The organism is Companilactobacillus formosensis, assembly GCF_005405305.1.
In the GTDB taxonomy this organism is placed as follows: Bacteria; Bacillota; Bacilli; order Lactobacillales; family Lactobacillaceae; genus Companilactobacillus; species Companilactobacillus formosensis.
Genome location: NZ_BJDU01000006.1, coordinates 57672 through 173014, shown reverse-complemented (window position 1 = coordinate 173014; position 115343 = coordinate 57672). Strand labels below are relative to the sequence as shown.

116 protein-coding genes (2 of these 116 cut by a window edge) are annotated in these 115343 nt (G+C 35.0%); 39 read left to right on the top strand and 77 right to left on the bottom strand.

The genetic code is table 11. The features are described from left to right. Positions 1 to 119, bottom strand: partial view of a GntR family transcriptional regulator gene (locus FFM65_RS08620; RefSeq protein WP_119317034.1) — the 5' portion only. 577 nt of this gene lie to the left of the window's left edge; the window shows 119 of its 696 coding nt (coding positions 1–119); it begins with the start codon at positions 117 to 119; its stop codon lies beyond the left edge, outside the window. A gap of 187 nt (positions 120 to 306) precedes the next feature. Here FFM65_RS08620 and deoC point away from each other — a divergent pair, with 187 nt between their 5' ends. Then, a complete protein-coding gene (gene deoC / locus FFM65_RS08615; RefSeq protein WP_119317033.1) occupies positions 307 to 1047 on the top strand; it encodes a deoxyribose-phosphate aldolase in 741 nt (246 codons plus the stop codon). 19 nt (positions 1048 to 1066) lie between these two features. Next, a complete protein-coding gene (locus tag FFM65_RS08610; RefSeq protein WP_119317032.1) occupies positions 1067 to 1786 on the top strand; it encodes a GntR family transcriptional regulator in 720 nt (239 codons plus the stop codon). A 50-nt stretch (positions 1787 to 1836) separates the two neighbouring features. Here the strand turns inward: FFM65_RS08610 and FFM65_RS08605 are convergent, their stop codons facing one another. The 10 genes from FFM65_RS08605 to FFM65_RS08565 form a co-directional block, all read right to left on the bottom strand. Next, entirely contained in the window at positions 1837 to 3273 is a 1437-nt protein-coding gene (locus FFM65_RS08605) for a glycoside hydrolase family 1 protein (RefSeq protein WP_119317031.1), read from the bottom strand. 42 nt (positions 3274 to 3315) lie between these two features. Further along, positions 3316 to 4224 (bottom strand): ROK family protein, encoded by a 909-nt coding sequence (locus FFM65_RS08600; RefSeq protein WP_119317030.1) that lies wholly within the window; start codon positions 4222 to 4224, stop codon positions 3316 to 3318. Positions 4225 to 4394: 170 nt separating this feature from the next. Next, positions 4395 to 5879 (bottom strand): glycoside hydrolase family 1 protein, encoded by a 1485-nt coding sequence (locus tag FFM65_RS08595; RefSeq protein WP_119317029.1) that lies wholly within the window; start codon positions 5877 to 5879, stop codon positions 4395 to 4397. A 21-nt stretch (positions 5880 to 5900) separates the two neighbouring features. Continuing rightward, positions 5901 to 7355, bottom strand: coding sequence for a glycoside hydrolase family 1 protein (locus tag FFM65_RS08590; RefSeq protein WP_119317028.1), 1455 nt, complete (start codon positions 7353 to 7355; stop codon positions 5901 to 5903). A gap of 24 nt (positions 7356 to 7379) precedes the next feature. Beyond that, positions 7380 to 7700, bottom strand: a complete 321-nt coding sequence (locus tag FFM65_RS12360; RefSeq protein WP_255311498.1) for a hypothetical protein — start codon at positions 7698 to 7700, stop codon at positions 7380 to 7382. A 6-nt stretch (positions 7701 to 7706) separates the two neighbouring features. Continuing rightward, positions 7707 to 8828, bottom strand: a complete 1122-nt coding sequence (locus tag FFM65_RS08585; protein ID WP_245954192.1) for a PTS transporter subunit EIIC — start codon at positions 8826 to 8828, stop codon at positions 7707 to 7709. 109 nt (positions 8829 to 8937) lie between these two features. Beyond that, positions 8938 to 9768, bottom strand: coding sequence for a PRD domain-containing protein (locus FFM65_RS08580; RefSeq protein WP_119317027.1), 831 nt, complete (start codon positions 9766 to 9768; stop codon positions 8938 to 8940). A 15-nt stretch (positions 9769 to 9783) separates the two neighbouring features. Beyond that, on the bottom strand, positions 9784 to 10266 hold the full coding sequence (locus FFM65_RS08575; RefSeq protein ID WP_119317026.1) for a PTS sugar transporter subunit IIA: 483 nt from the start codon (positions 10264 to 10266) through the stop codon (positions 9784 to 9786). Positions 10267 to 10493: 227 nt separating this feature from the next. Continuing rightward, positions 10494 to 12287 (bottom strand): beta-glucuronidase, encoded by a 1794-nt coding sequence (uidA, locus tag FFM65_RS08570; protein ID WP_119317025.1) that lies wholly within the window; start codon positions 12285 to 12287, stop codon positions 10494 to 10496. 21 nt (positions 12288 to 12308) lie between these two features. After that, entirely contained in the window at positions 12309 to 13748 is a 1440-nt protein-coding gene (locus FFM65_RS08565) for a PTS transporter subunit EIIC (protein ID WP_119317024.1), read from the bottom strand. Positions 13749 to 13889: 141 nt separating this feature from the next. Here FFM65_RS08565 and FFM65_RS08560 point away from each other — a divergent pair, with 141 nt between their 5' ends. Next, a complete protein-coding gene (locus FFM65_RS08560) occupies positions 13890 to 15113 on the top strand; it encodes a helix-turn-helix transcriptional regulator (RefSeq protein ID WP_162897847.1) in 1224 nt (407 codons plus the stop codon). 93 nt (positions 15114 to 15206) lie between these two features. Here the strand turns inward: FFM65_RS08560 and FFM65_RS08555 are convergent, their stop codons facing one another. Beyond that, complete coding sequence (locus FFM65_RS08555; RefSeq protein ID WP_119317022.1) at positions 15207 to 16070, bottom strand: helix-turn-helix domain-containing protein; 864 nt, start codon at positions 16068 to 16070, stop codon at positions 15207 to 15209. Between the two features lie 255 nt (positions 16071 to 16325). On the opposite strand from FFM65_RS08555, the gene FFM65_RS08550 reads away from it, so the two are divergent. From FFM65_RS08550 to FFM65_RS08530, 5 genes are all read left to right on the top strand, one after another. Next, positions 16326 to 17183 carry a GRP family sugar transporter gene (locus tag FFM65_RS08550; protein ID WP_119317021.1) on the top strand — a complete coding sequence of 286 codons (858 nt, stop codon included), beginning with the start codon at positions 16326 to 16328 and terminating at the stop codon, positions 17181 to 17183. A gap of 15 nt (positions 17184 to 17198) precedes the next feature. Continuing rightward, positions 17199 to 18215, top strand: a complete 1017-nt coding sequence (locus FFM65_RS08545) for a Gfo/Idh/MocA family protein (RefSeq protein WP_119317020.1) — start codon at positions 17199 to 17201, stop codon at positions 18213 to 18215. 18 nt (positions 18216 to 18233) lie between these two features. Next, the gene (gene iolG, locus FFM65_RS08540; RefSeq protein WP_119317019.1) at positions 18234 to 19241 is read left to right on the top strand and encodes an inositol 2-dehydrogenase; all 1008 of its coding nucleotides are present in this window, start codon (positions 18234 to 18236) and stop codon (positions 19239 to 19241) included. Between the two features lie 110 nt (positions 19242 to 19351). After that, entirely contained in the window at positions 19352 to 20272 is a 921-nt protein-coding gene (locus FFM65_RS08535) for an aldo/keto reductase (RefSeq protein ID WP_119317018.1), read from the top strand. Positions 20273 to 20384: 112 nt separating this feature from the next. Next, positions 20385 to 21011, top strand: coding sequence for an FMN-dependent NADH-azoreductase (locus tag FFM65_RS08530; protein ID WP_119317017.1), 627 nt, complete (start codon positions 20385 to 20387; stop codon positions 21009 to 21011). Positions 21012 to 21061: 50 nt separating this feature from the next. Here the strand turns inward: FFM65_RS08530 and FFM65_RS08525 are convergent, their stop codons facing one another. The 3 genes from FFM65_RS08525 to FFM65_RS08515 all read right to left on the bottom strand — a co-directional run bounded on the left by FFM65_RS08525 (position 21062) and on the right by FFM65_RS08515 (position 24882). Beyond that, entirely contained in the window at positions 21062 to 21829 is a 768-nt protein-coding gene (locus tag FFM65_RS08525) for a MurR/RpiR family transcriptional regulator (protein WP_119317016.1), read from the bottom strand. A 38-nt stretch (positions 21830 to 21867) separates the two neighbouring features. Then, positions 21868 to 23211, bottom strand: a complete 1344-nt coding sequence (locus tag FFM65_RS08520) for a 6-phospho-alpha-glucosidase (RefSeq protein WP_010018076.1) — start codon at positions 23209 to 23211, stop codon at positions 21868 to 21870. 108 nt (positions 23212 to 23319) lie between these two features. Next, on the bottom strand, positions 23320 to 24882 hold the full coding sequence (locus tag FFM65_RS08515) for a PTS transporter subunit EIIC (RefSeq protein ID WP_119317015.1): 1563 nt from the start codon (positions 24880 to 24882) through the stop codon (positions 23320 to 23322). Positions 24883 to 25061: 179 nt separating this feature from the next. On the opposite strand from FFM65_RS08515, the gene FFM65_RS08510 reads away from it, so the two are divergent. Then, a complete protein-coding gene (locus FFM65_RS08510) occupies positions 25062 to 25883 on the top strand; it encodes a Cof-type HAD-IIB family hydrolase (RefSeq protein ID WP_119317014.1) in 822 nt (273 codons plus the stop codon). Positions 25884 to 25954: 71 nt separating this feature from the next. Here the strand turns inward: FFM65_RS08510 and FFM65_RS08505 are convergent, their stop codons facing one another. The 9 genes from FFM65_RS08505 to FFM65_RS08465 all read right to left on the bottom strand — a co-directional run bounded on the left by FFM65_RS08505 (position 25955) and on the right by FFM65_RS08465 (position 36396). Then, positions 25955 to 27337, bottom strand: coding sequence for a class-II fumarase/aspartase family protein (locus FFM65_RS08505; RefSeq protein WP_119317013.1), 1383 nt, complete (start codon positions 27335 to 27337; stop codon positions 25955 to 25957). 77 nt (positions 27338 to 27414) lie between these two features. Next, complete coding sequence (locus FFM65_RS08500) at positions 27415 to 29088, bottom strand: glycoside hydrolase family 13 protein (RefSeq protein ID WP_119317012.1); 1674 nt, start codon at positions 29086 to 29088, stop codon at positions 27415 to 27417. Positions 29089 to 29164: 76 nt separating this feature from the next. Further along, on the bottom strand, positions 29165 to 29641 hold the full coding sequence (locus FFM65_RS08495; RefSeq protein WP_119317011.1) for a PTS sugar transporter subunit IIA: 477 nt from the start codon (positions 29639 to 29641) through the stop codon (positions 29165 to 29167). A gap of 21 nt (positions 29642 to 29662) precedes the next feature. Continuing rightward, complete coding sequence (locus tag FFM65_RS08490) at positions 29663 to 30154, bottom strand: hypothetical protein (protein ID WP_119317010.1); 492 nt, start codon at positions 30152 to 30154, stop codon at positions 29663 to 29665. An 11-nt stretch (positions 30155 to 30165) separates the two neighbouring features. Beyond that, the gene (locus FFM65_RS08485; protein ID WP_119317009.1) at positions 30166 to 30927 is read right to left on the bottom strand and encodes a MurR/RpiR family transcriptional regulator; all 762 of its coding nucleotides are present in this window, start codon (positions 30925 to 30927) and stop codon (positions 30166 to 30168) included. A gap of 103 nt (positions 30928 to 31030) precedes the next feature. Beyond that, complete coding sequence (locus FFM65_RS08480) at positions 31031 to 32896, bottom strand: alpha-glucoside-specific PTS transporter subunit IIBC (protein WP_119317008.1); 1866 nt, start codon at positions 32894 to 32896, stop codon at positions 31031 to 31033. Between the two features lie 98 nt (positions 32897 to 32994). Then, positions 32995 to 34338: a 6-phospho-alpha-glucosidase gene (locus FFM65_RS08475; protein ID WP_119317007.1), complete on the bottom strand. Its 1344-nt coding sequence runs from the start codon at positions 34336 to 34338 to the stop codon at positions 32995 to 32997. Positions 34339 to 34581: 243 nt separating this feature from the next. Continuing rightward, the gene (locus FFM65_RS08470) at positions 34582 to 35325 is read right to left on the bottom strand and encodes a YibE/F family protein (RefSeq protein WP_119317006.1); all 744 of its coding nucleotides are present in this window, start codon (positions 35323 to 35325) and stop codon (positions 34582 to 34584) included. Then, positions 35326 to 36396, bottom strand: coding sequence for a YibE/F family protein (locus tag FFM65_RS08465; RefSeq protein ID WP_119317005.1), 1071 nt, complete (start codon positions 36394 to 36396; stop codon positions 35326 to 35328). A 379-nt stretch (positions 36397 to 36775) separates the two neighbouring features. Here FFM65_RS08465 and trpX point away from each other — a divergent pair, with 379 nt between their 5' ends. From trpX to FFM65_RS08450, 3 genes are read left to right on the top strand one after another with little or no spacing between them, the layout of a single operon-like run. Then, entirely contained in the window at positions 36776 to 37783 is a 1008-nt protein-coding gene (trpX, locus tag FFM65_RS08460) for a tryptophan ABC transporter substrate-binding protein (RefSeq protein ID WP_119317004.1), read from the top strand. Beyond that, positions 37780 to 38670 carry an ABC transporter permease gene (locus tag FFM65_RS08455; RefSeq protein ID WP_010018050.1) on the top strand — a complete coding sequence of 297 codons (891 nt, stop codon included), beginning with the start codon at positions 37780 to 37782 and terminating at the stop codon, positions 38668 to 38670. Before trpX ends, FFM65_RS08455 begins: the two co-directional genes overlap by 4 nt. Continuing rightward, positions 38667 to 39416, top strand: coding sequence for an ABC transporter ATP-binding protein (locus tag FFM65_RS08450; RefSeq protein ID WP_119317003.1), 750 nt, complete (start codon positions 38667 to 38669; stop codon positions 39414 to 39416). The genes FFM65_RS08455 and FFM65_RS08450 overlap by 4 nt, the downstream gene beginning before the upstream one ends. A gap of 75 nt (positions 39417 to 39491) precedes the next feature. Here FFM65_RS08450 and FFM65_RS08445 read toward each other — a convergent pair whose 3' ends face one another. The 11 genes from FFM65_RS08445 to FFM65_RS08395 form a co-directional block, all read right to left on the bottom strand. Next, positions 39492 to 40511, bottom strand: coding sequence for a hypothetical protein (locus FFM65_RS08445; protein ID WP_119317002.1), 1020 nt, complete (start codon positions 40509 to 40511; stop codon positions 39492 to 39494). A 295-nt stretch (positions 40512 to 40806) separates the two neighbouring features. Continuing rightward, positions 40807 to 41481 carry an HAD family hydrolase gene (locus FFM65_RS08440; protein ID WP_119317001.1) on the bottom strand — a complete coding sequence of 225 codons (675 nt, stop codon included), beginning with the start codon at positions 41479 to 41481 and terminating at the stop codon, positions 40807 to 40809. A 174-nt stretch (positions 41482 to 41655) separates the two neighbouring features. Next, entirely contained in the window at positions 41656 to 42807 is a 1152-nt protein-coding gene (locus tag FFM65_RS12355) for an SLAP domain-containing protein (protein ID WP_245954191.1), read from the bottom strand. A 74-nt stretch (positions 42808 to 42881) separates the two neighbouring features. Beyond that, positions 42882 to 43211, bottom strand: a complete 330-nt coding sequence (locus tag FFM65_RS08430; protein ID WP_119317000.1) for a metal-sulfur cluster assembly factor — start codon at positions 43209 to 43211, stop codon at positions 42882 to 42884. A 5-nt stretch (positions 43212 to 43216) separates the two neighbouring features. Continuing rightward, on the bottom strand, positions 43217 to 44608 hold the full coding sequence (gene sufB / locus FFM65_RS08425) for a Fe-S cluster assembly protein SufB (protein WP_119316999.1): 1392 nt from the start codon (positions 44606 to 44608) through the stop codon (positions 43217 to 43219). Then, positions 44601 to 45047, bottom strand: a complete 447-nt coding sequence (gene sufU, locus FFM65_RS08420) for a Fe-S cluster assembly sulfur transfer protein SufU (protein ID WP_119316998.1) — start codon at positions 45045 to 45047, stop codon at positions 44601 to 44603. Before sufU ends, sufB begins: the two co-directional genes overlap by 8 nt. Then, positions 45044 to 46273 carry a cysteine desulfurase gene (locus FFM65_RS08415; RefSeq protein WP_119316997.1) on the bottom strand — a complete coding sequence of 410 codons (1230 nt, stop codon included), beginning with the start codon at positions 46271 to 46273 and terminating at the stop codon, positions 45044 to 45046. The genes sufU and FFM65_RS08415 overlap by 4 nt, the downstream gene beginning before the upstream one ends. Next, positions 46245 to 47414: a Fe-S cluster assembly protein SufD gene (sufD, locus tag FFM65_RS08410; protein WP_119316996.1), complete on the bottom strand. Its 1170-nt coding sequence runs from the start codon at positions 47412 to 47414 to the stop codon at positions 46245 to 46247. Before sufD ends, FFM65_RS08415 begins: the two co-directional genes overlap by 29 nt. A gap of 9 nt (positions 47415 to 47423) precedes the next feature. Beyond that, positions 47424 to 48215 carry a Fe-S cluster assembly ATPase SufC gene (sufC, locus tag FFM65_RS08405; RefSeq protein WP_119316995.1) on the bottom strand — a complete coding sequence of 264 codons (792 nt, stop codon included), beginning with the start codon at positions 48213 to 48215 and terminating at the stop codon, positions 47424 to 47426. A gap of 81 nt (positions 48216 to 48296) precedes the next feature. Further along, positions 48297 to 48803, bottom strand: a complete 507-nt coding sequence (locus FFM65_RS08400) for a prolyl-tRNA synthetase associated domain-containing protein (protein WP_119316994.1) — start codon at positions 48801 to 48803, stop codon at positions 48297 to 48299. Next, positions 48796 to 49695, bottom strand: coding sequence for a helix-turn-helix domain-containing protein (locus FFM65_RS08395; RefSeq protein WP_119316993.1), 900 nt, complete (start codon positions 49693 to 49695; stop codon positions 48796 to 48798). Before FFM65_RS08395 ends, FFM65_RS08400 begins: the two co-directional genes overlap by 8 nt. A gap of 333 nt (positions 49696 to 50028) precedes the next feature. On the opposite strand from FFM65_RS08395, the gene FFM65_RS08390 reads away from it, so the two are divergent. Further along, entirely contained in the window at positions 50029 to 51438 is a 1410-nt protein-coding gene (locus tag FFM65_RS08390) for an amino acid permease (protein ID WP_119316992.1), read from the top strand. Between the two features lie 38 nt (positions 51439 to 51476). On the opposite strand, the gene FFM65_RS08385 is transcribed toward FFM65_RS08390, so the two are convergent. Beyond that, positions 51477 to 52124 (bottom strand): nitroreductase family protein, encoded by a 648-nt coding sequence (locus tag FFM65_RS08385; RefSeq protein WP_119316991.1) that lies wholly within the window; start codon positions 52122 to 52124, stop codon positions 51477 to 51479. A gap of 75 nt (positions 52125 to 52199) precedes the next feature. Continuing rightward, complete coding sequence (locus FFM65_RS08380; protein WP_119316990.1) at positions 52200 to 53618, bottom strand: NAD-dependent succinate-semialdehyde dehydrogenase; 1419 nt, start codon at positions 53616 to 53618, stop codon at positions 52200 to 52202. Between the two features lie 198 nt (positions 53619 to 53816). Between FFM65_RS08380 and FFM65_RS08375 the strand changes: the two genes are divergently transcribed. Then, on the top strand, positions 53817 to 54755 hold the full coding sequence (locus FFM65_RS08375; protein WP_119316989.1) for an AEC family transporter: 939 nt from the start codon (positions 53817 to 53819) through the stop codon (positions 54753 to 54755). A gap of 55 nt (positions 54756 to 54810) precedes the next feature. On the opposite strand, the gene FFM65_RS08370 is transcribed toward FFM65_RS08375, so the two are convergent. Next, positions 54811 to 55974, bottom strand: a complete 1164-nt coding sequence (locus FFM65_RS08370) for a MalY/PatB family protein (protein ID WP_119316988.1) — start codon at positions 55972 to 55974, stop codon at positions 54811 to 54813. 170 nt (positions 55975 to 56144) lie between these two features. On the opposite strand from FFM65_RS08370, the gene FFM65_RS08365 reads away from it, so the two are divergent. Further along, entirely contained in the window at positions 56145 to 57530 is a 1386-nt protein-coding gene (locus tag FFM65_RS08365; RefSeq protein WP_119316987.1) for an amino acid permease, read from the top strand. A gap of 54 nt (positions 57531 to 57584) precedes the next feature. On the opposite strand, the gene FFM65_RS08360 is transcribed toward FFM65_RS08365, so the two are convergent. From FFM65_RS08360 to FFM65_RS08345, 4 genes are all read right to left on the bottom strand, one after another. Next, positions 57585 to 57953: a toxin-antitoxin system, toxin component, MazF family protein gene (locus FFM65_RS08360; RefSeq protein WP_119316986.1), complete on the bottom strand. Its 369-nt coding sequence runs from the start codon at positions 57951 to 57953 to the stop codon at positions 57585 to 57587. Next, on the bottom strand, positions 57931 to 58221 hold the full coding sequence (locus FFM65_RS08355; protein ID WP_119316985.1) for a type II toxin-antitoxin system RelB/DinJ family antitoxin: 291 nt from the start codon (positions 58219 to 58221) through the stop codon (positions 57931 to 57933). Before FFM65_RS08355 ends, FFM65_RS08360 begins: the two co-directional genes overlap by 23 nt. 133 nt (positions 58222 to 58354) lie before the next feature. Then, positions 58355 to 59833: an IMP dehydrogenase gene (gene guaB, locus FFM65_RS08350; RefSeq protein ID WP_119316984.1), complete on the bottom strand. Its 1479-nt coding sequence runs from the start codon at positions 59831 to 59833 to the stop codon at positions 58355 to 58357. Between the two features lie 130 nt (positions 59834 to 59963). Further along, complete coding sequence (locus FFM65_RS08345; protein ID WP_119316983.1) at positions 59964 to 60317, bottom strand: hypothetical protein; 354 nt, start codon at positions 60315 to 60317, stop codon at positions 59964 to 59966. A gap of 484 nt (positions 60318 to 60801) precedes the next feature. Between FFM65_RS08345 and FFM65_RS08340 the strand changes: the two genes are divergently transcribed. The 6 genes from FFM65_RS08340 to scrK all read left to right on the top strand — a co-directional run bounded on the left by FFM65_RS08340 (position 60802) and on the right by scrK (position 64849). Continuing rightward, a complete protein-coding gene (locus tag FFM65_RS08340) occupies positions 60802 to 61113 on the top strand; it encodes a nucleoside triphosphate pyrophosphohydrolase (protein ID WP_059073958.1) in 312 nt (103 codons plus the stop codon). A 100-nt stretch (positions 61114 to 61213) separates the two neighbouring features. Beyond that, entirely contained in the window at positions 61214 to 61585 is a 372-nt protein-coding gene (locus FFM65_RS08335) for a DUF1304 domain-containing protein (protein ID WP_119316982.1), read from the top strand. Positions 61586 to 61609: 24 nt separating this feature from the next. After that, positions 61610 to 63220, top strand: coding sequence for a putative polysaccharide biosynthesis protein (locus tag FFM65_RS08330; protein ID WP_119316981.1), 1611 nt, complete (start codon positions 61610 to 61612; stop codon positions 63218 to 63220). Between the two features lie 109 nt (positions 63221 to 63329). Continuing rightward, complete coding sequence (locus tag FFM65_RS08325) at positions 63330 to 63584, top strand: type II toxin-antitoxin system Phd/YefM family antitoxin (protein WP_119316980.1); 255 nt, start codon at positions 63330 to 63332, stop codon at positions 63582 to 63584. Further along, entirely contained in the window at positions 63584 to 63847 is a 264-nt protein-coding gene (locus FFM65_RS08320) for a Txe/YoeB family addiction module toxin (protein WP_119316979.1), read from the top strand. Before FFM65_RS08325 ends, FFM65_RS08320 begins: the two co-directional genes overlap by 1 nt. Before the next feature lie 120 nt (positions 63848 to 63967). Then, entirely contained in the window at positions 63968 to 64849 is an 882-nt protein-coding gene (gene scrK, locus FFM65_RS08315; RefSeq protein WP_119316978.1) for a fructokinase ScrK, read from the top strand. Positions 64850 to 64954: 105 nt separating this feature from the next. Here scrK and FFM65_RS08310 read toward each other — a convergent pair whose 3' ends face one another. From FFM65_RS08310 to FFM65_RS08265, 10 genes are all read right to left on the bottom strand, one after another. Continuing rightward, a complete protein-coding gene (locus tag FFM65_RS08310; RefSeq protein WP_119316977.1) occupies positions 64955 to 65365 on the bottom strand; it encodes a GtrA family protein in 411 nt (136 codons plus the stop codon). Positions 65366 to 65377: 12 nt separating this feature from the next. Then, on the bottom strand, positions 65378 to 66175 hold the full coding sequence (locus FFM65_RS08305; protein WP_059073954.1) for a metal ABC transporter permease: 798 nt from the start codon (positions 66173 to 66175) through the stop codon (positions 65378 to 65380). Position 66176: 1 nt separating this feature from the next. Continuing rightward, complete coding sequence (locus tag FFM65_RS08300; protein WP_119316976.1) at positions 66177 to 66842, bottom strand: ATP-binding cassette domain-containing protein; 666 nt, start codon at positions 66840 to 66842, stop codon at positions 66177 to 66179. 2 nt (positions 66843 to 66844) lie between these two features. Continuing rightward, the gene (locus tag FFM65_RS08295; RefSeq protein WP_119316975.1) at positions 66845 to 67723 is read right to left on the bottom strand and encodes a metal ABC transporter solute-binding protein, Zn/Mn family; all 879 of its coding nucleotides are present in this window, start codon (positions 67721 to 67723) and stop codon (positions 66845 to 66847) included. Positions 67724 to 68125: 402 nt separating this feature from the next. Next, positions 68126 to 68680: a hypothetical protein gene (locus FFM65_RS08290; protein WP_119316974.1), complete on the bottom strand. Its 555-nt coding sequence runs from the start codon at positions 68678 to 68680 to the stop codon at positions 68126 to 68128. A 71-nt stretch (positions 68681 to 68751) separates the two neighbouring features. Continuing rightward, the gene (locus FFM65_RS08285; RefSeq protein WP_119316973.1) at positions 68752 to 69489 is read right to left on the bottom strand and encodes an aspartate/glutamate racemase family protein; all 738 of its coding nucleotides are present in this window, start codon (positions 69487 to 69489) and stop codon (positions 68752 to 68754) included. A 5-nt stretch (positions 69490 to 69494) separates the two neighbouring features. Further along, positions 69495 to 71024 (bottom strand): UDP-N-acetylmuramoyl-L-alanyl-D-glutamate--2,6-diaminopimelate ligase, encoded by a 1530-nt coding sequence (locus tag FFM65_RS08280; protein WP_119316972.1) that lies wholly within the window; start codon positions 71022 to 71024, stop codon positions 69495 to 69497. 12 nt (positions 71025 to 71036) lie between these two features. Beyond that, entirely contained in the window at positions 71037 to 72275 is a 1239-nt protein-coding gene (locus FFM65_RS08275; protein WP_119316971.1) for a D-alanyl-D-alanine carboxypeptidase family protein, read from the bottom strand. 16 nt (positions 72276 to 72291) lie between these two features. Beyond that, on the bottom strand, positions 72292 to 73389 hold the full coding sequence (locus FFM65_RS08270; RefSeq protein WP_119316970.1) for a sensor histidine kinase: 1098 nt from the start codon (positions 73387 to 73389) through the stop codon (positions 72292 to 72294). A 2-nt stretch (positions 73390 to 73391) separates the two neighbouring features. Then, the gene (locus tag FFM65_RS08265; protein WP_010018006.1) at positions 73392 to 74078 is read right to left on the bottom strand and encodes a response regulator transcription factor; all 687 of its coding nucleotides are present in this window, start codon (positions 74076 to 74078) and stop codon (positions 73392 to 73394) included. Between the two features lie 104 nt (positions 74079 to 74182). Between FFM65_RS08265 and FFM65_RS08260 the strand changes: the two genes are divergently transcribed. Continuing rightward, complete coding sequence (locus FFM65_RS08260) at positions 74183 to 74380, top strand: hypothetical protein (protein WP_119316969.1); 198 nt, start codon at positions 74183 to 74185, stop codon at positions 74378 to 74380. Positions 74381 to 74423: 43 nt separating this feature from the next. On the opposite strand, the gene FFM65_RS12350 is transcribed toward FFM65_RS08260, so the two are convergent. The 9 genes from FFM65_RS12350 to rsmG form a co-directional block, all read right to left on the bottom strand. Then, positions 74424 to 74546, bottom strand: a complete 123-nt coding sequence (locus tag FFM65_RS12350) for a hypothetical protein (protein WP_255311495.1) — start codon at positions 74544 to 74546, stop codon at positions 74424 to 74426. A gap of 2 nt (positions 74547 to 74548) precedes the next feature. Further along, entirely contained in the window at positions 74549 to 75196 is a 648-nt protein-coding gene (locus FFM65_RS08255; protein ID WP_119316968.1) for a DsbA family oxidoreductase, read from the bottom strand. A gap of 75 nt (positions 75197 to 75271) precedes the next feature. Then, positions 75272 to 75934 carry an ArsR/SmtB family transcription factor gene (locus FFM65_RS08250; RefSeq protein WP_119316967.1) on the bottom strand — a complete coding sequence of 221 codons (663 nt, stop codon included), beginning with the start codon at positions 75932 to 75934 and terminating at the stop codon, positions 75272 to 75274. Between the two features lie 285 nt (positions 75935 to 76219). Next, on the bottom strand, positions 76220 to 76966 hold the full coding sequence (locus tag FFM65_RS08245; protein WP_119316966.1) for a DUF1129 family protein: 747 nt from the start codon (positions 76964 to 76966) through the stop codon (positions 76220 to 76222). A gap of 14 nt (positions 76967 to 76980) precedes the next feature. Then, positions 76981 to 78084, bottom strand: a complete 1104-nt coding sequence (ychF, locus tag FFM65_RS08240) for a redox-regulated ATPase YchF (RefSeq protein ID WP_119316965.1) — start codon at positions 78082 to 78084, stop codon at positions 76981 to 76983. A gap of 3 nt (positions 78085 to 78087) precedes the next feature. Further along, positions 78088 to 78351, bottom strand: a complete 264-nt coding sequence (locus tag FFM65_RS08235; protein WP_010017993.1) for a DUF951 domain-containing protein — start codon at positions 78349 to 78351, stop codon at positions 78088 to 78090. A 9-nt stretch (positions 78352 to 78360) separates the two neighbouring features. After that, entirely contained in the window at positions 78361 to 79230 is an 870-nt protein-coding gene (locus FFM65_RS08230; protein ID WP_119316964.1) for a ParB/RepB/Spo0J family partition protein, read from the bottom strand. Beyond that, entirely contained in the window at positions 79211 to 79987 is a 777-nt protein-coding gene (locus FFM65_RS08225; protein ID WP_059074658.1) for a ParA family protein, read from the bottom strand. Before FFM65_RS08225 ends, FFM65_RS08230 begins: the two co-directional genes overlap by 20 nt. A 117-nt stretch (positions 79988 to 80104) precedes the next feature. Beyond that, positions 80105 to 80830 carry a 16S rRNA (guanine(527)-N(7))-methyltransferase RsmG gene (gene rsmG / locus FFM65_RS08220; protein ID WP_119316963.1) on the bottom strand — a complete coding sequence of 242 codons (726 nt, stop codon included), beginning with the start codon at positions 80828 to 80830 and terminating at the stop codon, positions 80105 to 80107. Between the two features lie 153 nt (positions 80831 to 80983). Here rsmG and FFM65_RS08215 point away from each other — a divergent pair, with 153 nt between their 5' ends. Together FFM65_RS08215 and FFM65_RS08210 are read left to right on the top strand one after the other, a co-directional pair. Further along, positions 80984 to 81418 carry a GNAT family N-acetyltransferase gene (locus FFM65_RS08215; protein WP_119316962.1) on the top strand — a complete coding sequence of 145 codons (435 nt, stop codon included), beginning with the start codon at positions 80984 to 80986 and terminating at the stop codon, positions 81416 to 81418. 11 nt (positions 81419 to 81429) lie between these two features. Then, on the top strand, positions 81430 to 81963 hold the full coding sequence (locus FFM65_RS08210; protein WP_119316961.1) for a GNAT family N-acetyltransferase: 534 nt from the start codon (positions 81430 to 81432) through the stop codon (positions 81961 to 81963). A 203-nt stretch (positions 81964 to 82166) separates the two neighbouring features. On the opposite strand, the gene FFM65_RS08205 is transcribed toward FFM65_RS08210, so the two are convergent. Next, entirely contained in the window at positions 82167 to 82619 is a 453-nt protein-coding gene (locus tag FFM65_RS08205; RefSeq protein ID WP_119316960.1) for a CopY/TcrY family copper transport repressor, read from the bottom strand. Positions 82620 to 82842: 223 nt separating this feature from the next. On the opposite strand from FFM65_RS08205, the gene FFM65_RS08200 reads away from it, so the two are divergent. Continuing rightward, positions 82843 to 83502 carry an EAL domain-containing protein gene (locus FFM65_RS08200; RefSeq protein ID WP_119316959.1) on the top strand — a complete coding sequence of 220 codons (660 nt, stop codon included), beginning with the start codon at positions 82843 to 82845 and terminating at the stop codon, positions 83500 to 83502. A 43-nt stretch (positions 83503 to 83545) separates the two neighbouring features. Here FFM65_RS08200 and FFM65_RS08195 read toward each other — a convergent pair whose 3' ends face one another. Then, a complete protein-coding gene (locus tag FFM65_RS08195) occupies positions 83546 to 84877 on the bottom strand; it encodes a C1 family peptidase (RefSeq protein ID WP_245954210.1) in 1332 nt (443 codons plus the stop codon). Positions 84878 to 84922: 45 nt separating this feature from the next. Here FFM65_RS08195 and FFM65_RS08190 point away from each other — a divergent pair, with 45 nt between their 5' ends. Continuing rightward, the gene (locus tag FFM65_RS08190; protein WP_119316957.1) at positions 84923 to 85597 is read left to right on the top strand and encodes a type 1 glutamine amidotransferase; all 675 of its coding nucleotides are present in this window, start codon (positions 84923 to 84925) and stop codon (positions 85595 to 85597) included. Between the two features lie 33 nt (positions 85598 to 85630). Here the strand turns inward: FFM65_RS08190 and FFM65_RS08185 are convergent, their stop codons facing one another. The 3 genes from FFM65_RS08185 to proC form a co-directional block, all read right to left on the bottom strand. Beyond that, positions 85631 to 86812 carry an acetate/propionate family kinase gene (locus FFM65_RS08185; protein WP_119316956.1) on the bottom strand — a complete coding sequence of 394 codons (1182 nt, stop codon included), beginning with the start codon at positions 86810 to 86812 and terminating at the stop codon, positions 85631 to 85633. A gap of 77 nt (positions 86813 to 86889) precedes the next feature. Further along, positions 86890 to 87486 (bottom strand): ECF transporter S component, encoded by a 597-nt coding sequence (locus FFM65_RS08180; protein ID WP_162897883.1) that lies wholly within the window; start codon positions 87484 to 87486, stop codon positions 86890 to 86892. A gap of 101 nt (positions 87487 to 87587) precedes the next feature. After that, positions 87588 to 88358: a pyrroline-5-carboxylate reductase gene (gene proC, locus FFM65_RS08175; protein WP_119316954.1), complete on the bottom strand. Its 771-nt coding sequence runs from the start codon at positions 88356 to 88358 to the stop codon at positions 87588 to 87590. Between the two features lie 134 nt (positions 88359 to 88492). Between proC and FFM65_RS08170 the strand changes: the two genes are divergently transcribed. Then, positions 88493 to 89209, top strand: coding sequence for a DUF975 family protein (locus tag FFM65_RS08170; RefSeq protein WP_119316953.1), 717 nt, complete (start codon positions 88493 to 88495; stop codon positions 89207 to 89209). Positions 89210 to 89244: 35 nt separating this feature from the next. Here the strand turns inward: FFM65_RS08170 and FFM65_RS08165 are convergent, their stop codons facing one another. After that, positions 89245 to 90003, bottom strand: coding sequence for a MerR family transcriptional regulator (locus tag FFM65_RS08165; RefSeq protein WP_119316952.1), 759 nt, complete (start codon positions 90001 to 90003; stop codon positions 89245 to 89247). 132 nt (positions 90004 to 90135) lie between these two features. Between FFM65_RS08165 and thiD the strand changes: the two genes are divergently transcribed. Continuing rightward, positions 90136 to 90948, top strand: coding sequence for a bifunctional hydroxymethylpyrimidine kinase/phosphomethylpyrimidine kinase (gene thiD / locus FFM65_RS08160; RefSeq protein ID WP_059074691.1), 813 nt, complete (start codon positions 90136 to 90138; stop codon positions 90946 to 90948). A gap of 28 nt (positions 90949 to 90976) precedes the next feature. Further along, complete coding sequence (locus FFM65_RS08155; protein ID WP_119316950.1) at positions 90977 to 92002, top strand: hypothetical protein; 1026 nt, start codon at positions 90977 to 90979, stop codon at positions 92000 to 92002. 35 nt (positions 92003 to 92037) lie between these two features. Here the strand turns inward: FFM65_RS08155 and FFM65_RS08150 are convergent, their stop codons facing one another. Continuing rightward, a complete protein-coding gene (locus FFM65_RS08150) occupies positions 92038 to 92559 on the bottom strand; it encodes a helix-turn-helix transcriptional regulator (protein WP_119316949.1) in 522 nt (173 codons plus the stop codon). A 417-nt stretch (positions 92560 to 92976) separates the two neighbouring features. On the opposite strand from FFM65_RS08150, the gene FFM65_RS08145 reads away from it, so the two are divergent. From FFM65_RS08145 to cydC, 4 genes are read left to right on the top strand one after another with little or no spacing between them, the layout of a single operon-like run. Continuing rightward, positions 92977 to 94419 carry a cytochrome ubiquinol oxidase subunit I gene (locus FFM65_RS08145; RefSeq protein WP_119316948.1) on the top strand — a complete coding sequence of 481 codons (1443 nt, stop codon included), beginning with the start codon at positions 92977 to 92979 and terminating at the stop codon, positions 94417 to 94419. Continuing rightward, entirely contained in the window at positions 94416 to 95429 is a 1014-nt protein-coding gene (gene cydB, locus FFM65_RS08140) for a cytochrome d ubiquinol oxidase subunit II (protein ID WP_119316947.1), read from the top strand. The genes FFM65_RS08145 and cydB overlap by 4 nt, the downstream gene beginning before the upstream one ends. After that, on the top strand, positions 95429 to 97162 hold the full coding sequence (gene cydD, locus FFM65_RS08135; protein WP_119316946.1) for a thiol reductant ABC exporter subunit CydD: 1734 nt from the start codon (positions 95429 to 95431) through the stop codon (positions 97160 to 97162). Before cydB ends, cydD begins: the two co-directional genes overlap by 1 nt. Next, positions 97159 to 98898, top strand: coding sequence for a thiol reductant ABC exporter subunit CydC (gene cydC / locus FFM65_RS08130; RefSeq protein ID WP_119316945.1), 1740 nt, complete (start codon positions 97159 to 97161; stop codon positions 98896 to 98898). The genes cydD and cydC overlap by 4 nt, the downstream gene beginning before the upstream one ends. Positions 98899 to 98955: 57 nt before the next feature. Here cydC and FFM65_RS08125 read toward each other — a convergent pair whose 3' ends face one another. Then, positions 98956 to 99927 carry a polyprenyl synthetase family protein gene (locus tag FFM65_RS08125; RefSeq protein WP_119316944.1) on the bottom strand — a complete coding sequence of 324 codons (972 nt, stop codon included), beginning with the start codon at positions 99925 to 99927 and terminating at the stop codon, positions 98956 to 98958. A gap of 85 nt (positions 99928 to 100012) precedes the next feature. On the opposite strand from FFM65_RS08125, the gene FFM65_RS08120 reads away from it, so the two are divergent. Then, positions 100013 to 100924: a 1,4-dihydroxy-2-naphthoate polyprenyltransferase gene (locus FFM65_RS08120; protein ID WP_119317452.1), complete on the top strand. Its 912-nt coding sequence runs from the start codon at positions 100013 to 100015 to the stop codon at positions 100922 to 100924. Here the strand turns inward: FFM65_RS08120 and FFM65_RS08115 are convergent. Further along, on the bottom strand, positions 100914 to 102119 hold the full coding sequence (locus FFM65_RS08115) for an acetate/propionate family kinase (RefSeq protein ID WP_119316943.1): 1206 nt from the start codon (positions 102117 to 102119) through the stop codon (positions 100914 to 100916). The two genes, FFM65_RS08120 and FFM65_RS08115, sit on opposite strands and share 11 nt — an antisense overlap. 125 nt (positions 102120 to 102244) lie before the next feature. On the opposite strand from FFM65_RS08115, the gene FFM65_RS08110 reads away from it, so the two are divergent. The 5 genes from FFM65_RS08110 to FFM65_RS08090 all read left to right on the top strand — a co-directional run bounded on the left by FFM65_RS08110 (position 102245) and on the right by FFM65_RS08090 (position 108281). Beyond that, positions 102245 to 104155 carry a coiled-coil domain-containing protein gene (locus FFM65_RS08110; RefSeq protein WP_119316942.1) on the top strand — a complete coding sequence of 637 codons (1911 nt, stop codon included), beginning with the start codon at positions 102245 to 102247 and terminating at the stop codon, positions 104153 to 104155. A 62-nt stretch (positions 104156 to 104217) separates the two neighbouring features. Then, on the top strand, positions 104218 to 105150 hold the full coding sequence (locus FFM65_RS08105) for a glycosyltransferase family 2 protein (RefSeq protein ID WP_010017958.1): 933 nt from the start codon (positions 104218 to 104220) through the stop codon (positions 105148 to 105150). Between the two features lie 114 nt (positions 105151 to 105264). Then, on the top strand, positions 105265 to 105852 hold the full coding sequence (locus tag FFM65_RS08100; protein ID WP_119316941.1) for a TetR/AcrR family transcriptional regulator: 588 nt from the start codon (positions 105265 to 105267) through the stop codon (positions 105850 to 105852). Between the two features lie 9 nt (positions 105853 to 105861). Then, the gene (locus FFM65_RS08095) at positions 105862 to 107010 is read left to right on the top strand and encodes a cation:proton antiporter (RefSeq protein WP_119316940.1); all 1149 of its coding nucleotides are present in this window, start codon (positions 105862 to 105864) and stop codon (positions 107008 to 107010) included. An 83-nt stretch (positions 107011 to 107093) separates the two neighbouring features. Then, positions 107094 to 108281 carry an NAD(P)/FAD-dependent oxidoreductase gene (locus FFM65_RS08090; protein WP_119316939.1) on the top strand — a complete coding sequence of 396 codons (1188 nt, stop codon included), beginning with the start codon at positions 107094 to 107096 and terminating at the stop codon, positions 108279 to 108281. Between the two features lie 46 nt (positions 108282 to 108327). Here FFM65_RS08090 and FFM65_RS08085 read toward each other — a convergent pair whose 3' ends face one another. From FFM65_RS08085 to FFM65_RS08055, 7 genes are all read right to left on the bottom strand, one after another. Continuing rightward, complete coding sequence (locus FFM65_RS08085) at positions 108328 to 109191, bottom strand: GRP family sugar transporter (protein WP_119316938.1); 864 nt, start codon at positions 109189 to 109191, stop codon at positions 108328 to 108330. Positions 109192 to 109242: 51 nt separating this feature from the next. Then, the gene (locus tag FFM65_RS08080) at positions 109243 to 111546 is read right to left on the bottom strand and encodes a glycoside hydrolase family 95 protein (protein WP_119316937.1); all 2304 of its coding nucleotides are present in this window, start codon (positions 111544 to 111546) and stop codon (positions 109243 to 109245) included. A gap of 12 nt (positions 111547 to 111558) precedes the next feature. Further along, positions 111559 to 112389, bottom strand: coding sequence for a PTS system mannose/fructose/sorbose family transporter subunit IID (locus FFM65_RS08075; RefSeq protein WP_119316936.1), 831 nt, complete (start codon positions 112387 to 112389; stop codon positions 111559 to 111561). Then, positions 112386 to 113204: a PTS mannose/fructose/sorbose/N-acetylgalactosamine transporter subunit IIC gene (locus tag FFM65_RS08070; protein ID WP_162897882.1), complete on the bottom strand. Its 819-nt coding sequence runs from the start codon at positions 113202 to 113204 to the stop codon at positions 112386 to 112388. The genes FFM65_RS08075 and FFM65_RS08070 overlap by 4 nt, the downstream gene beginning before the upstream one ends. 14 nt (positions 113205 to 113218) lie before the next feature. Then, on the bottom strand, positions 113219 to 113689 hold the full coding sequence (locus FFM65_RS08065; RefSeq protein WP_119316934.1) for a PTS sugar transporter subunit IIB: 471 nt from the start codon (positions 113687 to 113689) through the stop codon (positions 113219 to 113221). Between the two features lie 15 nt (positions 113690 to 113704). Next, entirely contained in the window at positions 113705 to 114139 is a 435-nt protein-coding gene (locus FFM65_RS08060) for a PTS sugar transporter subunit IIA (RefSeq protein WP_119316933.1), read from the bottom strand. A 162-nt stretch (positions 114140 to 114301) separates the two neighbouring features. Continuing rightward, on the bottom strand, positions 114302 to 115343 hold the end of the coding sequence (locus FFM65_RS08055) for a sigma-54-dependent transcriptional regulator (RefSeq protein WP_119316932.1). 1727 nt of this gene lie beyond the right edge of the window; only the last 1042 of its 2769 coding nucleotides appear in the window; the start codon falls outside the window, past its right edge — the gene reads right to left on this strand; its stop codon occupies positions 114302 to 114304.

The window sequence follows — 115343 nt, the reverse complement described above, 5'->3', positions numbered from 1 at the left end:
TCATATTTTTGTTCCAATTCATTTTCAGTTGGAATCAAACTGCCAACTTCATACATACCTGATAGGATATTCTTCTTGATATCATCAGCTACTTTTTGGTATAAAATTTCAACGACCATTATTGTATTTCCCCCAGATGCTTTAATTAATTTATACATTCATTATAGTATTTCTTATGCTAATAAAAGTTATCATTTATGTAAGCGGATGACAAGTTTTGATGTTTCCTTGCTGAAATGTCATTGACATAATTATATGTACTAATATAATTAATTATGTAATTACATATTATGTGGAGGTAATATTATGGAATTAGAATATACTTTAAATGAGTTGGCAAGAATGATTGATCATACTAATTTACATGCCTATGCTTCTAGTGAAGACATGGTAAAATTATGTAATGAAGCTAAAAAATACAATTTCAGAATGGTCGCTATTAATCAAGTACAGTCTAAGATATGTACTGACCAATTAAAGGGTACCGATATTGATACAGGTGCTGCTATTAGTTTTCCACTAGGACAAACAACCATTGAATCCAAGCTGTTTGATATCAAAGACGCTCTAAAAAATGGTGCCAATGAAATTGATTACGTCGTTAATTTGACTGAAGTTAAAAATAGCAATTTTGATTATGTTAAGGATGAAATGCAACAAATCGTTGATCTTTGCCACAGTGAATCAGTTTTAATTAAAGTTATTTTCGAAAACACTTATCTCACAAAAGATGAAATCAAGAAATTGGCTGAAATTGCTAAAGAAGTTAAACCTGATTTCATCAAGACTTCAACCGGATTTGGCCCTAGTGGCGCAAAAATTGAAGACGTTAAATTGATGAAATCTGTTGTTGGCGACGAAGTATCCGTTAAAGCTGCTGGGGGAATTAGAAATTCCGATGATTTTTTGGCCATGATTGCAGCCGGTGCCGATAGAATTGGTACAAGTAGCGGTGTCAAAATCATCAATGCTATCAAAAAACGTATGGAAAAAGACAACGTTGACGTTATCAAGATTGATAGAGATTACAAGAAAAATTTGAAATAATTATTTATAGGAGTTCAAGATGGACAGTGGAAATTTACCAAAGTACAAAATTATTGAAGACGACTTACTAAATAAAATAAAAGCTGGTTTTTATAAACCTGATACATTAATCCCTAAAGAGATAGAATTAATGGAAATTTATCACGTTAGCCGTCCTACTGTTCGTCAAGCAATTCAAAAGTTAGTCGACAAAGGTTTATTAGAAAAACGTAAGCGTCGAGGAACAATTGTTAAACAAAACAAAATTTCTCAAGAATTCACGCATACCATTAAGAGTTTTAACAATGAAGTGCGAAGTAAAGGTTTCACTCCTCAAACACGCGTTTTATTTTTCCAAAAAGAATTACCTACCGAAGAGGTTTATGAAGCCTTGAAAATAACTCCAAACGATTATGTCTATAAATTGGTTAGATTACGTTATGCTGATGACCAACCCATTGTTCTAGTAACTAGTTATATTCCTTATAAAGTTTTTCCCACATTGGACAAATACGATTTTAGTAAGGTATCTTTATACGATACTTTGGATTCACACGACCGCCGAATAGTACATGTTAAGCGTAAATTGGAAGTTTTAAAGGCTGATGAAACTACGGCTGATTTATTGAATGTTGATATTAACGATCCACTTTTTTATTTCCACACTGTTGGTACTACAAAAAATGACATAAAAACTGAATACTCCATTGCTAAATATCGTGGAGATAATAACTCATTTGAAATTTATATTGATCGCTAATTACGCAAAAAGGCCCAGAAACCATTTAGGATTTCTGAGTCTTTTTTAATCTATTTCAAGCCGTTATTACTAATTACATCTTTGTACCAGTAAAATGACTTCTTTGGATAACGTTTGAGAGTTCCCTCACCATTGTCGTCAAGGTCAACGTAGATGAAACCGTAACGTTTGGACATTTCACCAGTTGAGGCACTGACTAAATCAATGCAGCCCCAAGGAGTGTAACCCATCAAGTCAACACCATCGTCGATAGCACCAGCCATAGCTTTGATGTGTTCTTTTAGATAGTCGATACGATAATCATCTTCAACATAGTGGTCTTTATCTGGATCATCATGAGCACCTAGACCATTTTCAACGATGAAGAGTGGTTTTTGATAACGATCATACAATTGGTTCAAAGCAATTCTCAAACCAGTTGGATCGATTTGCCAACCCCAGTCACTAGCTTTCAAGAATGGATTCTTAACTCCACCGAGAAGATTACCGGAAACTGTATCGTTGTCTTCCTTAGTTACTTCAACAGCTGATGACATGTAGTAACTGAAACCAATGTAGTCCACTGGATACTTCTTGATCAAAGCTAATTCTTCATCAGTTCTGTCTAAATCATCGACTGTTAAGCCATACTCTGCCAACAATCTCTTTGTGTAACTAGGATATTGACCACGAACTTGAACATCCGCACAGAAGAAGTTGAAGTCTTGATTTTGTTGTACGGTAGCGAGTTGGTTAGCTGGATTGGCATCGTAACTATAAGTTGTAGCGTAAAGGATCATACAACCAATTTGAAGATTTTCGTCTAATTCATGACCAATCTGAACGGCTTTGGAACTAGAAACGAATTGATTATGCCATGCTTGGAAGACATTCTTCTTATCGTTACCACCATTTGATGGAACCAAACCTTGACCCATAACTGGGAAATGTGCAGCACTGTTGATTTCGTTGAAAGTCATCCAGTATTTAACTTTCTTGTAGTAGCGAGTTAGAACCACACGGGCAAATCTTTCAAAGAAAGTAATCAACTTCTTATTCTTCCAGCCACCGTAGTTTTTAGCCAAATTCAATGGCAATTCATAATGGGAAATTGTAATTACTGGTTCGATATTGTATTTCAAACATTCATCAATTACTTGATCATAAAATTTCAAACCAGCTTCATTAGGTTCTAGTTCATCGCCATTTGGAAAAATACGTGACCAGGCAATTGAGAAACGATAACATTTGAAGCCCATTTCAGAAAATAGTTTAATATCTTCCTTGAAATGGTGATAGTAATCAATTCCTAAGTGGTTAGGATAAGTATATTTAGTCTCATCAATAGTCCAATCAAAGTCAGGACTCTGCACGATACTAAAACGATCTTTTCCACCAGGTAAGGCATCCGCGATTGATAGTCCACGACCATCTTCTTTGTAGCCACCTTCTAGTTGGTTAGCAGCAGTTGCGCCGCCCCAGAGAAAGTTTTTGGGAAAGTCTGTCATAAATAAATCCGTCCTTTTTATATAATGTACAAATATATTATATTATTTTAGTGAATCCGTTTGCAAAAGCAAATTATATACCGCTCCATATAAATTAGCATCACTCTTGAAATGGGCTTGAACGATATTAGGAATTTCTATCTGTGCCTTCAACAAAGGATTAGGGTCTAATAATCGTGAATAAGCTTTATTTATCTCTTCAACGACAACTGGTTGGGCACTGATTCCACCACTGATAGCAATAGTTTCCAAATCCACAACACTTTGAATATTCAAGATAACCGTCGCTATAACGTCACAATACTTGGAGAAAATTTCTATAGCTCGTTGATCGCCATTGTTTATAGCATCAAAGACCGCTACGCCATCATGTTTATCTGCTAAATTCAAAACTTTAGCACATTCTTCTATCATATGAACCGCCGAACCAGAGAGTCCTACTAAATTAGACATTTTGCTAGTATCAGTACCTAAACTCATATAGCTTAATTCTCCAGCTTGGTAGTGTGAACCGTGCAATAGTTGATGGTTTAAAACAATCCCACCACCAACGCCAGTTCCTAAAGTGATAATGGCACCATTGTTGACATCCTTCAAAGAGCCTAGCCAAAGTTCAGCTGATGCTCCCGATTTAGCATCATTTTCAACCGCAACGGGAATATGAAAAGCACTTTCCAATTCATCCTTGAAACTAACTTTATCCAAGAACGGTAAGGCTCCCCCATAAAAAACAGTTCCCGTTTGGACGTTTACTTTGCCCGGAACACTGATGCCGACACCTTGAATTTCAGAAAGATTCTCTTGCACAATTGATTTGATTAAATTCAAAAAATCCGTTTTGTTATCAGGCGTTTTTACATTTTCATGGAAAACTAACTCGCCTTGATCATCAATAATTCCGTATTTTATATTAGTTCCACCTATATCAATGGAAAAGTACTTTTTTGTCATTTATTTGTTTGTTCCTTTCAATTTTGGTTGGTTTTTGCTTGGACATGGTGAACTCTTAGGTAATGAGTGAATGCACATCACCATGACTATTAAAAAAATAGAAGCAAGATTGTAAAAATAGTCAATCTTACTTCTATTATAATATTTACTTAGTTAAACAAAACTTATGATTAATCGTCTAAATTTTCTCCATTGCTACTAATGACTTTCTTATACCAATAGAAGGAATCTTTAGGCGTTCTATTTAACGAACCAGTACCATCATTATTTCGATCAACGTATACGTAACCATAACGTTTCTTCATTTCACCAGTTCCAGCAGAAACCAAATCAATACATCCCCAACTTGTGTATCCCATTAGATCAACGCCATCAATTGTAACTGCGTCTCTCATTGAAGAAATATTCTGACGGAGATAATCAATTCTATAAGGGTCATGAATCTTACCGTCTTCAGCAATCTTATCAACAGCACCTAATCCATTTTCAACAATCCACAAAGGTTTTCTATAACGATCATAAAGCGTATTTAATGCCATTCTAAGAACATATGGGTCAGTTGCCCAACCCCAATCAGATGTTTTCAAATATGGGTTCTTTACACCGATTTGTAAGTTACCGGCACTTTCTCCAACATCTTTATGAGTCGTCACTACATTAGATGTATAACATGAAAAACTTAAAAAGTCAGCTGGATATTTTGCTAACAATTCGTAATCTTCCTGTTTATCATCTAACTTAACTCCTTCACGTTCATAATATTTAATACGTGAAGCAGGATAATGTCCACCCGTTTGAACATCAGAGAAGAATAAAGTATCATCCATTTGTTTTAATGATTTTAATTGATCTGCAGGATCAGATGTATATGGATAGAGTTGGCTATATGCTAACATTTGTCCAATTTTAAAATCTGAATTGATTTCATGTCCTAATTTCACAGTTAATGCAGAAGCAACAAATTGGTTATGAGCTCCTTGTGCTCGATTTTGAAGACTTCCATCTAGTAAACCGCCTGCAACAAATGGCATCATATCCATACAATTAATTTCATTAAATGTTAACCAATATTTGACTTTTCCATTATATCTTTCAAAAACAGTCTTTGCATATTTTACAAAGAAATCAATTAATTTTCTACTTGCCCAACCATTATATTTATTAGCAAGATTTAAAGGCGTTTCATAATGAGATAAAGTAACTAATGGTTCAATATTATATTTCTTTAATTCATCAAAAACTTTATCGTAAAATTCTAAACCTTTTTCATTGGGTTCCTTATCATTACCATTTGGAAAAATTCTCGACCAATTAATGGACATACGATAGGTTTTATAACCCATTTCTGCCATTAATTTAATATCTTCCTTATAATGATGATAAAAATCTGACGCGATGTGACTAGGATAATATTCCCCATCAATAATTGCTGCTTGAGCCCCATCCGGAACTACTTTTGCGCTACCAAATTTCAACTCTGAAAATCCAGTTTCACCCGTTTCAGAATTTTTCCATGTAATATGACGAGGAGTTTCATAAGTACCTGCAGTCATAACATCTGCTGTACTTAATCCCTTCCCATCTTCATTGTATCCACCTTCGAATTGATTTGCGGCTGTAGCGCCGCCCCATAAGAATCCATCCTTAAATGACATACTTTTCTCCTTCAACAAAATTTATTCTAAATTTTTTCCATTACTTTCAGTTACTTTTTGATACCAATAGAACGAATCTTTTTTATAACGTTTAAATGTCCCGTTTCCTTCATCATTTGCATCAACGTATATAATTCCATATCTTTTACTCATTTGACCAGTTGAGGCAGCAGTTAAATCAATTATTCCCCAAGGCATGTAACCTATCAGATCAACACCATCATTAATTGCATCTGACATGGCTTCAATATGTTGACGCATATAGTCTATACGATATGGATCATGAATCTGACCGTCTTCCAACTTATCTTCAGCTCCAAGTCCATTTTCCGTAATCATAATTGGCTTTTTATATCTACGATAGAATTCATTTAAATAGAATCTCAATCCTACAGGATCAATGTTCCATCCCCATTGTGATTTCTTAAGATATGGATTAGGCTCTCCAAATGCATTGATAGCTCCATTAGATTTCTTCTTTGCATTTGCTTTTACACAACCAGTAGCATAGTAACTGAATGTCACAAAGTCGACAGTTCCATTTTTTAAAATTTCATCATCATTTTTTTCTTTTTTTATAACGATGTTATTATTTTTAAAGTAACTCTTCATATAGTATGGATATTCTCCATCACTTTGCACATCAGAACAGAAAAACAATCCTTGTTGTGTTTTCTCCTGCCATGCAAGCATATCTTCTGGCTTTGGTGTTAATGGATAAGAAGTCATTCCTGCAATCATGCAGCCAACTTTATTTTCTGGATCAATAGCATGTGCCAAATTAACAGTTCTAGCACTGGCAATAAATTGATTATGTAAAGCAGTAAATCTAGTGCTCATTTGTTCAGGATTTTCATCAACTTGAGTTGTCATACCATGCCCACCAGCAATTGATTTTATTCCACCAACGGAAAAACCACCTGCAGGAGTTGATAATGAATTTATTTCATTAAAGGTTAACCAATAATGTACTAATCCTTTGTATTCTGTAAATAATGTATTTGCATAATGAACATAAAAATCTACAAGTTTTCGATTAGCCCAACCATCATATTTATCAGAAAGTCCTAGGGGAAGATCATAATGAGAAATAGTTACTAATGGCTCGATATTATACTTTTTTAGTTCTGTAAATACATTTCTATAAAATTCAATTCCCTCTGGATTAGGATTGTGTTCATCACCATTTGGAAAGATTCTTGACCATTGAACAGACATCCTAAACATATTTAATCCTGCTTCGGACAAGAGTTTAATATCCTCTTTATAATGATGAAAAAAATCGGAACCTTTGTGTGATGGATAAACATATTTTGATTCATCAATTGGATAATGATATTCACGATCTGTATCCTTAGATCCTAACGTTAATGTATCAGAAACTGATAATCCCTTACCATCTTCTTTATATCCACCTTCAAATTGATTTGCGGCTGTGGCGCCACCCCAATAAAAATCTTTGGGAAATACACTCATTTTAATTCCTCCATTTTATGTAAGCTAAGCAGTTACTGTAGTACTTTCTGTGCGTTCAACAGCTTTCTTTACATTATCTTTTTGATTATATTCTTCAGGAACATCTTCTTTATAAAGAATCAATGTTGCAATAAATGAAATAATCATTCCAATTAACATTCCAATAAGTGCCCAAACAAATGTCATGATAGTGCTTCCAATAAATACTGGTGTACCAAATAATCCAGCACTACCAGCCATTGCGTATGCTTTTACACCAAAGAATCCAGCAAATCCAGCACCAAAGAAACTTCCAATCATAGCACCAATCATAGGTTTCATATATTTCAAATTAATACCATACATAGCTGGCTATGTAACCCCAGCTACAATGGCAGTAATACCACATGTAAAGGCAGTAGAACGTAATTTTTCATTATGATGTGTTTTAACACCAACGGCTAGGGCTGCAGCACCTTGATCCAAATTACTTACAAAATTAGCGATTGTAATAAGTGGTTCTGTACCAACTGTAGCAAAAGTTTGAACAGCATATGGTGCAAAAGCCGTGTGCATACCAGTCATGACAATCCATGGGAATGCTGCTGAAAGAACAGCGACACCAATGAATCCTGTAGTGTTATAGAACCAAAGAATAAATTTAATCAAGTAAGTACCGGCAATAGAACCGATTGGAGCTAGCAACCATAATGTTAGTGGAGCCATAATAAGTAATGTTGCAAATGGAACAGCTAATGATTTCAATGAATCAGGAATCCACCGTGTAAAGAATTTTTCAACATATGACATAATCCAAACGGCAAGAATACTTGGAAAAATCATATTTCCATAGGTTCCGCCATAAACGGGGATACCGATAAGTGATAGTGCCTTTCCTGATGAGACAGCGCTTACAAAATTAGGATCAATAAGCATAGCACCAATCAACATACCTAAACCTTGATTTGTTCCAAATTTTTTGGCAGCTGTAGCACCAACAAATACCGGCAAGAAATAAAATGCTGCATCACCAATAAAGTTTAAAGTAACGTAACTAGGACTCTTAGTAGTTAAAACACCAGTAATTTGAAGAACTAACAAAAGAACTTTAAACATACCACCACCAATAAGCAATGGAAGTAATGGTGTGATACTACCGGCAATATAATCAATAATTGTCATAAAACTAAATTTTTTCTTTGGTGCATCATCGGCTGGAACTGAACCATCACCGGTTAATCCAGTTTCTTGAAGTACCTCATTATATGCAGTACCAACATCTTGTCCAATGATAATTTGAAACTGTTCTCCAGACCATTGAGTACCAATAACTTTATCTAATTTCTCAATTTCATCTTTTTTAACACTTGCCTTGTCCTTAACGTTAAAACGTAAACGTGTAACACAATGTGTAAAGAATACAATGTTGTCTTGTCCGCCTAGAAGGTCAACAACGTTATTGGCAATATCACTATATTTTATTTTTTTTGCCATTTTTCCAATCTCCTTAAATAATTTCAATAAAAAACCCTTCAACAAAAGACAATAAATCAAAATAACTTTGATTCATTAAGTCCTTTGCTGAAGGGTAATGCCCGTTAGGTTACAATCCCTCGCGTGAGCAAAGTCTATTAACATGTAAAATTAAATAAAATTTTTCTTCATCCTCTAAGTTCATATTACGTTGCTCAGAAAGATACTGTGCTATTTTATCAACGCAATCTGCAGTTTTAGGATAATTTTTAGCCATATCTTGATACATAATTTTATTATCGGTATTTATTGAAATCCCACTAGATTGACGTTTTAAAAGATATTGCATGTGAGTAACAAATCTAGAGTAATTAAAACTATGTTTATCTATATATAGTTCGAAATATCCTGAAATTATATCGGTAATATCGGATATTAAACTGCCTTCTCCCTCGTTACCATTAGGGCTAGTTGAAACATTTTTTGCATTAATAAAATGCATTGCTAAATTACTTGCCTCCTCACTTGGAAGATTAGCATGTAATTCATTATTTATAAATTTAAGGGCTTTTTGTCCCATTTCAAATTCATCAGTATAAAGATTCTCAATATCATATTGCATTGGAGCGGTAAATACCATACCTTTTTTTCTTCGTTCAATCGCAAACTTAATATGATCTGCTAACGTAAAAACTAAATTAGAAGTTATTGGTGTGGGTACTTTCAGCCTAAACATGTCTACAATCTCTGCAGAAACATTAAGAATATCAGATGGAATATCACTTGCCATATCAATATACATTGAATCTACATTATAAAAAGTTCGTTGAATTTTTTTCAAATCCGATATTTCATACGGCATTTCTGGAAATCCAATTCCTTTTCCAACTGCAATTAGTTGATGATTCTCTGAATCCAAACATACTGCAATATTATTATTAATCTTTTTGATTGCTTTCATGTCTACGCCCCGTTCCTACTTATTTACAGAAGCAATAACTGATTTACCAGCATTTACATCTCCTATATTTTGAATTTCAACCGAATAATCTTTACTATTAGTAATCAAAACTGGAGTAATTAAATTGTATCCCTTCGATTCTATCAAAGAACGGTCTAACTTGATAATAGGATCCCCAGCTTTTACCTTGTCACCTTCATTAACTAATTTTTTAAAGCCTTCACCTTTCAGGTTAACTGTATCAATACCAATATGTACCAAAATTTCAGCGTCATTTTCGGCTATAATACCAAATGCATGCATCGTATTTGGTATAGTTGTTATTTTTCCATCACAAGGTGCACAAATTGTATCGCCAGTATACTTAAATGCGATTCCTTCTCCCATCATTCCAGATGCAAATACCTTATCAGGTACTTCACTCAAATCAACGGCTTTTCCGTTAACAGGAGCGACTAATTCAACTTCTTTAACTTTCTTTTTAAAAATATTTAACATATTGTCCCTCCTAGATAAAATTACTTTTTATTTCACTTTTAATATAAAATGTACAAAAAAATCCTCGAAAGTGTGTACCTCTAAAGTTGTGCATAAAATACGCACTTTCTTTAGAAGGTTACACCTCCCGAGGAGTAATGATCCTTCGTATGTGTATTATATTAATGCAAACGATTTCATTTTGCAATACCTTTATTCACTTTATAACAAAATATCGTACTATTTATTTAAATAAGTGACCAACGATTCTTCAATAGAAATGCTGCTTCTTTAGGCTGACGTTCTCTTGTGAATATCCCCTTCTTATTTCCATTGACTCTTCTAATTCCTTGACTAGTTTGAAAATCTGCAAAATTCCAAACCAATTCTCCTTGAATAAATGGATATTTATCAAAAATATCAAAATACATCTTCAAATACTCATTTTGATATTCTTGACTCCACATAATACTTGGCAATTTATGTTCACTAACGAGATTATCTGTACCAAATTCTGTAAATACAAATGGCTTATTTAATTTTTTCTCTTTCCACTTATTCATTTCATCTTCAAATTCAAATTCCGATTCATCTACAGCTTCGCCCCCGTCAATGTACCAACCATAATATCTATTTAGACAAATGAAGTCGCATAATGGGAAAACTTTACACGTATCAGGTTGACTGTTTTTTTCCAAAGCACCAGTACATGGTCTATTCTGCGGATCACACTTTCTCGCTTCTTCAAAGATATCCTTAAAATAATCATATGCTTGTTGACTAGTTGTTTCAGGTTCATTAAAAAGACTCCATGCAAATACGGACGGATGATTTTTATCTCTTTTAATCATTTCTTGTACTTGCTTTATATGATTTTCTTTCAATTTAGGTACAGTTTTTGTTTCAAAAAAATGTGTAAACTTTCCCTTACCCGCATCAGCAAAATTCTGCGTAGACCTCATCATACCAACTGCTGGTACCTCATCAATAATCAGAAAGCCTTCCTCATCGGCCATTTGATACCATTCTTCAGCATAAGGATAATGACTTGTTCTAAAACAATTAGCATTCGTCCATTTCATACACTCAAAATCTCTTTTTACTATGCTCCAATTAAAAGCCTTACCAAGTACATCAAAATCTTCATGCTTTCCAAAGCCCTTTAAATAAACTGGATTACCATTTATACAAATTTTCCCATTCTTAATATCTACTGTTCTTAATCCAATTTTACTTTCATATTGATCTACAATAAATTCATTTTCTAACAAAGAAATTTTAATTGTATACAAATATGCTTTTCTAACATTCCATAAATGCGGAGATTTTATAACTAAGGTTCCTTCGTCACCTTCAGATATAGCAACTTTTTCCTTATCTTCTTGATAAAGTTCAACTCTGATATCACCATTATCAGATTCTACTTTATAATTTAAAAACGCTGTATTATCGTCTAAATCAATACTAGTATTAAAATCCCTTATTGATTTATTTGGTACTGATACTAACCATACATTTCTTTGAATACCGGAATAATTAAAGAAATCAAAATAAGGCATTGCAATTTTATTTCCATTTCTCAATGTTCTTGTCGTTCCTACAGGTAATGTAGACTCACTTAATTCATTATTAAGCTTTACTACCAATTTGTTAATGCCACTTCCATTAATTGCCGAACTAATATTTGCAACTACAGGTAAAAAGCCGCCTTCATGTTCAGTTATTTTAATACCATTACAATAAACAGTTCCTCTATGCGTTAAGCTGCCAAATCTAACCAAAATTTGATTATCATTCCAATTTTTTGGAATATAAAATTCAGTTTCATACCAAAAATCCCCAACATAATCACGTTCTTCTTTTTTTGTAAATAAATCCGAAAAACTGCCAGGCACAGGCATCGAAATTCCGTTACTTAAACCTTGATTCCATTTTTGTGCAATTCCAATATTTTTAGGATCAAATTTGAATTGCCACATGCCATTCAAGGACTTACTCTCTCTATATTGATTATCACATGGATATAAAACCGATTCTGTCATTTATAAATACCTTCAATTCAATTAATTTAAAACTGCTGCATTGATACTTTCTTTTTTATCAACGTTTTTTTTAGCTTTTTTCCCATTATAAAGAATATAGCTAATAATAAATGCGCCTATAAAGGAAATAACAATGGCTACAATTGCCATTTGTCCATAGACAGTCCAAATTGCGGGAGTTGTGAGAACATTGACCGGCATTTGAACATTTCTTGTAACATGAAATACAGCGCACAATGAACCACCAATTCCATTTAATAGACAAACACTACCAAAAATTTTCTTATGCTTTAATAAAACACCATAAATTGCGGGTTCAGTAACACCACCGATAATGGCCGAAACAAATGCTGGACCAGCCACTTCTTTCAATTTAATATTCTTAGATTTCAAGAAAATAGCAAGACATGCTCCAGCAATACCAAAATTACATCCAACTGTTAGTGGAAGAATATACTGATAACCTAAGACTGACAAATTACTGATTTCCAAGGCCATAAATCCCCAATGAACTCCGAATACAATCATAATTGGCCATGCTGCGGCAAAAATAAATCCTGCAACCAATGGGACTGTATCCAATCCAAATTTAACTGCTGTTGCTAAAACATTAGCAACAAAATTCGTAATAGGTCCAATAACAATAAATGCTAATGGAAGGATAATAACTAAATCAAATAAAGATATTATTAACGATGACAACATTTTAGGAGTGTGATTTGCTAAGATTTTTTCAACCTTAGCCTGTAATATGACTGTAACTAATATTGGTAATACTGAACTCGTATAATTAATCATTTGAACAGGAATACCGAAAAAATTAACATTTGCAACATGGTTTGTAAATAAGTTAACAACTGTTGGATAAACCATGGCACTTGCAATAGCCATACTCATAAATGGTTGAGCACCAAATTTTTTACCAGCACAATATGCTAGGAAAATTGGCAAGAAGTAGAAAATACCATCTGCACCTGCATAAAGAAGCGTATATGTAGTACTCTTAGTACTTAACCAGCCTAAAGTTGTAAACATCACTAGAAAACCCTTTAAAAGTCCAGCCCCAGTAAATGCTCCCAAAAATGGCATAAAAACACCAGAAATAATATCAATCAACTTATCTCCAAAATTCTTTTTACTCGAACCAGATGCACTATTAGTATCCTGTGTGTCCTGCTCTGTTTGGCTGGAAGATGCTACTAAACCATGAATATTACTGTTTTTTAGAACTGCATCATATACATCACTAACCGCATTTCCTATAACAACTTGGTATTGTCCGCCGGCCTTTACAACCGTCAAGACCCCTTCGAGATCTTTTAATTGATTTGTTTTTGCAATACTGTCGTCTTTTAAATCAAATCGAAGCCTTGTGACACAATGTGTAAGAGAATTAACATTCTGTTCACCACCAACTCCTTGAATTATTTTTTTAGATAAATCATCATAATTCTTTTTCATAATTTACGCTCCGTTTCTAAACGCGATTAACGAGAATGTTTTTGTAACCGATTACAAAATGTATGTTATCATATTGTATAGATAACAAATAGAACAAAATATATGTATATAGCACATAATATATAAATGGAGATTTTTTTATTGAATTTAAATGACGGTTTAAAACTCATGGGAAATATTATTGATATTCCAATTAAATTAGTTCATTCCCTAGCATCGGTCAAAATAGAATTACAAAAAATTATTTTGGAAAATTTATTTGACGGATTCAATTCATTTGGAGAAGAAAAATATATTTTAAATAAAATCATGGATCTCGATAATTTATTCTCTATTCAAATTGAAACTTATTTAAAGTTGAAACTTTTATTTGTAAAACTCGATGAAACAAATTTCTTGATTGTGGGTCCCTACATTGATGAAATTTTAAGCAAATTAGAGTGTTCTATTTTGTTACAAAATAATGGCTTAAGTTCAAAAAAAACTGATTCTTTATTATTGTGGCGTAATAAATTTTCAATTATTAATAAGAATCTTATAAATGAAAAATTGGCAATAGTTATTAAAGAAACTTCGAATTTCAAGCCTTTAAAAAATTCAAATGAATTAATTTTAAGTGCTAATAAACACCAACCTTCGGAAATCAATGAAGATAATTTATTCTATAAAAAATCAATTGTTGAAAGATATAAACATGAGCAATCATTTATGATCGCCATTCAAAACGGAAATACAGAACTAGCGCTTAAACAATGGTATTTTTTGCATGATTCTGTTAAACCTATAAAAGAATCAAAAGATGTTATAAGAATGGCTCAAATGTCAGCAGCCATTACTAGAACTACTATCAGAATTGCTGCCATAAATGCCGGAATACCCCCAGTATTAAATGACAAAATTAGTCGTGAAAGTGCAAAGAAAATTAGAAATTTTTCTTCTATCAGACAAATAAATAAAGAACATGAAAATCTGATCAAAACTTATTGTTCCATAATCAAAAGAAAACATGACAATAATCTCAGCGTGCTAACAATAAGTGTATTATATTTTCTCGATAATAATTTTACTCAAAATTTTCAAATTAATAAGATAGCAAAAGAACTTAATATAACCAATAATTACTTAATTCAAAAATTTAAAAAAGAAATGAAAATAACCCCTAAAAAGTATGTTATAAACAAACAATTGATATTATCCAAACAATTATTGCGAGACACAAACATGCCAATAGTCGAAATTGGATACAAAGTAGGATTTGATGATCCGAATTACTTTACTAGAATTTTCAAAAAGTATAACAATCAGACACCTACGCAATATCGAACAAAAAATCAAATTCCAAATTATAATAAGAATCAAAAATAAAATATCAGAATTTCAACTTTGGGCAAATATTTAATAGTAAATAAAAGGATTAGCGTATTTTCAGAATTAACGCTAATCCTTCTTTGTTTACTATTAAAAGCGAGTATAGATCTGTCTAAATTTCAATGGTGACACACCCGAATACTTTTTAAAGTAATGATTAAAATGACTCAAAGATTGAAATCCAACTTCATATGCTATGTCGGTTACAGTCATATCAGATTTTTGTATAAGAAAGGTCTGTGCTTCTCCTATCCGCCGTAAATTTAAATAATTTGATGGCGTATAGCCATACTGATCACTAAAAAGATGGTCTAAATGAGATTGAGAAATATTTAAATTCTCTGAAATGAATTTAATATTCGGGATGATTTTGTAATATTTTTCAATGAAATTTTTAGCATTCTTGGCATCTCTATTTTCTTCAATTCTTGTCTGAAACATCCTGGCCGGATCATATTGAATAGAATTAACAATATTCGGTATCAATGCATAACAAATTACCTGATTAGCCAAGAAATCATCTTGTGGGTTTTTATTTTTTAGTAAGTCATACGACATTAATGTAATATCCACTAGTGATTTAAACGATTCAGGCCGACTGAATTGAGAAGTAATCAAAAAATTCTCTGGTAATAATTTCTTTGAGATATCAAGATTACTTATACCTATACAAAGCGACGGTAATGTATGTCCCTCATCATGAATAATATTTTTTCCAACAATAAAAATATCACCTTTTTTAATTTTATATTTTCGATTGTTAACGAAGTACTCACTTTCTCCATCAAGGATCAGTGATAATTCAACAGTATTAAGGTGTGAGTGTAAACATCTCGAATACATATTATCGGCATGATCAATCTTTGAAATATATTTCAAATTGTAAGGACTAGAAATTATAGAACTAAATTTATCACTAATTTGATTAGGATATAAAACTGAAATCTGCTTCAATGTAATCCCCCCTACGTATTCAACAACAAAATGTAGCAATGATTATGCAACAAAAATGTCCAATGGTGCCAACGATTGAGAAATCCCGCAACAAATTTGAACAAGTTTTATTACACATCATTGGTTAAAATAAAGTTGCAACGTTGTTAAAGGATTCACATTAAATAATTATTCTGGTCTATTTACTGTGATTCTAAATTAAAAACTGTCACAAATCAATACGTGACAGTAATTTGTCAAAGGGGATGGATATGTATGGGTTACTTAATTGCATTAATTCCAGCACTCGGTTGGGGCTTTCAATCAATCGTTATGCAGAAGATTGGTGGTAAATTCACAAACAAAGTAATGGGTATGGTAATTTCCACTTTTCTATTTGCCGTCGTCATTGCCTTTTTTAAACGTCCAGTTATTACTACGGATTTAATCGTTGGATCTGTTCTATGTGGAATATTCTGGAGCGTAGGACAAATATTGCAGGTTAAATCATTTGATTTAGTCGGCGTTTCAATGGCTATGCCAATCAGTACCGGTGAACAATTATTCGGTACTACTTTAATTGGTGCCTTATATTTTCAAGAATGGAAATCTGGTTGGCAATACACTCTCGGAATCATTGCTTTAGTACTAATAATCTTCGGAATTACGATGACTACTTATTCTGACAATAAAGCTCAAAAAGGTAGCAACGTAAAGCTTGGATTGATTATATTAACCATTTCATCAATTGGTTTCATTGGATATGCAGTTATTCCAAGAATCTTTGATCTGAACGGTTGGGATGTCTTATTACCTCAATCAATCTCAATGTTGATTACAACTTGTATTCTCGTTGGATTCCAGAAAGATAATCAAATGTTTGGCACAAAAACATGGCAGAATATGCTTACCGGTGTCTTCTTTGCTATCGCTAATGTTGCAATCCTATTCAGTAACGCAATGAACGGTGTCGCAGTTGGATTTACTTTGTCACAATTAAACGTTATTGTCGCAACAATTGGTGGATTAATGATCCTGCACGAGCATAAATCCAAGAAGGAGCTTGTTTTCACACTTTCCGGTTTACTTCTAGTCGTTATCGGAGCTGTCATGATTGGTATTACTAAAAATTAGAGGGGGATTTACATTATGCTTAAATTAGGTTTAGTTGGTTGTGGTTCCATTGCACATACACACGTATCAAATTTGAAAAATGTTTTAAGGGATGGTGAAGTTACTGCTGTATACGATGTTTCAAAAGATGCAGAAAAAGAAATCATTGAAGAGTTTGGTTTGAATGCTACTATCTATAATTCAATTCATGAACTTGTTAACTCTGAAAACGTTGACGCTATTATGGTATGTAGCAGAAACGATACTCACGTTGAACCTGTACTAGAAGCTATCCATGCTAATAAACCAGTATTCGTTGAAAAACCACTTGCAACAACAGCTGACGATTGTAAGAAAGTTATTGATGCTGAAACTAAGGCTGGTAAAAAACTGGTTCAAGTTGGATTTATGCGTAGATTTGATCCTTACTATGTTGAATTAAAGAATACGATTGATAGTGGTGAAATTGGAACTCCACTAATGGGCTATTGCAGACACTTCACTTGCACACCTGCCACACAATATTTTGAAACTCCAAATATGATCAATGATGCATTTATTCACGAAATTGATATAATCCATTGGTTATTTAATGATCAATACGAATCCGTTCAAGTTCAATATGGTAGACCAAACGGATTAAACAAACTATCCAAACTTAAGGATCCACAAGTCGCCACATTAAAACTTAAGAATGGTGCCCTTGTTAACACATACTTAACTCAAAATGCGGAATATGGATATGACGTTATGTGCCAAATTATGGGTGAAAAAGGAATTGCTCAATTGCCAGATATGCCTTCTTTGGAAATTAGAAAAGATGGTCACATCAGTCATACTATTGATAAAGATTGGACAAAGAGATTCGTTAAAGCATATCAAATTGAACTACAAACATTCATTGATGAAGTTCAACAAAATAAGACTTTAACTGGTCCTTCTACTTGGGATGGTTATGTAGCCGCCGTCACAGCTGACTGTGCTATTCAAAGTCAAAAAGATGCACAAGCTGTCAAAATTTCACTAGATGACCAACCAGATTTATACAAATAATTTATGGGAGATGAAAAAATGACTAAGTTGAATATTGGTTTAATTGGACTTGGAAGAATTGGGATGATGCACTTAAAAAACATTCTAAATCTTTCTGAATTCTATAAACTAACAGCAATTGCTGATCCATGTAAAGATAATTTAGATGAAATAGCCAAACAATACTCAATTCCAACCTTTTCCAAATCTTATAAGGATGTGCTAAACGATAAAAATGTAGATGTTGTACTCATCGCATCCTCTACTGATACTCACGCAGAAATTATCAGCGCCGCTGCAGAAGCTGGAAAAGATATTCTATGTGAAAAACCAATCGATACAAACATATCACGGATTAAAAAAGTATTAACACTTGTAAGTGAGAAGAACGTTATTTTACAAATTGGATTTAACCGCCGTTTTGATCATAATTTCAATAAGATTAATGAATTGGTTACAGAAGGAGTTATTGGGACTCCTCAAATTGTAAAAATCTCATCTCGTGACCCTGCTCCACCATCGATTGCTTATATAAAGGTCTCGGGTGGTATTTTCAGCGACATGATGATTCACGATTTAGATATGATTAGATTCTTGAGCAATACCGAAGTTACTGAAGTATACGCACAAGGAAGTGTTTTAATAGATTCTGAAATTGGTAAAGCCGGTGATATTGATACTGCTATGGTTACGTGCAAATTTGCTAATGGAGCCTTGGGTGTTATTGATAATAGTCGTCAAGCAGTGTATGGATATGATCAAAGAGCCGAAGTATTTGGTTCAAAAGGTCAAGTATTCTCTAATAATGACAAATTAACAAATATCCAAGTCGATCTTAAAGATGGAAGTCGATTGGATAAAATTCCTAACTTCTTTATCGAAAGATATAAGGATGCCTATTTAAATGAATTGAAGTCGTTCTATAAATCCGTTACAGAACATACAACTCCAGTATCAAGTGGAATCGATGGATTAAGATCTATTCAATTAGCACAGGCTTGTCTAAAATCATACAAATCTCATATGCCTGTAAGAGTTGAGTACTAAAAAATTGCATTCTCTTTTTATACATAATGTAACCGCAAACAAACCAATTGACATCCCCCACCAAACCTTCAATAATTAAGATGATATTTAAATATTGGAGGCAAAAATAAATGAAACAACGTTATATTGGTGAAAGTAACTGGCAAGCTTCAGCTATTGCACTTGGTATCATGCGTATGAACAGTCTGACCGTGGATCAAGCTGCTAAAGCTATCGATACAGCTTATGATAGTGGCATTAATTTTATTGACTCAGCTGATATTTATGGTGGCGGTGATTCTGAAAAAATCTTTGGCCAAGCGCTCAAACAAAGTAGTGTAAATCGTGATCAACTATTTATTCAATCAAAAGGTGGTATTGTTTCTGGCAAGAGATATGATTTCACAAAACAACATTTAATTGATGCAGTTGATGGATCACTAGAACGTTTAGGTGTCGATTATCTTGATTCATTCCTATTGCACCGTCCAGATCCATTAATGGAACCTGAAGAAGTCGCTGAAGCTTTTGATGAATTGCAAAAATCTGGTAAAGTTCGTCACTTTGGTGTTTCCAATTTTAATCCTCAACAATATTTACTCGTTCAAGAAGCGGTTGATCAACGTTTAATGATTAACCAACTACAATTCAGTATTATGCACACTGGTATGATTGACTTTGGCATGCACACTAACATGACCGATACCCGTTCTATCAACCACGATGGTGGCATCCTTGAATTCTCTAGACGTATGGGCGTTACGATTCAAGCTTGGTCACCATTCCAATACGGCATGTTCGCTGGTACTTTCATCAACAATGACAAGTTCCCTGAATTGAACAAAGTTCTTCAAGAACTCGCTGACAAATATGGAGTAAGTAAAAACGCTATCGCCGCAGCTTGGATTCTCAGACATCCTGCTAACATTCAAGTTATCATCGGTACTATGAATCCTGAACACATCGCTGATAGTGCCAAAGGTGGAGACGTCGATCTTACTAAACAAGAGTGGTACGACGTTTACTTCGCTGCGGGCAATGATTTGCCATAAATTCTAAAAATTTATCATAATAAAAAGACAGTTCTTTCATTTCTACTTTTTGAAAGAACTGCCTTTTTTTGGTTTATAATGTAGGTAAATTATTAAAAAAGAGGAACTTCCTATGCCAAAAGTACTCGTAATTTATGCCCATCCTTTGACTGAAAAGGGATCTTCAACACATGAATTATACAAACATTTCATTAATGCGTATCAAAAAGCTAACCCTAATGATGAAGTCATGGTTCACAATGTTTCTGAATATATGCCTTACCCATTAAACAAATTTGCCGTTTCAATTTATAACAAGAAATTAGCCAAGTGTGAGTTAAACGTCGATGAAAAACGTTTCAACGATGCCCGCCAAACGTGGATTGATGAATTCAACCATGCTGACAAATACGTTTTCGTCAATCCGATGTACAATCTTTTCATCCCTGCCGAAATGAAAAGCTACATTGATATGATTATGGCTTCTCACGATACTTTGCACGGTTCATTAAATAAATTACATGGTAAAAAAGCAATTCACTTGCAAGCTAGTGGCAACAGATATCACAAGAATGCCTCAATCGATGATCCACAAATTAAAGATTTAGCTGACGAATATCTCAAAATGATGTTGCACGTCATTGGTGTTGACGACTATTCCAGTATTTTTGCTGAAGGTATGGATGTTGATCCGATGAATGCCATTGAAATTCTCGATGATGCTTATGATGAAGCTGAGATTGCTGGACAAAAATTTTAAAAATAAAAAATGATTGGTGAAATGGATTTTTTCCATTATCACCAATCATTTTATTTTTTTGTTTTTAAATAATCATTATACCCAAAAACAAATGCTTCAATTAATACAAAAAACGTTGAGGTAGTCTTTAACCACCAGTCTTCTGTATCTGGACTTCTCGAACTTCGTGAATAAAGATTAAAATCACAATTTTGAGACAACCAGTTACTATGATAGTTAGTTATCGACAACAATTTGCTTTCTCTTTTTTCTATTTCTCTTATTACATCTTCCAAGCTTTTATTTTCGCCCGATAGAGAAAGAATTATTAAGAAATCATTACTATCCAAACTTTCTGCCATTCTTTGGAATTCAGATGATTCTTTATTACCTGGTAGCAAACCTGAATCTTTTCCACTCAGCATTAACAACCTTTGAAGTTCCAGAGCTTGATTTTGTTGAGTAACCCCTGTAGCTACCATATAAACTCGTTTTGAATTATAAATTGATTCATATATCGGAATCCATTTACTATAATCTAAAGAACTCAATAACATCTCTGTATCAGATTTTACTTGATCAAAAAAACTATAACTGTCTCTTTTTTTAGAATTTCCATCGTCCCATTTAATAAAATTTTTCATTTCCGTATAACCAGTAAATCCAATTTTCTGGCAAAAACGAATCACAGAAGATTTTGAAGCCAAACTTTCTCTAGCAAAGTCTAATATCCCCATTGAAGCAATTTTATTATGATTCTTCAAAATATATTGACACATACCTTTTTCAGTAACACTAAACTCGTTATAATGCTTATCAATAATTTCTTCAAGTTTCATACAAATTAAGCTCCTTATACTATGTAGTTAGTATAATTTTAACTTAATTCTGGCCAATAATCTTTATTAGCTTCTTGTAAATCATCGAGAACTAATTTAGCAACTTCAGCACTAGGTACAGTAGCAGATAAAGTCAATGCTTTCCATAATTTTTGATATGACTTTTCAATATAAGCTTGAACAACCAATTTTTCTACTGATACTTGTTGTTCAATCATTCCTTTTTGGAAAGTTGGAATCTTACCCATAGCTAATGGTTCATAACCTCGTTTACTTACAATACATGGAACTTCAACCATGGCGTCATCGTCAACGTTAGCAATAGCACCATTATTTTCAACTATTAACAGCATTCTTTCATGTGTGTTATAAGCTAATGCTCCTGCCAACTGAACAATAAATTCAGCGTGCTCACCTGCTTCTAATGTTGTATCTTGAGCAGTTCCTTTTTTGGTAATGTTTCTACATTCAGAGAACACATTCTTTTCCCTATTTTCCATCACTTCATTGGCTCTTGTATGCGTAGGATCAGTATGTTTCACAACATAATCTGGATACAAATAATATTTCAAATATGTATTTGGCAATGTATCAGGATCAACAGCATAAATATCTTTTACTTTTGCAAAAGTATCTACCCAGCTTTGTTCCATTAATAACGGATTATCATTATCATCCTTCGAAGTATCTGGTCCATATCCGAATTTTTTAACGTGTTCTTTCAATTGTGGCATTAAATCATTACCATCTTTATCCAGAACCTCTGTCCACCAACCATAATGGTTTAATCCATAATAGCGATCAACAATATCATTTCCACTCTTTAATCCAACAATATCGGCCATTCCTTGTTTGATAGCAACTGGCATATCACAAATATTAATAATCTTAGCATTCGGTCTCAAAACTCTAGTTGCTTCTGCTACGATAGATGCCGGATTAGAGTAATTTAACATCCATGCATTTGGCGAATACTCTTCCATATAATCAATCAATTCGATAACTCCAGTGATTGATCTCATACCGTAAGCAATTCCACCAGGTCCACAAGTTTCTTGTCCCACCACATCATATTTCATTGGAATCTTTTCATCCATCTCACGCATTTTTAATCCGCCTTGGCGAATATGTGCCATAACGAAATCTACATCTGAAAATGCAATAGCTGGATCTGTTGTAGCTACAAATTCAATTTCAGGAGCCCGTTCCTTAATTATAATTTCACAAGCATCTGCGACCACTTTTTGTCTTTCAAAATCATTATCATAAAACTTTAATGATTTAAGTGGAAATTTATCTTGATTATTAATTAGCATCATTACGATTCCCGCAGTATAAGTACTTCCGCCACCTGCAATAACAACTGATTTCTTTTCTAACATTTAAGTCACCTTATTTTCTTCTTTATTTGATTATTAGAATACTGTATAAATTAATCGCTTACAATACGCTTTCAGGTTGATGAAACGGAGGTTCCATTGTTTGAAACCTTATTCCATCCCTAATTCCTCTGCCATATCTTCACGTATAGATTGAACACCCATCCCCATAACTATTTGAATATTATTCTTATCTATTATTAGTCCCTTTTGTCCTGGGAATGTTTTAATCTTATCTTTATCAATTTTTTCAGGATCTAAAACATCAATTCTTAACCTAGTAAAACAATTATTTAATGTTTCAATATTACTTCTGCCTCCAAGACCTTCTACCAAAGTATCAAATTTTGAACCATCGTTTGCTAATGCAACGGTTGGTTCTGATGAACTTACTGGAGAATCTTCAATCACACCAGAATTAACTCCTGCCATTTCAGGAACTTCTTCACGACCTGGAGTTTTTAAATCCAATTTCTTAATTAAGAATACAAACGAGAAGTACCAAACCGCTGACATAACTAAACCAAAGATAATAAACCAATGTATCTTTGTAAGCGATGGACTAAATACCGCATTTGAAACCGCCGTATCAATAACTCCATCCTTTACAAAAGTTCTGATTCCAAATTGCCATAGCAATGCTTCTGATAACCCTGCTAATAGACTATGTACAAACCATAATTGTGGTGCAGCAAATAAATAAGAAAAATCAAGAGGTTCTGTAATACCAGCTACTGTACCAACAAATGCTCCTGGTAAAACCATCCCTTTAATTTCTTCTTGTCTATTTTTATTTGCCATATGAATAATTGCTAAAGCAATAGGAATTGAAGCAAATACTTTTGAAAAACCAAAGAATGCAAAACGAATGGAAGGATCTAAGGAAGTAATGCTCCCAATATTTGCCATTTCAGCATAAAAAATATTAACTGCTCCTGTATAAACTTTTCCACCAATTGTTGCCGTTCCACCGATTGCTGTAAAACAAAATGGCATCCATAGTAAATGGTGTAATCCTGTCGGAATTAAGAATCTGTTACCGAATCCATATAAGAATACGCCGATAGCACCTGCTCCTAAAATAAAACTAGAAGTACTATTAATTCCTTTGTTAATAACAGGCCATATGTAACATAGACTAATTGCCAGTGCTAATGTAACGGGAATCATAATAATAAAAGCTAATCTTGGTCCACCGTAAATACTTAAAATATCAATAAATTTTTTATTGCCGAATTTATTATGTATGTATGCCGTTAAAACACCTAAAATCATACCAAGAAAGACATTCATATCAACCACTTGAAAACCTAAAACCATATTTTGACCAGTACCATATAATCCAACGGCACCTTCTTTAGCGAGCATGTGCTGAGAAGATAGCCAAGCATTATTTGCAGCTAAAAACATGAGAAAGGCAATTACAGCTAAAACACCAGCCTCTAATTTGTTTTTCTTAGCCATCGATGATGCAATAGCAACACAGAAAATAATTGATAAATTATTCATCATTGCATCCATCATCGATTTAATCATGCTACCTGTACTTTGAATAAAATTAGGCATAAATTCTAATTGCATTATTACTGCAAAAGCTAAGAAAAGTCCCATTACAGCCATAAATTTAATGGGTATTATAGCTGATCTGGAAAATTGTTGCATCCCCTTTTTCATAAAAAAATCCTCCTTTTGTTTATAGATAAACTATATCAAAAAGTTGACACCGCTTACATAAGTTATTACAGAATGAAACCTTGGTCCTACTTATGACACCAAAATTCACTTATCTCTCAATTTTAAAGTTGTAAAATTTAATTGAATATAAAATATATTTACATGGGGGAAATAAAGTTATGTATAAATTGATCGTTTGTGACCTTGATGAAACCTTAATGAATGATGATGGTTCTTTATCCTCAAAAAATGCCAAAGCTATTCAAGCAGCTACTAATGCTGGTGTTTACTTCGTAGTTAATTCTGGTAGAGGTTATTCATCCTTCCAAAAAGACTTGGAAAAAATGAATCTGCGTGATAAATCTAACCAATATTCAATATCTTATAATGGAGGATTAATTTTAGAGAATAAAAATAATCGACCAATAACCATTAACGCAATGACATTTAATACTGCTAAGGAAATTTTTGAAATTGGTAAAAATAATCAAAATGCATCGATTCATATAAACACCCAAAATAAGTTATATATTTATAACCCAGTACCAGAAGATATAGCCTATCAGAAAAGTCGTGGAGTTATTTTTTCAGAATTAAAGGATGATGACTTCAATCAATTCAGAAACATGAATATAATGAAAGTCATTATGGCTCTTCCAACAGTTGAAGAAAGACAAGATATGAAAAAAATGGTAGAGAAAAAAGTGGGATCATCTAACCTATCAATATCCTTCTCTTCTGGAAGATATGTTGAGTTTAATCCAGCTAAAATAGATAAAGGAAGTGCAACGTTAGAACTTGCAGAAACACTCGGCATACATCCTAATGAAATTATTGCTGTGGGTGATAATAGCAATGATCAATCAATGCTAGACGTTGTAGGCCTTCCTATAAGTGTTGCAAATGGTATTGATTCTGTTAAAAAAACTGCTAAATACATTACTACAGCTGACAATAATCATGATGCTTTAGCAGAAATAATAAATAAATTTATTTTGTAGAAAAAATGCTCTATCCTGTATATTTTTTAATATAAGGATAGAGCATTTGTTTTAATTAAATATTCTAATTCTTAAAAATCTAATCTATTATTATATTCTACGCTTAATTGACTAGCACATCCCTTAGCCTTTTTTGAAAATTCAACTGCAAACTCTTTAGATAGTCCTATATATTTTTCGGGTCGCAGCATTTTTTCCAACTCATCGTCAGTAAAATTGCTATTAAGATATTTGTTTGATAACAAAATTTTTTCATATCCATCATCACTTTGTTCGGCTTCCATTGCTAATTTATATATCAATGAATGAGCTTCATCTTTTCCTATATTTTGAGCAACTTTCATCATTACATATTCACTATTATCTATGCCCTTATTTATATTTGCATTTTTTTTCATTCTATCTTTATGTACATGTAACCCTCTAGTTAGCTCCTCAGTTCTTAATAAAATCTCAGTAGTAAGTTCTACCGATTCTTCAAGTAATCCATCAAAAAGCATATTTGAAGAACTATCTGCCTCAAAAGGTCTCGTTGATGAAAAATACCCTGATATTGGTACAGAATATAATTTTTGAGAATTAGCAATAATTCCCTTAGATAATTTAGGATTAATTTTTTGTGGCATCGTACTACTTCCAATCGTTCCTTTAAAGTAGGGTTCCGAAACCTCACCAAACTCTTCGATAGACGTAGCATAAACTTCTTGCGCAATACGATCACATGATGTTGCTAACAAACAAAGTGCATTCATATACTCAATTTTATTTGATGACATATTTCTCATTGGTATTGCCATAGGTTTCATATTTAGCTTTTGAGCTACTAATTCATTTATTTTAGGACCATACTCTCCCATAGAGTTGTATGCACCTATCGCACCACCCATCATAGATTGAAAGATTCGGGGTTCCAATTCTTTGATTCTTTCTACATCGGTTAAAAAATTTTGAATCCATCCAGCAACTTTAAAACCATACGTAATAGGTATTGCATGCCTTCCATGTGTTCTACCCGGCATAACTGTATCCTGATTATCCAATGATAATTTAGATAAATTGTTTAATATTTCAGATATTATTATCATAAATCGTTTATTAATTTCTTTTAAAATTAGCAATTCACCAGTTTGTTGAATATTTTGGGTCGTCACCCCGTAGTGAATATATTTTCCTGAACTACCACATTCTTTAGAGAGAACTTTAACAAATGGAACAAAACCATGTCCCACACGATCATATATTCGCTCCATTTCTTTAAAATTTAAATTTTCATATTTTGCTTTATTTTTAATTTCTTCAGCTGCTTTCTTCGGAATAAAACCAACTTCAGCTTGCGCCTCTGCTAATGTTTTTTCAACGTAAATCCATGAACGGTACTTGGCCTCATCAGTAAATAAATAACGTATTCCATGATCAAACATAGTTCTGGACTTAGAATCATATAATGCCCGCATAATAAATCACCCTTTACTTTGTAATTAAACAAAAAGACCATACCAAGTATCATGGCATGATCTTTTCGTCAGCAATATTACTTAAACAAGTAAACTTTACTTTCATAAGCTCTCAATTCAGTATCTTTATCGTCTTTATAATTACTAATTAACAATTTACCACCATTTTGACCATAATCTCGTGACAAATCTTCACTTGTGAAATTACTTATAACTAATAACGTCTCATCATTATAATGACGTTTATATGCAAATATCTTACTATCATCAGGATCGAGAAGCTCATAATCGCCATAAACAATTAAGTCACTATTATGACGTAATTCAATCAATTTCTTATAGTAATAAAAGATTGAATCTTTATCATCTAAACTATCTCTAGCGTTAATCTTGTCATAATTAGGATTTAATTCAAACCAGGGTTTACCACTCGTAAATCCAGCATTTTTACTTTCATCCCATTGCATAGGGGTTCTAGCATTATCTCTCGACATTTTAGACATATATTTTAACATGGTATCTTTATCGACAATCTTTTCATCCTCGACGAATTCTTTATAAGCATTCAACGATTCCACATCTTCATATTGTGAGAGTTTCTTATAGTGAACATTGGTCATTCCAATTTCTTCACCCTCATAGACATATGGCGTCCCCTGCATCATATGTAACGTTGTTCCTAACATCTTAGCGGCTCGTACACGATACTTAGGATCATCTGTAGCAAATCTAGAAACAGTTCTAGGTTGATCATGATTATTCCAATAAAGACTATTCCAACCTTTACCATTTAAAGCAGTTTCCCATTTACTCAAAGATTTTTTCAAATCAACTAATTTTACTGGTTCATCATTCCACTTTGTCAAACGTTCATCAGGATTGGATGATAAATCAACATGATCAAATTGAAAGACCATATTTAACTCATTGGAATCAAGTCCAGTATATTTAATTGCATCCTCTGGTGTTGACCCTGGCATTTCGCCAACTGTCATTACATCATATTTTGACAACACTTTTTTATTCATTTCCTGCAAAAACTCGTTCAATCTAGGTCCATCTGCAACAACCTTAGCAACATTAGCATAACGTTCATCAGGTTCTCTAGGTCCATCTGGTAATCCAGCGGGTTTAGAAATGAGATTAATAACATCCATTCTAAATCCATCAACACCCTTATCTAACCAAAAGCGCATAATATTCCAAACTTCATCACGTACTTTAGGATTCTCCCAATTTAGGTCAGGTTGACCATCAGCAAAAAGATGTAAGTAATATTGACCAGTAGTTTCATCAAATTTCCAAGCTGGTCCATTAAAATATGAACCCCAATTATTAGGTGCATGCCCATTTACCGGATCGCGCCATACATAATAATCTCTATAAGGATTATCTTTTGATTTTTTACTTTCTTGGAACCACTTATTCTGATCAGATGTATGATTGACAACTAAATCCATCATAATCTTCAAACCTAGAACATGCGCCCTATTTAACATCTCATCAAAATCATCCATAGTTCCGTATTCTGGTTGAATACTCCGATAATCACTTATATCATATCCATTATCTTTATCTGGCGATTTGTAAATTGGATTTAGCCAAATAACATCAGCCCCTAAATCTTTTATATAAGCTAAACGACTCGTTAATCCTGGCAAATCACCGATCCCATCACCATTGCTGTCCTGATAACTTCTTGGATAAACTTGATAAACTACTGATTTCTTCCACCAATCACTTTTTGCCATTTTGAGAACTCCTTTCAATTATGGTTAAAACAGTGCAATCATTTTATACTAACAAATTAATGATACCGTTTTTTCATTAATTATAACGAATTTCTCCAACTTCATCACCATGCGTAGTCGACTGATCACTTATCTCTGGAACTTCACGTGTCACATCCATATTCGTATAAACAATGACAATCACACTATCCCTTCCAGAGTCCTTCACATAATCAATATCCATAAAGGATAAAAGATCACCTTTGTCAATCTTCTGACCTTGTTTTACTTTTCCAACAAAAGGTTCACCATTTAACTCTACAGTATCCAATCCCATGTGTACCAAAACTTCTAAGCCTTTATCTGTAGTAATGCCAATTGCATGACCCGTTGGGAAGACAGTAGAAACGGTCCCACTCACTGGTGAATAAACTTTATTATCTGCAGGTATGACAGCAAATCCATCACCCATCATTTTTTCAGAAAAAACATCATCGTTTACTTTAGTAATTGGTATCAATTCTCCATCAGCTACTGAAACGACTTTTTCCTTTTTTTTACCAAATCCTAACATTTCTTTCACCATCCTATCTTTCTAATGAATTCCAATATTTATTAAGATCAATGCACTAACACTATACAATGGTACACATCCTAACAATAAATATATAAAATTCTTGTGCAATTTATTATTATCGGATTTTATATCTTTTGAAAGATATAGAACAATTATCCCTAAAACTAGAGATACTAGATTACCAACTGCCAACTGAGCAATTGTTAACGCTGTAAACACCCAAATAACATTAATACGATTATTTAATAACCTTTCTTTTTCAAAAAATAGAATATAAGCAACGACTAGATCTACCAAACAAACAATGAACATCACAGCAGTTATTGGACTTTCATCAAAAAATCCTCTTAAGCTCATTTGTGCAAGGTTTAAAGCAAATAACATGTATATAAAGAAGATAACTGGAACAACCATCAAAACGGCTATATACATATTCAATGATTTTTTCAAATCATATCTCAAAAAACCAGTTATTTTATCCATTATCTTATTACCAGTTCTAGCCATCATTGTTCTTCCTCCTATTTATTTATAACGTAATTTGAGTATCCCATCACTAGTAAATCATTTAAAACATAGACACCTGTGAAGAAAACTTCATCGCCTTCTCTATCAGGCATTGGAAAACTAATTGTATTGTAATTCAAGCTATATTCACACGCGGCAGCTAACTTATTTTGATTGAAGGGTGTAAAAGCAATTGTGGATATACCTCTTAAAGATATTCCTTTTACCGTTTTTATGAGCTCTTTATCTTCACCGCTATATGAAACAATTATCAAAAGGTCTCCATTTTTAACACGATGAGAAACTTTATCTAATTCACTGCCTGCTGAAGGTAACGCATAAATATTTTTACCTACTAAAAAGAAATTTCTTTGAAGTTGATTAGCAATTATTTCTTGAACCCAGCCTGTTGAATAAACATAAATATTAGGTGCTCTATCAATTTTTTCATACAATCCACTCATTTGGGTTGTTTCAAATTGATGAATCGTATATTCCATCGCATTTTTTGTATCTCCAACAAAATCTGTTATTGCTTTAGTCTGAACAAAATCCTGATCTTCAGCCAAAATAAATTTTAGCTGATTAAACCCTGAGAGGCCTATTTTTCTAGTCAATCTAAAAACTGCAGATGGAGAAACCAAGCATTTCTGAGCAACTTCGTTTATGTTCATATTAATAACGTCTTTGCTATTATTTAATATGAAGCTAATAACTAGCTTGTCATTTTGATTTAAATCATCAAAGTGCTTATAAATATATGAATCTAGTTTCAAAGTATCCCTCTCCTTTAATTATGTAATTTTGTTACATACTCAATTATGAAGGCTTTTTTCATAACATTCAAAATTTATAAGTGTTTTTAAGTTTTTTTAAGTATTAAAGCATTGATGACATCGTATGAGCATAAAGTTCATGATTCTTCATATCGATAGTAGCTTTTTTATTTTCTACACTTACATCATTAACATCTAGTCCTAAATCACTAAATACATCTTTAGAATCAACCTCTGTTGGATCGACAACAGTAACAACAATCTTTCCATCATTAGTTTCGATGTTTTCAACATTTTCAACTGTTCCCAATGAATCTAAAAGCAATAAAGCATTTTGTTGGATTGGTGTTAGTTCAACCGCTTTTGTTGCACGATCATTAACAGGACCTGATGATAAATCTTGCATATTTTCAAGTACTTGAGCAACGTCCAAACCTACAATAACTTGAATGGCTTTACCATGTCTTACGACACCAACAGCTTTATTGGCCTTAAAGAAACCATCTGTTTCAACTTTTTCGGGATCTTTAACTGTGACACGTAATCTAGTGGCACAACTTGTCATCTCATCAACATTTTCTGAGCCGCCCAAACCTTCTAGATATGCTTGAGCACGTTCAATATAAGGATTAGATGATTTTGATCCATTTGCCTTCTTAGATTTGTATTCTTTCTTATTAATTAATTTTGTATCTTCACCTTCAGCTTCACGTCCAGGTGTAGCAAAATCAAATTTTTCGATAAGAACCTTAAATACTACGAAGTAAATTAGTGCAAAAATAAGACCGATTACAATTTGAGTAATCCATGTGTGCCAATGATTTGCCCATAGCGGAATCCAGTTCATACTTGCGAATTGAATTAATCCACCATCAAATTGACCAACAATACCAAAGGCGTACATTGTAGCATCCATTGTAGCTGCTAGGAATGAGTGTACAAACCATAATACTGGAGCAGCAAATAAGAATGTAAATTCAACTGGCTCTGTAATACCAGCTGCGATAGATGTTAATCCGGCTGGAATCAATAGAGCAGCTGTTTGTTTCTTACGACTCTTCTTAGCAGTAACGTAGAAAGCATAACAAATAGCAGGAATACCAAAGACTTTTTCATTACCAAACAATTCAAATCCCATTGATGGAGCTAAAGTCTTCAAAGCTTGTGTGCTTCCAGCAAAATCTGCTAGATGTTTCAACCAGTATGGTTGCAAACCACCGGCAACAGCGGCTGGACCATATTGGAACGGAATGTAAATAAAGTGATGCAAACCGGTAGGAATAAGAACACGTTGTAAGAAACAATATATCCAAACACCTATGACACCGGAATTCTTCATGAATCCTTGTAATCCAGAAATACCCATTTGAATCTTTGGCCATACTAAACATGTAACAAAGGCCAAAACAAACATACTAGCAAATCCTAGAATAACAACATATGCGGATCCTTGGAAAGTACCTAACCAATCAGGTAACTTTTTATCGAAGTATCTATTGTGTAGCCAAACAACAATACCAGCAACAACTAAAGCACCGACAATACTAGTATCCAATGTTTTGATACCAGCAATTTCTGTCAAACCACCATTTGTGGAATTAGCAAGAATAGGCTTAGCATAATTCTTAACACCAAAGAATGGACCCCATTGGCTTAGCATTCCACCAATAAAATAATTATATGTTAAGTATGTAACTAACGATTCAAGGGCAGCACGTCCTTGAGATTTCTTTGCCAATCCAATAGGCAAACCTACAACGAATAGTAGTGGAACTTGTCTAAAGATTGTCCAACCACCTTCTTGAATCGTGTACCAAATACCGTACCAAGTGGTATTGGGTTGAGCTAAATTATGAAAAATTTCCGCATTTGTGAATAAAGAACCAAAGGCTACAACCAAACCTGCAAATGAGAAGAGCAAAACAGGGACAAACATTGCAGCACCGAATTTTTGCAATTTCTGCATCATAATAATTCATCTCATTTCTTTATTTGTTTAAAAAAAGAAAGGCATATTCTTTTTTGATATTGAATAGCCTTTCAAATAGTTAACCATGCTCAAATGTATTATTTAAGTTCTGGCCAGAAGTCCTTATTTGCAACAATCATTTCATCTAGAATATCTTTTGCGATACCTGCATCTGGTACGATCTTGCATAGACTAAATGCTTGCCATAATTTTGTATATGAATGTTCTACCCAAGCATCAACTGCAAGTTTTTCAACACTATTTTGTTCTGTAATCATACCTTTTTGATATGTAGCAGCTTTACCCATTGATAGACGTTCAGGTCCATTTGAACCAAATAGGCAAGGAACTTCAACTGTAGCTGTTGGATCGATATTTGAAATTGCTCCTTCATTAGGAATAATTGCCAACATTCTTTGATGAGTGTTATAAGCAATAGCTGTACACAAATCAACAATATATGTTGAGTGTTCATCAGGCTTGAAATCAGTATCTTTAGCAGTACCATTATCAACAATACGCTTGCATTCACCGAATACTAATTTTTGACGATGTGCTTCAACTTCATCAGTTCTTGTGTAATTAGGATCTGAATGCTTTACAACCCATGATGGATACATGTAATACTTCAAGTATGTATTAGGCAATGTTGTTGGATCTAGCTTATAAACATCCGCTGCTTTCTTAAATGTACTTTCCCAACTAGCTTCAGTACCTTTATCGTAGTCGCCGCCGACCCAGTAGCCGTTCTTTGAAACATATTCTTTCAATTGTGGCATCAAGTCATTACCTTGTTTATCTGTAATTTCTGTCCACCAACCGAAGTGGTTAAGCCCATAATATCTAAATACCAAATCGTTACGATCTTTCAATCCTACAATGGCCGCCATTCTGTCCATGATATCAATAGGCATATCACAAATATTGATAATCTTTGAATTTGGTCTCAAACGACGTGTAGCTTCAGCGACAATTGCAGCTGGGTTTGAATAGTTCAACATCCAAGCATTTGGTGAATACTTTTCCATGTAGTCTACTAATTCGATTACACCTGGGATTGAACGAAGTCCATATGCGATACCTCCGGGTCCAGTTGTTTCTTGTCCAACTACGCCGTGCTTTAATGGAATCTTTTCATCTAGACTACGCATTGCATATTTACCAACACGAATTTGTGCCATTACGAAGTCAACATCAGTAAATGCTTCCTTAGGATCTGTTGTTGCTTCAAATTCAATTTCTGGAGCTCTTTCCTTAATTAAAATAGCTGTTGCATCAGCAATTTTCTTTTGTCTCTCACCATCATTGTCATAAAACTTTAATTTTCTGAGTGGAAATTTGTCTAAACCATTTAATAATGTCAAAACAATACCAGGTGTATATGTACTACCACCACCAGCAATCAAAACGGAAAATTTTCTATCATCTTTTACGTTAACCATGAGATACCCTCCAAATATTTATATAAATGACAAACCAATTAAAAGCGCTTTCATCAATTGACAACTGCATTATGGCATCGTTTTCGAATCGGTGCAATACAATTTGGATATTCAGGGAAGCATTTCATTATTTTGAATTTTTTTCATTTTTTGAAATTTATTTCATAGACAATAAATAAACCAATTTCAAAATACCCTCGTAGTATCTAAAATTGGTTTATTATTCATGAGTTATGGATTTAATTATATGACTTTTTTCGATCCCCGATAAACTAAATAAGAAGTAATTGGCACAGTCAAGATAACGCCAATCGTACAAATTAAAGTAGTCAACACCTCGGCCACTACCAATTTATCATTAACGATTTCACCAACACCATATCCTAATGAGTGAATTACAAAGAACAAGGGGAACGTTGATGAGAAGAAGTTGAACAACAAGGTATTAGTCTGCGTATTCAAAATTTTGTTCCCTACAGAAAAACCATCATTAAAAATTTCCGTTGGTGTCAAAGTAGGTTTGCTTTCAACGATTTCGTTCAATCCACTCGTAATGGCAACACTAGTTTCTGAGATAACTCCCAAACTATTGATCACAATAATAGAAATAGCCAACTGTGGATATGATATTCCGGCTGCTAACGAGAAGGATTCCAATTCATCTTGATTTTCCGCCGCTAAGCCTTGCGCATTGGCCCAAAATTCCAAGGGTACTGTAATTAATAAGATTACTATCATTATCAATAACGATGTTTTAAAAGCTGTGCTGGCAGTTTTTCCATTATCAACATTCATATAAATCGCTACGACTAAAATAACCATGGCGATAATGCCGGTAGTAATTAAAATATTGAACCCATCAGCAATCAATATCAACAAAGCTAAGACTGACACGACGTTGATTCCCAATCCAAATAACAATGTCAAACCTCGTGTTCCCATGACGATCAATAACAAAACAACAAAGGTCAAAAATAGATATAACATTTATTTCACCTTCCTTGTAATTATTCGACTAGCAATAAAACTCGTCACTGGTACAGTCAAAACAATTCCGATTGCACTGATCAACAATTGAGTAATTCCTAAACTCAAGGTCATATTCAGCGTATAGCCTACTGAGTTACCATTACTCAAATACAACAAGACCACATTCAAGTCTTCAGCAATAACAATAAACAACAAAATATTGATTAATGGTCCGATTAATTCTTTACCGATATTGATACCGGATTTAAACAATTTATTTTCAGCAATATCCGCAACTTCTTTTTTCATTTCAATCAACGAAGAAGAAATATCCATCGTCTCGTCCAAAATAACTCCCAAGACACTGAAGATAACTTGTGATAAAAAGACACCTAAATATGGCTGCAATTCAAAATCAGTCAATTCCAGATGTATTCCACTGTAATTGGATAATCCTAAGACAAACACACTTAACAAAATTGCCGCTGTCGTTGATAAAACAGTACTTGCATAAGCCATTAAAGCTTGATAACTCGGCCCTAGAATTACTAATAACGCCGTTGCAGATATTAACAAAGCCGTTATAACGGTCAATGGCAACAAGATACTATCGTGAGTTTTAATGATAATTTGAATAAAACCATAGTAAATTACTGCATTGATCAAAACACTAATGAATAGCCGTTTACGGTCGAACTTCATACAGAACAACAAGAAAACTACTAGTCCGACGGTAAAGACAATGCTAGTGTCACGTTTAATATTTTGCGGAGTATAATTTTTTCCCGATTTAGTTAATATCACTTGTTGACCTTTCGTATATTTCGTATCGATCAACTGTGATTTGTAATACGTATTCCTAAAAGTTACTTTTTCATGTTTACGATTCAATAAAGTTCCACTGACACGTTGAGTAATTTGTGTATCAGTATTTTTATATTGATCAGTTGACGTACTCTTGTGTAAAACCTGGACTTCTTGTACTTTCATAACTGGATTTTTGTACAAAAAACTGTCGAAATGAGTAAAGACTGTTGCCAAAATGACTAATAGTCCTACTGACAAGAGAATCCGTATATTTTTTTTCATAAAAAAATTCCTCGCATTTCTGCTGATGTCTACATTATATGTTTTTTCAGAAAAAAGTTAATATTTTTTGCATTAATAATTTGTGGTTGACAATCCGTGATTATTGAAATATATTTGAGACATCAAATTTGTTAGGAGAATATATTATGAAATCATTTAACTCTCTAAACATCGTAAACGTTCGTTGGCAAAGCCGATAATTCAGATTGGTCCGAGATGGATTCAGTCTGAAGTGGATTGAATCCGTGTCGGCCTATTAAACTATGAAATTTTAAGCCTGCATGGATAAGTTTTAACAATTTAGCCATGTGGGTATTTTATTTTTAAAGACAATCCCACAAAACTCTGGGGTTGTCTTTTTTATTCGGGGGAATTTACGATGAAACATACGAGAAGACTTTACGTAACACTTATAGCATTAGCAATGTTCTTGGTTTTTGCATATTTTTACACGGGAAGAGCTGATACACAGAAACAAAATGCCATCCCTAAAGTTGGTATCCTGCAATTGATGTCGCATCCAGCTTTGGACCAAATCAACAAAGGAATCAACGATACTTTGAAGAAAAATGGTTACGTTGATGGCAAAAATATCAAAATTGAATTTCAAAACGCCCAAAACGATCAAAGTAATCTACGGACTATCAGTAAACAATTTGTTCAAGATAACGTCGATGTAGCCGTTGGTATCGCCACTCCATCGGTTCAATCACTCAAGAACGCTACTTCAAAAATTCCTATCGTTATGGGAGCTGTCACTGATCCGGAAGGTGCCGGTATCATTAGTAACAACAATAAACCAGGTAAAAATATCACGGGTGTTTCCGATCAAGCACCACTTGAAGCTCAACTGAACTTAATGAAACAAGTTATTCCTAATCTCAAAACTATCGGTATTATTTATACATCAAGCGACGCATCCGCAACTAGCCAGATGAAGAAGATGCAAAAGCTCGCTAAGAAAAAAGGCTTTAATGTCAAGGTTTCCAGTATCAATTCCGTCAACGATATCCAACAAGTCGGAACTGCTTTAGCTGAAAGTGTTCAAACAATCTACGTTCCAACTGACAATACCGTCGCTTCTGGTATGAAACTTCTATCTTCTATCGCTACTAAACAAAACATCGCTGTTTTCCCAGCCGCTACAACCATGGTCAAAGATGGTGGACTAGCAACAGTCGGTTTGAGTCAATACGAACTCGGTGAAGAAACTGGTAAACACGTTGTTAGAATTCTCGAACACAAAGAAGATCCCGCTACAACTCCTGTTACTTTCATGAAAAAAGGTCACTTGATGCTCAACGAAAAAATGGCCAAGAAACTCAACATTCAATTCTCTGATTCACTCATCAAACAAGCTCAAAAGAAAGGACAAATAATCAAATGAATCTAATCGTCTCTACTATCAGTCAAGGTTTCATCTGGTCCATCATGGCTATCGGATTATTCATCACCTTTAGAATTCTCGACTTTCCCGATATGACCGTTGAAGGAAGTTTCCCATTAGGTGCTGTAACAGCCGTTAGCTTGATTCAAAGTGGTCACTCAACTTTGTACTCACTCTTAATTGCCTTTATCTTCGGATGTTTAGCCGGTTTTGCGACGGCTTTTCTATATGCTAAATTAAACGTCCCTATCTTATTAGCTGGTATCTTAACAATGACAGCACTTTATTCCATTAATTTGAGAATCTTGGGCAAAGCCAACATGTCATTAACTAAATCTACTAATATCTTTAATCAATTTGGTTTAGATAAATTACCTACTAATTTCAACGGTATTATCCTAGGTATCATCATCATTGCTATTATCATCTTCTTGTTGATCATTTTCTTGAACACTGAAAAAGGTCAAGCCGTCATCGCAACTGGTGACAACGAAACAATGGCCGCATCCCTTGGTATCAACACAACTGTTATGAAGTTCATTGGTTTGATGGTTTCTAACGGAATCGTTGCCATTACGGGTGGTCTGATTGCTCAACAAAATGGTTTTGCGGACGTCAACATGGGTATCGGTGTCATCGTTATCGGTCTATCTGCCATCATTATCGGTGAAGTAATTTATCCTGACGTCCCACTAAGCATTCGTCTGATTACTATTGTTATTGGTAGTATCGTTTACCGTCTAATCTTGATGATTGTTCTACAACTAGGCTTCAATACCAACGATTTGAAGTTGATCTCAGCTATCATCTTGGCATTATGTCTAGCACTACCAACGATTCGAGCACAATTCTTAAAAACTATGAGAAATGGGGTTAAAACTAAATGAAACCATTACTAGAAATTAAACATGCCGTCAAAACCATTTATAATGACGACGATAATCTCAATATTCTCAACGACATTAACTTAACTATCAATCCCAAAGATTTCTTAGTTGTTTTAGGAACTAATGGTGCCGGTAAATCAACCTTACTAGACGCCATTACTGGAACTAACAAATTAACTTCCGGTCAAATTCTTCTCAACGGTGACGATATCACTGGTGAAAATTTAGCCAAAAGAAGTCGCCACATCAGTCGTGTTTATCAAGATCCCAAATCTGGAACAGCCCCTCGAATGACAGTCGCCGAAAACTTGTTGCTTGCCAAGCGCCGTGGTTTACCTAGACGTTTAAGATTACGTAAATTAAAAGAAAACATGCCTGAATTTCAAAAATTGATTTCTAACTTGCCTACTTTGGACAATCGCTTGAATACCTTCACTGAGAAGTTATCTGGTGGTCAAAGACAGACCTTGAGTTTCTTGATGGCAATCATTCAACGCCCAGAACTATTATTGTTGGATGAACATACCGCCGCCCTCGACCCTCAAACTAGCAAGGATTTAATGGAATTAACTAACAAGATTATTTTGGAAAAAGAATTGACTTGCATGATGATTACCCACGACCTATCCGATGCCATGAAATACGGTAATCGCTTGATTGTTTTAAAAAAGGGTGAAATCATCCTCGATTTGGATAAAACTGAAAAAGACAAATTGACTGAAAGTGACTTGTTGCAATACTTTTAGCCACAGCAAAAAGACGATACCTGCCAGTATCGCCTTTTTATTTGCTTTATTTTGCCAAAATTTATTGCATTGTGATTAAAGAACGTCGCTTGCTTTAACCCATTCGTTTGTAGCTACTCGGTACATTTTTTCACCATTGATTGTTGCGTATTGGTCTGTGTACCATTTTGAGTTAACACCCAAGGCACGGTTTGTAATCATCTTACCTTCAAGAGTGTATAGACGCTTGTATGAACCGTTAGTTGTTGTAACAATGCCTTCATGTTTAACAGGTGCACTAGTCATCTTCTTAACGAAAATCTTGATGTCCTTGTTACCCTTTTTATCAAACTTAATTGTAGCGTCTTTTGCATTTGTGAATGAATAACCTTTAGGTGCTTCAATCTTAGTTGAGAATGAGGCTTTCCCTGTTACTTGCTTGTAGCCTACTAAATCTTTTGAGTTTTGATCAACGAATGTAATACGAACTCTTTGAATTGTGTAACGAGGAGCTGATGGACGGTGTGAAGGTGCTGGTTTAGCTGATGTCTGTGGTTTAGAAACCCCATTACTCTGCTTAGATTTCAAATTCACTAAAATACTATTATTTTTAATTGTAAAAATTGTTTCTTTATTCACATATTCGTATTTATAAGGATTTACTTGTAATTGAAAAATACGAACTTCATTACTATCTTCAGCCACATCAACCGTTGGTTTTAAATCCTTATTATTTAGGACCTGTTTACCATCAATAATATATTTTATATTTACTCTTTTTGATTTAATGACGTTTACCTTTGCAGTATCAATTTCACCGTCCTTTGTAATATTAACTTCTTTAGGCAAAGTTTGTAATATATATCCTTCAGGTACTTGATTATCTTCTACTTTGATCTGTGTAGCATCTTTATTTACTTTAATATTTCTTGAAACTGTGGAACCATCTTTAACATTCACAAAAATAACCTTAACGTCTTTTGTACTTGTATTATTTTCTCCTACTGTTGCAACGCTTTGATCTGCTGCCATAGCAGTAATACTACTAATATTCACACCTCCTAAAACACTAGAAAACAATAATCCGGATACAATCACTGTCTTAGCTAACTTCATAATTTTTCCCTCCGAAAAGTAATTTCCCTTAATATTCCAATAAGGTAAAGCTAATGTAATATATCCGAATTTTTCTAGCAATAAAAAAAAGCATTATTTAAATTTAGTTACTATAAATATTAACTTAACAACGATTTAATTATTGTTAATGGATTGAAATATTTTATATTAATATAAGAATTTCGTTATGTAACCGACAATTTCTAATATATCCCTAATAAAAAAAGCACAAACCAATTATGATTTGTGTTTTCTTTTTGATAATTGTAAATTTTCTTTACTAATTTTATTTTTATTATTTTTGGAAGAATTTATTAATACCTGAATAACTCTGAATTATTTTATCTATTTGCAAATTCTCTGGAAGATTTACTTTTTCCAGTTTTGGATCTTCGACCAGAACTACTTTTCCCGATTGAGCTGTATTGGCTGCTTGGATACCGGAAACTGAATCTTCAAAAATAGCACTATTACTGGCTTTGCTATCAACGTTTTCGATAGCTTTCAAGAAGATATCAGGTGCTGGTTTCCCTTTGATTTGACCGTCATTAAAAGCAACTTTGCTTAAATCAAACCAACGTCCCAGTTGCAATTGATTGAAGAAAAATACAACATTAGAATATTCTGAAGCCGTTGCGATATTCAACTTAATATCATTACTTTTACACCAATCCAAAAAGTCGGCTAATCCTGGCACCAACTGAAATTCATCCGGAGTATTCAGACAAATTTCTCGATAAATATTCTCCTTTTTATCTGACAATTGAGCCAATTCAGCATCTGAAATACTTCTATCTAAATAATATTCAAAAGTATTACGATTATTGATTCCGGCAATGTGTAATTGATAGTCCTGATCAGTCAATTTGCGATTGAACTCGACTTCTAAAAATTTACCCCAAGCTCGCTTTTGAATCAGGCCGTCGAAAATCATAGTCCCGTTGAAGTCAAAAATCATTGTATCAATCATAAGCATCCTCCCATGCAAGCGCTTTTAATCAAATTGTCTCACGACTGGGTTTTTCCAACAAGTTACCTTCAAAATAAGAAATCTATTTCAAAAAAAGATAAACATTCCATTTTTCGAATAATTTTTCCAACAAAAAAACCGTGAATCAACTTGATCCACGGTCGAATTTTTTAATTATTTAATATCGGAAGCTTTAACCCATTCATTAGTAGCTACACGATACATCTTAGCTCCATTGATTGTCTTCATCAAATCAGTAGCCCAAGCTGAATTCTTACCTAAACCACGATTTGAAATAGTTTGACCATCTCTTGTATAAAGTGGTGTGATATCGACATTCTTTGTAGTTACCTTATTCACATCGGATTTTTCTGCACCAACGGCGTCGGCTTCTGTATTAGTGTTATTATCGGTTGATTTAACTGATACATCAGAGGCTTTGACCCATTCTGTAGTCGATACTTGGTAATAAACTACTCCATCCAAAGTCATCTTATTGTTCGTTTGCCAGTCAGTTCCTCCACGAAGTGCACGATTAGCTAAAGCACCAGTCTTCGTATATAGTGGTGTGTATTCTGAATTAGTATTAGTCGTTACAACGCTCTTGAATGGTGTCACTCCATCGGCGGTCTTATTAACGGTCACAATTTGAGTATTACCATTGGCTTGCAAAGTTACCGTAGCATCTTTAGCAGCGTAACCTTTTGGAAGTTGTGAAGTAACGTCGACAGTGTCACCAATTTTTTTACCAGAGATAGTAGCTGTTCCTACTTGTTCATTGTCAGCGGTCTTAAAGATTACAGTATTGCTGATTTCTTTAGTTACATTAATGCTATATGTAGCGTCTTTTGTAATTCCAACACTAGCATCAGCGTCACTCAAAACATAACCCGTGATATCTGGTTTAGGAATTGACAAAGTTTGTCCAATAACGGCATCAACACTTATTTGTCCTACTTGAATTTTAGTTGCCTCATCAACGTAATTGATCGTGACATTAGTAATTTGATCTGTCTTCACAACTTTAAAAGTTTGAGTAGTTCCGTCAGCTTTGACAACTGCTTCTTGATCAAGTCCTGGATATAGTGAATAACCGTCTGGCATGCTGATTTTTGCACCAACACTAGCCTTCACTGATGTGGCAGGAAGATCCTTAATAGCATTGCCGTTAACATCAGTAAATTTAATCAAATTCGTAGCTTCATTTTCTGTTGTAGTTGAAGCAGTTCCTTCAGCGTTAACAGTTGTAACAGGAGCACTAACTGTGCCTAGTACCATACCTGATACTAGTAATCCACTCAATAATAATGATGTAGCTTTTTTCACAATAAACCCTCCGTATCCTATTTGTTCATGTAAATATTAGTTTAATTAAATATTTCTTTCAAGTTTATGATTTTTTACTGACCGAATCCTTCTGGAATCCCTAATGCCACTCGTGCGTAGCGGCTCATTTTAGAAATATCCCAGATTGGATACCAAACTAACTCGATTTCACAATTCTTAATACCATCAACAGATTTAACAGCTGTAGTAATTGTATCGTGTAACATGTCGCTGAGAGGACAGCCCATTGTGGTCAAAGTCATCGTTATAACGGCATCAGTCTCATTTTCAATCTCTACTTCATAAATCAAACCTAAATTAACAATATCGATTCCTAGTTCGGGATCAATTACTTCCTCTAAGGCGTCCATAACTAGGTCTTTTTTTGTCTTATCTTCTGTCATATTCTTTAACCAATTGATCCTTCCATTTCATAACTGATCAAACGATTCAATTCAACCGCATATTCCATAGGGAGCTTCTTCGTAAATGGTTCAACAAAGCCCATAACAATCATCTCGGTAGCTTTTTCTTCAGATATTCCTCGACTCATTAAGTAATAGAGTTGTTCCTCGGAAATCTTCGATACCCGGGCTTCGTGTTCCATTGAAACGTTGGCATTATCAATCTCATTGTAAGGGATCGTATCTGATGAAGATTGGTCATCCATGATAATCGTGTCGCATTCAACGTGAGCCTTTGAACCATCGGAATGTTTGCCAAATCTGACCGTTCCTCGATAATCTACTGATCCGCCAGTTTGAGCAATTGATTTAGAAACAATTGAACTAGAGGTGTTTTTGGCGTTATGAATCATACGTGCACCAGAATCTTGGTGGATTCCATTACTAGCCACGGCAATCGACAACATTGTTCCTCGAGCATTTTCGCCATTTAAGTAAACACTAGGATATTTCATCGTAACTTTTGAACCAAGGTTGCCGTCGACCCATTCCATTGTGGCGTTCTCTGCAGCAGCAGCTCGTTTAGTCTCCAAACTATAAACATTATCAGACCAATTTTGAATCGTTGTATAACGGCAGTAAGCATCACGTAAAACATTAACTTCAACAACCGCCGCATGCAGACTATCAGAAGAATAATTTGGTGCCGTACAGCCTTCCACGTAGTCAACTTTGGCGCCTTCATCAACGATAATTAAAGTTCGTTCGAATTGTCCTGAGTTTTCGGCGTTTAATCTGAAATAAGACTGAATTGGAATATCGCAACGAACACCTTTAGGGACATAAATAAATGAACCACCCGACCAAACTGCTCCATTCAAAGCCGCAAATTTATTGTCAGTAGGTTTAACTAGTTTGCCAAACCATTTTTTAAAAAGTTCTGGATATTCTTGTAGTGCCGTATCAGTATCAGTGAACAATATTCCCAATTTTTCAAATTCATTGCGCATATTGTGATAGACGACTTCCGATTCATATTGAGCTGAAGACCCAGCTAAATATTTTCGTTCTGCTTCGGGGACGCCCAAACGGTCAAAGGTTTCCTTCATCTTGTCCGGCACATCATCCCAATCACGATATTTTCTATCAGTCATTTTTTGATAATACAACATGTTTTTCAAATCCAAATCCGACAAATCCGGGCCGAAATTAGGCATCGCCAATTTTTGATAGGTTTTATAAGACTTTAACCGATAATCTAACATCCATTGTGGTTCATTCTTTTCGGCTGAGATTTGGCGGACCGTCTCTTCTGTCAAACCACGTCCAGTAGTAAATTTAGGTTTTACATCATCGTGAAAACCGTATTCGTATTCTGAATTTCCTAAATCAATCATCGACTTCTTCTCCTAACGATTTTCTCAAAGCCCACCAGCTCAATGTGGCACATTTAATTCGGGCTGGAAATTGCATGATACTAGATAAAATTGCAGCATCACCTAGTTTTTCTAAATCCGAATCTGGATGTTTTTTACCCATGACCATATCAGAAAAGATGTGGGCCATTTCTAGTCCTTGTGTGGTGGTTTTACCAATTATAGCATCAGTCATCATGCTGGCCGATGCTTGACTGATGGTACAGCCTTCACCACTGAATCCTGCATCGACAATTTTGTCATCTTTGATTTTCAACTCTAAATTGATCACATCGCCACAAGTTGGATTTTTCAAAGTCGTTGTGGTCGTTGCTTGTGGTAAAGCGTGTTTATGATGCGGATTTTGTGAGTGATCCAAGATAACTTCACGATATAGATTGTTTAATCCCATTAAACTCATACTCTGAAGAACTCCTTTGTATCAGTGATTGCTTGTAATAATTTATCAACATCAGCTTTAGTATTGTAAAAATAAAAACTAGCACGAACAGTTGCTACGACACCTAAGTATTTCATCAATGGTTGGGCACAATGATGTCCCGCTCTGACAGCCACTCCATCCATATCAAAAGCGGTCGCCACGTCATGCGGATGTAAATTGCTGAGATTAAAAGATATAACGGTGTTATGTGCTGTAGAATCTTGTGGTCCATAGACTGTTAATCCTTTGATATCCAGCAATTTGGGCAATGCATAATCAATTAATTCTTGTTCATATTCGGCAATATTTTCCATTCCCAAATCATTCAAATAATCGATAGCCTTGCCTAATCCAATTGCACCACTGACATTTTGCGTTCCCGCCTCGAATTTCCAAGGCAACTCGCTCCAGGTACTGTCGAATTTGTCGACTGAATTGATCATCTCGCCCCCAAATTGATATGGCGACATCTGTTCTAATAATTCTTTTTTACCATACAAAACGCCGATTCCCATTGGACTCAACATCTTGTGTCCCGAAAAAGCATAAAAATCAGCATCTAATACTTGAACATCGACTGGTTGGTGAGGAACTGCTTGAGCACCATCAACTACTATAACGGCGTTATGAAGATGTGCAATTTGAGCTAACTTCTCAATATCATTAGTCACGCCCAATACATTACTGGCATGTGTCACAGCAACAATTTTAGTTTTATCAGTGATTTTACTTTGCGCATCATTCATGTCTAATTGACCATCATTAGTTAATTCAATATATTTCAAAACTGCATTTTTTCTGAGAGCAAGTTGTTGCCAAGGAATCAAATTGCTGTGATGTTCCATGTAAGTGATAACTATTTCATCACCTGGTTGAATATTTGCTTCACCATAAGTACTAGCTACTAAGTTCAAACTATCCGTCGTTCCTTTAGTGAAAATAATTTCTTTACTAGACTTAGCCTTAATAAAGCGCTGAACTTTTTTACGAGCCAATTCATATTCATCAGTTGCTCTTTGCCCTAAAGTATAAACGCTGCGATGTGTATTGGCATTGATGGTCTGGTAATAATTAGTAATCGAATCAATCACTGCTTGTGGTTTTTGGGAAGTGGCGGCGCTATCTAAATAAACTAATGGTTCATCATTTATTCGTTGTTTTAAGATTGGAAAATTATCACGAATTTTCTGAAATTGCTTGTCCATTTGCCAACTTCCTTTCAATTGTTTGTACTAATTGTTCTCTAATTGCCTTAGATGGAATAGAAACTAACACATCACCTAAGAATCCACGAATAACCATTCTTTGGGCAGTTTTCTTATCCAAGCCACGGCTCATCAAATAATAGAGTTGATTTTGATCGACTTGACCAACACTAGCGGCATGTCCTGCTAAGACATCATTTTCATCAATCAACAAAATCGGATTTGCATCCCCGTGAGCATGACTCGACATCATCAAGACACGATTTTGTTGTTCTGCGTTAGCTCCGGAAGCACCTTTGATAATATGACCGATACCATTAAAAATCAGTCGTGAATGGTCGGTTATTACCCCACGTTGGTTGATATTGCCGATAGTTTTCTTACCATAATTAGTAACTCGAGTATTGACCCCTTCAAGTTGTTTGCCAGCAGTAATGTCGACGACTTTAATTTCTGAATGTGCGCCAGTACCTTTTAAATCAGTGTCGAAATCAGCTACCGTATTGCCTTCATTCATCAAGCCAATCGACCAATCAACGTAAGCATCTTGTTCTACATTTGCTCGGCGACTTAAATATGACGTTACATTTTGACCGAGTTCATCAACTGCCGCATACTTCACTTCACTATTGGCCAAAGCTTTGATTTCCACAACACAATTGGCGACACTTTCTTGATCGCCATTGGTAGTAGTTTTTTGAATCAATGAGAACTTTGAATTTTCACCTGCTACGACTAAAACGTGAGAAACAAATGGCTGACTGGAATCTTGTTGGAACTCTAATTCGATTGGCTTTTCAATAACAGTATTTTTGTGGACGTATAAAAAAACGCCATGATTTACATATGCCGCATGATAAGCCGACAACTTGTTTTCATTTACTTTGATTACGGTGTACAAATACTTCTGAACTAAATCAGGATATTCATTTAGAGCCTCAAACAAATCCATTAAAATATAATCATCTCGTGGCACTACATTTGTCTTAATAATCGTCTCAGTCGATGGCGTCAGTTGCCAATTATGAAAGTCAAAACGCTGTATTGTTGGCAATGGCAATTCATCAATCAAATCTAATGCCGTCAGTCTTTTTTGAACGAACCAATCTGGTTCATTAATTGTCAGATTTTCTAATGTCATAATATCCCCTTAATCGTCGACTAGATTAGCTTTGATTCCTAGTTCATCGCGCAAACCTGCATAACCTTCATCTTCTAGTTTCTGCGCTAATTCGGCTGAACCAGTTTCGACAATTCTTCCGTCCATCATTACGTGGACCACGTCTGGTTTGATGTAATTCAAAAGTCTTTGATAATGTGTAATGATCAAAGCACCGAAATTGTCTCCTCGCATTGAATTAACACCCTTTGAAACAACTTTTAAAGCATCGATATCAAGCCCTGAGTCGATTTCATCTAATAAGGCAAAACTGGGTTTGATCATCAGCAATTGTAAAATTTCATTGCGCTTCTTTTCACCACCAGAAAACCCTTCGTTTAAGTAACGCTCTGTCATAGCTTGACTCATATCTAACAGTTCCAAATTTTTATCAAGCTCTTTCAAAAAATCCATCACAGAAATTTTGTCATCTGCCGGACGTCTAGCATTAATCGCCGCTCTCAAAAATTCAGCGTTAGTAACCCCTTGGATTTCAGCGGGATATTGCATCGCCAAAAACAATCCTTTTCGAGCACGCTGATCGACTGGCATGTCCAAAATACTTTCACCATTCAAGAGAATATCGCCTTTAGTAACGTGATAGTTTTTTTGACCCATAATAGTCTGCGATAACGTTGATTTTCCTGTACCATTAGGTCCCATAATGGCATGAATCTCACCAGTATTCATCATCAAGTTGACGCCTTTGAGGATCTCTTTTTTATTCTTAGTCTCTTCGTCTTCCACTTCAACGTGTAAATCTTTTACTTCAAGTGTTGCCATTGTGATCCTCCAAATATTTTCGATAACAACATTATAATATGAAAAAACTAAAAAAACGTTCAATTAACAAATGAACGTTTTTTAATCTAAATTTAAAATTTCATACTCAAAACCACAAGCATCAATAAACTTCATCAAGTCACTAGCAGTTAAGAAAATCGTGTGCGTATTGACGTTCGGATGGAATGTCAGAATCTCTTCACTATCTAACATTTCTTTATCAAAATACAACTTTATATTGTGAGCTGTATTATTCATAATGCCAAATGGTGAAACGATTCCTGCCTCCAGACCGAGTTGCTCTTCAATATCGTGATCATGTGCCATTGAAATACGTTTTGTTCCTGTAAGCTCTTGAAAATTCTTGAAATCCATGCGTTTTTTATCATCCATGATCACTAAGTAGAAATGCTTCTTCTTATCTTTCAAAAACATTGTCTTAGTTCTAACGCCTTCTAATCCGGCAATATAATTATCAGCTTGCTCAGTTGTTTCGGCTGCTGGATGGTCAACCACTTTATATTTAATATCTATCTGATTGAGTTTTTCTGCCAAATCTTTATAAGCTTGTTCTGAACCCTTACTCATGATTGTCATTACCCTTCATATCTTGATATTGTTTGCGCAAAGCGTTGATTCTTAATTCCACTACTTCGTTATGATTAATTTTAGCAAAAGCCATCGCATCCGTTAATAAATCTTTGACATCCGCTGCTGGTTGATTTTTATCAATTGCAATTTTAGCTTCTAACAATTTCAATCTTGGTAAATAGTAAGTAATATGCTGTTCAGAACACAACTTGATTCCACGTTTAACCAATTCCAAACTAGTCTCGAAATCATTTTTGACAATCAAAAAATCAGCCGTATAGAAGACAATTGTCAGAATGCGCAAGTATACATTTAAGCCACTTTTTTGGAAAGTTTGATCCTTGTGCACATTAATATAATCCAAAACTTTGTCAAAATAAAATTCGGCTTGTTCCATTTTGTTGATACGTGAATAAAAAATTCCCATTCCTACATATGATAAGTAAGAATAAATCGTCCGATGTTCTTCGTCCAAATTATCTAAAATCTGTGAAAAATTGTAAAAAAGCTCTTCAAATTTACCATTTGTCAAAGTTATGAATAATCCCTTTTGGTAATAAAATTGCATTTTTAATTCATTATTATTAACATCCTCGACATTTAAGTCCTTTAAAGACTCGGAAACCTTGGCATAGTCTTCCATCATTAAATCGCTTTCAATACGATTCAAAACTGTCCGCATATGAGTAGTTGATGCACTCGAATTTTTGTAAAGATCATCCACTGACAATCCAAGTCGTTCGCATAATTTATTGAGAATTGCTAAGGACGGTACTCGACCATTATTTTCAAATTTACTGAGCGTTGATTGTGTACAAATCCCTTGACAGAGCTTAACTTGTGACATTTTTAATTCTTTTCTACGTTCGATAAAAATATTAATATCCATATTTATTTCCTCATTCGTTTCTCGCACGGTAGATAACTGATGCGAGACATTATCAAAACACTAACATCCCGCATTTTTCGTCCAAAAAGTATCCTACTATTACAATCAATTATCTAATTTATAGGTTGCTTTGTAAACATATATAACTACATTTATATTGGTTCAATTTACATAAAAAAATGTAGAATATTTTAATATTTATAATCGCTTACAGAGATTTTTCAAACAAATATGAAAAAAAATATGACATTTCAGTAAGAGTGAGTTATTATATATTCCATGATTTAAATACAGTTGTTCACATTTTATGAACACACAAGGGTGGGAACTAATATGGCTAAAGAAAATTTAAGCCGAAGTTTATCTTCAAGACAAATGCAAATGATTGCTCTAGGTGGGACCATTGGGGTTGGACTATTCATGGGTTCTGCTTCCACCATTAAGTGGACCGGTCCTTCAGTCTTGTTGGCTTATGCTTTAGCTGGATTGATCCTTTATATGGTGATGCGAGCACTTGGTGAAATGCTTTACGTTGATCCTTCAACAGGTTCATTTGCTAAATACGCTACCGAATACATACACCCAGTTGTTGGATATTTAACAGCTTGGAGTAATGTCTTCCAATATTTAGTCGTTGGTATCAGTGAAGTTATCGCTGTTGGAACTTATTTGGAATTTTGGTTCCCCACGATGCCAAAATGGATTGCCGGAGTAGTTGTCGTTATAACGCTCTGTGTGGCTAATTTGACTTCTGTTAAGGCCTATGGTGAATTGGAATTCTGGTTTGCTTTAATCAAAGTTTTAACAATCATTATGATGATCATCCTAGGATTTTTTGTCATCGTCTTCGGTGTTGGTAATGGTGGACATCCCGTTGGTATCAGCAACCTTTGGACTCATGGTGGATTTTTCACAGGTGGTTTGAAAGGATTTATCTTTGCTCTATCAATTGTTGTTGCTTCATATCAAGGAATCGAAGTCATCGGTATTACAGCCGGTGAAGCTGAAAACCCTCAAGAAAATATTGTTAAAGCTATTCGCTCTATTGTTGGTAGAATTTTGATTTTCTATATTGGTGCTATTTTTGTTATCGTTTCAATCTATCCTTGGAACAAATTAGGTACGATTGGTTCACCTTTCGTAGAAACATTTGCTAAAGTTGGTATCACATTTGCTGCTGAAATCATCAACTTTGTTATGTTGACGGCTGCCATGTCCGGATGTAACTCTGGTATCTTCAGTTCCAGTCGGATGCTTTATACATTAGGTTTGGAAAAACACTTACCTAAGTCATTCGTTAAACTATCAAAACACAATGTACCTTACATTCCCGTTCTAGCTATCTCAACTGGTATCTTAGTCGGTTTGATTTTGAATTATGCATTGCCTGCATTACTACACACATCAAGTAACATTTTCGTTATCGTTTATAGTTCCAGTGTTTTACCAGGTATGGTTCCTTGGTTCGTTATTCTAATTAGTGAATTGAGATTTAGACATATCAATAAGGATAAAATGGATAAACATCCTTTCAAAATGCCACTTTATCCAATCAGTAATTATTTAGCTATTGCCTCATTATTAGTTATCCTAGTCTTCATGTTCTTGAATCCTGAAACGACAGTTTCTCTACTAGTCGGTGTCGCCTTTCTAGTAGTTATGACCATCATCTACTTCGTTAAAGAAAGAAAACCTGCTAAAGTCAGTGTTAAAGAAGAAATTGAAGATGAAGAATTAGATTAAAAAAATACCTCCCAGATTTTTTTCTAGGAGGTATTTTTTTAAATAAAATCAGTAACTTCATCAACGTTATAACGGACTGACTTAGTATAGTCACCATCTGGTTTACCAATGGCAATTGAAGTGATTGGAATATAACGGTCGCCATCTAAGCCTAAAGCTGGAGCAACTTTGTCGAAGTAGTAACCTGACATTGGATTAGCTTCATAGCCATGAGCACGAGCAACTAGCATCAATTGCATGGCAGCCATTGAACCATCGATCGTAGCATCTTTTTCCAAGAAACTTCTGTCAGCGTGTTCATACAATGGCAAGAAAGTCTTAAATACTTTGTCACGTTCTTCGGGACTGATTTGGCCATTCTCACAAGCCTTATTCCAAACGTCACGGTACTTGTAGTGGGATTGTGTGTCTCCTAAAACAAAAATCAAAGCAGAACAAGTATCGGTTTGTGGGTAGTTAAAAGGCATCATAACTGAACGAGCCTTCTTCTTACCTTCCTCATCATCACAAACGACAAAATGCCATGATTGCAAGTTACATGCTGAAGGAGCCGAAAGAGTTTCTTTCAACATTTCGTTAATCTCTTCACGAGAAATCTTAACGTCTGTCTTAAACTTACGATACGAGTGACGATTTAACATAATGTCTTTAAAATCATTGTTTACCATATTTTTTGTTTCATCCATACAAAAACACCTCTCAACTTTTTATACGATAATTTTACCGCTGAGAGGTGTTCATGTAAATGTATTCACAAAGTCCTAATCTTTAAAAACAGCCAAGCCACCTGCTGGATTATTCCAATCTGGTTCTTGAGCTGTAACGATTAATTTTTCATTAGTAAAAGCATTTAGTCCAAGATTACTCAATTCACGTCCATAACCGGAACCTTTGACACCACCGAATGGCAATTCTGGCAATGATACTAAGAATGAGTTAACGAAGACCATCCCTGTTTCAATCTTTTCAGCAACTGATTTACCATGTTGAGGATCAGCTGATACAACGATTCCACCTAGTCCCAACTCAGAATCATTAGCTAAATCAATTGCTTCTTGATCAGAATGAACTTTGAAGACTTGAGCTACTGGTCCAAAGAATTCATCGTAAAATTCTGGATTATCTTTTTCAACATTAGTCAAAATTGTTGGTTGAATAAATTGACCTGGAAGATCGATTGGTTGGTTGCCATAATAAACTTTAGCTCCATTTTCGACAGCTTTGTCAATTTGTCCTTGAAGCTTTTCCTTAGCACGTTTGGAATTCATTGGTGCCAAAGTCGTCTTAGGATCCATTGGATCTCCGGGAACTAATTTAGAGAAGTTATCTTTTAGTTTCTCCAAGAATTCATCATATAAATTGTCAGCAACGATGAAACGCTTGTCAGAAGTACATACTTGTCCAGCGTTGTAAATTCTAACTCGCCATGCCAAATCGACAGCCTTATCAACATCAGCGTCAGATAAGACTACGAAAGCATCTGAACCACCAAGCTCCATTGAATTCTTCTTGAGATATTTACCAGCTGTTTGTGCAACTGATTGTCCCCCACGTTTTGAACCAGTCAAAGCTACTCCTTGAACACGTGCGTCAGCGATGATATCACTTACTTGATCATAACTAGCAAAGAGATTCTTGAATGTCCCTTTTGGCGCACCGGCTTCTTCAACAATCTTCTCAAAAGCAGCAGCTGAAGCTGGGGTATTTGAAGCGTGTTTTAGAAGCATGGGATTTCCGACCATAAAGTTAGGTGCAAATACACGCATAATTTGATAATAAGGGAAGTTCCAAGGTTCAACCATCATCAATACACCAGTAGCTTGGTGATAAACTTGAGCGTCCCCAGTGTTACGACTATTAATTGGTGTAGGTTTTAATAAGTCAGCTCCATTGTCAGCAAAATAATCGGCAATGATAGCACACAACTCAACTTCACCTTTTGATTCATTGAAAAGCTTTCCCATGTCGATTGTAGCGATTTTTGCCAATTCGTCTTCATGTTTTCTCAATAAATCGGCAATTTTATGTAAGGTAGCAGCACGACTTGTAGCGGGTTCATCGCGCCACTTCTTGTATAACGCATGTCCATTTGCCAAAGCTTCCTCAATTTCTTCAGCGGTTGCGTCAGGATATGTTTTCACTAATTCGTTGTTATATGGATTAACAGTTTTATATGCCATAAATAAATTCCTCCTGCGGCAAATTTTCTTATGGTTATTATTTTAATCAAATTGAAAGGGATTTCAAGAATTTGAACTTACCACTTTCTTATTTGGTTAGTACCAATTATCAATTTAATGAAAATCAAACAAGTTTTTTCATATTTTGTCAAAAAAGTGTAAGATTGATTTTAATATTTAATGAAGGGTGTTTTATATATGGGTGTCTTTTTTTCAAGTATCTCAGGAATCTTAATAATTATCGGTTTGATTGCCGTCGGCTATGGTTTAAGCGCATTAGGTTGGTTTGACGATAAATCTACTCGTCTGATTGCCAAAATCGTCACTCAAGTAGCTTTGCCTGCGTACATGATTTCGACAATTACTAAAGACTTCACGGCCAAAAAATTGATCAAACTCTTGCCTGACTTGGGTGTGCCAGTCTTATCAATGACTATCTTAATTTTCATTTCGATTCTATTGATCAAAATATTAAAAATTGACCCTAAACATAAAGGACTTTTCAGTTCAATGTTTTTCAACTCCAATACTGTCTTTGTCGGTTTACCCGTTAATATGGCATTGTTTGGTGAAAAGAGTTTGCCTTATGTTTTGGTTTATTACATGGCTAACACAACCTTCTTCTGGACTCTAGGAACTTATTTGATCCAAATGGATGGTGAAGTCAAAGGTCATTTCAAACTTAAGACAACGCTGAAAAAAGTTTTCTCTCCACCACTATTAGGATTCATCATCGGATTGATTTTGGTCATGCTTCACATTCAATTACCAAAATTCTTGATGTCTGATTTTCAATATTTGGGTGGCTTAACAATTCCTCTATCAATGATTTTCATTGGGATTTCTATTTATAACGCTGGACTCAAAAACGTTTCTTTCCACAAAGACAATTTGGCTATCCTCTTTGGAAGATTCCTCTGTGCTCCATTATTGATGGCTGGTTTATTCTTATTTATTCCAGCTACTCCATTAATGAAACAAGTCTTCATCGTTCAAGCAGCTATGCCTGTAATGACTAATGCCCCAGTTGTCGCAAATCTTTATCACGCTGATTCTGATTATGCCGCTATCATGGTTACAGAGACCACCTTATTGAGTTTGATTGTTGTTCCAATCATTATGACAATTATTAAGTAAAAAATAATCCTCGCTAGATTGTAAAAAAATTACAAGCTAACGAGGATTTTTTAATTTAGGCTTTATATTCAGTAATTCCCTTTGCTAATCGTTGCATAGCGTCTTCAACATTACTCTTGGGAGTAGCCAAATTCATTCGTAAGAAATGATTACCGTTACCACGATATTTAGTTCCTTCAGCCAAGTATAAACCAGTTTTATCACGCAAAAATTGGTTAAATTCATCTGATTTGTCAGTCAACTTCGAGCAGTCGATCCAAGCCAGATAAGTTGCTTGAGCTGGTAAAACTTTGATATCAGGAATATTTTTCTTAGCGAAATTTTCCACATACTCACGGTTCTTTTGAATGTATTGACGAAGTTCCGTTAACCATTCATGACCTTCCGTGTAGGCTGCAATCGAAGCATCCATCGACATAATGCCAGGACTACTGATTCCGTCAACTGATATTGCATGCTCAACTTTTTGACGTAATTTAGCATTAGGTATGAACAATGTAGCGGCGTGTAAAATTGCCAAATTGAAGGTCTTACTTGGAGAAACTAACGAAATACTGTTTTGAGTAACTTCTTTATCCAAGGAAGCAAATGGTACATAATCATAACCTGGCATTGTAACGTCACCATGAATCTCATCAGAAATGATTAAAACATCATATTTATTAGCTAGTTTGCCGATTCTTGTCAAAGTCTCTCTATCCCAAATAATTCCAGCTGGATTGTGAGGATTGCAGACAATCATAGCTGTCGTTTGTGGATCAGATAGCTTTTCTTCCAAATCTTTCCAATTGATACTGTACTTGCCATATTGATATTCCAATTCACTGTTGACGATGTGACGACCATTGCTAGTAATAGCGTTAAAGAATGAATTGTAATTTGGTTCTTGTAATAAAATATTATCGCCCAAATCAGTCAAATGACGCAAAATTGATCCGATACTAGGCATAACGCCGTTACTAAAGACTAGCCAATCTAAATTTGGTTCAAAATTATGTTCTTCTTTGTACCAACTAGCAACTGCTCGATAGTATTCATCAGGGACGTATTGATAACCAAAAATCCCACGGTCAGCATCTTTGTGCATTGCTTCAATAATCGCCGGTGCTGTTTGAATATCCATATCAGCGACCCACATTGGTAATTCATGTTCCTTTACCTGCCACTTACTAGAATTAGCGTTGCGACGATCATTGATCTTATCAAAATTAAATTGCATTAATTCCACCCCTTCTTATTCATTAATCAAATAGTATCATTATTTTGAAAAATATCGAAAGCTCACGGGTTTGATTAAATATTTTGTAATCAAATTAGATAAAATGCTGTAATTTTAACTTTTAAAATGTCATAATGATACTACTAAATGTTTAGGAAGTGTCTCAATCTATGTCTTCACTCTTTCGAAAAAAAGATATCGTCAATGATTTATTACATGAGCAAACTTTAAATCGAACTCTTGGTGCCAAAGACCTCATTATCATGGGAGTTGGTGTCATTGTAGGGTCCGGTATCTTTATCACGCCCGGAATCATCGCCGCTAACTATGCTGGACCTGGAGTTATTTTGACTTATTTACTGGCTGCCTTAGTTTGTATCGGTGCCGCTTTTTGTTACTCTGAATTTTCATCAACGATTCCTCTAGCTGGTAGTGCCTATACATACTCCTATTCCGTTTATGGTGAAATCATCGCTTGGATTGTTGGCTGGTCCTTAATTTCGGAATACTTATTTGCGGCTTCTTCTACAGCGGTCAGTTGGTCAGCTTATTTCAGGAATCTTTTGGCAGGCTTTGGTATCAACCTTCCTAAAGCTTTGCAGTCAGCTCCGGGAACAGCTGGAAATACTGGTGGAAGATTTGACTTGATTGCTTTTATCATCGTTTTAATCGCAACTGTTCTCTTACTACAAGGTTTAAATGAGTCGATGAAAGTTAACACTATCATGGTTTACGTCAAAATCTTCGTTATCTTGTTGTTCGTTGCTGTAACGATTTTTTACGTAAAACCTAAGAACTACAATCCATTTCTTCCCTTTGGAGTTGGTGGTATCGGTCGTGGGGCCGCAGTTGCCTTTTATGCTTTCTTAGGATTTGATGTCGTATCTTCGGCGAGTGAAGAAGTTAAAAATCCTAAACGTAACATGCCGATTGGAATTATTGCCTCACTTTTAATCGTCGCCATTTTATACGGTTTAGTGTCATTAGTGCTAGTCGGTGCCGTTAATTACAAACAACTAAACGTTGCTGATCCAGTTTCCCATGCTTTAAACTTATTAAACTTAAATTGGATTTCAGGAATCGTTTCATTAGGTGCCATCATGGGTATGACAACCGTTTTGCTAGTCGTTATCTATGGTGGAACACGTTTGATTTTTTCACTAAGTCGCGATGGCCTATTGCCTAAAAAATTCAATCACTTAAGCAAACAAGGTGTTCCTGTAAGTAGCACTTTCTTAGTGGGATTGGTCGCCGCAACCGTAGCTGCCGTTGTTCCTATCGACAAAATCACCGAATTAGTTAATATCGGAACATTACTAGCTTTTTCAGTTACGTCAGTCGGCGTCATCTTCTTGCGCCACAGTAAAAATACCAAAGAGTTGAAACCAGCCTTTAGAGTACCTTTCTATCCAGTATTTCCATTGATCTCCTTTGCTGCTTGCGTCTACTTAATGACCCAATTGCAAAGTTTCACATGGAAAATGTACGCCATCTGGACCGCCGTTGGTTTGGTAATTTACTTTGGTTATAGCTTTAGACACAGTAATGAAAAATAAAGATTTTCAATACAAAACAAAAACAACGCCAAAAAATTACTCATCCAGCGTTGTCTACTTTTTCCTAATCTGATTAGATTCAAATTGTTCTAAAAACTCATTTAATCCTTTTATATCTTCTTCAGCCAGCTGACCGATTCGGTAAAACCTGATATCGTTATCTAAATAAATCTCTCTGATTTTTCCAACATCAACATATGTTTGTTTCACCAAACCCGCAGCTTTCCAATATTTGATTTTATAATACTGACCCCTTATTCTTTTTGATTTATTTTCATATTGGGAAGTTAAAGAGAAGAATGAAAAGGATTCATCGTTAACTTCTAAAACCAAAACAGGCCTCTTTTTTCCATCATTCACATCGATAAAACTGACATAAAGTATTAAGATATCATCTGGCTTAGTAATCTTGCGATTCATCATTAAACCAGTCCTCTATTTGTTTTTTATTCTCAAGTTTTTCTACCGGTATGTTCTTTATATTCTTACGTAACTTTCTTGATGCCTTTTGTCTCTCTGTTAATTCTACAGAGAAGGGGATTTTCCCTTTTGCAACAATTTGCTTATAATACATCGTTATTGCTGTAGTTTGATTAAGTCCCAAATCATCTAAAACTGATTGAGCTTCATCAGCCAAATTTCTATCAATATTGACATTCAATTTCTTTTTTTCTTTACTTTTCATTTGCATTATAACACCTCTTTATATCGTTTATTATACTTATGGGAGGAGTATAATACGAGCATATAATCTTTTTAAAGATGTAAATATAAAACACAAAATCCAAAAAGCAGACCGAAAAACGATCTGCTTTTTTTATTGCTTATTTAACTGAATAGTTAGGAGCTTCTTTAGTAATTGTAACGTCATGTGGATGTGATTCTCTCAATCCGGCGTTAGAAATTTGGATAAATTGAGCATCTTGTAATTCCTTCAAGTTATGAGCACCAACGTAACCCATACCTGAACGTAATCCACCAAGTAGTTGATAAATTACATCGCCAACAGCACCTTTGGCAGCAACACGACCTTCGATACCTTCAGGCACTAGCTTGTTAGCTTCATTAACACCACTTTGGAAGTAACGATCAGATGAACCGTGTGACATGGCAGCCAAACTACCCATTCCACGATAAGTCTTGAAACGACGACCTTGATAAATTTCAAAATCACCAGGTGCCTCGTCGGTACCAGCTAACATTGAACCAAGCATAACGGCGTTACCACCACCAGCTAAAGCTTTAACGATATCACCAGAGTACTTGATACCACCATCAGCAATAATTGTCTTGCCATATTCGTGAGCTACACTAGCAGCATCATAAACAGCAGTTAATTGAGGAACACCGACACCAGCAACGATTCTAGTTGTACAAATTGAACCAGGTCCGATACCAACTTTAACAACATCAACCCCAGCATCGTAAAGGGCTCTAGTACCTTCAGCAGTAGCAACGTTACCAGCAATCAAAGTAGCTTCTGGAAATTTAGCTCTGATTTCACCGATTTTTCTAAGGACACCGGCTGAATGACCGTGAGCTGTATCGATGATAATTGCATCAGCACCAGCATTTAAAAGAGCTTCCGCACGTTCAAAAGTATCGCTAGTTACACCAACAGCTGCTGCAACTAACAAACGACCATACTTATCTTTAGCAGCGTTAGGAAATTCCTTAACTTTTTCGATATCTTTGATAGTTACTAATCCACCTAGACGACCATCTTTATCAATCAAAGGAAGTTTTTCAATACGATGTTCTTGAAGAATTTGTTCTGCTTCCTTTAAAGAAGTACCAACTGGTGCAGTAACTAATTCTTCACTAGTCATAACTGTTCCGATTTTTACGGAATAGTCAGTAATAAAACGTAAATCTCTATTAGTAATAATACCAACTAATTTTAGATCATTGGTGTTGTTAACGATTGGTACACCACTGATACGATAAGTACTCATTAATTTTTCTGCTTGAGCTACTTCATCATCTGCAGTTAAATAAATTGGGTCAATGATGACACCATTTTCTGAGCGCTTAACTTTTGAAACCTCGTCAGCTTGTTGTTCAATACTCATATTCTTGTGAATAACACCTAATCCACCTTGACGTGCCATTGCGATGGCCATTGGTGCTTCGGTAACTGTATCCATACTTGCACTCAAAATTGGAGTGTTTAATTTAATATTCTTAGCCAATTGAACTGATAAATCTACTTCGTTTGGTAAAACGTGACTCTCCGCTGGAATTAGTAAGACGTCATCAAACGTGAATCCCTTTTTATCAAATTTTGTATCCCATGCCGACATGATTTTCCTCCTAAGTATTTGTTTTTACCTATTAGTAGATAAAATTTATAAACATGGTAGCCGATTTTTTTATGATAGTCAATTAAAGTTTGTGAAAGAAAAAAGACTTATCGTCATAACGACAAGCCTTTTAATACATTTTTATTGCAACAACTTTATAATTCCATAAATTTTGTTTTCTCAAATAAAAATCAAAACTTCTTTTCTTGAGACATAATTTATATCGAATTATATCGTCTTTTTTAGAAATCATTTCATCAATTCGGTGTAACTCATGATTATTATTCCGCCTCAAATATTCAGCCGTTTCATTATCGACTGAAATTTGTGAAATCTTTTCTCGATCACGTAACGCCGTTTCACAAGCAAAGACCATTCTTTTACGAATAAAATCATTTATAAATAACACAATAATAATACCCGCTATAACAAATAATAGTATCCCGCCATATATCTCTGTCACTAATACATTCGATAGACTCATAATAATCAACACTTTTTATATTTTTATTTAATTAAATGATATCACGCTAATAATATCATTATCAATCAATGCGCTTATGGCTTATGATTTGGCGGTTTCGTATCTTCATGGTAAGATTTTTTACAAACAAATATGGTTCTTTTGAACTTGGGTTGATAACTTGCCGTCGTAAGTGAAGCTTTGTGGACGCTGGAACGTACTGGGTATCTACAAAGCTGTCACTACCGACTAGATAATGTCTTTTATTATTTATTCCAAGTAATTAGAAGATAAAGAATAGATCCACTATCTAGTCCGGAATAGCAAAGAAAATTGGCTCAGTAGTGAAAGGTCGAGCTTGAAGACTTTGCCCGGTTTTGGTCTTAGCAAAGGCTCCAAGTCGTGCCCACTACGTTCCAGCCAAATTTTCTTTGCTGTGGAGGACGGCAATTTAACGCTAACCTAACTAAAAAAGAACTCAAATGTTATAGGGAGATTTTTATTTATGAAGAAATTAGTTAGAGATAAAATACCGGATATTCTCGCCGACAATGCCGAATTTGAGGTTCTTTCCAATGAAGATTATCGTTTATCTTTACGACACAAAATCGTTGAAGAAGCTAAAGAAGTCCAAAACGCTCAATCGCGCGCCAACCTTGTTGAAGAATTAGGGGATCTTGAAGAAGTTATTCGTGCTATTTTGACTGATGCTTCAATAAATTATGAAGAAATGGACAGTTTGCGCCAAGCGAAAATCAATCAAAAAGGTAATTTTTCACAAAAATTTGTTATGATAAACAACAATGAAGAATCGTAAAGTACTTATAGTTCTTCTTTTTTTATCGTTGAAATACGATTTGTACAACGTGAAAAAACAGTATAATATAGTTCTATACCATTAATAGGAAGAAGAAAAAATGCAAATTTTAACTTTATTTATAGTCGCATTGGTGGCTTTGGAACATATCGGTATTGCCGGTATTGAAATGTTTGCCAAGCCTGAAGTTCAAGCCAATGCTTTCGATATGCCTGTCGAATTCGTTAAAGATTCACATGCCAAGGTTGCTTTAGCTAACCAAGGTATTTATAACGGCCTATTTGGCGTTTTAATATTATTGATGATCTTATTCTTTACTGGAGCCGTTTTAAGAACCATCCTCATTTTGATGTTGCTCTACATTATTGGCGTCGCTATCTATGGCGCTTTTACAGCTACAAGAAAAATTTTATTTTTACAAGGTTTACCAGCTTTAATAGCTTTAGTTTTAGTAGCTATTTTTTACAAGTAATTTTACACAGAATGGAAAACAATCATGAAAAAAGATTCATTACTTAAGAGTTCTCTCTGGATTTCCATCAGTGGGATTCTTTCAAGAATACTTTCAGTCGTCTATATTATTCCTTGGAATCTATGGATTGGCCCGGTAGCTGTTGGTGCTGCGAACGCTTTGTATGGGAAAGTCTACAATATTTATAATCTTTTCTTGATTATTGCTACAGCAGGTATTCCATCAGCTATTTCAAAAGAAGTCGCTGCTCACAATGCTTTAGGTCGCTTTGACCAAAGTGAGAAGCTCTTCAAAAAATATACAATTTATATGTCCCTAGTCGGAATCGTCTTAGCATTCATTATGTTTTTTGGTGCTAAATATGTGGCAATTGTTCTGGCTGCCGGCGATATGCGTGTTGTAACGCCAATTAAATACTTGAGTATCGCAATGCTAATTATTCCAGCTCTTGGAATTTTGCGTGGTTATATTCAAGGATATGCCTTTATTTCTTATTCAGCCTTTTCACAAGTTATCGAACAAATTGCCCGTGTAGCTTACATGCTTTATGCAACTTACACGATCATGATCTTGCAAAAAGGTAGCTATATGGCAGCCGTTAACCAATCAACTTTGGCTTCATTCATTGGGGCAACCTTAGCTTACATATTCCTCTTATGGATTCGTGTTCGAGTTAGAAAAACAGTCACTATTTCTGATATTAAGCCTAGTGATGACGTTAAAGAAAATGGTCCAGAAATCAGTTTCAGTTCAATGTTGCGTTCAGCTATTCCATTCTTGCTAGTTGATACAATTATGACCGTTCTACAATTGTTCGACCAAACGACTTTTACTTGGATTTACGAATTGATTTTACATGCTAGTCAAAAGACAATTGATGATTTATATGCGATGTTCGGATTCCAGGCTAACAAATTGATTATGGTGCTAGTTTCCTTAGCAATTTCTGTTTCTGCCTCCGTTATACCAGCGTTATCTGCTATGATTACTCGTAAAACTGGTCTAAAACCCGTCCAAAAACTTATGCAAAATATCGTTCAGTTTACTTTCTTCATTATTTTGCCTGCTACTTTTGGAATGATGGCTATTAGTCGTCAATTATGGACTGTTTTCGTCTTCTATGACCAAAGTATCCTCGGTTCTAAAGTCTTGATTGTTTCTTGTGTGGAAGCTTTCTTCTATTGTTTGTTCATGATTTTGGAAAACATTCTTCAGGTTACGCATCACGTTAGAAAATCACTAGTTTACTTGGCAATTGCTTACATTATCAAAATGATTTTACAAGTACCGTTAACAGTTAGCTTAGGAGTTTACGGACCGGTCACAGCTACTGCCATTGCCTTCATTCTGATGTCGTACTTTGCCTTCAGACTGATCAATAAGCAATTCCAAATCGTCAATAAAGACTTGGGTAAGAAATTGTTCCGAATCCTCATCGATGGAATTGTTATGTTAGTAGTCGTTGCTATTGCTAATTTCTTTATCGTCAAAGTAATTTCTGACGCTACTAAGATTGGTGCCATCATTGTTATCATCATCTGTGGTTTGATTGGTGTGGCCGTTTATGGCTTCTTAGCTTATAAAGATGGATCATTGAGTATTCTAAAAGATATTCGTGATACTAAGATTTACTAAAAATGCAAGCCTTCAATTAAAGGTTTGCATTTTTTTTAAACATAAATATTGCTACTTTCAATTCAAACATGATATAACATGTACAGGATAACGTACAGGAGATGATTAAATGAAAGAAGTATATACACCAACCAAAGCAAGAGAAAAATTATTTGATATTCTTAAAGATGTAAATTCAGAGAATAAACCTGTTCTAATTTCTTCCACTACTAAGGAGCACGAAGATGCCGTAGTTATTGGTAAAGACGACTGGAACGCTATCCAAGAAACACTCTTTTTAACTAACACTGGTGTTACTAAGCAAATTAAAGACAGAGAGAATGATGACTTCATCGATTTTGATCAAGCTTGGAAGGAAATATAATGTACAATATCAAAATTGCTTCCAAAGCTAAATCTGACTTAAAAAAGATAAAAAGGACTCCCTTAGAAAGAAATTTTTTAAATATTATTGACACTTTAAAGCAAAATCCTTTCGAAGTATCCCAGTCTTTTGAAAAATTAATTCCACCAATAAAAGGATGCTATTCCAGACGGATTAATTCACAGCATCGAGTTGTTTATCGTGTTGATAAACAATCAAAGACAGTTTATATTTATTCCGTTTATGGTCCCTACACTAAATAATAAGATTGCTTATTAATATTTTTTTATCAATAAACAATCTTATTTGACGTCAAAAATAAAAAATAGTATCGTATTACTTATTGCAAACGATTACTATTAATTGCCAAGGAGAGATTTATTTTGCTAGTAGGAAGTATTGAAGCAGGCGGAACAAAATTTGTTTGTGCTGTTGGTGACGAAGACTACCGTATCAAGGATAGCGTTCACTTTCCAACAACAACACCTGAGGAAACATTAAGAAAAACAATCGATTATTTCAAACAATTCGATATCGAAGCTCTCGGTATTGCTTCATTTGGACCAATCGAACAACGTAAGAATTCACCAAAATATGGTTACATCACTTCAACGCCTAAACCAGGTTGGAAAGATACTGATTTTGTCGGTACTTTGAAGAAAGAATTAGATGTACCAATGTTTTGGACAACTGATGTTAACGGTTCTGCTTATGGCGAATACGTAATGTCAACTCTATCTAACGAAAAAATCAATTCATTGGTTTACTACACAATTGGTACTGGTGTGGGAGCTGGTGCGATTGCAGATGGTAAATTTATCGGTAACGTTGGTCATCCTGAAATGGGACACACTTTCTTGAAACGTCACCCTGATGACTTAGATTTCAAGGGAATTTGCCCATTCCACGGTGACTGTCTTGAAGGTTTGGTTGCCGGACCAACATTTGATGCTCGTTTAGGTAAACCTGGTAAGGACGTTCCATTGACTGACCATGTTTGGGATATCATGGCCTACTACGTTGCTCAAGCTGCTATTCAAGTTACCTTGATTCTTCGTCCCGACAAGATCGTCTTCGGTGGCGGTGTTGTCAGTGAAACATTCTTAGATAAAGTTCGTGTTCAATTTAAGGAATTACTCAATGACTATGTTGAAGTTCCAGAATTAGACAAATACATCACAATGCCAGTAGTTAAGAACAATGGTTCAGCTACACTAGGTGATTTCGCCTTGGCCATTCGTGAATTAAATGCTTTCCAAGATTAGGAATAAAAAATTCTCACTAGATTAATTCTAGTGGGAATTTTTTATTTCATGCATTAATTTTTTATATTTCAATCTAGTCTGGAACAAAATCTCTGTGATGGCATATTAATTTCTTTTTCTAAAAATAATAAACTTACTAAAAATATAGTTCAGTAAAACAACTACCACATTGGCGATGATTTTCACGATAAAACCATTCCCATGCAGCAAAACCATTCCGATAAACATCGTACCTTGGTCAAAAATCCAAGATCCACCTCTGAATAAGAAGAAAGATCCCATTTCTTGGAAGAAAGCTTTCCAAGTCTTGGTATGGGAATTAAAGACCCACAATTTATTCGTGACATAGGCAAATAGAACTGAAATCACATAGGCAATTGCATTGGCAACTTGAGAATTCATATTCAAAACACGCCACAACAAAGCAAAGGCCACATAATTTACTACGGTTGTTAAGACTCCGAAAAATAAATAGGGAATCGCATCTTTATATTTACTCCACAATTCTTTTATCATTTATACATATCCTTAATGGTTTAATTTCCAATTTTTATAGCTTAATCCTAAGAAATAAGCAATCACTTCAAAGCCAGAAATAAAGAATGTTACCGGCCAATTGGTTACGAACGCTAAATACAAACCTAACCAAACTCCTGCTAACGATAAACCTACTGAAACCATGATCAATTTAGGTACCGTATGAACAACATATTTAGCCGTTGCTCCCGGCAGAGTCAATAAAACAAAGACTAACAATGATCCAACGATTTGAGCGCCGATACTGACGCTGAGAGCCAAAGTTACTAAAAAGGCTATTGAGAGCAATCTAGTCTTTAAACCGGCTGCACGAGCTCCAATATGGTCAAATGAGTCAAAAGCGAGCGGTTTATAGAAAATAATAAAGACAAAAATGACAAATAATGCCAAAATCATCAATTGTTGAACTTCTTTGGAACTGATTCCGACGATACTACCAAACAAAATATTCGTTGCATAACTACTTGATTCTGATGATAACGATAAAAATAAAATTCCTAAACCAATAAATAACGACGAAATCGCACTGATCGATGCCTCACGTCTGGAAGATTCGCTACTTAGACTACCAACAGCAATCGAACTGACTAAAGTAAACAAAATCATTCCAGCCAGTGGTGAAATACCAACGAGGATTCCAAATGAAGCTCCCGCAAAACCAATTTCTGACAACGTATGCGACAGAAATGACATATTTCTTGATACAACGAAGACCCCGACCAATCCAGCCGTTATAGCGATAAAAGTACTGGCAATAAAAGCTTCGCGCATAAATTCATATTCAAACATTTTAACTCTCCATCTCGAACATATCTTCAGAAACGTCACTGACCTTAACTTCTTTAAGAGTCTTTTCTTCAAAGAATAACGCTCTAGTTGTATATTTCTTTGTCAATTCATAGTCATGCGTGATGAAAATTACCGTTAAATTATATTTTTGATTTAACTCAGCAACCAAATCCATCAATTGCATCTTCACTTCAACGTCTAGACTGGCTGTCGATTCATCCAAAATTAAAATCTTCGGATCATTTAATAGAGCTTGTGCCAGATAGGCCTTTTGCTTTTCACCACCAGAAGCTAATCCTAAGGGACGATCTTTCAATTGTGTCAACTTAGTCTTCGTTAAAATTGTTTGGATTAATTCATTGTCAGCTTTACGACGTTTCGGGCTGAGCGTAAACTTCAAATTCAAACGGACAAACTGTTCAATATTTAAGGGATAATCCAAATCGATATTTCTGAATTGAGGCACGTAACCGATTCTTTTGTGATCCATTTTCAACTCGCCGCTAGTTTTCTTCTCAAGCCCCATCATAATCCTAACTAAGGTTGTCTTACCTGAGCCATTGGGACCAATTAAACTAATAAAGTCGCCATCATTAATCGTGAAATTGACGTCTTTAAAAACTAGCTGCTTACCAAAACGCTTGGTTAAATTCTTTGCTTCAATCACAGTTATCTCTTCACTATCCTTTCGATTTGAGACAGATTGCCATTCATCCACTCATAGTAGCCTAAATTACTTGGTAAAGTTTCGGTAAAATAAATAATCGGAACTTTATTTTTTTTAGCTAAATTAGTCATTTTAGTGATAATACCACTAGTGACTTGTTTATTTACAACTAAAAAACTCACTTTATGGTGTCTCAGGCCATTTTCCATTTTCTTAATGTCCTCAATCGACGGATCAGTATCTTCTTCGATTGCTTTAGCAAAATGAGGATTAGCAATACTTATTCCTAAATCTTTCAGCAAATAATATGGCAAAGGTTCAGTCACATAGGCCTTTTTACCAGCAGTCTGTTGCTTTAATTTAGTTTCTCTTTTGACTAAGCCATTTAATTTTAATTTATATTTCTTAAAGTTAGCTTGATAGTAGGTTTTATTCTTAGAGTCGACCTGACTCATATGTTGGGCCACTGCCTGACTAAGTCTTTGCACGTTCTTAACTCCAAACCAGACATGTTCATTGTCACCATCTTGTTTGTGTAAAACATCCCGAGAAAAATCAATTAAATTTTTATCCTGACTATTAGCCGTAACGATTTTTTCGACCCAATCATCATAACCTAAGCCACTAGCAACAATTAAACGTGAATCAGCGACTTGTTTAGCATCATTACTAGATGGCGAAAAGCTGTGTGGATCAACATTGACTGATTTAATAATTGATTCCACCTGATACTTATCCCCGACAACACTCTTCAATGGTTCTGTGTATGTATTGACAGTTGTCGTAATAATTTTTTTATCTGATGCAGTTTTATGACCACACCCACCTACAAATATTAGTAGCGAAAACAAAACTAATAATAGTACATTTCTTTTCCGCATTCATTTTCCCCTATAATTCTTTTTTAAGTCGAATTAGTGTTAAGATTCCGTCCTCCATAGCAAAGAAAATTTGGCTGGAACACAAGTTCTGTGATGGCTCAGCCGCCAAATTTTTGTTAGTGCTTTAGCACTTACAAAAAGGCCTAGTTTTGAGATTTTGCGTCTTTGGGGCCATGCGAAAGCTCAAAATAGTGCCGGCAGCGTTCCAGCCAATCACAGGACTTGTGTGGAAGACGGCATTTTACATTAACCAAATTTTCTTTGCTATGGAGGACGGGATACTACAGGAACCCCTCTATCTAATAATTATCCCACTAAAATAGAGGTCCGAACAAAACATAAGTTTTGAACCGACCTCTTAAGAATATAACTAATTATTATATTAAAGGCAAGTTAGTGCGACTACCAGATTTGGAAGTATTGGCCATTTGCTGGAACTAAATAGCTACCTACTGGTGAATCAGAATCCTTGCTATAAATATTGATTTGATAACCATTCACATCATTCCAAGTGACTTTGCCATTAGCGACGTATTGCGTCGTTGATTTATCATAAGTTGAACTTAACTTGTCAGCCAAAAATTCAACTGCCTCTTGAGAAGTTGTTAAATTAACCGATTGTTGAGTTTGATCTTGGGTTTGTTGACTGTCAGTTTGATTTTGAGTCTGATCAGTCGTTGTTTGACTAGTCGTCTGATCTTGTTGATTTTGATTATTTTGTGTTTGAGTGGCATCAGACTTATTACTAGTATCTTCTTTTTCTGATGAACTTGTCTCGTCAGTTGATTTCGTTGATTTCGTATTTTGATTTGATTTAGTCGATTTTTTGGGAGTATTGCTTGTTGTTTGTTCAGTCTTATCGCTAGTCGTCTTCAAGTCAGCTGATTGTTGACTAGTGCAGCCGGCTAATAAAAGGCCAGATAAGGTTACTGTTACGATAGATAATCTCTTAAACATAAAAATACCTCCTTATACATTTGCCATTATAGCGAACGTATAAAGAGGTACGCAATGTTTCTCGTGAAACATTAATAAATCTTATCAAAATCGATTTTTTCACCACGACGGATTTTTTCGCCAAATTCGATTGATTTATCGACGATTACTTCTTGACCATCGATAACTTTATAAGGATGATCTGGAGCCTTTTCTTGAGCTAATGACAATTCAGTACAGCCCAAAACTATAACGTCACAATTGAATTTATCGTGCATCGTTTTTAAAATCTTATGGAATTTAGGTGCATTGACTTCACCTTTAACCTTAATATCATCATAAATTAGACTTTCAACTTCGTCTTGAACGGCTTGGTCTCCCAAACTGTATTCAAAGCCAGCATCTTTGATCTCATTTTCGTAAACGTGATCGGCAATCGTACCTTTAGTAGCAATCAAACCGATTCGCTTAGCTTGAGGATACTTTTTCTTCATTACGCTGATAGCCATATGTGGCATATGAATAATTGGAATATCAGTGACGGCTTGCAATTCTTTATAGTAATAATGAGCAGTATTACAAATAATTACCATGAATTCAGGTTTCAATAGACTTTGTTGCTTAATGTCTTCAGCTAGTGGAGGCAAAAAGCTAGGTTTACTGTGATCAAGAATATGTGCTGTTCGATCAGGAACAGTTGAGTGATTGACCAAAATATAATCTAAATAATCTTGATCTTTTTTAGTAGGTGTTTTTTCATTCAACAAATGCACATAACTTTCAGTGGCTAAACTACCCATACCACCGATTACTGTAAAGAATTTTTTCATATTTCTTAACCCTCAATGTCCTTCAAAATTTTCTTAGCGACTACTGGATCGCTTGCATAAGGTACATCAACACCCTTAGTCTTTTGATAAGGGTCATTTCCTTTAGCAGCTAAAACAACAATATCATCGCCAGAACTGTGTTCGATCATATCTTTAATAGCGCTAGGACGATCTAAAATTGTCTTAACTTTAACTTTAGTATGATCGATCTTTTCATCGATTTCTTTACAAATGGCTGCCGGATCCTCAAATCCAGGGTCATCTGTTGTTAAAATTGCTTCATCAGCTGATTCAGTCAAAACTTGTGCAAAGCCGGCTCTTCTAGAAACTCCTTTATCACCAGGGCTTCCAACGACGACTTTAATTGCTGAATTAGGATACTCACGTTTCAAAAAGCTCAATAGAGCATTCATACTAGCGTAGTTGTGCGCATAATCTACAAAGATGGTCCCGTGAGACTTGGTATTAATGTGTTCCATTCTCCCCGGGACGAATGCTTTTTTTAGACTATCGGCGATCACCTCGTTGTCAATGCCCATAATCTTAGCAGCAGTTATAGCCGCTCCAGCATTCAACTCATTAAAATCACCAACAAGTCCTAGTTGATAAGTGTATTCACCATGTTCTTGTAAATCTTCAGCCTTGTCGCTTTCAGCAGTATAGGTAAAGACTGAATCATTCAAATTAGATTCTTTGTTACGAATACTGAAGTCAGTGTCGCCAACTTCATTTTTAGCAAAGCGATAAATATCTTTGTCTGGACTAGTTTCTTTAGCAGCCGCATAGACTGTATCGTAATCGTTAGTTTGACGATTAATAATATTTACCTTGGAGTTGACCATTAATTGTTTCTTGCAATTTAAATAGTCAGCATAAGTTGGATGTTCGTTAGGTCCGATATGGTCGGGAGTGATATTCAAAAATCCACCTATATCGAATTTCAATCCGTAAACTCGATTCTTCTTATAAGCTTGTGATGATACTTCCATGACAAGATATTTAATACCATTGTCAACACAAGTTCTCATGTCGTGGAAAAGATCCAATGATTCTGGAGTCGTTAAATCTGACTTAAATTCATCTTTTGGACCTGGTCCAACGATACGATCAACAGTTGAAAATAGACCAACTTGTTTAGGATAAGCATTCTTCAAAATATCATATGTAAAGTATGATGTTGTTGTCTTACCCTTAGTTCCTGTGAATGCAACAATGAAGAGGTCATTTTGAGGATTGCCAAAGTACTCTGAACTCAATAGAGCCAAAGCTTTTGAAGCACTCTTAACAATTAAACGATCAATATCCTTGCTGTATTCTTTTTCTGAAACATAAATTTTGGCACCATTCTTAATGGCTTGATCTAAGTATTCAGCCTTGAACTTATTTCCTTTGCAGAAGAAGATTCCATTGGTTTGGTCTTCTTTGGAATTGTAGCTAATATTAGTTACTTCAAGACTATCGTCACTAACTGAACTAGAAACCAGTAAATCATGTTTCTTCAAAATCTCTATAGCTTTACTTATTTTCAAACTCATTCTTTCACACTCCTAAAATAAATGGTTAAAAAATTCTACGATTTGATCCCACCAAGATTTCTGGTTTGTCTCCTTATGTATCTTTTTTCTAACATCTGCCTTTTTAAACGGAAGATAACCACTGTTAGTGTTCGTGGCAATCAATTTTACCGTTTGTTTATTGTGGATTGCAGTAAAACCTAAGTCGTCACTACTTACAGTATAACGTAAATTTTCAATATTAGAGTTTTTAGGCAACCAAACATAAACAGGTTCATAAGTTTTATATTTTTTGTTATTTATTTTTATGCTTTTATTTTTTTGGATAACTTCTTTTCGTTCAAAATTGTCTTTTACGTAGTGAACTAATTTTTGAGTAGAACGGAAACGTTTATCATTATCATCGTCTTCACCTTGGGCATTCAATACAATTGTTACTAGTCTCGTATTATCAAAAGGCAAAGTCCCAACAAAGGATTCTCCAGCTTGTTCAGTCGTTCCAGTCTTCAAGCCGTCAAATTCATAACCTTCTTGATAATCACGTTGACCCTTTAATAGAAAATTCAAAGTATCATAAGTCTTAGTTTCATTATCAATTGGGAATGATAATTTTGTTTGTGAAGTTGTCTGAAGTATTTCCGGATATTGATCCAAAACATGCTTGACGATAACACCGATATCATTGGCAGACAGCTTATTTTCACCATCAGTTGGTCCAATGTACATGTCAGTCTTCAAATCAGAATTGTTCAACCCAGAAGCGTTGTACAACTCAGCATCTTTGATTCCCCAATTTTTTACCGTTTTGCGCATCATTTTGACAAACTTAGCTTGAGTCCCAGCAACTTTTCCGGCTAACATCATGGCGGCTGAATTGGATGAAACAATCCATGCAGCATTGTAAAGATCTTTGACCGAATAAGACTTATCTGCATCCAATCGAACATTAGTCAACTCGTTATCTTGAGTCATGTCAGCCTGTTCTTGAGTTGGCGTTACTAAATCCGATTCAGATATTTTGCCATCTTTGATAGCTTTGGTTACTAAATACAATGTAACAATTTTAGTAATTGAACCTATAGCCAATTTCTCAGCCGGATTTTTGGAGTAGACAATTTGTCCACTGTTTTCATCAAAAATCATCCCAGCACTAGCATTCAATTCTAGTTCTGGTTGAGTAAAAGTTGCGGCAGTAGCCTCTGATGTAAAAATTGGTAACGTCAAAATAAAAACTGACATTACCAACATAAATTTCTTTGCGAAACTTTTCATTATAAAACCTCTCAAATCAATCTTTCGATTTCGAAATTGGAAAATGACTAATAAATGATGTCTTTTCTTTATCGGAAGTAACTGCTATTGTACCACCGTGTAGTTGAACCATGCTTTGAGCAATTGCCAAGCCCAGTCCAGTCCCACCAGTCTTCTTAGAACGAGAATCTTCAACTCGATAAAAACGGTCAAAGACGTGTTTTAAAGAATCTTCTGGGATTGGCTGACCATTATTAGCAACTGTGACCACCACTTCTTGTTTCTTTTGTTCAGCATTTAACCAAATGTGAGTTGCGCCTTTACCGTACTTTAAAGCGTTCATGATCAAATTATTAAAGACTCGACCTAATTTTTCAGTATCGCCTTGCATCATGATTTTTTCAGGCGTGGAATTGACAATAATTTCCATTCCTCGTTTGTTAGCTTCTAGTTCAAAGTCGGCTGACAACTGATCTAACATTTGAGCCATATCGAATTTTGTCATCTTCAAACGGCTCGTTGCATGTTGAACATTAGCAAATTCAAAAAGTGAATTGACTAAATTTTGCATCTCCAGTGACTTTTTGTAAGCAATATGCGTGTATTTTAAGATTTGATTCAGATCATTGAAATTCTTACCCTCAATCAAACCTAAATAACCAATTACTGAAGTCAGCGGCGTTCTAATATCATGACTGACATTACTGATCAGCTCATCCTTGCTCTTTTCAGATTGACGTTGTTCTTCAGCATGTTGATCCATATTTAAAATCAATAAATTAAAACTTTCAATGATACCCTGTAAACTAGGATTGACCTTCGTTTGAACTTGCTTAGTTTGGTCATCGATAGCTGCTTTATGCAAAATTTGCTTAATTTGTTCAAGTTCCATCTTATGGAAAGTACTCAAGACAATGGCCGCAGTCAAAGCTATTTCCATAATTAAAACTACGATAATAGCCCCGAGTCTATTCGTCAACAATGACCAATTATTTTGTAAATTCAGCATGAAATTATTTTTACCAAGACTACCAATTATGATTGCATTTATTATCTGAAATAAAAGAAAGGTGCCTATTCCTTCAAAAAGGAGGACACCTTTTTTCTTTGCATCCAGTTTGATTCGTTTATTCAAAATCAAACCTCCACTTTATAGCCGACGCCCCAAACAGTTTCGATAACTTTTTCGCCGTTTGTAGCTTCTTCTAGTTTGTCCCGCAAGTGACTGACGTGGACCATAACTGTCTTGGCAGAAACAACACTTTCTTGTTTCCAAACTCTTTCAAAAATTTCATCAGCTGAAAAGACCCGATTAGGGTGACTTGCTAATAAGTAAAGTACCCCAAATTCTAGCGCAGTTAATTGAACCTTTTGTCCAGAGTCTGTAACGACTTCATGCGAATCTTTATAAATAGTAATTGGTCCAACTTCTAGTTTGTCAGGAACATTTTTGGTTGCTTGTTGATTGCTGCGACGCAATAACGAACGAATTCTAGCCATAATCTCCAAAGGATTGAATGGTTTCGTGACATAATCGTCAGCACCAGTAATAAGACCTTGTATCTTATCCATATCGGTCGTCTTTGCTGAAACAATAATAATTGGAATTTGTGAATCCTTGCGAACTCGCTTAACGACTTCAATTCCATCAATACCAGGCATCATAATATCCAGAACCATCAAGGCAATGTCACTGTGTGCTGCCAATTGGTCCAAAGCTTCTTGTCCAGAATTAGCTGCAATAGGTTCATAACCTTCGTTTTTAATATAAATGCTGAGTAGCTCTACAATTTCTTTATCATCATCAACCACTAAGATTTTCATTTTTAAACCTCTCAAGCGTACATATATTTACAAGTCTACAACTAGTTAGTATTATACAATAAGATGTAACTAGATTACTAATCACACTAAGAAAGTGAGCTTCCATGGAATATTTAAAAAAGAGAATGAAGTTCTTATTGATCATTATTTTTTCGATTGCAATTATCGCTTTTGTCCAATACGAAATCCACTTCGATCAAAACATTAATTTGAAAAAAGTCGGTTTAATCATGACCATTTTGCAGGCCGCTGCTGGGGGATATGGTTTGTACGGTCTAGTACAGTTTTTTAGAGTTAAATAATAAATAATGGCCTTGTTGGGATTTTCCAGCAAGGCCATTTTTATTATTTCGTTTTTTTATCTTGATTTTTCTCTTTATCTCGATGTGCCTGAATATTGCAACCATCTGGTCCGCAAACAGCACTTTCATCACTGCCTAAATTTTGAAAAACATTCTTCTCTTCCAAAATTAACCCTCCTTAGCTTGTACTTGTTTTAGAGCTTGTACGAAAGTTTCATAAGGTTGTGCTCCTGAAATTCCGTATTTGTTATCAATTACGAAAAATGGTGCGCCTTGAATTCCTAATTTTTGTGCTTCAATTTCATCACTACGAACTTCACGTTCAAATTTTTTACTATTCAAAATTTCATCAACTTGCGAAGCATCCAATCCAGCTTTGGTAGCAGCCTTTTTTAACACATCGTGATCGGCAATCGATTCGCCATTACTAAAGTAAATTTGGTAAAACGCATCAATTACTTTTTCAGTTAAATTCCGGTCACCAGTTGAATCAGCTAACTTAATCAAACGATGAGCATCTAAGGTATTAGTTGGTATAGCATTTATCAAATCAACTTTTAGACCGTCAGAAGCTCCCATTTGTGAAATTTGTTGAATTTGAGCAGTAGCTTGTTCGGCTGACATACCATGTCCAGATGAAAAATGTTCTACCATCGTTTCATCAGTTGTGGTTGGAGAAGTTGGATCTAATTGAAATGATTTAAATTCCAAAGGTGTTTCATCATAGAGATTCAATTCCTTTAAAGCTCTTTTCATTCTTGTTGAACCGATATAGCAAAATGGACATGCAATATCTGACCAGTATTTAATTTCCATAGTTTTTATCCTCTAATCATTTGCTATTCAATTAATTGATTGAATAGTTTAATACTAGCATGATTGCAAAACATGTCAATTTGCCTGCTCACTCACAAATTCACGCCAATCGTAATAACTTTCGTTCAAACTATAAGCATGATATCCAGATTTATTTAACAAATGCGCTGCTTGATTAGTCAGTGCACACAAATGTCCCCGACAATAAACAATAATATCTTTGGCTGGATCAAGTTGCTTTAAGGCCTTTTTTAATTCATCTGCCGGAATATTGATTGCCCCTTTAATATGACCAGCTGCAAATTCTTCTTGGGGACGAACATCTAGCAATTGCACATCATCACGAGTAATTAATTTCATAGCTGCCGGCAAATCAAGCGTCTGAACTTTTCTTTCAAGAGCAAACTGACTTTGAAGCTGTTTCATACCTACTAATTGATTCTCGCCAACATCTCGCAACAAATAAAAGAGTTGTTCAACTTGCGGCGATGCTAATTGGTATATTACGAAATTCCCTTGTTTTTTATTTTTAACTAAATTAGCTTCACGGAGATTTTTTAAATGTCTTGAGGTGTTGGCAACAGTCATCCCAGATTGCTTTGAAAGCGACTCGACCGTTTTGGGACTTTGAGAAAGTAAATCTAGTATTTCCAACCGTCGATCACTAGATAAACTTTTACCAATTTTTGATAATTCCGTGTAGAGATCAGTTTTATATTCATTAGCTATTTCATTCATGTTTTTTGGTTCCTTTAATAGTATTTGAGTAATTGATTGAATAGCTTTAGTCTAATTAGTTTTTAGTAATTGTCAATTTTTTTGCTATTCCGGACTAGATAGTGGTTCTATACTTTTTATAATCAAACAAATAGCATCAATTCAGACAAATATTTAACAACTATATCTGAATTGATGCTATTTTGATTTACTTGAAATAAATAATAAAAGACGTTTTCCAGTCGGTAGTGGCAGCTTAAATTGAGAAAGAACCCAATGAGAACACTCAATTAAACTCTTATTTTTTTATACGAATGAACGATCATGAATACCCATAGTACGACGGAAGAAGAAACGAACTCCGTAAGCTACTACTGCAGCGATGAAGTATCCAATTGCATTAAGAGCTGGGTTGATTGATGTAGGTACAGCTGTCATGGCTGCCAAGAAAACAAACATGAAGGCTAAACCAACGACCAAATATCCAATAGTAATTCCCCAACCGGGACGTTCTGATTTAGGACGTTTCATTTGGTTGTTGAACCATGTTAACAATGCACCCCACATAGCAGATAAGACAATCAAAGTAATAATACCTGTTTGATTATTTGGATCTGGTTTCTTTGTTGTCAAAGCAACGATTCCGTACAAAACGCCAAATAGAGCAAAGAATAATAATGATGTGTCGATCCATGAAGCCCAGAATGGTGTCACTTTAGGCTTCTTAGTTGGATGAACGATATCTTTAGCTCTTTGAGTTACTGGACCATAAAGTTGGTTAGCTGGAATCCCTTTGATTTGATTATCAACGATTTCTGGAAGCAACTTATCGATAGCTTCTTTAGCTTCGTCTTCTTTGAAACCATCTTCCATCAAATATTTATTGAGTTTAAAAACATATTCAGCATTCTTATTACTCAATTTTTTACGCAAATCATCTGCACTAGCATTGTAGATTTCCGTTTTTATTTCTTCTTTTCTTTCATTCTTAGCTGAAGCAACTTTTTGCTTTTCAGAAGCTTGCTTATTCTTTTCTCTTAAATCCTCTGACATTTTTGTCCCCCTGGTTAGACGTTAAAGCGGAATTCGATGATGTCTCCATCTTGAACTTCGTAATCCTTACCTTCAACACGTAATTTGCCGGCTTCTTTGACGGCTTTTTCACTACCTAATTCATCCAAATCACTAAATGACATAACTTCAGCACGGATAAATCCACGTTCAAAATCAGAGTGAATAATTCCGGCAACTTGTGGTGCTTTCATACCTTCATGGAAAGTCCAAGCACGAGTTTCCTTACCACCAGCAGTGAAGAAAGTTCTAAGTCCTAATAGCTTGTAACTAGCTTTGATAAGCTTATCGAGACCTGATTCAGTAACACCTTCAGCTTCAAGGAACTCTTTTCTTTCGTCATCATCTAATTCAGCGATTTCTTCTTCAGTTCTAGCAGATACGCCAATTACTTGAGCATTGTCTTTCTTAGCGTAATCTTCAACAACTTTGTAATACTTAGAACTTTCTGGATCAGCCATATCTTCTTCAGCAATATTAGCTACGTACAAAACAGGCTTTGAAGTTAGTAGGAATAGTCCCTTAACGATTTTTTGTTCATCTTCGTCAAAGTCGATTGATCTAACAGCGCCACCCTCTTCAAGAACTGGCTTGATCTTTTCAAGGACTGACAATTCAGCTTGAGCTTCTTTATCCTTGGCACTCTTAGCTGCTTTTTCAACACGAGTATAACGTTTGTTGATACTGTCAAGATCGGCAATACTCAATTCCAAATTAATAGTCTCAATATCATCTAGTGGGTCAACTTTACCAGTGACACTTGTGATATCGTCATCATCGAATGCACGAACAACGTGAACAATGGCATCAACTTGTCTGATGTTTTCCAAGAACTTATTACCAAGTCCTTCACCCTTACTAGCACCTTTAACGATACCAGCGATATCAGTAAATTCAAAAGTAGTATGAATAACTTTTTTAGCGGGAATCAAGGCATCGATTCTTGATAGACGGCTATCTGGTACTTCAACCATACCCACGTTAGGGTCGATTGTGGCGAAAGGATAGTTTGCCATCTCCGCACCAGCTTTTGTAATAGCATTAAATAAAGTTGACTTACCAACGTTTGGTAGTCCGACAATTCCGGCAGTTAGAGCCATTATTTATTCCTCATTTCTTTTAATAAAGTTTGGTGGCATTAATTGAGATTTTTTCAAATAATGTTCTTCATTTTCTGTTTTCACTTGGTCAGCTTGTGTTAAAACTTTCTTGAATTTCTTCTTGAATTCAGCCCGTGGAATCATCACGATGTGACCACAGCCTAAGCATTTAACTTTAATATCCGCACCCAAACGGATAACTTCCCAGCGATTTTCCCCACAAGCGTGAGGTTTTTTCATTGTGATAATATCTCCAAGTTTAAACATACAATTCCTCTAATCTAAATGGATTCCTAATATGTCTAAAATACGATTTAAATCATCCGTATTCGAGAAATCAATTTCTAATTTTCCGTGACCGCTTCTAGTTTCCTTCACAGCAACTGGTGTATCAAATCTTTCAACTAATTTTTCTTCAGTTGCTCTAATGAAAGGCGACTTTTGAACAGCCTTCTTCTTTTTCTTGCTGTTGTGTTTAGATTCGGTAGCCAATTGTTCAAGTTGACGTACAGTCAAATCTTCTTCCACAGCACGCTTAGCCAAACGATCGATTTGATCTTGATCTTTTAAACTCAACAAGGTTCTAGCTTGGCCCATTGATAATTTACCACTTTGAACTAATTTCTTAGTAGCTTCAGGTAAATTCAATAGTCGTAAGTAGTTGGCGATATAAGGGCGAGACTTGCCTAATCTTTGAGAAACTTGCTCTTGAGTCAAATTCAATTTCGTAATCAAAGTTTGATAGGCATCTGCTTCTTCAAGTGGAGTTAAATCTTCACGTTGAAGGTTTTCCAAAACAGCAATTTCCATCATCCCTGATTCGCTTAATGGACGAACGATAGCTGGAATAGTAGTCTTCTTAGCAATTTTACTTGCACGGAAACGTCTTTCTCCAGCAATAATTTCAAAACCATTAACACTTTCACGAACGATAATTGGTTGAAAGACACCGTTTTGTTCAATTGAGTGTGCTAACTCGTTTAAAGCAGTTTGGTCGAAAGTCTTTCTAGGTTGATATGGATTAGGACGAATATCATCAATTGAAAGATCAACAACGGTTTCACTATTTTCATCAATAGCTTCGAATTCGGAAAAGATAGCGTCAATTCCTCTTCCTAAGCCTTTTTTATTTTTGCTTGATGCCATTACGCTTTAACACCTCCTCGGCAAGTTCACGATAAGCTTTAGCACCTCTTGACTTGTCGTCAAAGTCGACGATTGGTAAACCGTAACTAGGTGCTTCCGCTAGACGTGTGTTTCTAGGAACGATTGATTTGTAAACTGAATCTCCAAAATACGATTTCACTTCGTCAACTACTTGAGCACCTAAATTAGTTCTGGCATCTAACATTGTGATCAAGACACCTTCGATAGCTAAGTTAGTATTGAAATGTTTTTGAACCAAACGAATGGTATTTAGCAATTGACTCAATCCTTCCAATGCATAATACTCACTTTGAACTGGAATAATAATTGAATCACTAGCCGTAAAGGCATTAGTAGAGAGTTGACCTAATGAAGGTGGACAATCGATCAAAATAATATCGTAATCATTGTCGACTTCTTCAATTCCTGCACGTAAACGCGTTTCACGAGCCATCATCGTCGTCAATTCCATTTCTGCACCGGCTAATTGAATCGTTGCTGGAACGATATCTAGTTTCGGATGTTTAGTATGAATAATCGTTTTTTTCAACGGATATTCGTTCACTAAAACATCATAGACATCTTTTTCAACATTAGCCTTTTTAATACCTAAACCGCTGGTAGCATTTCCTTGAGGGTCAGTATCAACAATCAATACTCTTTGACCCAAATCAGTTAAGCATGCTCCCAAATTAATGGTGGTAGTAGTTTTTCCAACACCACCTTTTTGATTTGCAACAGATATTTTTCGTGCCATTTTATTCCCCTATCTTTAGAGCCGTTATAACGGTCTCCCAAAATATTTACTTATGGTTCACTTTTACCATATCTATATAATCTTATCATTTTTGCAGTATTCATTTATACTGTCTAATTATTTCACAAGTGGTTTTTTTGCAGGCGTTCCTGGTTTTCTTGGATATTTCTTCGGCGTCTTATTAACTTTGCCTACAAAGATAAAATTACGGATTCCTGCATCATTTGGCAATTCAACTGACGTTTGTTGCTTGATTTCTCCACCCAAAGTCTCAATTGCAAATCCTGCTTTTTTAACTTCTTCCGGAGCTTTTTCAGACTTCATAGCAACGAATTGTCCACCAACCTTAACTAGTGGTAAACAAAATTCTGTCAAAACATTCATTGCGGCGACTGCACGAGCCGTTACAACGTCAAATTGTTCTCTAAATTGAGCGTTCTTACCGACTTCTTCAGCACGGCCATGCACTAAATTGACATCTTTTAGACCTAATTTATTAACCAAACCATCTAAAAATTTGATTCGCTTATTCAATGAATCAACGATGGTGATTTTAAGTTTAGGATTAACGATCTTCAAAGGCAGAGATGGAAAACCTGCACCTGATCCAACGTCACAAAGTGTTAATTCGTCACTCAAGATTTTTTTATCGACGAATCCTAATTCAATCGAATCGTAAAAATGTTTCAAATAAACTTGATCTTCATCGGTAATTGAAGTTAAGTTCATAACTTTATTAGTTTCAACCAATTCCTTAAAGTAAGTCGCAAATTGATCTTTTTGAGTTTCACTTAACTCAATCCCTTGTTTTGCCAAGGATTCAAAAAATTCTTCCGGTTTCATTGACATACCTCCACTCGTGAAACACATGTTTCACACCCTTTTATCCTATATTATTGTGGACTTTAATTCAATGTTAGAAAAAAGATTTACTTTTTTGTTGCATTTACAACAAAACGATTGTACTATTATCTAAAATAAAATGGAGGTTTTCATATGATAATTACTAAACATACTAATGAATTAACATCAAAGGAACTAATAGATATTTTAAAAGAGCGTGTTAAAGTTTTCGTTGTTGAACAAAATTGTCCTTACCAAGAGGTTGATGATGATGATTATGACGATTTACACGTCTGCTTAGTTGAAAATAATCAATTAAAGGCTTACACAAGAATTATTGACAAAGGAAATCACATTACTTTTGGCCGTGTCTTAGTAGTCAAAGAATTTCGTAAAAATGGTTTAGGTGAAAAGATTGTTCAGGCAACTATAGATAAAATAAAAAAAGAGTTTCCTAAAAAACCTATCCAAATTCAAGCTCAAGCTTATTTACAAAAATTCTATGAACAATTCGGATTTAAAGCAATTTCAGAAGTTTATTTAGAGGATAATATCCCTCACTTAGACATGCTACTAACATTTGATTAGGAGATGATAATATGATCTTTTCAATTCCAACTGAAATTACCAATATTAATTACGTTGACCTACCTAAATTACATCGTTTAAGCGTGGAAACTTTTAACGATACCTTTAGAAAATCAACAGCTAACAGTGACTTCATTAAATATACGAATAAAAATTATAATTATGGTCAACTAGCACAAGAATTAATGAATCCTGAATCATTTTTCTATTTCATTTACTATAATCACAAATTAGCTGGTTACTTGAAATTAAATGTTGGCTCTGCTCAAAATAAAAATATGGGAAACAATAGTTTAGAAATCGATCGTATTTATTTACGCCATGGTTTTAAATACATCGGCTTGGAAGATAAGCTGATTGAATTTACAATGAATCAGGCTAAACTTTTACATAAGAATTCTATCTGGAGTAGTATTTGGGAATATAATTTGTCCATTATCAATTTTTATAAACAGTTTGGTTTTAAGTCGATTGGTAGTCAGAAATTTACTCTAGATGGAACTACTAAAAAAGATTTAATCATGAAAACAGAATTAGTTAATTGAGGCTGAATCCTTAAATTCAGTCTTTTTATTACTCTTTAAACTCAGTTAAGCAACTTTTATTTACTAAAAATTTACATTTTTTATATTTTACATACATATTCATTTGCTAAATTATCACTGTTGATCATTTAACAAAAAGTAAGAAAAATAGGCCAAACTCAATTATATGAGTTCAGCCTACGCCCCTGCCAAGGAACTTAATTTTAGCACATATCGTCACAACCGTCTGGTAGACAATCGCAATGAACGTGCTCTGGAGCAGTCTTTTCTTTTTCTTTTAAAGTTTTTTCTAGTTTAGCAATGTCAGCCTGACTGATTTCTAAGGAATCAATCAATTCATTCAAAACCGATCCTGCTTTATGAGCACAAAAGTCATTGAACAAAGTGTTGGCATATTCATTCATCGTATCTTGTTCAGCCACTGTTGAAGAATAAATATAACGACCTTGTTCTTTCTTACGACTAAGAAATTCCTTTTTAGTCAACCGTGTAATTAAAGTTTTGATTGTGGAATCAGACCAAGTCTGTTTCTTTTGCATCAAATTGATGATTTCTGAACTAGTCACATGCTTCAACGTCCAGACGATACGCATGATTTGCCATTCAGCTGAAGAAATTTCAACTTTCTTCTGTTCTTTTTTTGCAACAGTATCCATTAAAAACGTCCTCTCTTAATGAGAACATTATATAACATTACTTATGGATTTTTATAGTTTGTTTTCATTAGAGATTTCGATAAAGACATATTTATCGAAATACTAGTATGATATTCATATAGGAATATTTATTATTCCTAGATTAATAACCTGTTTAATTGATATAAATTAAAAAATGGAATAAAATACTCAAGTACAAGAGAATTTTAGGATAGGAGGGAAAATGCCTACGAAGTATAGTTTTTTTGTTCAACCACAAGTCAACAAGAGCACAGATACTCTTTTTGGATATGAAGTCCTTTTACGTAAAGAAGACAATGGCAATTGGCATTTACCAGAAGATTTCACAGAGCTTTCGATCGAAAAACAAGTCGGTCTAGTTGAGAAGACTGCACATATCTTAGCTAAGCAAAACAATAAGCACCGCGCCTTATCATTTAATTTGAATAAGGAACAAGCTAACGACCCACTTACTCTGGGGGCAATCATTGCTTTAAAGAAGCGAATTGACCCAGTTTCTTTAACGATTGAATTTACTGACGCCATGCCATTAGCCAAAGTAAAAGAATACAGCTTGGTATTGCATCAATATGACATTGCTTTAGTAATCGACGATGTCGGGACAGGTTCTAATACTTTTGATAATATCAAACATTCATTGCCATATGTGGATCGAATCAAGTTTGCGATGCAAAATCTTCGTATGAGTGGTAATGCTGACAAAATTCCTGAATACCTATCCTTTTGGGTTCATCAAGCTAAAAAGTACTGTTTAGATATGGTACTAGAAGGCGTAGAAGACTCCAAAGACCAAATTCTCGCTCAAAAATACGGCATCAATATTCAACAAGGTTACCTTTATGGTAAACCTTCGATGCCTTAAAAAAAGACCTATTAGCTTATAAAAAGTTAATCGGTCTTTTATTTTAGGCTAAAGAATCCCAAGCTGGTAATTCAATAGGATCTTGATTGTATTCGGATAATTCAGTGGCTGTTAAATATTTCTTATTGATAATTACTTCGTAGACATAATCTTCAAACCACTTCTTATCCATCATGTAGTAGCCATTTTCACCATTGTCGCTACCCCAAGAGTTTTCAACTTTGTAACGATTAGCAACTCCGTTAACTAAATTGACTCCGGTAATAGTCATAGCGTGTGAAACTTGAGCTTGCTTGTAATCCAAACGAAGTCCTTTTTCAATTTCAGAGTCAATATTGAATAATTTATCGTATTGATACAAGTCACCTAACAAGTAACCTTTCTTACGGTCTGATTCTTCAGAAACATCATTTCCAAACCAAACTGGATCATTGCCTTTTAGTTGTTCAATTGTTAATTCTTCCAAACGTTCAATTGGCAAATTCAAAAACTTATCAATTCGACCACCAACGACGTTGCCAGATTCAGCGATCGTATATGTTTGATGGTACTTTTTACTCTTTTGTGGTGAATTCTCTACAATGACATAATCATCTAGATTCATCGTAAAGTAACGTTTTAAGAAGTCTTTTGGTGTGATACTTGTCTCTTCAATCAATTTGTCATTATCCGTATGAAGTGATAACTCAAATTCCTTTGGTGGCATCCCAAATGAGTAAACACAAACTTTATAAACTTCAGAAAGCATTTCTTCAACATGTTGATCAATTTTACTTTGATCTGTCTTATCCTGAACCATTTGACGCAATTCGATACCATTCTTACGTAGCATCTTATTCAAAACGGCGTTAAATTCAGTTGTATTGTCGGAAGCTTGAGTTTCTGGCATTACGTAATTAGGAACCACTCCGTATTTTTGAATCAAATTGGCAGCGTAAACCCAGTAACCACCATCACCACTAGGAGAACTGAACAATGTGTTAACTTTTCGATCATCAACTGGTAAATCAGCTGTTTCTAAAATATTTTGATAGAAATAATTAGCCTTTTCTAGACGATCATAAAATGAAAGATAGTTTTGTGATAATTCAAAATCTTTTAGATTATTCTTTTGAGCAAATTCCGTGCGCAAAGTGTTCAAAGCTGCGAATAACCAGCAACGGCCAGAATGCTTTTGATTAGATACTTTGCCCGTATCGACCGTAACGTTAAAAGATGGATTTAATAACGTCTTGGCATTAGGATTCTCACTAGCTTGATAAATCCCCACTTGCGCTACAGCGTTTTTAAGCACATTATTAGTTGCATCTTGATTTAAGTTCTCATTAAAATCTGCTAAAATCTTTTTATTGATTTCTTTTGTCAATTCAATCACCTCATTTATTAATATTACAATATTCATACTATTTGGAGATAAATTATGTCTGAACCTATTAAAATTGCTTATTTATACGAAGATTTAATGAACACCTATGGAGATAGCGGTGACGTTAAGATTCTCAGCTTTCTTCTCAAAGAAAAGGGCTACGACACTCAAGTTGATAATATCAGCCTCGGTATGAAATTTAATGCCTTTGATTACGATTTTCTTTTCTTCGGTGGTGGTCAAGATTTTGAACAATCCGTTGTTTCAACTGACCTAAAGAGACACCGTGAAACTATTAAGGAATACATCGATGCCGACAATCCAATGCTTTGCATCTGTGGTGGCTACCAATTCTTAGGTAAATATTACGAAACTAGTAGCGGTGAAACTATTCCTTGTCTTGATATTTTACCTTTCCATACCGTCTTTAAAGCAGATAGTCGTATGATTGGTGATACTGAGTACAAGACTGAATGGGGTACTGTTAAAGCTTTCGAAAACCACAGTGGTCGAACTTATTTCGATGATAAAAACAAGTTAAAACCTTTCGGTCAAATGGTCGAAGGCTACGGTAATAATCCTGACGACAAGCAAGAAGGTATGCGTTATAAGAACGTTATAGGTAGCTATTCTCATGGTCCTATTTTGAAAAATGAGAACGTTGCCCGTGCCATTGCCGATAAGATTATTGCAGCTCACAAGAAACGCTTAGCTGAAACTAGCAAATAAAAAAAACACAACTGTTAGGTTGTGTTTTTTTTATTACAATTCTGCGACCTGACGAACCATTTCTAGTTCTTCATCAGTTGGAATCAATAAAACTTTAATAGCTGAATCAGGACTACTGATCAAACCTTCATGACCAGCTTTATTCAAATCCTTATCCAATTTCACATTGAAAATAGCTAATTCATCAATGATTTCTTGACGTAAATCATCGTTATGTTCACCAATTCCACCAGCAAATACTAAAGCATCAGCTCCATTTAATTCTGTTAAGAAGCTTCCTGCATATTTAACGATCCGATTAATAAAAACATCTACAGCTAATTTAGCACGTGGATCTGTTTGTTCCTTAGCCTTGATTTCACGCATATCGGGTGAGATTCCTGAAATTCCCAGTAATCCAGATTTTTGATTCAACATCATCATAATTTCATTTGGATCATCAACCTTTAATTCTTGCATCAAATAAGGTACTAGAGCTGGATCCAAATCACCGGCACGAGTTCCCATTGTAACACCAGTTAGTGGCGTGAAGCCCATTGATGTATCAAAAGCCTTACCATTCTTAACAGCAGCAAGTGATGCTCCACTACCTAGATGCATTGTTACTAAATCAAGTTCATTCTTAGGCTTATTCAACAGTTCTGCGGCACGATTAGTTAAATAAGTATGTGAAATACCATGTTCGCCATAACGACGGATTTGGTATTTTTGTGTCAATTCATATGGCAAACTATAGATTGCATTCTTTTCTGGTAAATCAGTGAAGAATTTACTGTCAAAAACTGCATATTGCACAACATTAGGCAAAGTCTTAGCCATTGTTTCAATCCCTTTAGCTTCCATCGGATTGTGCAATGGTGCGAAATTGCTAAGTTCTTTAATTTTCTTCAATACTTCAGGTGTCACTTTTACAGCAGACTTGAAGACTTGTCCACCCGCTACAACACGATGAGCTACTGCAGTAATTTCTGAAAGCTCATTGATGATTTTCAGATTTTGCATCTCATCAAAAACCATCTTAGCGGCAGCTTCTTGGCTCAAATTATCGACTGTCTTTTCAAATTTTTGATGGTCACCGTATTTAATTGTAAAAATTGACCCTGGCATACTAATTCGTTCTACTAAGCCACTAGCTAAAATCACTTCAGATGGCATTTCAAATAATTTCCACTTTAATGATGAACTACCGGCATTAATGATTAATGTTTTTTGCATAATTCACACTCCTGCTACTAGCATACCTAATTTTCAGAAAACATGCTGGCATTTTTAACTTTTTACAACAAATTCTATTAATTGTCTAGGAACTTATTCGTCTTCAAAATTGCTGTCGAAATGGCTGGTGCCAAAATAATTGCCACGATCATCTCTGGAACCCCATTTGTTCCCACGATAACCAACAACAATTTATTCAACAAGTCAGTTTGTGTCGCATAAGCCTGTGCCATAGTACTAGCATACATAACACGCATTAGTCCCAATACCAATACTGTGTTAGTTAGTGATCCAACTGCTGAAGCTATTGCCATACCTAGAACTTTTTTCTGAGTATGGTTTCTAAACCATAAATAAATCCATCCAGCCAACAACCCCACGGCGATTCTAGGTAGAACCGCTACGACTGGATTAGTAAACACCGTCGTATCAATAATCGATGTTGGACTAGTGAATGCTCGAATTATCGTTCCAATACCCCACACTAAACCGACAATTGCACCATCTTTTGGTCCCAATACAATCGCTGCTACGATAACAGTGATATGAATAATCGTAATATTGACAAATCCGGTCGGAATATAGCCCAACATTGGAACCATCGACTGAACTAAAATGATAGCAATCAATATGCCCAAAATTGCTGTCTTATAAGCCTTTCTTCTTTGCAAAATACTCTCCCCCAAATAATTATATTTTCTTAAGTTTACTCGATTATTGAGGAAAGAACAAAAAAAATAAAACCAAACAAAATGTCTGATTTTATTTCTAAAATTTATTCATTTTCAGCGGCATCAACAGCCTTGATTACAGCGTTTCTGAAGCCATGTTCTTCTAGGGCAGCTACTCCACGAATAGTTGAACCACCTGGCGAAGTTACCTCGTCTTTTAAAGCAGAAACATTTAATTCTGATTGTTTGGCTAACTTGGCAGCTCCGATAGCCATACCAATAGCAGCATCATAGGAAAGTTGACGATTCAAACCGTGTTTTACGCCCGCATCACTTAATGCTTCAATAAAGACATCCAAGAAAGCTGGTGAACAACCGGCTACTGTTCCTAGAATTCCTAATTGATCTTCAGGTACTTCGACAAGTTGTCCTGTGTAACCCATAATTGAAGCAACTTTTTTCTTATCATCATCGGTAAAATCACTTGAATAAGTAATTCCTGTAAAACCAGCACCAACTTTGACTGGTGTATTAGGAATGGCATGAGCAACTTTAATGTCACTACCTAAAGCCTGTTTCAGATGAGTCACTGACGCACTTCCAGTAAAGGCAACAACTAGTTTGCCAGCAACGATTTCTTTTAGTTCACTCAAGACATTGTCCAAAGCAGTTGCGCCAACAGCAATGAAAATCACGTCAGCATCGGCCAATTGCTTTACTTTTTTAACCATTTGGAAACCAAGCTGGTCACATAAAAGTTTCGTTCGGTTAGAACGTCCACCCTTTACAACAATCTTATCTTCATCAAAACCATTTTTGATCAAACCCGTTATAACGGCTCCACCAATACTTCCAGCACCAATAAATCCAATCATGCGATCGACTCCTTTATAAAGAACTTCTTTTATTCATTATATCTTACAGCAAAATAGACACAATTATTGTCTTATTTTACACGAATGTGTATCGTTATTTATAGAAAAGATAGGTTCAAGTAGAGGGGGTTCTTATGAAGACATATCGAACAAGATTTCAATTAAAATCTGAAGTTAAATCACTACTCAAAGGAAATTGGTCAAAAGGAGTTTTGCTGTTTTTAATTCCATCCATAGTCTTTTGGTTTACTAATGAGTACAGTAATTTCAATGAAAAAATCAAAATTAATTACGACACGGCAACAGTGAACTTTGACCAACTGGTTAGAATGACTGCCAATTCTGGAATCATCAGTTTAATCGTTAGTTTGATTTTTCTAGTGATTACTTTATCGGCTACTTTCAGAGGACTGGATTGGTTAGAAGATCCAGAACTAGACTTTGCTCCAATCAAAAGTAACTTTACTTATTTCAGAAGTCCTGACTGGTGGAAACTATGTTTAATCTACATAATTTCCTACATCTTCTTGACGCTTTGGACTGTTCTTTTAATCATCCCTGGAATTATTAAGTACATGGCCTATTCACAGACTTATTTCATTTACAAAGATCTAAACGATCGTGGTCTTGCTAATAATTATAAATTGACTGACTATATTACAAAGAGTCGCCAATTAATGGTGGGCAACAAATGGCGTTATTTCGTCCTTCAACTTAGTTTTATCGGTTGGTGGCTACTTGGCTTCTTAACATTAGGCGTTGGTTTCATTTGGATTTATCCATATTACAAATTAACCATGGCTAATTTCTACAAAGATTTGAAAGAAAAAAACGATGCAATCTTAGCATAGGTTGCATCGTTTTTTGTATCGTTATAACGATGATTTCACTTAGTATATTCGTAAATCACATCATGCAATAATTGGACAACTGGTGTTTGAGCCTTCTGATTGTAGTAATCGCCAAATCTATCATCATTGATATACATATCGACCAATCCTCGATGTGCTTCTTTGGTATAGCTAGGCCAGGTGTATTCAAGCCATTGTTTGTGTTCTTGATAAACTTTTTGAGCTAACTGTGAACTTAAATCTGGTTTTTGTTTCAAAGCTACTAAATCGTCAATCAAAGTCTTTTCTACAGCTTGCATTTGTTGAAACTCTACCTCACTCAATTTAGAAAACTTTTGATTGGATTGTTCAATCATTTTTGAACCATATTTTTGACGAATTTCAGTGCCATATTTGGCTTCATTTTCTGAAATTTTGGTCTCTTTAAACGCCTTAAATTTTTCTGTATCTGTCATTTCAAGTTCTCCTTGATAATCTTTGATAGTCAAATCAATATTTGTTAGCAGAGTATTTATTTTTTCTTGTTCTTGTAACAACAATTGCTGTTGTCGCTTCAATGCGTCTATTCTCGAAAAATTTGGATCATCCATGATTTTCTTGATTTCTTGTAGTGGAAAATTTAATGACCGAAAAAAAAGAATTTGCTGCAATTTATTTACATTTTTTTCATCATAAATTCGGTAATTATTTTCATTAACTTCACTCGGTTTCAACAAGTCTATATCATCATAATATCGCAAGGTACGTGTTGTTATACCAGCCATTTCAGCTAACTTTTTAATTGTATATTTCATAAATATCTCTCCTAACAAACTGAATTCTATCGGTTGACGTTACGTGAAGGTCAAGTAAATTATGATAAAAATCGACCACTTTTTTCATCTTTCCTGTTAAGATAGGGATTAACAATAATTAGGTGGGTGACTATATTGAATGAATTTACACAAGTTTTAACTATCGCAGGCTCTGACTCTGATGGAAGTGCCGGTGCTCAAGCAGATCTCAAAACATTTATGGCTCGTGGCGTTTATGGAATGTCCGTTCTCACTGCTGCTGTTGCTGGAAATTCATATGGAATTCACGACAGTGTAAATATGCCAGTTAGTTTTATTGAAAATCAAATCAAAGATATCAAAGATGATTTCAAAGTTTCAGCTTTTAAAACTGGTATGTTGTCTGATTCAGAAATTATTCACACAGTTACTGAAGCTATCAAAGATAAGCCTTTTGGATACTTCGTCTTAGACCCAGTTATCATCACTAAGCACGGAGCAATGCTTTTGGAAACAGAAGCTTACCAAACTTTGATTGATGAATTATTCCCATTAGCTGATTTAATTACACCAAATTTCTATGAAGCTAAGAAATTATCTGGTCTAGAATTAGAAAATAAAGAAGAAATTATTAAGGCTGCACATAAATTACGCAAATTAGGTCCAAAAAATATTATGATAAAGGGTGAACATAGCGACGACTCAATCGATGAAGTTGAAGATTATGTTCTACTAGAAGATGGCCAATCATTCTGGATTTCTGAACCTTACGTCAAAACAGAACACATCAATGGTACTGGTGATACCTTGTCATCATGTATTGTGGCTGAGTTAGCAAAAGGTCAAAGTATGGAAGATGCCATTAAGACTGCAAAAACATTTACTTATAATGCTATTAAACATGAAATCGCTGTAGGACATAAATATGGACCTATTAACCATTTTGTAAAGGATGATATACAATAGTATTGGTAAGTAAAATTGGAGGTTAACTATGGTAAGAATAACAAAAATTTCTGCCGGGATTTTATTGCTTATACTATCAATTGTATTAATGATCAAAGCTGGATTTGAAGGTTTCATCGCCGCTCTAGTCGGTACTGGAGCTATCGGTGGTGCCGCCGGAATTTTAATGGCAATCACTTATATCATTTCAGCTGCTATTTATATCTTAACCAATCGAACATACAGTATCGTTCCTGATATTGTCGGATTTGTCATCCTAATCCTCGGTGGTTTGATGGGCTTATTTAACGCCAACATGCCTGGAGCTGGTTTCTTAAAGATTTGGGCTTGGGTTGGTATCATCATTGGTGCAATTGATCTGATTGTCGTTATCGTGGATATGATAATTCATCCCATTTCTGATGAAGAACCTGAAGACGAATCGGATAATAATCAAAATCAGTTCGACAATCAAAACCAAAACTTTGGTCAATTTTATAATCAAAATCAACCAAATGGGCAATTCAATCAACCTAACAATTTTAATCAAGCAAATTACGGATATAATCCTTATCAAAATAATAACCAAAACCAATTTGGTAACAACAATCAAGGATACAATCAACAACCTAATCAACAGTTCAATCCTAACCAAGTTTCAAACAATATGAATCAACAACAATTTCCTAATAATGGAAATTACAACAATAACCGTTCAAACCAATTCAATAACCAAAATGGTGGCTATAACAATCAACAATATAACCAACCAATGAATGGCAATAATAATAATATGAATCGTCCTAACCCTCGTGGCAATTATCAACAACCAAATAATCAATTTGGCAACGGTAATCAAGGACAATTCAACAATCAATCATATAATCCAAATTACAATAATCAAAACTACGGTCAAAACCAAAATTATGCACCTAACAACCAGAATCAAAATATGAATCAGCCAAACTTTGGTAATCAAAATAACCAACAATTCAATCCAAATAACGGCAATCCTCGTTTAGGTGCACCGCAACAAAATAATCTTGGGACTAGAAGTCGTAGTAATAGACATTAAAGTTCAAAAGGACAAACGCAAATGCGTTTGTCCTTTTATTTTTTCAGCAAATATCCTACTATCATCGAACCAACAAACAAGACAACAAATAATAAAAATCCTTGCACTTGCTTATTAGGGTGGATTGAAGCTTCACTCGTCTGTTCTTCTTGTTTAATTTCTTGATTGAAATAAATCAATATCCCTGAATTTAAGGCAATACTTACTAAAATCAAAACTGTACTAACTGTTGATAGTCGTCCTAAAAATTTCTGTTGCGAAACGATCAATATCAAAATCAAATTTAAAATACTTGGCAACCACATGTATTTTTTCAAAGTCATTAAACGCGTTTTTTTATCAATATCTCTCACAATATCAGATCCCTCCACTAGTAAATTATCTAAAGAAATGTGATAGAGCTTCGATAGACGAATCAGACTATTAATGTCAGGAAAAGTCTTGCCTGTCTCCCAGTTTGAGACGGTCTTTGATGAAACATACAATTTCTCCGCCAACTGTTCTTGGGTCAAATGGTATTCTTGGCGTTTCTTTCTCAAAATCTGATTCAATTCCATTTTTTATCGCTCACTTTCACATTGCTTAGTCTATTTATATTCGATTCGGGATAAAATGACCATCCAATCCATTTCTAATCGTTAATTTTTGTGCTTATAACGACGTTATAAATAAATTGTTCCTAAATTAAAGATAACACTTACCTTTTGTAAATTTTCTTTTTCAAATCTGACAGGCAGATAATTTTGAAAGCGGTATATTTTAGGTATAGGTAATATAGAATTATCATTTTATGTATTGATGATTAATTAATTGTTATTCATAATATTTTTTATTTTGTGAAACCTTATGCAATTCAGTTATATCAAGGTTGTGACCGCTTTTTTAAGTCAAATTAATTGATTAAGCAAGTAATTAATCATATGATAAATTCATATATTGGGTTTAAATTTATGTTTTTAAGGAGGTTATTGACCATGCTTGGTGTTGGTTTAAGTATTGTCTCTTTGGCACGTTTCCAATTTGCAATGACGACCGTCTTCCATTTCTTCTTTGTTCCATTTTCAATCGGAATGGGATTTTTAGTCGCTATCATGGAAACTATTTACGCCGTTAAAAAAGACAAAGTTTACCTAGATATGGCTAAATTCTGGGGAAAAATTTTCCTTTTGAGTTTTGCTGTTGGTATCGTTACAGGTATTATTCAAGAATTCCAATTCGGTATGAATTGGTCTGAATACTCACGTTTCATGGGTGATGTATTCGGTGCTCCACTTGCTATTGAAGCTTTATTAGCATTCTTCATTGAATCCGTCTTTATCGGAATTTGGATGTTCACTTGGGATCGTTTCAAACCGGGTGTCCATGCCTTTATGATTTGGATGACTTCAATTGGTACGATGCTTTCCGCTATTTGGATTTTAGCTGCCAATAGTTTCATGCAACATCCTACAGGTTTCAAAATCAACAATACAACTGGAAGAATTCAATTGACTGACTTTGGTGCTGTTGTCGCTAACCCTCAATTGTGGAAAGTCTTCCCACACGTTATCTTGGCTGCCTTTATGACTGCTGCCGTGGTTATTGCTGGTATGAGTGCTTGGGGTTTGTTACGTAAAAAGAAAAATGAAAATCATTTCTTCAAAACTTCCCTACGTTTCGGACTTTGGGCAAGTTTGATTTTCGCAATTGCTTCAGCTGGTGCCGGAGATTTGCAGACACAACAAATTATCAAAGATCAACCTATGAAATTTGCCGCAACTGAAGGTATTTATGAGGATACTAAAGACCCTGCTCCTTGGACAATCGTTGAATTAATCAATGCCAAAGACCACAAGGCTAGCGGTAAGATTGAAGTTCCTGGTGTTCTAAGTATTTTGGCATACCACAAACTTAGTGGTTCAGTTAAAGGTATGAATACCATCAATAAAGAATTACACGCTACATATGATAAAAAATTTGGAAAAGATATGAATTACTACGTTCCACCTAAGACTTTATTCTGGAGCTTTAGAGTGATGACTGGAATCGACGCTTTGGTTATGTTGATTGCTTTGGTTGGCTTGATCTTCTCCAGAAAGAAGAAAGACACTATCGAAAGTCACAAGTGGATGCTAGTTGTTTTAGGTATCAGTATTTGGCTTCCATTTATCGGTAATTCTGCCGGCTGGTTCATTACTGAATTTGGTCGCTATCCTTGGATTGTTTACGGGCTATTTACGATTGCTCAAGCCGTTTCACCTACTTCAACAGTCGCTAGTCTACTATTCAGTAACATTATTTACTTCTTGCTCTTTACTCTATTGGGTGGCGTTATGGTTTGGTACTGCAGACAAACACTTCATCACGGTCCATACTTTGAAGAAGCTGACTCCAAACAAAACGTCGATCCATTTGCAAAGGAGGCCTTCGGACAATGACACTCAGTACATTGTGGTTTATTTTAATTGGACTTCTTTTTGCCATCTTCCTATTTCTTGAAGGTTTCGACTTTGGTGTCGGAATGGCAACCAGATTTCTCGCTAAAGACGATGCAGAAAGAACTGCCATTATGTCTACAATCGGCCCTCACTGGGACGGTAATGAAACATGGCTTGTTACAGCCGGTGGTGCAATGTTTGCTTCCTTGCCAATGTGGTACGCATCATTGTTCTCTGGTTATTACATTTTGTTCTTGTTAGTTTTGGTTGGTTTAATCCTTCGTGGAGTTTCTTTTGAATTCCACAAGCATGCTGAAACTAGAACCGGTAAAAATCTTTGGATGTGGGCATTTTTTGCTGGTAGTATCATCCCACCGTTTTTCCTTTGTATGATTCTCTTGAGTATGGTTCAAGGTGTCCCAATGGATGCTTCAGGTAATGCTTTCCCTACTTTCTTTGACGTTGTTAACTTACTATCAATTGTCGGAGGAGTTGCCGGAGTTTTACTTTCATTAGTCCATGGTTTGAACTTTATTCGCTTAAGAATTGAAGGACCAATGCGTGATCGTGCTCGCAAATTGAATCAAATCCTTTATCCTATTTTGTTCCTTGGTGAAGTGGTCTTTGCTGTTTTAGTATTCTTGCAAACTGACTTCTTTACTAAGAGATTCTTCTCATCTCTCATCATCACTCTGCTAATTGTTTTGTTCTCCTTATTAGGTTACTATGGAGTCCTAAAGAACAGAGAGGGATGGAGCTTTGCTGGTAGTGGTTTAGCACTAAGTATGGTCATCGTTTTATTGTTCAACGGACTATTCCCACGTGTCATGATTGCTACTAACCCAGCACACAGTATTTTGATCAAAGATGCTGCTAATTCACCATATACTTTGACGATTATGACGATTGTCGCATGTATCTTGGTACCAATCGTAGCTATTTACTTCATTTGGTCATACTCTCTATTCACAAAGAGAATAAATCCAAGAGAGAATACGGTGAAATACTAATGATAGATAAGCGTTTATTTCGCTTACCTGGAACAAAAAAACTTCTTCTAATGCTTGCAGGATTAACTCTCTTGCAAGCATTTGTTGTTTTATTTCAAGGTAAGTATTTAGCAGAAGCACTTGTAAATTCGTGGGAACAAAAACCACTACAATCAATCATCAATCCGATGCTCTTATTTGCGGCGTCTTTTGTCTTACGACATTTATTCAATTTAATTAATACTAAAATCGTCGAAAAATTTGCTAGTAAAACGTCTGAAGATATTCGTGGACGCTTATTAGACAAAGTTTATAATGCTGGCCCTGAGATGATTTCTGAGGAAGGAACCGGTAATTTGGTCACTTCTTCTCTAGACGGTATCGATTTAGTCGAAAACTACTTCAAATTGATTTTTACCAAATTGATGAACATGTCGATCATTCCGCCGGTATTATTGATTTACATTTATACACAAAATATTGCTTCCGGAATAACTTTGACCATTATCGTGCCACTAGTTATTTTATTTATGATCATCTTAGGTCTCGCTGCTCAGGCCAAGGCAGATGCTCAATACAAGCAATATACAATTCTTTCTAATCACTTCTTAGATGCCTTACGTGGTCTACCAACGTTAAAAATGTTAGGTCTAAGTAAGCGCTATGCTAAAAATATCTATACGGTCAGTGATGAGTATCGTAGAAGAACGATGAATACGCTCAGGATTGCCATCTTATCGACTTTTGCACTCGACTGGTTAACTACACTAGGAATTGCAATTCTGGCCGTCTTCCTAGGTTTAGGGCTCATTAACAACAGTTTTCCGCTCTTCCCTGCCTTAGTTACTTTGATTTTGGCTCCAGAATACTTTTTACCTTTGCGAGATTTCTCTAACGACTATCACGCTACCTTAAATGGTAAAAACGCCTTGAATTCTATTTTTGAAATTTTAGAACGTCCAGACACTAAAGAAGCCAATCAATTAAAGGATTTCACTTGGGATAAAGATTCCACCATTTCAATCAATAATTTACAGTTCACTTATCAAGGTGTCGGTGACGATGCAGTCAGCCTCGATATTGATAACTTAAAATTACACGGCTATCAAAAAATTGGTGTCATTGGTAAATCCGGTTCTGGTAAAACAACTTTAATTAGAACTATTGGTGGTTTCTTAGTTCCTGATCAAGCCGACATTCAAATCAATCAACAAAAAATCCCTAACTTTAAACAAGAAAATTGGCAAACGAAACTTACTTTCTTACCACAATCGCCTTATTTATTTGCTGGTTCGATTGCCGAAAATATCGCCTTTTATCGTCCTAAAGCTTCGATGGCTGAAATTAAACATGCGGCTGACCAAGCTGGCTTACAAGAGTTCATCGATACTTTAACTGACGGTTATCAAACTAAAATCGGTGAAGGTGGTCGTGGAATTTCTGGTGGTCAGCAACAACGTATCATGTTAGCTCGGGCTTTCTTAGCTGATGACCGTCACGTTTTGATTTTTGATGAACCAACAGCTCATTTGGATATTGAAACTGAATACGCTCTGAAAAAACCAATGGAAAAATTATTTCAAAATCATTTAGTTATTTTTGCGACTCACAGATTGCATTGGATCAAAGAAATGGATTATGTCATCGTTATGGATAACGGCACCATTGTTGAACAAGGCACGCCAGAACAACTTCACAACCATAACGGTGCCTTCACAAAATTAATCAAGAATATGCGAGGTGATCGACTTTGAACTTTTTCAAAACATTCAAACACGATACTTGGGTCAAACCATATATCAAACAATATAAAGGTCTGTTGATCACTGCTTTGACACTAGGCTTATTAACCTCATTTTGTGCTGGTGCTTTGATGTTTACTTCTGGCTATACAATCGACAAAGCCGCCACGCATCCGGTCAATATTCTGTTGATTTACGTGCCAATCCTTTTGACGAGAGCTTTTGGTATTGGCCGTCCAGTCTTCAAGTATGTAGAACGATTAAAGAGCCACAATTGGGTTTTGCGCGTCACATCAGATTTGAGAACTCGTTTGTACAAAACACTAGAAAGCGATGCATCATTTTTTACTGAACACCACAAAACTGGGGACATCATGGGCTTACTGTCAGAAGATATCTCCCACTTACAAAACCTCTACTTAAGAACTATTTTTCCAGCTGTTATCGGTTATTTGTTGACCATTATCGGTTCCCTTGCTTTAGGAATTTTCAACCCAGCTTTCGGATTCTTTGTCTTCCTATTGCTCTTTGTTGAAGTCTTCTTAGTACCTCTATTTTCCGTTTCCATCGAAAGTGCTCGTCGAGCTTATCAAAAAGAAGTCAAAAGCGACCTCTACATTCAATTGACCGATAATATTTTGGGTGTCGATGATTGGGTTATTTCTGGTCGTAAAAATGATTTTAGAAATTTAACTTCCGAGAATATTCGCAATCTCGACCAATCGAAATTAAAATCAAAAGCCTTTCGTCGCAATCGTGATTTCGGCTTGCAATTGATTTTCGCTGCTCTAGCAATCTGCTTCTTGATTTTTACCAACTTAACTATGACTAATGGCCAAGAACAAGCTAACTTCGTTTCTGCGGTAGTTTTAGCTATCTTTCCACTTTCAGATGCTATTATCCCTGTTAGTCAAGGATTTGAGGAATGGCCACTTTATAAGGATTCAATCCAACGTTTGAACACCATCCAACCAGTTAAAACTAATCTACCTACTCAAGTTGATTTAGCGCCAAAAGACTTTGAGACTCTAACTTTAAATAATGTATCTTTTGAATACGATACTGATTCACCAGTTTTAATTAAGAATTTCTCGCAAACTATTCAAAAAGGAGAAAAATTAGCTTTACTGGGTCCAAGTGGTATCGGTAAAACAACCATTTTACAATTGATTTTAGGAGATTTTACTCCAACCGCTGGACAGATTAAAATTAACGATTACGATATCGCTCAAGTCCAAGAGCATCGCCAAAAACTTTTCTCCGTCTTGAATCAAAAACCGTTTCTTTTCAATACTACGTTGATGAATAACGTCAGATTAGGTAATGAAGGTAAATCTGATATCGAAGTCAAACAAGCCTTGGAACGTGTTGGTTTAAAAGATTTAGTAGAATCATTGCCTGACAAATATAACACTTTAGTTGGTGAAAATGGCTCCAGATTCTCTGGTGGTGAACAAGAAAGAATTGCCCTAGCTAGAATTCTGCTGCAAGATGCTCCTATCGTTTTACTAGATGAACCTACAGTAGGACTCGACCCTATCACAGAAAACGATCTATTAGAGACTTTCTTCTCTGTCTTAAAGGACAAAACTATTATTTGGGTAACTCATCACTTACAAGGGGTTAACCACGTTGATAAAGTAGTCTTTATGAACAATGAAGAAATTGAAATGCAAGGCGCTCCTAAAGAGCTTTACCAATCAAATGAACACTTCAAAGAGCTCTATCAAATGGATCAAGGGCTATAAGCGTTATAAGCGTTATAACGTCATAATAAAAAGGATATGCCATACGGCATATCCTTTTTATTTAATTCGATTAATTAACTTTTTGACGACATTTTTTAATATGACTTGATTATGACTCTTAGGTAATTTTTCAATTTCTACAACTGCTCGATCAGTAAATTTACGAGCAATTTGCTTAGCTTGGTCCAAATAACCATCGTCTAGTACTATTTGAGTTGCCAGTTGATCATCTTCATCGTTTAAATGATTCTTCGATAAAATGGCAATTAATTTCTGATTCTTAGCTTCTAATCCTAATATATACGGCAGTGAATAAACACCATTTTTCAAATCTTCATGAACTGGCTTTCCAGTTTGAGAAGTCGAACTGAAATCTAATATATCGTCAATAATTTGAAAAGCCATCCCGATATCGTGACCGATATTTTGGCAACGTTCAACGATTTCTTGACTGCCATCACTGAAAATAGCGCCCATTTTGGCACTGAGGCTGAATAATTCAGCTGTTTTTCCGGAAATTTCTTTAAAATACATATCGGTAGTAGCGTCGACATTGAAATTAATTAACATCTGATCTAACTCTCCGACCAATATCTTCTTCATACTCAGGGCATTTAACAAAATATCCGTGTTATGTTGCAAATGCTTGGAGATCAATTCAAAGTAAAGCGTAAATAAATAATCCCCAGCGTAGATTGCATTTCTTCGCCCGTATTTGGTGTGGATCGTAGGACGACTGCGGCGCAATGGTGAATCATCGATCACGTCATCGTGAATCAAAGTTGCCACATGCAGGATCTCAATCGAAGCTGCCAAAGGAATCAATTCTTGTGTCGTTTTTTTAGTAGTGCCAAAATCACTGAACAGCAAGAAAAATGCCGGACGTAACATCTTCCCGCCTGAAGTTAAATCGACAATCATTTTGCTAATATCTAGATTTTGAATCTTAACTTCTTGGTGAATGAAATCAGTCGTTAGATCCAATTTTTCCCCTAATTTAGGGTAACTTTTCCAAATTGAGTTCGCCATATAATTTCTCATACCCCTGTATTACTTTGTTGTAATCTAAAATAATTCTATAATAGAACCTATCAAATCCAAAGGACTGATTTTGTTGAAACCATCTGTTTTTTTCGAACTAGTTGAAATCAAAGCCAAAACGGCTAGCGTCTTTCCATTCTTGATGGGGACGTTGTATTCATATTATCACTGGCACTCAATTAACGCTCTTGATTTGGTCTTATTTTTCATTGCAATGTTCTTATTCAATATGGCCGTCGACATCAATGACAATTACTGGGATTACAAAAATGCCACTGGTGATGACTTCCGCCAAAAGACTAATGTTATTGGTGTCCACAATCTAAACATCCATCTAGTCGGCTGGCTTGATTTTTCTTTCACCGTTATAGCGGCTATCATTGGCCTCTTTATCGTTTATCGAACTGGCTTGCCTTTACTTTATTTAGGCCTATTCTCATTTGCAGTCGGTTTTTGTTACGCTGGTGGACCTTTTCCTATTAATCGTGGACCTTTCGGAGAGTTCTTCTCTGGTTTTACGATGGGCTATGTAATTTATTTGATTGCTATCTACATTAACGTCGTCAACAATCCGTTTGTAGAACTGAACTTTAAATTCTACGGGGATGCCTTGTTATCATCGCTTTTGACTGTCTTTGCAATTTCCAATCTTTTATTAGCTAACAATATTGCTGATCAAAAAGAAGATATTGGATTAGGCAGAAAAACTCTGGTCTATTATCTTGGTAAAAACAATTCGATTTTCATTCTAAAATGGCTCTATGTTCTAGGCTATTTAGCATTATTCTGTTCCGTTTTACTCGGCCTATTACCGAAATTAATGTTACTAACTTTCTTAATTATTCCAATAGTATATAAAAATGCCAAAGCCTTCAGCAATAATCCCATCAAAAAGAAAACTTTCCCATTGATCATCAAAAATCTCTTGCTGATAACTTTGACACAAACAGTTACATTTATTTTAGGTATTATTTTTAAGCTCTAAATCCATCTAATAATCTAGCAAAATCATAAGTATCTTGCGCAATCATTAGTTCTTCGTTCGTTGGAATCGTGTAGGCGGCAATCTTTGAATCATCAGTTGTGATTCTAATTTCTTTGCCCCTGACGTGATTATTTTCGTTGTCGATCTTCAAGCCCATAAATTCCAAGCCGCTCATAATATCTTCACGAACTTCACTAGAGTTTTCACCAACTCCGGCAGTAAAGGCTATGACGTCTACTCCACCCATTTCGGCGATATAAGAGCCAATAAACTTCAAAATGCGATTACGATACATTTCCAAAGCTAATTTGGCGCGTTGATTAGTATCTTCATTAGCTTCAATATCACGCATATCCGGTGAAATACCAGAGATACCTAATAGTCCTGATTTGTTATTTAAGATATCGATCATATCGTTAATATCAGTCAAACCAAGTTTTCTCATCAAATATGGCAAAATCGAGAAGTCAATGTCACCACTTCTAGAACTCATCATAATACCAGCTAGTGGTGTGAAGCCCATCGAAATATCGAAAGCTTTACCATGTTTGATGGCACTAATAGAAGCACCACTACCTAAGTGAAGGATGATAACATTTTTATCTTGGATACCGCCATCGACAATTTTATCCAAACGTTGAGCGATATAACGATGGCTAGTTCCGTGAGCGCCATAACGACGGGTATGATATTTTTTATAATCATCCATATCGATACTGTAAAGATAATTCATTGCAGGAATATCAACAAAGAATGAGGTATCAAAAACAGCTACTTGAATTGCCCTAGGGACCAATTTCTTAAAAACATCAATGTAATAGGCTTCTATTTTATTGTGCAGTGGAGCATACTCCGACAAATCGATAATTTTTTGCAAGTTTTCATCGGTCACGATGGCTGATTTTTTAAATTCTTCCCCTCCAGCAACCACACGATGACCAAAGGCTACAATATCTTCGTATCTTTGGATAATATCCATATCCTTCAAGGCATCTAGAACTGCTAATACGGCGACATCATTAGATTCAATAGCTTTTTCTTCTTCAACTTTCTTACCGTTGTACTTCAATTTAAAGATAGCTTTAGGACTGCCCAGACGGTCGATCATACCTGAAGCAATCGTTACTTTTTCAGGCATTTCAAAAAGTTTCCACTTCAAAGTTGAACTACCTGCATTTATAGCCATAATCTTCATACAAAAACTCTCCTTTTTTGGTCTAGGTTTACTCTTTAAATAGCTTTATACCAAACTTTACACTAATATAAAAAAATGCTACTCTTTAGTAACTATTATAAGTCTTTTTATGGGGTAATTCATTCGTGAAATTTTTAGACATGTTACGCAAAATTGATGAGAAACCAGAGCAACCTCAAAATCCTGCTCCCGATTCTCCTAAAAAGGACGAAAATCCTGATCAAAGTACTGAACAAGAGGCTTCTACACCAGTAGCTGAGCCTGAAAAGAAAGAGGAAAATCTTCCCGTGTCAGTTCATGATAAACGTATCAATATCGAAGAACAAATGAACGATCTCTCACATCAATATGCTAAGTTGAGAAATGACCTCAAAACTAATCTTTTCACTGAAAAAGATGAATTTGAAGCTAAAAAAGCTACTTTAGACAAATATTTAGAAACTCTCAAGCGCGACGAAAAAGAATCAAACGAGAAATTAGCTAATACGAAAGCTCAAAACGATGATGCTGCTAAAGAACATCTTGCTAGCGTAAATGCCGATCGTAAAGAACAAGAAGAAAATCTTCAAAAACTCCAATCAGAACTAAATGATCTTAATTCTGAAATCAATACTAAGACTGCCAAGTTAGAGTCGTTACAAAACGATTTAGCTAAGAATGAACAATCTGAAACTGACATGTCTGATTCCATCAAAGAAGAAAAAGACTTACAAAAAATGATGGTTTTGATGGAGAAACAAAAGAACTCTATCAATACTCTCTATGATGAAAGAAAAGACCTCAAGGGTCAAATAAATAGTGCCCAAGAAACTATTACACAACTAAATGGTCAAGCAGATGATTTAAACAGTAATATCAGTCAAGTCAATTCTAAGATCAACGACCTCAAACAAAAGGCCAATGAAATTGATGACAAGATGAAGAGTGATCACAATTACCGCGTTGAAACTATCGGTGGTTTAGAACGTCACCTTCAAAGTTTAGATGAAGAACATCAAAAAATTGATGGCGAACTTGCTGAAGTCAACAATAATATCGACTACATTACTAAATATATCAAAGACGTCTTCCATTCAGCTTATTTAGTACGTGATGTTTACTTAGATAAAGATAAAGAATATTACGTAGCTGCCGATGATTTCGAATCTGACACGGCTAAGAATGATCTATTTGGAATGATTGATTATCTAGAAACTAAACTACAAAAACCAGTCACAGTCGTTTCTACTTTCTACAACAATCACATTCATGACATTATTGACGCCAAGGCTAAAGCTAGTCACTTGCCCATTCCTAATGTCGTTAATATTTTCGACCAACTTCAAACTAGTTCTAATCCGACTAACAAAAAGGTCGCAATTCCTGAAAATACCGATTGGGTAACGAGAACCGATGTTGAATCTCAAGATACTTTCATTTATGACCAAAAACAAACGCTTCTAATGACCGTTGAATACTTTGATAAGTTAATTGACCGTATTAATTACTACAAGAACGATCAAGTTGTTAAAACTAATATTTATAACGGCGATGGTCAATTATCATCTACTCAAAACTTCAACAAGAACAAAGAACTTTCAGAACAAAACTTCTATCGTACTGATGGTTCAATCGTTTTGACAGTTATCTTTGAAAAGAACCAAGCTGTAAGTTTCCAATTGTTCGACAAGAATGGTTTGTTGGAACACGACTTCAACGAAAAATCTGAATTGATCACATGGTGGTTGAAGAACATTACTCCAAACACTGAAAATGCTGTTTTTGTTGGTAACAATTCTGATTTGCTTTACCAACTAATTATGAGCACCAACAGCATTTCAAGCGATAATACAATTCGTCTACTTCAAGATGTTGTCAAAAATATCAATGCTGTAATTGATTTACTTGATAAACATAATGATATCAAGGATATTTTCGTTCAAACAGACGATGATCTCCATGAAATCGAGAATAAGACAAACCGTGATATTAGTGTTAGTGTTATTAATACATCAAGCAATGGTATGTTGTCTCTTCCTGAATCATTAAAAATATAATTTATTTTTAAACGCTCATTGATGGGTGTTTTTTTATAATTTCTGTGAAAGTGAAAAAGACTATGAAAACTATATCTGTTATCGTTCCGTGTTTTAACGAACAAGAAACCATTAATATTTATTATGACGCCATGACCAAGCTCAAGGAACAAACTAATAAATTCAAGCTGGAATATTGGTTTATCGATGATGGATCAAAAGATCGAACATACTCAATCTTAAAAGATTTACAAAAAGCCCATAGTGATGAGGTTCACTTTATTTCCTTCTCACGTAACTTCGGTAAAGAATCAGCCTTATACGCTGGATTAAACGAAGTAACTGGTGATTATATCGCCGTTATGGATGTCGATCTTCAAGACCCACCAGAAATGCTGCCCGAAATGTTTGATTTGCTAGAAGATGGCGAATATGATTGCGTCGGAACAGCTAGAATGGACCGTGAAGGTGAAAATAAAATAATTTCTTTCTTCTCTGATGGTTTTTACAAAGTCATTAATAAAATGTCTCAGACAAAAATCATCCCCGGAGCTAGAGATTATCGCTTGATGACTCGCCAAATGGTTGAAGCTATCAAATCAATGACTGAATACAATCGTTTCTCCAAAGGTATCTTTAGTTGGGTCGGATTCAAGACTAAGTACTTACCTTACAAAAATCGTGAACGTTCAGCCGGTTCAACTTCTTGGAACTTCTGGAAATTATTTAAATATGCCATTACCGGTATCGTCGATTTCTCAGAAGGACCTCTGATGTTTGCCACATGGATGGGAACTTTCTTCTCAATTGTTTCGGTTATCGGCATCATTGCAGTCTTTATTCGGAAATTAATCTACCCACTAAGTAGCGTTGGTGGCTGGGCCTCAATGGTCTCAATTATTTTATTCATCGGTGGAATTCAACTTCTCAGTATCGGTATTTTAGGTGAATATATCGGTAAAATTTTCTTGGAAGTTAAAAAGCGCCCTATCTATATCGTTAAAGATAAAAAATAACAGCAGGATATTATCGGAGCAATTCGATAAACGTCCTGCTTTTTTCTTATCTTGTGATAAACGAGTTATATTAATATATAATATATAGGAATAGAACAAGGGACGGACAGGAATATGAACGTACGGGATCAACAAGCCGAAAATACTAAGAGTGCGATTTTGAAAGTTGCTGCAGAGATGTTTCTTTCACAAGGCTATCAAGCTACTTCGACACGCAAGATTGCTCAAGAGTTAAACATCACGCAACCTAACATGTATCACTATTACAAGAACAAAAAAGTTCTTTACATCAAAGCACTTGAACATGTCGTCAGTGGCTTTAGCGATAGTTTGCTAGAAGAATATAAAGAGAATCAAGATTTACCTTTTGAAGAATTACTTTTAAAAATTTCACAATTTATGATTGGTAATTTCAAAATAAATTATTTCATTATGAGAAATGATATCGAAACTTTCTTCACTCCAGAGGAACGAAAAGAGATCATGCAAAATTGGGACGGCGGATATTATAAAGTCTTATTCAACGTTTTCCAATCTCACAAAGAAGAACTACGTTCCGACCTAGCTATTCCAGTTCAAGTTGGAACTTTTTTAACAATGTTACTCCCTTACATTGAGTACAACGATGCTAAAAGGAAGCGCAATATTGCTAATCTTAAAACGGTTATCAATATTTTCATCAATGGCATCACGAAAAATTAGGAGGATGCCATGGAATTTTTAACCCTTTTAGCCTTAATGCTTTTTCTAACACTAGTTGTTAGTCATATCTTTAATAAAATCAATATCCCAGCAGTCGTCGGGCAACTTATCTTAGGAGTTATCTTAGGAAAAGGTGTCCTTAATATCGTTAAGCCGACGCATGAAGTAGAATTATTTGCTGACATTGGGGTTATTTTACTGATGTTTCTTGCCGGTCTTGAGAGTGACTTGAAACTGCTCAGAAAACACTTATTACCTAGTATCAACGTTGCTATCTTCGGCGTTATTTTACCAGTCGCTTTAACTTTAGCTACTGCTCTGATTTTTGGTATCAACCTCAAAGAAAGTATCTTCATGTCAGTTGTCTTCGCTGCTACTTCTGTTTCTATCTCAGTTGAAGTTTTGAAGAGCTTGAATTATCTCTCCAGTACTTCCGGAACCGTTATTTTAGGTGCAGCAGTCGCCGACGATATTTTGGCTATTTCTATTTTGAGTGTCATGTCAGGAACTTTAACTGGTGATTTCTCAGCTCAAAAAATCTTAACATTATTAGGCTTTTGGCTAGTCTTTGCCATTCTTGTCATCGTCTTTTATAAGTGGATCATCCCCGATTTAATGAAATTATCTGAATATTTAGAAGCAACTCATGCTCCAACAATCTTTGCTTTAGTAATTTGTTTTGTCTTGGCTTATTTGGCAGACAAAGTACAATTGGATTCTGTCTTGGGTGCTTTCATTGCTGGTATTGCCGTTTCCAATGCCAAAGATTACAACCCTAAGGTCAATCAAAATATTGAAATGATTGGTTATGCCGTCTTTATTCCAATTTTCTTTATTAGTATCGGTCTTAATCTTGAATTTAATAATTTTTTACGTGATTTTTGGTTAATCGTTATTTTTACTGTTACTGGTATTATTGGGAAATTATTCGGTGCCGGCTTTGGTGCCAAGATTTCTGGATTCGATCTAAAAGATTCTTACGTCATCGGATCAGGAATGATTTCTCGTGGTGAAATGGCTCTAATCGTTGCCCAAGTTGGTTACAGCGTTCATTTATTATCCGAGGAATACTATTCTACCGTCATTATCAGTGTCATTTTGATCACTATCATAGCTCCATTCTTCTTGAAACACTCAATTAGTAAAAATCCTTTATAGCAAATGGTTTCTCCTATTGCCTGGAACGATATATAATAATTAGGTAAACGTTTTAATTTCAAAATAGAAGGAGAAAGGTAATTATGGCACATATTTTAGTACTAGGCGCTGGATATGGTGGCTTGAGAGCTGCTCGTGACTTGGCTAAGAGTACCCCAGCGGGAACACAAATTGATTTAATTGATAAAAATGAAAAACACGTTGAAAAGACTGCTTTGCATACTATTGCAGCAGGAACTAATCGTGCTGATGCAGTTAGCTTTGATGTTCGTTCAGTTCTACCTTCAAACGTTAACTTTATCAAGGCAACTGTTTCAAAACTTGATTTAGATAACAAAACAGTCGAATTCTCTGACCACGAGGACATTACCTATGATTACATCGTTGTTTCATTAGGTTTCCGTTCTGAAGACTTCGGACTAGAGGGCGCTAGCGAAAATGCCTTGATTCTTCAAGATCTTGAAACTGCCCAAAACATCTATAAGACTATCAATCAAAACATTGCTAACTACAAGAAATCAAACGATCCAGCCGACTTAAATATCATCGTTTGTGGTGCTGGATTTACTGGTGTTGAAATTCTTGGTGAGTTAGTTGATACAGTTAAAATCCTAAAGGCTAAATATGAAGTACCTGAAATTAAAGTAACTTGCCTGGAAATGGCTACGAGAATCCTTCCAATGTTCGATGAGAACCTTGCAACTTACGCCGTCGACTATTTGGATAAGAACGGAATTAAATTGCTCACAGGCGCTAAAATCAAGAAAATCGAACCTAAATCTGTTGTTTACATGGATGGAGATACTGAAAAGAGCGTTGAAGGAAGTACTATCATTTGGACCGTTGGTGTCAGTGGCTCAGATGTCATCAAAGACTCTGGTATCGATGCAAGAAGAAATCGTGTCATGACAACCGAATTTCTTAACCTTGAAGCACATCCTGAAGCTTACTTCATCGGTGATGATTCAGCTATTATTCCTAAGGGTGAAGAACGTCCTTACCCTACCACTGGTCAATTAGCAACTGCTGAAGGTAGTGGTGCTGCCTTTAATATTGCTGCTGCATTGAACGGCAAAGACTTGAAGCCATTCGTCTACCACTCAATGGGAACTGTTGCTTCTCTTGGTCAAAATCATGGTATCGCCGAAATTACCGACAAGAATTTGAAATTCAAGGGACCATTTGCTTCCTTACTCAAACACTTGTCAGCTGATCGTGGAATCATGGAAATTGCTGGTATCAAGACAGCTATTAAAAAAGGTACCATTTAATTAGAAACTCAAAAACAGGTCTGATTTTACATCAGGCCTGTTTTTTTTAATTTTTAGTTATTCCAATCAAAGTGGCACCTACTAACACGAATATCAAACCTACGAAAACAATCATTCTTTCTCTTTTAGACTTACTTTCATTCAGTAAAAACATTCCACCTAGGGTTGAAACGACTACATTCAACTGTGACATTGTGAAACCAACCGCAATTCCATTTATTTCATTACTCAACAGCAATGCCAAATTGGCAATGGCAAAGCAAAATCCAGTCGGAATATTAGCTAGAGTCTTCTTAGAAAACATATTATTGTCCTTTTGTAACAAGACTAAAATGGTCATAGTTAAAAGCATTGCAAGAGCTTGTGGAAACAACATATCCCAACCATTCAAACCAAACAACCTAGGAAAAATAGCATAACCCATCATTCCAAATGTAGATAATAACAATAACAACAAGCTTCTTTTTAGATTAGTTTTGTCATAATTACCACGTTTACTTTTTGAAATAATAGTTACGCCAGATATGATGATAATTAATGCAGTAATCCCAAGTATAAATTGCCAATGCTCTGTCCATTCGTGGAAATAAATGGCTCCAAACAGTGTAGTCCCTAACAATTGCTCCCCTGTACTAATGGGCATTGTAATTGTCACACCTACTAAATCAAATGATTTAACTTGCAACAATTGTCCAAAGCACCATGAAGCACCACACAAAAGTGATCCTACAATTAAATTGAATGAAAAATTAGGTAGACCTCTAAAAAGCAAGATCACTAAAGAAAAAATCATCGTCCCTAGAACCATGCCCATTACCTTATTGGTGAATTTGCCACCCACTTTTTGCATAACTAACGATTGTGCTCCCCAACCTAATGCGGGAACTAACGATAATAATATTGCACCCATTTTTCCTCCTAAAAAAGAGATACTTTATCTAGCAAAGTACCTCTTTTCTTATTATTTAAATTCGATTTTTTTCTTACCGGAATCATCCAAAACGATAGATTGATCAAAAGCTTGATTATCATTCATTCTCTCTGATTTAATTTTCAAAGTTATTTCTTTATTTGGGGCACCGTGAAGTGTCACTGTTTTAACTTTACCGTCATTCCAAGAAACGTCGACTTTCACATTACCGCGCACTCTTAAACCACGATAATTACCAATTTTCCATTCTTTTGGCAAAGCAGGTAATAATTCTACAAATCCATTTTGACTTTGAATTAACATTTCACAAATTCCACTCACAGCACCAAAGTTTCCATCAATTTGAAATGGTGGATGATCATCAAAAAGATTATTCAAAGTAGAATTCCTTAACATCCCATAAAGTTCTTCATTGGCTTTTTGACCATCATGCAATCGTGCAAAGAAATTAACTAGCCAAGCCGAACTCCAACCGGTTCTCTTGCCACCAACAAAACCAGTCTTAGTCCAACCATTAATAGCATCTTCTCGAGATTTGCTATCCAAATAAGAACCATTCTCTAGTCTGCGCTTAATTGTGACTTGAGCCGCATTGATTAACTCTGGAGTTTCTTCTTCATTTATTTCATGTCCAGGGAATAGACCAAATAAGGGGGAGATATGTCTATGTCCTGGTTCAACTTCATCGTAATCCTCAAGCCATTCTTGTACTTGACCGTGTTTACCAATCTTAGTTTTTGGTAATTTAGCTCTCATTTGTGCAATCTTATCGACAAAATCTTTGTCAACTCGTAAAACTTTGGCACTTTCGATGACACATTGGAAAAAGTAACGCAAAATTTGGTTATCGATCGTTGGTGACAGGCAAACATTACCTTCAGTTCCATTGGGTAGGCGATATTTATTTTCTGGAGATACTGAAGGACCTGTTACCAAGTGACCTTTAAATTCAAATAAGTAATCTTCGTAAAATTCAGCTGCTTCTTTCATTACCGGATAATTCTTTTTCAAGAAATCTTCGTCTCCGGTAAACAAGTAATGTTCCCAAATATGCGTACATAGCCAAGGCACAGTTGTATTCCAAATAGCCGCTGCAATAGCATGTGATTGAGGTGCTGTATCAAAAAATGCATCCGTATTGTGATGAGCCGTGAATCCTCTGGCGTTGTACATTTTTTGGGCCGTGATTCGACCATGTGGACGTAAATTATTTAATAAATCGAATAATGGTTCTTCCATTTCTGACAAGTCACAAGGACCAGCCATCCAATAGTTCATTTCCGTATTGATATTAATAGTAAATTTAGAACCCCAAATCGGGTTAGTGTTTTCAGACCAAATTCCTTGCAAATTGGCCGGTAAACCACCAGGTTGGCTAGAAGAAATCAGTAAATATCTACCGTAATTAAAATACAAATTGAGTAAATAATTATCTTCTTTGCCACTTTTAACTCGTTTTAGACGTTCATCTATTGGCAAATCATCTATTGGATCTGCAATATTTAATGAAACTCTATTAAACAATTTTTGATAATTATTAATATGACTATCTAATTCATCTTTAAAATTGAATGCCAATAACTTTTGCAAATAATCAAAGCATCTTTGATCATCATTGGCTCGATAATAATCAGTTGCGGAGGTCAACAAGATAGTTGCTTTAGTCATATTTCTGCCAACTATCGTTTCGCCCAAAACTTTTTTCTGACCGTCAGTTTCTAACAGACAACCAACTTTGAATTTAGTTCCTTTTACGCCACCAGCACTGGCACTCATTACGATACCTTGATCAGAAAATTTTTCTACTTTATCACTGAAACGCTTTTCTCGACCAAGTTGAATATTTAAATTAAGTTTCTCAGGTTGCGAGCTTTTATATTGGATTACCAATGTATGCAGTTTCTTACTAATGAAATAGATTCTTTGATAATTAACATCATTTACCGTATAAGAAACTGATAAAGTCGCATTTTCTAAATCTAATTCTCGGTGATAATTTTTGACCGACTCAGAATCAACATCGATTTGATCAATAAACAATTCACCCATGAATTCATAATGACTTTGATCTCTAGGAGTTCCAAACATCGTCAATTTCATTAATTCTTCAGCTTCTGACACTTTATCTTCCATCAACAATTGCCGAACTTTGGACAAATACTTACCGGAGTCGGGATTATTACGATCAACGGCACCACGATACCAAATAGTTTCATTATTAAGGCTAACTACTTCGTCTTTAATATTGCCGTAGACCATGGCACCTAAATGTCCATCCCCAAGTGGCAAAGCCTCATTCCAGTTTTTAGCGCTTTGTTTATACCATAATTTCATAACTTTACTCCCCTACTTTGCTAAAATATGTAACCAAACTAAGAGAATAGATAGAGCCATGATGGCAAAAATCAAAATAACTGGATTCTTACCTTTGTGAATCAATTTGTAAATTCCTAGTGTAACTAATAAAGGCAAAATCTTAGGGAAGATGTCATTGATAATCTTGTTTAGAGAAATTGTCAATCCACCTTGGACAAACTTAACGCCCAAATTAACTGTTACCATTTGTGGAATCAAACCACCAACTAAAACTAGGCCTAAAGCAATCGCCATATTGGTAATTCTATCCAATGTACCTTTGCTAGAACTCTTTTGAATCAATTCAGACCCACCAGTATATCCTGCTTTTAATCCGAAATATTTCAAGGGAATATTAATGGCATTGAACAATACTAAAGAAACTATCAAGCCTAATGGATTACCAGTCTTGGCATATGAAGCTCCCAAACTCATACAGATAGGGACCAAAGTTAGCCAAATTAAACTATCACCTAATCCTGATAATGGACCCATCAAACCAATTTTGATACCTGTAGTTGTTTCAGCATGATCGTTTCCATCTTCTTCTTCCAATGCTGAAGTAACACCGAGAATAAATGGTGCCATTGATTGGTGCGTATTGAAGAATTCTAGATGTCTCTTCATAGCTTGAGACATTGCTGTCTTACTTTTACCATAAAGCTTTTTCAAAACAGGAGTAATCGTATATAAAAATCCTAAGTTTTGCATACGTTCATAATTCCAAGAAGCTCCATAAAAGAAACTTCTAGCAAAAACTTTATTCAGTTCTTTTTTGCCAATAAGCTTATCATTAGTTTTTTTCAATTCTTTTGATGTCATAGGTCGTAATCCTCCTCATCGTCATCATTATCGTCAGTCTTATCTTCCGACGTATCTGGTTCTGATTCTGCAGCTGGTTGAGCTTCTGCCTTATTTGATTTGATAAGATCATAAGCATAAGCAACGATTACACCAATCAAAGCAATACCTACAGTTGGCATATTTCCGAAAGCTGAACAAACAAATCCAATAAGCAAGAAGACCCACATACCTTTTTTGAGCATCATATTTAACAACATCGCAAAACCAATAGCTGGTAAAATACCACCGGCAACAGATAATCCAGTCATTACAACATCAGGAATCTTATCAAATAGTGCTGAAACGTATTCCCCACCTAGCATTACGGCTAAGAAAACAGGAACAACTTTAAAGACAACAATTGTTGCCAAACTCAAGTAATGATACAAACCTACTCGACTGATATCACCAACTTCAGCATCTTTTTGAGCTTTATTTAGGAAGTAGATATCGGCTGTCTTAGCTAAAACATCCAATTGTTGTGTAACGACCGCAATAGGAACCGCAATCGCAACACCAGCGGTAGCACCTTTTCCAGACATAATACCAAAGGCTGTACCGACGATAGCACCAGTAATAGTATCAGGTGGTGTGTATCCACCAATACCCGTTACACCTAACCACATTAATTCCAATGTGGCACCAATAATTAAACCTTGAGTAAAATTACCCATAACTAGTCCTGCCATAGCACCTGTTATTAGAGGTCTATGGATTAGAAACAATGGACCATTATAATCAACCGTCGCAATAACTGTTATCAGCGACAATAAAATTGCTTTAACAAACATAATTGATTCATTCCCCTCTATAGAAATTTACTAATGTCTGTAATGCTGTCATTTGGAACCATCTGAATTTGAACATCAACATTATCATCCAAAATCTTCCTGAAGTACTTACGATCCTCATCATCCAAAGCAACACCAGCAGTTACTTTTTCACGTTCTTCGTTAGCACCCATTTGGCCGACGTTCAAATATGGTATTTCTACACCATTGTCGACACATTCAAAAACATCCTTTGGATTAGTGAAAATCAACATTGTCGTTCTCTTGATAGGATTCTTCTTATAAACTCGAATAAACTTTTCGACACCGAAGATTACGATTTTAACCCCAGATGGAGCTGTCATTTTCAAAACTGATTGTTGAACTTTATTCTCCATAACCTTATCGTTCACAATAATTATTTGTTCAATGTCGTTCTTCTTGACCCAAGTAGTTACAACCTGTCCATGTACCAATCTGTCATCAATTCTTACAAACTTAATTGCCATATTAATCCATCCCTTCTACAAAGAAATATCGTCATCAGAATCTTCATCAAGTTGTTTTGCCTTTTCTTCTGAAAAAATCTTGATTGATTCTGGAGCTGAGTTCTTCAAATCATCCGTTATTTCTTTTAATTTATTATCACTTTTTGATACGGCTTCTAATAAGATTGGTAGGTTCGTACCAGTTACCATATCAACATTTTCTTTTTCCAAAATTAATTGCGCTAAAGCGTTATAAGGAGTTCCACTAAAAAGATCAATTAAAAACAAATATTCATTTTCATCGTCACATTTATCTAAAACTTCTTGATATTTAGCTTTTAATTCATCAATGGTATCTCCTTGAATAAATGGGATAGCTACGACGTTATCGCTATGACCAAAAATCATTTCACACGCACTTAGCATTCCTAATGAGAATTTCCCATGTCCACTAATTACAATCTTTGTCATTTCCTTTGCCCCTTTCACTTTTATATAAGCAATATCCATGCCAATAAGTGTATTAAAGCATCTATCCATTGATATTAAGGCAAAAAAAATAAAAACCACTTAAGAATGAAACACTTTCAATACACTCTTAAATGACTTTTAATACACTTTCAATACACTGTTTTAAATATCTTTTATAATCTCGCAAATGAATAATTTTTCATCTTTATTTAAAAATAAATCTAATTTTCTTTCCATTGGTAGCAATGTTTCATCGACTAAAGACATATATTTTTCAACATCTGGTTTTACCTCATCATCGTAGTTGATCGGATTGTCATTGCTACTGCGTTCAAAAGAAAATGCTGTATGCACGACCAATTTAATTATCGTGGCATTATTGAATGTTTTTCCTAAACGTATTTGTAATTCTTTTATCCAATCCATCAACATGGTAATGATTCGATGTGGATTTAAATATATCAAGTATTTATTAAGTGTATCTAAGCAAATATCACTAACAACTCTTCTTCCTGAAACAGTATCTTTTTTACCTTTCTTAATACCTAAAATACTACGAAGTTCTGCTTCACCATGTCCTGAAATCAAGCTTTCCAAGGATATAAATGGTGCACTAATTTCTGGATTCGTTGTCCCAACACTAGCTATTACTTGATAATTTTTAACGGCTTTAGCAACTGGCTCTTTTAAATGCAAGGCTGACAACCGAATAACTTTTACATCAGTTTCAGATGAATGGAGAATAATATCTTCCAACAATTCTTCAATCTTTTTGGCGGTACCTTCACCCGTTGTACAAATGGATAAAATAGCCTTGCTCTTACCACTAGTTGCTATTTTATTGGCAGTTGAAAAATCTTTAGAAACTGATTCATAAATACCATTTAAATCTAGATTCATATAATTAATTTTTCTAACAGTATCTAAAACAATACTTGTCGTTACATTGGGAATAGTTTTTAGTTCAATACCGGTTCTCATACTTAGTTTTGATTCCATCATATTCAAAGAACCCATATCAACTAACATTAAAACACCCATGCCGTTATCTATTTTTTTTAATTTCTTCACTAAACTCTCAAATAATTCTTGAGGTGTAACAGTTAAAGGCATGTCCAATGAATAAACCGGCGCTGTTCCTAATAGATCTTTAGCCACTTCAACCATTGAACTAGCTGTTGAGTTTCCGTGAGCCGCAACCAAA

What these genes read in the sequence shown, in the direction of transcription:
- deoC (WP_119317033.1), top strand. Translation starts at nt 307, where the DNA reads ATGGAATTAGAATATACTTTAAATGAGTTGGCAAGAATGATTGATCAT.
- FFM65_RS08610 (WP_119317032.1), top strand. Translation starts at nt 1,067, where the DNA reads ATGGACAGTGGAAATTTACCAAAGTACAAAATTATTGAAGACGACTTA.
- FFM65_RS08605 (WP_119317031.1), bottom strand. Translation starts at nt 3,273, where the DNA reads ATGACAGACTTTCCCAAAAACTTTCTCTGGGGCGGCGCAACTGCTGCT.
- FFM65_RS08600 (WP_119317030.1), bottom strand. Translation starts at nt 4,224, where the DNA reads ATGACAAAAAAGTACTTTTCCATTGATATAGGTGGAACTAATATAAAA.
- FFM65_RS08595 (WP_119317029.1), bottom strand. Translation starts at nt 5,879, where the DNA reads ATGTCATTTAAGGATGGATTCTTATGGGGCGGCGCTACAGCCGCAAAT.
- FFM65_RS08590 (WP_119317028.1), bottom strand. Translation starts at nt 7,355, where the DNA reads ATGAGTGTATTTCCCAAAGATTTTTATTGGGGTGGCGCCACAGCCGCA.
- FFM65_RS12360 (WP_255311498.1), bottom strand. Translation starts at nt 7,700, where the DNA reads ATGTATGGTATTAATTTGAAATATATGAAACCTATGATTGGTGCTATG.
- FFM65_RS08585 (WP_245954192.1), bottom strand. Translation starts at nt 8,828, where the DNA reads ATGGCAAAAAAAATAAAATATAGTGATATTGCCAATAACGTTGTTGAC.
- FFM65_RS08580 (WP_119317027.1), bottom strand. Translation starts at nt 9,768, where the DNA reads ATGAAAGCAATCAAAAAGATTAATAATAATATTGCAGTATGTTTGGAT.
- FFM65_RS08575 (WP_119317026.1), bottom strand. Translation starts at nt 10,266, where the DNA reads ATGTTAAATATTTTTAAAAAGAAAGTTAAAGAAGTTGAATTAGTCGCT.
- uidA (WP_119317025.1), bottom strand. Translation starts at nt 12,287, where the DNA reads ATGACAGAATCGGTTTTATATCCATGTGATAATCAATATAGAGAGAGT.
- FFM65_RS08565 (WP_119317024.1), bottom strand. Translation starts at nt 13,748, where the DNA reads ATGAAAAAGAATTATGATGATTTATCTAAAAAAATAATTCAAGGAGTT.
- FFM65_RS08550 (WP_119317021.1), top strand. Translation starts at nt 16,326, where the DNA reads ATGGGTTACTTAATTGCATTAATTCCAGCACTCGGTTGGGGCTTTCAA.
- FFM65_RS08545 (WP_119317020.1), top strand. Translation starts at nt 17,199, where the DNA reads ATGCTTAAATTAGGTTTAGTTGGTTGTGGTTCCATTGCACATACACAC.
- iolG (WP_119317019.1), top strand. Translation starts at nt 18,234, where the DNA reads ATGACTAAGTTGAATATTGGTTTAATTGGACTTGGAAGAATTGGGATG.
- FFM65_RS08535 (WP_119317018.1), top strand. Translation starts at nt 19,352, where the DNA reads ATGAAACAACGTTATATTGGTGAAAGTAACTGGCAAGCTTCAGCTATT.
- FFM65_RS08530 (WP_119317017.1), top strand. Translation starts at nt 20,385, where the DNA reads ATGCCAAAAGTACTCGTAATTTATGCCCATCCTTTGACTGAAAAGGGA.
- FFM65_RS08525 (WP_119317016.1), bottom strand. Translation starts at nt 21,829, where the DNA reads ATGAAACTTGAAGAAATTATTGATAAGCATTATAACGAGTTTAGTGTT.
- FFM65_RS08520 (WP_010018076.1), bottom strand. Translation starts at nt 23,211, where the DNA reads ATGTTAGAAAAGAAATCAGTTGTTATTGCAGGTGGCGGAAGTACTTAT.
- FFM65_RS08515 (WP_119317015.1), bottom strand. Translation starts at nt 24,882, where the DNA reads ATGAAAAAGGGGATGCAACAATTTTCCAGATCAGCTATAATACCCATT.
- FFM65_RS08510 (WP_119317014.1), top strand. Translation starts at nt 25,062, where the DNA reads ATGTATAAATTGATCGTTTGTGACCTTGATGAAACCTTAATGAATGAT.
- FFM65_RS08505 (WP_119317013.1), bottom strand. Translation starts at nt 27,337, where the DNA reads ATGCGGGCATTATATGATTCTAAGTCCAGAACTATGTTTGATCATGGA.
- FFM65_RS08500 (WP_119317012.1), bottom strand. Translation starts at nt 29,088, where the DNA reads ATGGCAAAAAGTGATTGGTGGAAGAAATCAGTAGTTTATCAAGTTTAT.
- FFM65_RS08495 (WP_119317011.1), bottom strand. Translation starts at nt 29,641, where the DNA reads ATGTTAGGATTTGGTAAAAAAAAGGAAAAAGTCGTTTCAGTAGCTGAT.
- FFM65_RS08490 (WP_119317010.1), bottom strand. Translation starts at nt 30,154, where the DNA reads ATGATGGCTAGAACTGGTAATAAGATAATGGATAAAATAACTGGTTTT.
- FFM65_RS08480 (WP_119317008.1), bottom strand. Translation starts at nt 32,896, where the DNA reads ATGATGCAGAAATTGCAAAAATTCGGTGCTGCAATGTTTGTCCCTGTT.
- FFM65_RS08475 (WP_119317007.1), bottom strand. Translation starts at nt 34,338, where the DNA reads ATGGTTAACGTAAAAGATGATAGAAAATTTTCCGTTTTGATTGCTGGT.
- FFM65_RS08470 (WP_119317006.1), bottom strand. Translation starts at nt 35,325, where the DNA reads ATGTTATATCTATTTTTGACCTTTGTTGTTTTGTTATTGATCGTCATG.
- FFM65_RS08465 (WP_119317005.1), bottom strand. Translation starts at nt 36,396, where the DNA reads ATGAAAAAAAATATACGGATTCTCTTGTCAGTAGGACTATTAGTCATT.
- trpX (WP_119317004.1), top strand. Translation starts at nt 36,776, where the DNA reads ATGAAACATACGAGAAGACTTTACGTAACACTTATAGCATTAGCAATG.
- FFM65_RS08455 (WP_010018050.1), top strand. Translation starts at nt 37,780, where the DNA reads ATGAATCTAATCGTCTCTACTATCAGTCAAGGTTTCATCTGGTCCATC.
- FFM65_RS08450 (WP_119317003.1), top strand. Translation starts at nt 38,667, where the DNA reads ATGAAACCATTACTAGAAATTAAACATGCCGTCAAAACCATTTATAAT.
- FFM65_RS08445 (WP_119317002.1), bottom strand. Translation starts at nt 40,511, where the DNA reads ATGAAGTTAGCTAAGACAGTGATTGTATCCGGATTATTGTTTTCTAGT.
- FFM65_RS08440 (WP_119317001.1), bottom strand. Translation starts at nt 41,481, where the DNA reads ATGATTGATACAATGATTTTTGACTTCAACGGGACTATGATTTTCGAC.
- FFM65_RS08430 (WP_119317000.1), bottom strand. Translation starts at nt 43,211, where the DNA reads ATGACAGAAGATAAGACAAAAAAAGACCTAGTTATGGACGCCTTAGAG.
- sufB (WP_119316999.1), bottom strand. Translation starts at nt 44,608, where the DNA reads ATGATTGATTTAGGAAATTCAGAATACGAATACGGTTTTCACGATGAT.
- sufU (WP_119316998.1), bottom strand. Translation starts at nt 45,047, where the DNA reads ATGAGTTTAATGGGATTAAACAATCTATATCGTGAAGTTATCTTGGAT.
- FFM65_RS08415 (WP_119316997.1), bottom strand. Translation starts at nt 46,273, where the DNA reads ATGGACAAGCAATTTCAGAAAATTCGTGATAATTTTCCAATCTTAAAA.
- sufD (WP_119316996.1), bottom strand. Translation starts at nt 47,414, where the DNA reads ATGACATTAGAAAATCTGACAATTAATGAACCAGATTGGTTCGTTCAA.
- sufC (WP_119316995.1), bottom strand. Translation starts at nt 48,215, where the DNA reads ATGGCAACACTTGAAGTAAAAGATTTACACGTTGAAGTGGAAGACGAA.
- FFM65_RS08400 (WP_119316994.1), bottom strand. Translation starts at nt 48,803, where the DNA reads ATGAGTAAGGGTTCAGAACAAGCTTATAAAGATTTGGCAGAAAAACTC.
- FFM65_RS08395 (WP_119316993.1), bottom strand. Translation starts at nt 49,695, where the DNA reads ATGGATATTAATATTTTTATCGAACGTAGAAAAGAATTAAAAATGTCA.
- FFM65_RS08390 (WP_119316992.1), top strand. Translation starts at nt 50,029, where the DNA reads ATGGCTAAAGAAAATTTAAGCCGAAGTTTATCTTCAAGACAAATGCAA.
- FFM65_RS08385 (WP_119316991.1), bottom strand. Translation starts at nt 52,124, where the DNA reads ATGGATGAAACAAAAAATATGGTAAACAATGATTTTAAAGACATTATG.
- FFM65_RS08380 (WP_119316990.1), bottom strand. Translation starts at nt 53,618, where the DNA reads ATGGCATATAAAACTGTTAATCCATATAACAACGAATTAGTGAAAACA.
- FFM65_RS08375 (WP_119316989.1), top strand. Translation starts at nt 53,817, where the DNA reads ATGGGTGTCTTTTTTTCAAGTATCTCAGGAATCTTAATAATTATCGGT.
- FFM65_RS08370 (WP_119316988.1), bottom strand. Translation starts at nt 55,974, where the DNA reads ATGCAATTTAATTTTGATAAGATCAATGATCGTCGCAACGCTAATTCT.
- FFM65_RS08365 (WP_119316987.1), top strand. Translation starts at nt 56,145, where the DNA reads ATGTCTTCACTCTTTCGAAAAAAAGATATCGTCAATGATTTATTACAT.
- FFM65_RS08360 (WP_119316986.1), bottom strand. Translation starts at nt 57,953, where the DNA reads ATGATGAATCGCAAGATTACTAAGCCAGATGATATCTTAATACTTTAT.
- FFM65_RS08355 (WP_119316985.1), bottom strand. Translation starts at nt 58,221, where the DNA reads ATGCAAATGAAAAGTAAAGAAAAAAAGAAATTGAATGTCAATATTGAT.
- guaB (WP_119316984.1), bottom strand. Translation starts at nt 59,833, where the DNA reads ATGTCGGCATGGGATACAAAATTTGATAAAAAGGGATTCACGTTTGAT.
- FFM65_RS08345 (WP_119316983.1), bottom strand. Translation starts at nt 60,317, where the DNA reads ATGAGTCTATCGAATGTATTAGTGACAGAGATATATGGCGGGATACTA.
- FFM65_RS08340 (WP_059073958.1), top strand. Translation starts at nt 60,802, where the DNA reads ATGAAGAAATTAGTTAGAGATAAAATACCGGATATTCTCGCCGACAAT.
- FFM65_RS08335 (WP_119316982.1), top strand. Translation starts at nt 61,214, where the DNA reads ATGCAAATTTTAACTTTATTTATAGTCGCATTGGTGGCTTTGGAACAT.
- FFM65_RS08330 (WP_119316981.1), top strand. Translation starts at nt 61,610, where the DNA reads ATGAAAAAAGATTCATTACTTAAGAGTTCTCTCTGGATTTCCATCAGT.
- FFM65_RS08325 (WP_119316980.1), top strand. Translation starts at nt 63,330, where the DNA reads ATGAAAGAAGTATATACACCAACCAAAGCAAGAGAAAAATTATTTGAT.
- FFM65_RS08320 (WP_119316979.1), top strand. Translation starts at nt 63,584, where the DNA reads ATGTACAATATCAAAATTGCTTCCAAAGCTAAATCTGACTTAAAAAAG.
- FFM65_RS08310 (WP_119316977.1), bottom strand. Translation starts at nt 65,365, where the DNA reads ATGATAAAAGAATTGTGGAGTAAATATAAAGATGCGATTCCCTATTTA.
- FFM65_RS08305 (WP_059073954.1), bottom strand. Translation starts at nt 66,175, where the DNA reads ATGTTTGAATATGAATTTATGCGCGAAGCTTTTATTGCCAGTACTTTT.
- FFM65_RS08295 (WP_119316975.1), bottom strand. Translation starts at nt 67,723, where the DNA reads ATGCGGAAAAGAAATGTACTATTATTAGTTTTGTTTTCGCTACTAATA.
- FFM65_RS08290 (WP_119316974.1), bottom strand. Translation starts at nt 68,680, where the DNA reads ATGTTTAAGAGATTATCTATCGTAACAGTAACCTTATCTGGCCTTTTA.
- FFM65_RS08285 (WP_119316973.1), bottom strand. Translation starts at nt 69,489, where the DNA reads ATGAAAAAATTCTTTACAGTAATCGGTGGTATGGGTAGTTTAGCCACT.
- FFM65_RS08280 (WP_119316972.1), bottom strand. Translation starts at nt 71,024, where the DNA reads ATGAGTTTGAAAATAAGTAAAGCTATAGAGATTTTGAAGAAACATGAT.
- FFM65_RS08275 (WP_119316971.1), bottom strand. Translation starts at nt 72,275, where the DNA reads ATGAAAAGTTTCGCAAAGAAATTTATGTTGGTAATGTCAGTTTTTATT.
- FFM65_RS08265 (WP_010018006.1), bottom strand. Translation starts at nt 74,078, where the DNA reads ATGAAAATCTTAGTGGTTGATGATGATAAAGAAATTGTAGAGCTACTC.
- FFM65_RS08260 (WP_119316969.1), top strand. Translation starts at nt 74,183, where the DNA reads ATGGAATATTTAAAAAAGAGAATGAAGTTCTTATTGATCATTATTTTT.
- FFM65_RS08255 (WP_119316968.1), bottom strand. Translation starts at nt 75,196, where the DNA reads ATGGAAATTAAATACTGGTCAGATATTGCATGTCCATTTTGCTATATC.
- FFM65_RS08250 (WP_119316967.1), bottom strand. Translation starts at nt 75,934, where the DNA reads ATGAATGAAATAGCTAATGAATATAAAACTGATCTCTACACGGAATTA.
- FFM65_RS08245 (WP_119316966.1), bottom strand. Translation starts at nt 76,966, where the DNA reads ATGTCAGAGGATTTAAGAGAAAAGAATAAGCAAGCTTCTGAAAAGCAA.
- ychF (WP_119316965.1), bottom strand. Translation starts at nt 78,084, where the DNA reads ATGGCTCTAACTGCCGGAATTGTCGGACTACCAAACGTTGGTAAGTCA.
- FFM65_RS08235 (WP_010017993.1), bottom strand. Translation starts at nt 78,351, where the DNA reads ATGTTTAAACTTGGAGATATTATCACAATGAAAAAACCTCACGCTTGT.
- FFM65_RS08230 (WP_119316964.1), bottom strand. Translation starts at nt 79,230, where the DNA reads ATGGCATCAAGCAAAAATAAAAAAGGCTTAGGAAGAGGAATTGACGCT.
- FFM65_RS08225 (WP_059074658.1), bottom strand. Translation starts at nt 79,987, where the DNA reads ATGGCACGAAAAATATCTGTTGCAAATCAAAAAGGTGGTGTTGGAAAA.
- rsmG (WP_119316963.1), bottom strand. Translation starts at nt 80,830, where the DNA reads ATGAAACCGGAAGAATTTTTTGAATCCTTGGCAAAACAAGGGATTGAG.
- FFM65_RS08215 (WP_119316962.1), top strand. Translation starts at nt 80,984, where the DNA reads ATGATAATTACTAAACATACTAATGAATTAACATCAAAGGAACTAATA.
- FFM65_RS08210 (WP_119316961.1), top strand. Translation starts at nt 81,430, where the DNA reads ATGATCTTTTCAATTCCAACTGAAATTACCAATATTAATTACGTTGAC.
- FFM65_RS08205 (WP_119316960.1), bottom strand. Translation starts at nt 82,619, where the DNA reads ATGGATACTGTTGCAAAAAAAGAACAGAAGAAAGTTGAAATTTCTTCA.
- FFM65_RS08200 (WP_119316959.1), top strand. Translation starts at nt 82,843, where the DNA reads ATGCCTACGAAGTATAGTTTTTTTGTTCAACCACAAGTCAACAAGAGC.
- FFM65_RS08190 (WP_119316957.1), top strand. Translation starts at nt 84,923, where the DNA reads ATGTCTGAACCTATTAAAATTGCTTATTTATACGAAGATTTAATGAAC.
- FFM65_RS08185 (WP_119316956.1), bottom strand. Translation starts at nt 86,812, where the DNA reads ATGCAAAAAACATTAATCATTAATGCCGGTAGTTCATCATTAAAGTGG.
- proC (WP_119316954.1), bottom strand. Translation starts at nt 88,358, where the DNA reads ATGATTGGATTTATTGGTGCTGGAAGTATTGGTGGAGCCGTTATAACG.
- FFM65_RS08170 (WP_119316953.1), top strand. Translation starts at nt 88,493, where the DNA reads ATGAAGACATATCGAACAAGATTTCAATTAAAATCTGAAGTTAAATCA.
- FFM65_RS08165 (WP_119316952.1), bottom strand. Translation starts at nt 90,003, where the DNA reads ATGAAATATACAATTAAAAAGTTAGCTGAAATGGCTGGTATAACAACA.
- FFM65_RS08155 (WP_119316950.1), top strand. Translation starts at nt 90,977, where the DNA reads ATGGTAAGAATAACAAAAATTTCTGCCGGGATTTTATTGCTTATACTA.
- FFM65_RS08150 (WP_119316949.1), bottom strand. Translation starts at nt 92,559, where the DNA reads ATGGAATTGAATCAGATTTTGAGAAAGAAACGCCAAGAATACCATTTG.
- FFM65_RS08145 (WP_119316948.1), top strand. Translation starts at nt 92,977, where the DNA reads ATGCTTGGTGTTGGTTTAAGTATTGTCTCTTTGGCACGTTTCCAATTT.
- cydB (WP_119316947.1), top strand. Translation starts at nt 94,416, where the DNA reads ATGACACTCAGTACATTGTGGTTTATTTTAATTGGACTTCTTTTTGCC.
- cydD (WP_119316946.1), top strand. Translation starts at nt 95,429, where the DNA reads ATGATAGATAAGCGTTTATTTCGCTTACCTGGAACAAAAAAACTTCTT.
- FFM65_RS08125 (WP_119316944.1), bottom strand. Translation starts at nt 99,927, where the DNA reads ATGGCGAACTCAATTTGGAAAAGTTACCCTAAATTAGGGGAAAAATTG.
- FFM65_RS08115 (WP_119316943.1), bottom strand. Translation starts at nt 102,119, where the DNA reads ATGAAGATTATGGCTATAAATGCAGGTAGTTCAACTTTGAAGTGGAAA.
- FFM65_RS08105 (WP_010017958.1), top strand. Translation starts at nt 104,218, where the DNA reads ATGAAAACTATATCTGTTATCGTTCCGTGTTTTAACGAACAAGAAACC.
- FFM65_RS08100 (WP_119316941.1), top strand. Translation starts at nt 105,265, where the DNA reads ATGAACGTACGGGATCAACAAGCCGAAAATACTAAGAGTGCGATTTTG.
- FFM65_RS08095 (WP_119316940.1), top strand. Translation starts at nt 105,862, where the DNA reads ATGGAATTTTTAACCCTTTTAGCCTTAATGCTTTTTCTAACACTAGTT.
- FFM65_RS08090 (WP_119316939.1), top strand. Translation starts at nt 107,094, where the DNA reads ATGGCACATATTTTAGTACTAGGCGCTGGATATGGTGGCTTGAGAGCT.
- FFM65_RS08085 (WP_119316938.1), bottom strand. Translation starts at nt 109,191, where the DNA reads ATGGGTGCAATATTATTATCGTTAGTTCCCGCATTAGGTTGGGGAGCA.
- FFM65_RS08080 (WP_119316937.1), bottom strand. Translation starts at nt 111,546, where the DNA reads ATGAAATTATGGTATAAACAAAGCGCTAAAAACTGGAATGAGGCTTTG.
- FFM65_RS08075 (WP_119316936.1), bottom strand. Translation starts at nt 112,389, where the DNA reads ATGACATCAAAAGAATTGAAAAAAACTAATGATAAGCTTATTGGCAAA.
- FFM65_RS08065 (WP_119316934.1), bottom strand. Translation starts at nt 113,689, where the DNA reads ATGGCAATTAAGTTTGTAAGAATTGATGACAGATTGGTACATGGACAG.
- FFM65_RS08060 (WP_119316933.1), bottom strand. Translation starts at nt 114,139, where the DNA reads ATGACAAAGATTGTAATTAGTGGACATGGGAAATTCTCATTAGGAATG.